Annotated in this window: 107 protein-coding genes and 1 tRNA gene (2 of these 108 cut by a window edge); 72 read left to right on the forward strand and 36 right to left on the reverse strand. The window is 68.8% G+C overall.

From position 1 onward, the window contains the following. Nucleotides 1-648 carry the 5' portion of a DMT family transporter gene (locus KAK06_RS11730; protein WP_210802299.1) on the reverse strand. It extends 246 nt beyond the left edge of the window, so only the first 648 of its 894 coding nucleotides appear in the window; the start codon lies at nucleotides 646-648; the stop codon falls past the left edge of the window. Between the two features lie 39 nt (nucleotides 649-687). Here KAK06_RS11730 and purN point away from each other — a divergent pair, with 39 nt between their 5' ends. The 3 genes from purN (at nucleotide 688) to KAK06_RS11745 (ending at nucleotide 3929) form a co-directional block, all read left to right on the forward strand. Then, a complete protein-coding gene (purN, locus tag KAK06_RS11735) occupies nucleotides 688-1329 on the forward strand; it encodes a phosphoribosylglycinamide formyltransferase (RefSeq protein WP_210802300.1) in 642 nt (213 codons plus the stop codon). Nucleotides 1330-1337: 8 nt separating this feature from the next. Further along, the gene (locus KAK06_RS11740) at nucleotides 1338-2600 is read left to right on the forward strand and encodes an RsmB/NOP family class I SAM-dependent RNA methyltransferase (protein WP_210802301.1); all 1263 of its coding nucleotides are present in this window, start codon (nucleotides 1338-1340) and stop codon (nucleotides 2598-2600) included. A 114-nt stretch (nucleotides 2601-2714) separates the two neighbouring features. Beyond that, complete coding sequence (locus KAK06_RS11745) at nucleotides 2715-3929, forward strand: DesA family fatty acid desaturase (protein ID WP_210802302.1); 1215 nt, start codon at nucleotides 2715-2717, stop codon at nucleotides 3927-3929. Between the two features lies 1 nt (nucleotide 3930). Here the strand turns inward: KAK06_RS11745 and KAK06_RS11750 are convergent, their stop codons facing one another. Beyond that, on the reverse strand, nucleotides 3931-4209 hold the full coding sequence (locus tag KAK06_RS11750; RefSeq protein WP_210802303.1) for a HypC/HybG/HupF family hydrogenase formation chaperone: 279 nt from the start codon (nucleotides 4207-4209) through the stop codon (nucleotides 3931-3933). A gap of 109 nt (nucleotides 4210-4318) precedes the next feature. On the opposite strand from KAK06_RS11750, the gene KAK06_RS11755 reads away from it, so the two are divergent. Genes KAK06_RS11755 through KAK06_RS11780 form a run of 6 tightly spaced genes read left to right on the forward strand, consistent with a single transcriptional unit; the run spans nucleotide 4319 to nucleotide 10065 of the window. After that, on the forward strand, nucleotides 4319-4825 hold the full coding sequence (locus KAK06_RS11755; RefSeq protein ID WP_210802304.1) for a hydrogenase maturation protease: 507 nt from the start codon (nucleotides 4319-4321) through the stop codon (nucleotides 4823-4825). After that, entirely contained in the window at nucleotides 4822-5259 is a 438-nt protein-coding gene (locus tag KAK06_RS11760; RefSeq protein ID WP_210802305.1) for a hydrogenase expression/formation C-terminal domain-containing protein, read from the forward strand. The genes KAK06_RS11755 and KAK06_RS11760 overlap by 4 nt, the downstream gene beginning before the upstream one ends. Then, entirely contained in the window at nucleotides 5256-6347 is a 1092-nt protein-coding gene (locus KAK06_RS11765) for a hydrogenase small subunit (RefSeq protein WP_210802306.1), read from the forward strand. The genes KAK06_RS11760 and KAK06_RS11765 overlap by 4 nt, the downstream gene beginning before the upstream one ends. Before the next feature lie 13 nt (nucleotides 6348-6360). Then, nucleotides 6361-7020 carry a nitrate reductase gene (locus tag KAK06_RS11770; RefSeq protein WP_210802307.1) on the forward strand — a complete coding sequence of 220 codons (660 nt, stop codon included), beginning with the start codon at nucleotides 6361-6363 and terminating at the stop codon, nucleotides 7018-7020. Beyond that, nucleotides 7017-8324: a (Fe-S)-binding protein gene (locus KAK06_RS11775; protein WP_210802308.1), complete on the forward strand. Its 1308-nt coding sequence runs from the start codon at nucleotides 7017-7019 to the stop codon at nucleotides 8322-8324. The genes KAK06_RS11770 and KAK06_RS11775 overlap by 4 nt, the downstream gene beginning before the upstream one ends. A 10-nt stretch (nucleotides 8325-8334) precedes the next feature. After that, complete coding sequence (locus KAK06_RS11780; RefSeq protein WP_210802309.1) at nucleotides 8335-10065, forward strand: nickel-dependent hydrogenase large subunit; 1731 nt, start codon at nucleotides 8335-8337, stop codon at nucleotides 10063-10065. Nucleotides 10066-10138: 73 nt separating this feature from the next. Here the strand turns inward: KAK06_RS11780 and rpmG are convergent, their stop codons facing one another. The 3 genes from rpmG to trxB form a co-directional block, all read right to left on the reverse strand. Continuing rightward, entirely contained in the window at nucleotides 10139-10309 is a 171-nt protein-coding gene (gene rpmG, locus KAK06_RS11785; protein ID WP_210802310.1) for a 50S ribosomal protein L33, read from the reverse strand. A gap of 23 nt (nucleotides 10310-10332) precedes the next feature. Further along, nucleotides 10333-10566, reverse strand: coding sequence for a 50S ribosomal protein L28 (gene rpmB / locus KAK06_RS11790; RefSeq protein WP_022979438.1), 234 nt, complete (start codon nucleotides 10564-10566; stop codon nucleotides 10333-10335). Between the two features lie 192 nt (nucleotides 10567-10758). After that, complete coding sequence (trxB, locus tag KAK06_RS11795; protein WP_210802311.1) at nucleotides 10759-11715, reverse strand: thioredoxin-disulfide reductase; 957 nt, start codon at nucleotides 11713-11715, stop codon at nucleotides 10759-10761. 200 nt (nucleotides 11716-11915) lie between these two features. Here trxB and KAK06_RS11800 point away from each other — a divergent pair, with 200 nt between their 5' ends. The 3 genes from KAK06_RS11800 to lolA all read left to right on the forward strand — a co-directional run bounded on the left by KAK06_RS11800 (nucleotide 11916) and on the right by lolA (nucleotide 15592). Continuing rightward, a complete protein-coding gene (locus KAK06_RS11800) occupies nucleotides 11916-12578 on the forward strand; it encodes a Crp/Fnr family transcriptional regulator (RefSeq protein WP_210802312.1) in 663 nt (220 codons plus the stop codon). A gap of 82 nt (nucleotides 12579-12660) precedes the next feature. Beyond that, nucleotides 12661-14970, forward strand: coding sequence for a DNA translocase FtsK (locus KAK06_RS11805; RefSeq protein WP_210802418.1), 2310 nt, complete (start codon nucleotides 12661-12663; stop codon nucleotides 14968-14970). Continuing rightward, nucleotides 14963-15592 (forward strand): outer membrane lipoprotein periplasmic chaperone LolA, encoded by a 630-nt coding sequence (lolA, locus tag KAK06_RS11810; protein WP_210802313.1) that lies wholly within the window; start codon nucleotides 14963-14965, stop codon nucleotides 15590-15592. The genes KAK06_RS11805 and lolA overlap by 8 nt, the downstream gene beginning before the upstream one ends. Here lolA and KAK06_RS11815 read toward each other — a convergent pair whose 3' ends face one another. Then, complete coding sequence (locus KAK06_RS11815; RefSeq protein WP_210802314.1) at nucleotides 15593-16279, reverse strand: PA4824 family protein; 687 nt, start codon at nucleotides 16277-16279, stop codon at nucleotides 15593-15595. It lies immediately after the preceding gene. 11 nt (nucleotides 16280-16290) lie between these two features. Beyond that, a complete protein-coding gene (locus tag KAK06_RS11820; RefSeq protein WP_210802315.1) occupies nucleotides 16291-16818 on the reverse strand; it encodes a chemotaxis protein CheW in 528 nt (175 codons plus the stop codon). Nucleotides 16819-16942: 124 nt separating this feature from the next. Between KAK06_RS11820 and KAK06_RS11825 the strand changes: the two genes are divergently transcribed. From KAK06_RS11825 to dut, 5 genes are all read left to right on the forward strand, one after another. Further along, nucleotides 16943-18304 carry a replication-associated recombination protein A gene (locus KAK06_RS11825; protein WP_210802316.1) on the forward strand — a complete coding sequence of 454 codons (1362 nt, stop codon included), beginning with the start codon at nucleotides 16943-16945 and terminating at the stop codon, nucleotides 18302-18304. 289 nt (nucleotides 18305-18593) lie between these two features. Then, a complete protein-coding gene (asd, locus tag KAK06_RS11830; protein ID WP_210802419.1) occupies nucleotides 18594-19439 on the forward strand; it encodes an archaetidylserine decarboxylase in 846 nt (281 codons plus the stop codon). A 37-nt stretch (nucleotides 19440-19476) separates the two neighbouring features. Then, nucleotides 19477-20250 (forward strand): YecA/YgfB family protein, encoded by a 774-nt coding sequence (locus tag KAK06_RS11835; protein ID WP_210802317.1) that lies wholly within the window; start codon nucleotides 19477-19479, stop codon nucleotides 20248-20250. Between the two features lie 4 nt (nucleotides 20251-20254). Next, nucleotides 20255-21475 carry a bifunctional phosphopantothenoylcysteine decarboxylase/phosphopantothenate--cysteine ligase CoaBC gene (gene coaBC, locus KAK06_RS11840; RefSeq protein WP_210802318.1) on the forward strand — a complete coding sequence of 407 codons (1221 nt, stop codon included), beginning with the start codon at nucleotides 20255-20257 and terminating at the stop codon, nucleotides 21473-21475. Beyond that, entirely contained in the window at nucleotides 21472-21921 is a 450-nt protein-coding gene (dut, locus tag KAK06_RS11845; RefSeq protein ID WP_210802319.1) for a dUTP diphosphatase, read from the forward strand. Before coaBC ends, dut begins: the two co-directional genes overlap by 4 nt. Here dut and KAK06_RS11850 read toward each other — a convergent pair whose 3' ends face one another. Continuing rightward, nucleotides 21922-22440, reverse strand: coding sequence for an FKBP-type peptidyl-prolyl cis-trans isomerase (locus KAK06_RS11850; RefSeq protein WP_210802320.1), 519 nt, complete (start codon nucleotides 22438-22440; stop codon nucleotides 21922-21924). It lies immediately after the preceding gene. Nucleotides 22441-22490: 50 nt separating this feature from the next. Here KAK06_RS11850 and KAK06_RS11855 point away from each other — a divergent pair, with 50 nt between their 5' ends. The 3 genes from KAK06_RS11855 to KAK06_RS11865 all read left to right on the forward strand — a co-directional run bounded on the left by KAK06_RS11855 (nucleotide 22491) and on the right by KAK06_RS11865 (nucleotide 24556). After that, entirely contained in the window at nucleotides 22491-23612 is a 1122-nt protein-coding gene (locus KAK06_RS11855) for a cupin domain-containing protein (protein WP_210802321.1), read from the forward strand. Then, nucleotides 23590-24117 carry a hypothetical protein gene (locus tag KAK06_RS11860; RefSeq protein ID WP_210802322.1) on the forward strand — a complete coding sequence of 176 codons (528 nt, stop codon included), beginning with the start codon at nucleotides 23590-23592 and terminating at the stop codon, nucleotides 24115-24117. Before KAK06_RS11855 ends, KAK06_RS11860 begins: the two co-directional genes overlap by 23 nt. Before the next feature lie 172 nt (nucleotides 24118-24289). Beyond that, nucleotides 24290-24556, forward strand: coding sequence for a hypothetical protein (locus tag KAK06_RS11865; protein WP_210802323.1), 267 nt, complete (start codon nucleotides 24290-24292; stop codon nucleotides 24554-24556). A gap of 97 nt (nucleotides 24557-24653) precedes the next feature. On the opposite strand, the gene bamC is transcribed toward KAK06_RS11865, so the two are convergent. From bamC to KAK06_RS11885, 4 genes are all read right to left on the reverse strand, one after another. Then, nucleotides 24654-25814, reverse strand: a complete 1161-nt coding sequence (gene bamC / locus KAK06_RS11870; RefSeq protein WP_310741076.1) for an NlpB/DapX family lipoprotein — start codon at nucleotides 25812-25814, stop codon at nucleotides 24654-24656. Between the two features lie 71 nt (nucleotides 25815-25885). After that, nucleotides 25886-26770 carry a 4-hydroxy-tetrahydrodipicolinate synthase gene (dapA, locus tag KAK06_RS11875; RefSeq protein WP_210802324.1) on the reverse strand — a complete coding sequence of 295 codons (885 nt, stop codon included), beginning with the start codon at nucleotides 26768-26770 and terminating at the stop codon, nucleotides 25886-25888. Between the two features lie 25 nt (nucleotides 26771-26795). Beyond that, nucleotides 26796-27344, reverse strand: a complete 549-nt coding sequence (locus KAK06_RS11880; protein ID WP_210802325.1) for a class I SAM-dependent methyltransferase — start codon at nucleotides 27342-27344, stop codon at nucleotides 26796-26798. Between the two features lie 123 nt (nucleotides 27345-27467). After that, nucleotides 27468-28682 (reverse strand): MFS transporter, encoded by a 1215-nt coding sequence (locus KAK06_RS11885; protein ID WP_247652808.1) that lies wholly within the window; start codon nucleotides 28680-28682, stop codon nucleotides 27468-27470. Between the two features lie 96 nt (nucleotides 28683-28778). On the opposite strand from KAK06_RS11885, the gene KAK06_RS11890 reads away from it, so the two are divergent. The 4 genes from KAK06_RS11890 to parC all read left to right on the forward strand — a co-directional run bounded on the left by KAK06_RS11890 (nucleotide 28779) and on the right by parC (nucleotide 35712). After that, nucleotides 28779-30761 carry a DNA topoisomerase IV subunit B gene (locus tag KAK06_RS11890; RefSeq protein WP_210802326.1) on the forward strand — a complete coding sequence of 661 codons (1983 nt, stop codon included), beginning with the start codon at nucleotides 28779-28781 and terminating at the stop codon, nucleotides 30759-30761. Continuing rightward, the gene (locus KAK06_RS11895; RefSeq protein WP_310741077.1) at nucleotides 30736-31485 is read left to right on the forward strand and encodes a lytic transglycosylase domain-containing protein; all 750 of its coding nucleotides are present in this window, start codon (nucleotides 30736-30738) and stop codon (nucleotides 31483-31485) included. Before KAK06_RS11890 ends, KAK06_RS11895 begins: the two co-directional genes overlap by 26 nt. A 100-nt stretch (nucleotides 31486-31585) precedes the next feature. After that, nucleotides 31586-33160 carry a S8 family serine peptidase gene (locus tag KAK06_RS24155; RefSeq protein WP_310741078.1) on the forward strand — a complete coding sequence of 525 codons (1575 nt, stop codon included), beginning with the start codon at nucleotides 31586-31588 and terminating at the stop codon, nucleotides 33158-33160. Between the two features lie 230 nt (nucleotides 33161-33390). After that, complete coding sequence (parC, locus tag KAK06_RS11905; protein ID WP_210802327.1) at nucleotides 33391-35712, forward strand: DNA topoisomerase IV subunit A; 2322 nt, start codon at nucleotides 33391-33393, stop codon at nucleotides 35710-35712. Between the two features lie 52 nt (nucleotides 35713-35764). On the opposite strand, the gene ubiM is transcribed toward parC, so the two are convergent. The 3 genes from ubiM to KAK06_RS11920 form a co-directional block, all read right to left on the reverse strand. Further along, the gene (gene ubiM / locus KAK06_RS11910) at nucleotides 35765-37057 is read right to left on the reverse strand and encodes a 5-demethoxyubiquinol-8 5-hydroxylase UbiM (RefSeq protein WP_210802328.1); all 1293 of its coding nucleotides are present in this window, start codon (nucleotides 37055-37057) and stop codon (nucleotides 35765-35767) included. 109 nt (nucleotides 37058-37166) lie between these two features. Next, complete coding sequence (locus KAK06_RS11915; RefSeq protein ID WP_210802329.1) at nucleotides 37167-37646, reverse strand: disulfide bond formation protein B; 480 nt, start codon at nucleotides 37644-37646, stop codon at nucleotides 37167-37169. A 2-nt stretch (nucleotides 37647-37648) separates the two neighbouring features. Continuing rightward, nucleotides 37649-38110, reverse strand: a complete 462-nt coding sequence (locus KAK06_RS11920; RefSeq protein ID WP_210802330.1) for a RidA family protein — start codon at nucleotides 38108-38110, stop codon at nucleotides 37649-37651. A 53-nt stretch (nucleotides 38111-38163) separates the two neighbouring features. Here KAK06_RS11920 and KAK06_RS11925 point away from each other — a divergent pair, with 53 nt between their 5' ends. The 6 genes from KAK06_RS11925 to KAK06_RS11950 all read left to right on the forward strand — a co-directional run bounded on the left by KAK06_RS11925 (nucleotide 38164) and on the right by KAK06_RS11950 (nucleotide 50347). After that, nucleotides 38164-40683 (forward strand): DNA internalization-related competence protein ComEC/Rec2, encoded by a 2520-nt coding sequence (locus KAK06_RS11925; protein ID WP_247652809.1) that lies wholly within the window; start codon nucleotides 38164-38166, stop codon nucleotides 40681-40683. Further along, the gene (locus KAK06_RS11930; protein ID WP_210802331.1) at nucleotides 40680-42113 is read left to right on the forward strand and encodes a circularly permuted type 2 ATP-grasp protein; all 1434 of its coding nucleotides are present in this window, start codon (nucleotides 40680-40682) and stop codon (nucleotides 42111-42113) included. Before KAK06_RS11925 ends, KAK06_RS11930 begins: the two co-directional genes overlap by 4 nt. 32 nt (nucleotides 42114-42145) lie before the next feature. Next, entirely contained in the window at nucleotides 42146-43102 is a 957-nt protein-coding gene (locus tag KAK06_RS11935; RefSeq protein ID WP_210802332.1) for an alpha-E domain-containing protein, read from the forward strand. A 101-nt stretch (nucleotides 43103-43203) separates the two neighbouring features. Next, the gene (locus tag KAK06_RS11940) at nucleotides 43204-46728 is read left to right on the forward strand and encodes a transglutaminase family protein (RefSeq protein ID WP_210802333.1); all 3525 of its coding nucleotides are present in this window, start codon (nucleotides 43204-43206) and stop codon (nucleotides 46726-46728) included. A 60-nt stretch (nucleotides 46729-46788) separates the two neighbouring features. Then, entirely contained in the window at nucleotides 46789-49395 is a 2607-nt protein-coding gene (locus KAK06_RS11945; RefSeq protein WP_210802334.1) for a circularly permuted type 2 ATP-grasp protein, read from the forward strand. Between the two features lie 10 nt (nucleotides 49396-49405). Beyond that, nucleotides 49406-50347 (forward strand): transglutaminase family protein, encoded by a 942-nt coding sequence (locus tag KAK06_RS11950; RefSeq protein ID WP_210802335.1) that lies wholly within the window; start codon nucleotides 49406-49408, stop codon nucleotides 50345-50347. Between the two features lie 19 nt (nucleotides 50348-50366). Here KAK06_RS11950 and KAK06_RS11955 read toward each other — a convergent pair whose 3' ends face one another. Continuing rightward, a complete protein-coding gene (locus KAK06_RS11955) occupies nucleotides 50367-52049 on the reverse strand; it encodes an electron transfer flavoprotein-ubiquinone oxidoreductase (RefSeq protein WP_210802336.1) in 1683 nt (560 codons plus the stop codon). 203 nt (nucleotides 52050-52252) lie between these two features. On the opposite strand from KAK06_RS11955, the gene KAK06_RS11960 reads away from it, so the two are divergent. From KAK06_RS11960 to KAK06_RS12005, 10 genes are all read left to right on the forward strand, one after another. Then, complete coding sequence (locus KAK06_RS11960; protein ID WP_210802337.1) at nucleotides 52253-52786, forward strand: heme NO-binding domain-containing protein; 534 nt, start codon at nucleotides 52253-52255, stop codon at nucleotides 52784-52786. After that, a complete protein-coding gene (locus KAK06_RS11965) occupies nucleotides 52783-54930 on the forward strand; it encodes a putative bifunctional diguanylate cyclase/phosphodiesterase (protein WP_210802338.1) in 2148 nt (715 codons plus the stop codon). Before KAK06_RS11960 ends, KAK06_RS11965 begins: the two co-directional genes overlap by 4 nt. Before the next feature lie 53 nt (nucleotides 54931-54983). Beyond that, nucleotides 54984-55766 carry an SDR family oxidoreductase gene (locus tag KAK06_RS11970; RefSeq protein WP_210802339.1) on the forward strand — a complete coding sequence of 261 codons (783 nt, stop codon included), beginning with the start codon at nucleotides 54984-54986 and terminating at the stop codon, nucleotides 55764-55766. Then, complete coding sequence (locus KAK06_RS11975) at nucleotides 55750-56406, forward strand: YceH family protein (protein ID WP_210802340.1); 657 nt, start codon at nucleotides 55750-55752, stop codon at nucleotides 56404-56406. Before KAK06_RS11970 ends, KAK06_RS11975 begins: the two co-directional genes overlap by 17 nt. A 10-nt stretch (nucleotides 56407-56416) precedes the next feature. Further along, nucleotides 56417-56836, forward strand: coding sequence for an acyl-CoA thioesterase (locus KAK06_RS11980; protein ID WP_210802341.1), 420 nt, complete (start codon nucleotides 56417-56419; stop codon nucleotides 56834-56836). 765 nt (nucleotides 56837-57601) lie between these two features. Continuing rightward, nucleotides 57602-58840 (forward strand): branched-chain amino acid ABC transporter substrate-binding protein, encoded by a 1239-nt coding sequence (locus tag KAK06_RS11985; protein ID WP_210802342.1) that lies wholly within the window; start codon nucleotides 57602-57604, stop codon nucleotides 58838-58840. 95 nt (nucleotides 58841-58935) lie between these two features. Next, on the forward strand, nucleotides 58936-59955 hold the full coding sequence (locus tag KAK06_RS11990) for a branched-chain amino acid ABC transporter permease (RefSeq protein WP_210802343.1): 1020 nt from the start codon (nucleotides 58936-58938) through the stop codon (nucleotides 59953-59955). A gap of 7 nt (nucleotides 59956-59962) precedes the next feature. Further along, complete coding sequence (locus KAK06_RS11995; protein ID WP_210802344.1) at nucleotides 59963-61270, forward strand: branched-chain amino acid ABC transporter permease; 1308 nt, start codon at nucleotides 59963-59965, stop codon at nucleotides 61268-61270. After that, nucleotides 61267-62055, forward strand: coding sequence for an ABC transporter ATP-binding protein (locus KAK06_RS12000; protein WP_310741079.1), 789 nt, complete (start codon nucleotides 61267-61269; stop codon nucleotides 62053-62055). The genes KAK06_RS11995 and KAK06_RS12000 overlap by 4 nt, the downstream gene beginning before the upstream one ends. A 14-nt stretch (nucleotides 62056-62069) precedes the next feature. Continuing rightward, nucleotides 62070-62765: an ABC transporter ATP-binding protein gene (locus tag KAK06_RS12005; protein WP_210802425.1), complete on the forward strand. Its 696-nt coding sequence runs from the start codon at nucleotides 62070-62072 to the stop codon at nucleotides 62763-62765. A gap of 36 nt (nucleotides 62766-62801) precedes the next feature. On the opposite strand, the gene KAK06_RS12010 is transcribed toward KAK06_RS12005, so the two are convergent. Then, on the reverse strand, nucleotides 62802-63884 hold the full coding sequence (locus KAK06_RS12010; RefSeq protein WP_210802346.1) for a hypothetical protein: 1083 nt from the start codon (nucleotides 63882-63884) through the stop codon (nucleotides 62802-62804). Between the two features lie 225 nt (nucleotides 63885-64109). Here KAK06_RS12010 and KAK06_RS12015 point away from each other — a divergent pair, with 225 nt between their 5' ends. From KAK06_RS12015 to KAK06_RS12060, 10 genes are read left to right on the forward strand one after another with little or no spacing between them, the layout of a single operon-like run. Continuing rightward, nucleotides 64110-66203, forward strand: coding sequence for a 3-hydroxyacyl-CoA dehydrogenase NAD-binding domain-containing protein (locus tag KAK06_RS12015; protein WP_210802347.1), 2094 nt, complete (start codon nucleotides 64110-64112; stop codon nucleotides 66201-66203). A 31-nt stretch (nucleotides 66204-66234) separates the two neighbouring features. Then, complete coding sequence (locus KAK06_RS12020; protein WP_210802348.1) at nucleotides 66235-67410, forward strand: acetyl-CoA C-acyltransferase; 1176 nt, start codon at nucleotides 66235-66237, stop codon at nucleotides 67408-67410. Then, complete coding sequence (locus tag KAK06_RS12025; RefSeq protein ID WP_210802349.1) at nucleotides 67410-67847, forward strand: PaaI family thioesterase; 438 nt, start codon at nucleotides 67410-67412, stop codon at nucleotides 67845-67847. The genes KAK06_RS12020 and KAK06_RS12025 overlap by 1 nt, the downstream gene beginning before the upstream one ends. A 2-nt stretch (nucleotides 67848-67849) precedes the next feature. Continuing rightward, nucleotides 67850-68269 (forward strand): PaaI family thioesterase, encoded by a 420-nt coding sequence (locus KAK06_RS12030; protein ID WP_210802350.1) that lies wholly within the window; start codon nucleotides 67850-67852, stop codon nucleotides 68267-68269. A gap of 30 nt (nucleotides 68270-68299) precedes the next feature. Continuing rightward, a complete protein-coding gene (locus tag KAK06_RS12035; RefSeq protein WP_210802351.1) occupies nucleotides 68300-70132 on the forward strand; it encodes an acyl-CoA dehydrogenase in 1833 nt (610 codons plus the stop codon). 20 nt (nucleotides 70133-70152) lie between these two features. After that, on the forward strand, nucleotides 70153-70944 hold the full coding sequence (locus KAK06_RS12040; protein WP_210802352.1) for an SDR family oxidoreductase: 792 nt from the start codon (nucleotides 70153-70155) through the stop codon (nucleotides 70942-70944). A 25-nt stretch (nucleotides 70945-70969) separates the two neighbouring features. After that, nucleotides 70970-71431, forward strand: coding sequence for a PaaI family thioesterase (locus KAK06_RS12045; RefSeq protein ID WP_210802353.1), 462 nt, complete (start codon nucleotides 70970-70972; stop codon nucleotides 71429-71431). 15 nt (nucleotides 71432-71446) lie between these two features. Then, nucleotides 71447-72466, forward strand: coding sequence for an NADP-dependent oxidoreductase (locus KAK06_RS12050; RefSeq protein WP_210802354.1), 1020 nt, complete (start codon nucleotides 71447-71449; stop codon nucleotides 72464-72466). Next, nucleotides 72466-72954 (forward strand): GNAT family N-acetyltransferase, encoded by a 489-nt coding sequence (locus KAK06_RS12055; RefSeq protein ID WP_210802355.1) that lies wholly within the window; start codon nucleotides 72466-72468, stop codon nucleotides 72952-72954. Before KAK06_RS12050 ends, KAK06_RS12055 begins: the two co-directional genes overlap by 1 nt. 11 nt (nucleotides 72955-72965) lie before the next feature. Further along, on the forward strand, nucleotides 72966-73871 hold the full coding sequence (locus KAK06_RS12060; protein ID WP_210802356.1) for an SDR family oxidoreductase: 906 nt from the start codon (nucleotides 72966-72968) through the stop codon (nucleotides 73869-73871). A gap of 9 nt (nucleotides 73872-73880) precedes the next feature. Here KAK06_RS12060 and KAK06_RS12065 read toward each other — a convergent pair whose 3' ends face one another. Beyond that, nucleotides 73881-74705, reverse strand: coding sequence for a hypothetical protein (locus KAK06_RS12065; RefSeq protein WP_210802357.1), 825 nt, complete (start codon nucleotides 74703-74705; stop codon nucleotides 73881-73883). A gap of 157 nt (nucleotides 74706-74862) precedes the next feature. Here KAK06_RS12065 and KAK06_RS12070 point away from each other — a divergent pair, with 157 nt between their 5' ends. The 12 genes from KAK06_RS12070 (at nucleotide 74863) to KAK06_RS12130 (ending at nucleotide 86935) form a co-directional block, all read left to right on the forward strand. Next, nucleotides 74863-77214, forward strand: coding sequence for a Tex family protein (locus KAK06_RS12070; protein WP_210802358.1), 2352 nt, complete (start codon nucleotides 74863-74865; stop codon nucleotides 77212-77214). Between the two features lie 5 nt (nucleotides 77215-77219). Beyond that, complete coding sequence (locus KAK06_RS12075) at nucleotides 77220-78302, forward strand: patatin-like phospholipase family protein (RefSeq protein WP_210802359.1); 1083 nt, start codon at nucleotides 77220-77222, stop codon at nucleotides 78300-78302. A gap of 92 nt (nucleotides 78303-78394) precedes the next feature. Next, nucleotides 78395-78853 carry a glycine zipper 2TM domain-containing protein gene (locus KAK06_RS12080; RefSeq protein ID WP_210802360.1) on the forward strand — a complete coding sequence of 153 codons (459 nt, stop codon included), beginning with the start codon at nucleotides 78395-78397 and terminating at the stop codon, nucleotides 78851-78853. 204 nt (nucleotides 78854-79057) lie between these two features. Then, entirely contained in the window at nucleotides 79058-80977 is a 1920-nt protein-coding gene (gene thrS / locus KAK06_RS12090; protein ID WP_210802362.1) for a threonine--tRNA ligase, read from the forward strand. 82 nt (nucleotides 80978-81059) lie between these two features. Next, nucleotides 81060-81611: a translation initiation factor IF-3 gene (gene infC / locus KAK06_RS12095; protein ID WP_210802426.1), complete on the forward strand. Its 552-nt coding sequence runs from the start codon at nucleotides 81060-81062 to the stop codon at nucleotides 81609-81611. 113 nt (nucleotides 81612-81724) lie between these two features. Beyond that, the gene (gene rpmI / locus KAK06_RS12100; RefSeq protein WP_210802363.1) at nucleotides 81725-81928 is read left to right on the forward strand and encodes a 50S ribosomal protein L35; all 204 of its coding nucleotides are present in this window, start codon (nucleotides 81725-81727) and stop codon (nucleotides 81926-81928) included. Between the two features lie 24 nt (nucleotides 81929-81952). Further along, nucleotides 81953-82309 carry a 50S ribosomal protein L20 gene (gene rplT, locus KAK06_RS12105; RefSeq protein ID WP_210802364.1) on the forward strand — a complete coding sequence of 119 codons (357 nt, stop codon included), beginning with the start codon at nucleotides 81953-81955 and terminating at the stop codon, nucleotides 82307-82309. A gap of 103 nt (nucleotides 82310-82412) precedes the next feature. After that, nucleotides 82413-83471 (forward strand): phenylalanine--tRNA ligase subunit alpha, encoded by a 1059-nt coding sequence (pheS, locus tag KAK06_RS12110; protein WP_210802365.1) that lies wholly within the window; start codon nucleotides 82413-82415, stop codon nucleotides 83469-83471. A gap of 38 nt (nucleotides 83472-83509) precedes the next feature. Then, complete coding sequence (gene pheT / locus KAK06_RS12115; protein ID WP_210802366.1) at nucleotides 83510-85930, forward strand: phenylalanine--tRNA ligase subunit beta; 2421 nt, start codon at nucleotides 83510-83512, stop codon at nucleotides 85928-85930. A 32-nt stretch (nucleotides 85931-85962) separates the two neighbouring features. Next, on the forward strand, nucleotides 85963-86349 hold the full coding sequence (locus KAK06_RS12120; protein ID WP_210802367.1) for an integration host factor subunit alpha: 387 nt from the start codon (nucleotides 85963-85965) through the stop codon (nucleotides 86347-86349). 36 nt (nucleotides 86350-86385) lie between these two features. Next, the gene (locus KAK06_RS12125; RefSeq protein ID WP_210802368.1) at nucleotides 86386-86823 is read left to right on the forward strand and encodes a MerR family transcriptional regulator; all 438 of its coding nucleotides are present in this window, start codon (nucleotides 86386-86388) and stop codon (nucleotides 86821-86823) included. A gap of 35 nt (nucleotides 86824-86858) precedes the next feature. Continuing rightward, nucleotides 86859-86935 (forward strand) — tRNA-Pro (locus KAK06_RS12130). A gap of 116 nt (nucleotides 86936-87051) precedes the next feature. On the opposite strand, the gene KAK06_RS12135 is transcribed toward KAK06_RS12130, so the two are convergent. The 7 genes from KAK06_RS12135 to KAK06_RS12165 all read right to left on the reverse strand — a co-directional run bounded on the left by KAK06_RS12135 (nucleotide 87052) and on the right by KAK06_RS12165 (nucleotide 93946). Further along, nucleotides 87052-88515, reverse strand: coding sequence for a DNA recombination protein RmuC (locus tag KAK06_RS12135; protein ID WP_210802369.1), 1464 nt, complete (start codon nucleotides 88513-88515; stop codon nucleotides 87052-87054). Between the two features lie 56 nt (nucleotides 88516-88571). Further along, nucleotides 88572-88910: an H-NS histone family protein gene (locus KAK06_RS12140; RefSeq protein WP_210802370.1), complete on the reverse strand. Its 339-nt coding sequence runs from the start codon at nucleotides 88908-88910 to the stop codon at nucleotides 88572-88574. Between the two features lie 51 nt (nucleotides 88911-88961). Further along, complete coding sequence (locus tag KAK06_RS12145) at nucleotides 88962-89201, reverse strand: hypothetical protein (RefSeq protein ID WP_210802427.1); 240 nt, start codon at nucleotides 89199-89201, stop codon at nucleotides 88962-88964. Between the two features lie 211 nt (nucleotides 89202-89412). After that, on the reverse strand, nucleotides 89413-90099 hold the full coding sequence (locus KAK06_RS12150) for a head GIN domain-containing protein (RefSeq protein ID WP_210802371.1): 687 nt from the start codon (nucleotides 90097-90099) through the stop codon (nucleotides 89413-89415). An 89-nt stretch (nucleotides 90100-90188) separates the two neighbouring features. Beyond that, nucleotides 90189-90932 carry an arginyltransferase gene (locus KAK06_RS12155; protein WP_210802372.1) on the reverse strand — a complete coding sequence of 248 codons (744 nt, stop codon included), beginning with the start codon at nucleotides 90930-90932 and terminating at the stop codon, nucleotides 90189-90191. Beyond that, nucleotides 90929-91675 (reverse strand): leucyl/phenylalanyl-tRNA--protein transferase, encoded by a 747-nt coding sequence (gene aat, locus KAK06_RS12160; protein WP_210802373.1) that lies wholly within the window; start codon nucleotides 91673-91675, stop codon nucleotides 90929-90931. The genes KAK06_RS12155 and aat overlap by 4 nt, the downstream gene beginning before the upstream one ends. A gap of 81 nt (nucleotides 91676-91756) precedes the next feature. After that, entirely contained in the window at nucleotides 91757-93946 is a 2190-nt protein-coding gene (locus tag KAK06_RS12165; RefSeq protein ID WP_210802374.1) for a sodium-translocating pyrophosphatase, read from the reverse strand. Between the two features lie 226 nt (nucleotides 93947-94172). On the opposite strand from KAK06_RS12165, the gene ppa reads away from it, so the two are divergent. Continuing rightward, nucleotides 94173-94718 carry an inorganic diphosphatase gene (ppa, locus tag KAK06_RS12170; protein ID WP_210802375.1) on the forward strand — a complete coding sequence of 182 codons (546 nt, stop codon included), beginning with the start codon at nucleotides 94173-94175 and terminating at the stop codon, nucleotides 94716-94718. On the opposite strand, the gene KAK06_RS12175 is transcribed toward ppa, so the two are convergent. Beyond that, nucleotides 94719-95909, reverse strand: coding sequence for a GNAT family N-acetyltransferase (locus KAK06_RS12175; RefSeq protein WP_210802376.1), 1191 nt, complete (start codon nucleotides 95907-95909; stop codon nucleotides 94719-94721). Here KAK06_RS12175 and KAK06_RS12180 point away from each other — a divergent pair. Further along, the gene (locus KAK06_RS12180) at nucleotides 95908-97611 is read left to right on the forward strand and encodes an NAD+ synthase (RefSeq protein ID WP_210802377.1); all 1704 of its coding nucleotides are present in this window, start codon (nucleotides 95908-95910) and stop codon (nucleotides 97609-97611) included. The two genes, KAK06_RS12175 and KAK06_RS12180, sit on opposite strands and share 2 nt — an antisense overlap. A 36-nt stretch (nucleotides 97612-97647) precedes the next feature. After that, on the forward strand, nucleotides 97648-97986 hold the full coding sequence (locus KAK06_RS12185) for a P-II family nitrogen regulator (RefSeq protein ID WP_210802378.1): 339 nt from the start codon (nucleotides 97648-97650) through the stop codon (nucleotides 97984-97986). Between the two features lie 15 nt (nucleotides 97987-98001). On the opposite strand, the gene KAK06_RS12190 is transcribed toward KAK06_RS12185, so the two are convergent. The 6 genes from KAK06_RS12190 to KAK06_RS12215 are packed head-to-tail and all read right to left on the reverse strand — an operon-like array spanning nucleotide 98002 to nucleotide 101312. Continuing rightward, entirely contained in the window at nucleotides 98002-98589 is a 588-nt protein-coding gene (locus KAK06_RS12190; RefSeq protein WP_210802379.1) for an LOG family protein, read from the reverse strand. Further along, nucleotides 98586-98963 (reverse strand): diacylglycerol kinase, encoded by a 378-nt coding sequence (locus KAK06_RS12195; RefSeq protein WP_210802380.1) that lies wholly within the window; start codon nucleotides 98961-98963, stop codon nucleotides 98586-98588. The genes KAK06_RS12190 and KAK06_RS12195 overlap by 4 nt, the downstream gene beginning before the upstream one ends. 25 nt (nucleotides 98964-98988) lie before the next feature. Further along, entirely contained in the window at nucleotides 98989-99510 is a 522-nt protein-coding gene (locus KAK06_RS12200) for an RDD family protein (RefSeq protein WP_210802381.1), read from the reverse strand. Beyond that, nucleotides 99507-100286: a DUF3106 domain-containing protein gene (locus KAK06_RS12205; protein ID WP_210802382.1), complete on the reverse strand. Its 780-nt coding sequence runs from the start codon at nucleotides 100284-100286 to the stop codon at nucleotides 99507-99509. Before KAK06_RS12205 ends, KAK06_RS12200 begins: the two co-directional genes overlap by 4 nt. 1 nt (nucleotide 100287) lies before the next feature. Continuing rightward, nucleotides 100288-100749, reverse strand: coding sequence for a DUF3619 family protein (locus tag KAK06_RS12210; protein WP_210802383.1), 462 nt, complete (start codon nucleotides 100747-100749; stop codon nucleotides 100288-100290). Further along, nucleotides 100746-101312 (reverse strand): RNA polymerase sigma factor, encoded by a 567-nt coding sequence (locus KAK06_RS12215; RefSeq protein WP_210802384.1) that lies wholly within the window; start codon nucleotides 101310-101312, stop codon nucleotides 100746-100748. The genes KAK06_RS12210 and KAK06_RS12215 overlap by 4 nt, the downstream gene beginning before the upstream one ends. A 247-nt stretch (nucleotides 101313-101559) precedes the next feature. Here KAK06_RS12215 and KAK06_RS12220 point away from each other — a divergent pair, with 247 nt between their 5' ends. From KAK06_RS12220 to pbpG, 6 genes are all read left to right on the forward strand, one after another. After that, nucleotides 101560-103347 (forward strand): acetolactate synthase 3 catalytic subunit, encoded by a 1788-nt coding sequence (locus KAK06_RS12220; RefSeq protein WP_210802385.1) that lies wholly within the window; start codon nucleotides 101560-101562, stop codon nucleotides 103345-103347. A gap of 164 nt (nucleotides 103348-103511) precedes the next feature. After that, complete coding sequence (gene ilvN, locus KAK06_RS12225; protein WP_210802386.1) at nucleotides 103512-104003, forward strand: acetolactate synthase small subunit; 492 nt, start codon at nucleotides 103512-103514, stop codon at nucleotides 104001-104003. 57 nt (nucleotides 104004-104060) lie between these two features. Further along, nucleotides 104061-105077: a ketol-acid reductoisomerase gene (gene ilvC / locus KAK06_RS12230; RefSeq protein WP_210802387.1), complete on the forward strand. Its 1017-nt coding sequence runs from the start codon at nucleotides 104061-104063 to the stop codon at nucleotides 105075-105077. A gap of 95 nt (nucleotides 105078-105172) precedes the next feature. Continuing rightward, complete coding sequence (gene pssA, locus KAK06_RS12235; protein WP_210802388.1) at nucleotides 105173-105997, forward strand: CDP-diacylglycerol--serine O-phosphatidyltransferase; 825 nt, start codon at nucleotides 105173-105175, stop codon at nucleotides 105995-105997. A 206-nt stretch (nucleotides 105998-106203) separates the two neighbouring features. Then, nucleotides 106204-107745 carry a 2-isopropylmalate synthase gene (locus tag KAK06_RS12240; protein WP_210802389.1) on the forward strand — a complete coding sequence of 514 codons (1542 nt, stop codon included), beginning with the start codon at nucleotides 106204-106206 and terminating at the stop codon, nucleotides 107743-107745. 138 nt (nucleotides 107746-107883) lie between these two features. After that, nucleotides 107884-108936, forward strand: coding sequence for a D-alanyl-D-alanine endopeptidase (gene pbpG / locus KAK06_RS12245; protein WP_210802390.1), 1053 nt, complete (start codon nucleotides 107884-107886; stop codon nucleotides 108934-108936). A gap of 6 nt (nucleotides 108937-108942) precedes the next feature. On the opposite strand, the gene KAK06_RS12250 is transcribed toward pbpG, so the two are convergent. From KAK06_RS12250 to hpnC, 4 genes are all read right to left on the reverse strand, one after another. Continuing rightward, nucleotides 108943-109725 (reverse strand): IclR family transcriptional regulator, encoded by a 783-nt coding sequence (locus KAK06_RS12250; RefSeq protein ID WP_210802391.1) that lies wholly within the window; start codon nucleotides 109723-109725, stop codon nucleotides 108943-108945. A gap of 99 nt (nucleotides 109726-109824) precedes the next feature. After that, entirely contained in the window at nucleotides 109825-111069 is a 1245-nt protein-coding gene (hpnE, locus tag KAK06_RS12255) for a hydroxysqualene dehydroxylase HpnE (RefSeq protein ID WP_310741080.1), read from the reverse strand. Nucleotides 111070-111086: 17 nt separating this feature from the next. Next, a complete protein-coding gene (gene hpnD / locus KAK06_RS12260; protein WP_210802393.1) occupies nucleotides 111087-111935 on the reverse strand; it encodes a presqualene diphosphate synthase HpnD in 849 nt (282 codons plus the stop codon). Beyond that, nucleotides 111932-112768: a squalene synthase HpnC gene (gene hpnC, locus KAK06_RS12265; protein WP_310741081.1), complete on the reverse strand. Its 837-nt coding sequence runs from the start codon at nucleotides 112766-112768 to the stop codon at nucleotides 111932-111934. The genes hpnD and hpnC overlap by 4 nt, the downstream gene beginning before the upstream one ends. Nucleotides 112769-112867: 99 nt before the next feature. Between hpnC and KAK06_RS12270 the strand changes: the two genes are divergently transcribed. Further along, nucleotides 112868-113170, forward strand: the beginning of a protein-coding gene (locus KAK06_RS12270; protein ID WP_210802395.1) for an efflux RND transporter periplasmic adaptor subunit. The gene runs 813 nt beyond the window's last position; only the first 303 of its 1116 coding nucleotides appear in the window; the start codon lies at nucleotides 112868-112870; its stop codon lies beyond the right edge, outside the window.

The following is a 113170-nucleotide window of genomic DNA, read 5'->3' on the forward strand; positions in this document are numbered from 1 at the left end:
GCCGATGGCCAGCAGCAGTGCGGCGCCGCTCAGGTCGTGCGGCCGCGGTGGTGTGGGCAGGAACTGCGCCAGCACGGCCCCGGCGACGCAACCGCCCATCGAGAAGTAGAAGACGATGCGGTACTCCGGCTCGCCCGCCCGCCCCAGCGCGGTGACCTGCAGGTAGGCCAGCGCCGAGATCATGCCCGACAGCAGGCCCGCCAGCGCGCCTGGCGCCTGGCCCGGCCCCAGCGAGGGCTGCAGCACCAGCGCGACGCCGCCAAAACCCACCATCACCGTGGCCACCAGCCGTGGGTCCACCCGCGCAGCGCCCATCAGGATGGCGCCACCGACCAGGAACATCGCCATCCACACCGAGGACATGTAGTTCAATGTCACCGCGGTGGCCAGCGGCAGGCGCGACATCGACCAGAACCACAGCATCAGCGCCGTCACGCCCACCGCGGCGCGGGTGAGGTGCATCAGCGGCACCGCGGTGCGCAGGCTGCCGCCGCGCAGCCGCACCACGCCCAGCACGAAGAGCATGCCGATCAGGCCGCGCCAGAACACGATCTCGCCGGTGTTGTACTGCTGCGAGGCGAGCTTCACGCACACGCCCATGCCGGCGAACAGCAGGGACGCAAGAACCATCAGGACGGGGGCGGACATGCGGCCATTGTCACCGCCGCGGCTACACTGCCCGGCCTCATGAAGAACATCGTCATCCTGCTCTCCGGGCGCGGCAGCAACATGCGCTCGGTGGTGCAGGCCTGCAGCGCTGAAGCCTGGCCGGCGCGTATCGCCGCCGTCATCGCCAATCGCCCCGACGCCGAAGGCCTGGCCTGGGCTGCGGCACAGGGCCTGGCCACCGCCGTGGTCGACCACCGCGCCCACGCCGACCGCGAGGCCTTCGACGCCGCGCTGGCCGCCGAGATCGACCGCCACCAGCCCGACCTGCTGCTGCTGGCCGGCTTCATGCGCATCCTGACCGACGGCTTCGTGCGCCACTACGCGGGCCGGATGCTGAACATCCATCCGTCCCTGCTGCCGGCCTTTCCGGGTCTGCACACCCACCGCCAGGCCCTGGCCGCGGGCGTCCAGGCGGCGGGTGCCACCGTGCACTTCGTGACGCCGCAGCTGGACCACGGCCCGATCGTCGCCCAGGCGGTAGTGCCGGTGCGGCCGGACGACGACGAAGCCGCGCTGGCCGCACGCGTGCTGGCCGCCGAACACCGCCTGTACCCGATGGCCGCGCGCTGGTTCGTCGAGGGTCGGCTGGCGCTGGCACAGGGTCGGGTGCGGCAGCTGGATGGCGCCTCCCAACTGCTGTGGGATGGCGGGCTGGGATAATCCGTCCGATGCACCCGAATGCCCTGCTGGACCTGGCCACCGAACTGCTGCGCCAGGTCCTGAAACTCGACGCCCCCGCCGACCAGACGGTGTCGGCCTTCTTCCGCAAGCACCGCACGCTGGGCCCCCGCGAGCGCCACACGCTGGCCGAGACCACCTACCAGGTGCTGCGCCAGCGCCTGCTGCTGGCCAACCTGGCGCAAAGCGGCAGCGGCGCGCTGGAGCGCCGCCTGGCCATCCTGGCCTGGCAGGGCAGCGAATCCTTCCTGCGCGGTGCGCTGGGCCCGAACGAGCAGAAGTGGTGGGCCGAGGTGCAGGCGGTGGACCGCACCAGCCTGCCCGAGAAACTGCGCCACAACCTGCCCGACTGGCTGGCCCAGGCGCTGCACGGCGAACTGGGCGAGGACTTCTGGCCGCTGGTCGAGGCGATGGAGCAGTCCGCGCCGCTGGACCTGCGCGTCAATCTGCTGAAGGCCAGCCGCGCCGAGGTGCTGGCCGAGCTGGCCGAGGCCGGCATCCCGGCCGCCGCCACGCCGCACTCGCCCTGGGGTGTGCGCCTGGAAGGCAAGCCCGCGCTGCAGAAGCTGCCGCTGTTCACCGCCGGCCGGGTCGAGGTGCAGGACGAGGGCAGCCAGTTGCTGGCCGCGCTGACCGGCGCCAAGCGCGGCGAGATGGTGGTGGACTTCTGCGCCGGTGCCGGTGGCAAGACGCTGGCGCTGGGCGCGATGATGCGCAACACCGGCCGCCTCTACGCCTTCGATGTGTCCGGCCACCGCCTGGACGGCCTGAAGCCGCGCCTGGCGCGCTCCGGCCTGTCCAATGTCTATCCGGCGCAAATCGCCCATGAGCGCGACGAGCGCGTCAAGCGCCTGGCCGGCAAGATCGACCGTGTGCTGGTGGATGCTCCCTGCTCGGGCCTGGGCACGTTGCGCCGCAACCCCGACCTGAAATGGCGCCAGTCACCGCAGGCGCTGGACGAGCTGGGCGTCAAGCAAAGCGCCATCCTGGCCAGCGCCGCCCGCCTGGTCAAGCCTGGCGGCCGGCTGGTCTACGCCACCTGCAGCCTGCTGCGGCGCGAGAACGAGGCGGTGGCCGAGGCCTTTGGTGCCGCCCACCCCGACTTTGAGCCGCTGCCGGCCGGCCCGCTGCTGGAGGCCGCCCAGGTCGAGCGCGCCGCCGAACTGGTCAGCGACGCCGGCCACCTGCGCCTGTGGCCGCACCGCCACCGCACCGACGGCTTCTTCGCCACCGCCTGGCAGCGCAAGACCTGATCTGGCGCAGAGGGCCTGGGGAGTTTCCCCTGACCTGATCGGCGTCAAGCGCCTAGAATTGAAGCATGCGTCCATCCGCCGGTGGATTCGATTGCAGTTGGGAACCTTCGCACGATGAATGATCTGCTCGTCTGGGCGGCCGATTTCGCCGCCAATGGACTGCTCCATGCCTCTGGCTGGCAGCTTCTGGCCTACACGCTGGTGGTGACGCACATCACGATCGCCGCGGTGACCATCTTCTTGCACCGTGCGCAGGCGCACCGGGCGCTGGACCTGGGTCCCATTCCCTCGCACTTCTTCCGCTTCTGGCTGTGGCTGACCACCGGCATGGTCACCAAGGAGTGGGTGGCCATCCACCGCAAGCACCACGCCAAGTGCGAGACCCCCGACGATCCGCACAGCCCGATCACCCGCGGCATCGACACCGTGCTGCTGCGCGGCGCTGAGCTTTACCGCAGCGAAGCCAAGGTGTCGGAGACCTTGTCCAAGTACGGTCACAACACGCCCAACGACTGGATTGAGCGCCAGCTCTACACCCGCCACAGCGCCCTGGGCGTGAGCCTGCTGCTGATCGCCAACGTGGCGATGTTCGGCGGCTGGGGCCTGACGATCTGGGCGGTGCAGATGCTCTGGATCCCGATCTGGGCGGCCGGCGTCATCAACGGCATCGGTCACTACTGGGGCTACCGCAACTTCGAGGCGCCCGATGCCTCCACGAATATCTCGCCCTGGGGTCTGTTGATCGGCGGCGAGGAACTCCACAACAACCACCACACCTACGCCACCTCGGCCAAGTTCTCGGTCAAGCCCTATGAGTTCGATCTGGGCTGGGCCTACATCCGGGTACTGCAGTCGCTGGGCTGGGCCAAGGTGCGCAAGGTGGCGCCGCAGCTGGTGCTGGGTTCGGTCAAGGCCGAGGCCGACCGCCGCACGCTGGAGGTCATCATCGCCAACCGCTACGAACTGATGGCCGAGTACGCCAAGGAGCTGCGCCGCACCTGCGCCACCGAGCTGGCGCGCCTGAAGGCCGAGGGCGCCGCCAAGAGCGCTGCCTGGACCAACCTGCGCCTGGCTGAACGCTGGCTGCACCGCGATGCCGACCGCATTCCCGGCAATGTGCGTGAGCAGCTGGACGCCGCGATCGCCGGCAGCCCGGCGCTGCAGAAGCTGGTGACCATGCGCGAGGAGCTGCGTCAGCTCTGGACCCGCACCAATGTCTCCGGCGAACAGCTGGTGGCCGATCTGCAGGACTGGTGCCGCCGCGCCGAGGCCAGCGGCGTGGCCGCGCTGCGCGACTTCTCGGTGCAGCTGCGCTCGGCGCGCGCCTGAGTCAAGCACCTGCCGCACCCTCCGGGCCCGCCGCGTGCGGGCCTTTTTCATGGCTGTCCGCGGCGGCCAACATCTGGGCATAGAGCGCCCAGGCCTCTGCAGCCCGCTCGGCGCTGATGCGCTCGATCGCGTTGCCAGCATGCACCACCAGGTGGTCGCCCAGGCGGATGTCCAAGCCGTCCAGCAGCATCAGATTGACCACGCGTTGCGCACCCTGGGCCTGGCAATGCGCCAGCCAGCCGTCGATCGCCACCACCTGCATCGGTACCGCCAGGCACATCGGGAGCCCTTTCCCCAACCTTGACCAAGGTCAGAATCGCTAGATTAGCAATCACTAAACTAAAAACAAGGAGACAGATCAAGTCTCCGCCAACTCACAGGCGGGCTTCATGATCACGACCCCCTCAGTGGCCGACGCCGATCGGTCCGGTTGTCTGGTGCTGGGCATCGGCAACCGCCTGCTGCAGGACGACGCGGCAGGTCCGCTGGTGATCGATCGGTTGGCCGCACTGGCACGGCCTGGCGTGCGGCTGCTGGACGGCGGGACGATGGGGCTGTCGCTGCTGCCCGACATCGAGGCCTGTGATGCGCTGATCGTGGTCGACGCGGCCCGCTTCGGGACCGAGCCCGGCACGGTCCGGGTCTTCGAGAACGAGGCCATGGACGCCCAGGCCCTGGGCCGCAAGCAGACGGTGCATGAGGTGGCCTTGGCCGACCTGCTGGGCGCGGCGGCGCTGCAGGACCTGCTGCCATCGCGCCGCGCGCTGGTGGCGGTCGAGCCGGATGCCACGGCCCTGGGCCTGTCGCCCACACCCGCGGTACGGGCTGCACTGCCACAGATGGTGGCCCAGGTGCAGCGCCTGCTGGCCCGCCTGGCGCCCGAGGTGCTGGCATGAGCCTGGTGGGCCAGGTGTTCGCGCTGCAGCCTGACCAGGCGCCGCTGGCCGACGCTGTGTCCGATGCGGTGCTGCAGCAGGTGGTCGCCGCCCTGGCGGCGCTGGCGGCAACCCCCACTCAGGTGCAGGTGATTGACCTGCGCAGCCTGCCGCTCGACGCAGCGGGTGTGGCGCGCCTGCGCCAGCGGCTGGGGGCGGGTGAGGTGATCGCCGAGGTTCGCAGTGCGGCTCTCACGTGGTTGGAGGAAACCGCCTTTGCCGGCGTCTGGTGGCAGACCCAGCACCGAGGCGCTTCCGACGCTGCCGACCCCTGGCAGGCGATTGTCGTGGCGCAGGTGCCACCGCTGCTGGCGGCCCATCCGGACGACGTGGCCGAGGCCGCGGCGCGTTTGGCCGCGGTCGCCCACCCATCCGATTCAGGAGGCAAGGCATGAGAGACCCCCGAACTCTGGGCGAGCTGATGCGCGAGCGTGGTGTCTCGCGACGCGCCTTTCTGCAGTTTGCTGGCGCCATGTGCAGCGCGATGGCCTTGCCTGCCGAGGCGGCCGGCCCGATGGCCGAAGGCCTGGCGCGGGCCCGCCGGCAGTCGGTGATCTGGCTGTCCTTCCAGGAGTGCACCGGCTGTACCGAGTCCTTCACGCGCAGCTTCAGCCCCAGCCTGGAGGACCTGATCTTCGACTTCATCTCGTTGGACTACCACCACACGCTGCAGTCGGTGTCGGGCGAGGCCGCCGAGGCCGCCCGCCGCCAGGCGATGAAGGACAACGCCGGCCAGTACATCGTCGTCGTCGACGGCTCGGTGCCCACTGCGGCCGAAGGCGTCTATTCAGTGATCGCCGGCCAGACCAACCTGGCCATGCTGGCTGAGACGGTGGAGCATGCCGCCGCGGTGGTGGCAGTGGGCACCTGCGCCGCCTTTGGCGGCCTGCCCGAGGCGCATCCCAACCCCACTGGTGCGGTGGCCATTGACGCGCTGGTGAAGGGCAAGCCGCTGATCAACATTCCCGGCTGCCCGCCGATGCCGCAGGCCATGGTGGGCACGCTGACCCACATCCTGTCCTTTGGCCAGCTGCCCGAGCTGGACGCGCTGAAGCGGCCACGCGCGTTCTTCGGCGAGACCATCCACGACCGCTGCTACCGACGCCCGTTCTACGAGCGCGGCCTGTTCGCGCACAGCTTCGACGATGAGGGCGCGCGCCAGGGCTGGTGCCTGTTCGAGCTGGGCTGCAAGGGGCCGGTCACCTACAACGCCTGTGCTTCGCAGAAATGGAACGGTGGCGTGTCGTTCCCGATCCAGTCGGGCCATGGCTGCATCGGCTGTTCGGAGCCCGGCTTCTGGGATCGTGGCGGGCTGTACCAGCCGCTGTCGGCCGCCACGCTGCGGCCGGGGCAGGGGCGGGCGGCCTGGCTGGGGGGCGCGGCCGTGGCCGGTGCGACCCTGGGTGCTGGCGCGGCCGCGCTGGCCCGCCAGCGCCAGAACGCCACAGAGACGCCGGCGGCCGGTGCCGCCACCACCGACTGAGGAGGCACCTTCCATGGACCTGCTCGATTTTGCCCGCGGCCCCGCGCTGCGTTTTGCCATGGCCGTGTTTGTGCTGGGCGTGGCCTGGCGCCTGATCGGCGTGTTGCTGCTGCCGCGCATCGGCGACCGCTCACCTGCCCGCGAGGGCGCGCCACCGGCGGCCATGGCGGCGCTGGGCACTGTGCTGCGGCGCATGTGGCCGCGGCGGGACATCTTTCCGCGCACCGTCTTCACCACCGTCAACAGCTTCGTCTTCCACCTGGGTCTGGCGGTGGTGGTGTTCGGGTTGGCGGCGCACATCGTTTTCCTGCGCGACCTGCTCGGCCTGCACTGGCCGGCACTGCCCAGCAACCTGGTATTCGCGGTGGCGGTGGTCACGCTGGCCTCGCTGCTGGGGGCGCTGGTGTTCCGGGTGTCCAGCCCGGTGACGCGCCTGATCACCCGGCGCAGTGACTACCTCAGCTGGCTGCTGACCTTCCTGCCGGTGCTGACCGGTTTGCTGGCGACCGCCCACCTGGGCGCGCGCTACGAGACGCTGCTGGCCATCCACCTGCTCAGCATCGCCGCCTTTCTGGTGTGGTTCCCGTTTGGCATGCTGATGCACGCCGTGCTGTTCGCGTTCTCGCGCGGGGCCACCGGCATCCGCTTCAGCCACCGGGGGGTGAAGGTATGAACACCGCCGCCACGACCACCAAGCCCGGCTTCGACCGCCAGGGTGAACAAGCTGATGCGGTGCGCGTTGAGGCCGCGATGCGCAGCTTCGTGCGCGAGTTCGGCGTCACCGCTGCGCTGCACATGGAAGCCTGCGTGCGCTGCGGCATGTGCGCCCAGGCCTGCCACTTCCACATCGCCACCGGCGACCCGAAGTACACGCCCATCTACAAGCTCGAGCCTTTCCGCAAGGCATACGCCCGCGAGGCCGGCCCGTTCGCGCCAATAGTCCGCGCACTGAACCTGGTGCCGCCGGTGACGGTGGCCGAGCTGGAGCAGTGGCAGGCCCTGATCTACGACAGCTGCAACATGTGCGGTCGCTGCACGCTGGCCTGCCCGATGGGCATCGACATCGCCGAGCTGGTCAAGGAAGCGCGCCACGGCATGTACCAGGCCGGCCTGATCCCCGAGCGCCTCTCGCTGATGGACCGCACCGCGCGCCAGTGGGGCAGCCCGGCCACGCCGGCCGAGGACCTGCCCGACATCCTGGCCGAGATCGAGGCCGAACACGGCGTCAGCATCCCCTGCAACCGCGAGAAGGCCGAGGTGCTGGTCACCGCCGCGCCGGCCGAGCTGGGCGACCACACGCTGTCACTGGCCGCGGCGGCCAAGGTGCTGAACAAGGCCGGTGTCGACTGGACGATGCATCAGGAGGGCTTCGACGCCTCCAACATCGGCTTCAACAACGGCGACATCGAGCTGCAGGAGCGCCTGACCCGCGCCCTGATCGACACCGCGGTGAAGATCGGCGCCAGCACCGTGCTGCTGCCCGAGTGCGGCCACGCCTATGGCGCCGCGCGCTGGGAGGCCGCCAAGTGGTATGGCGAGCGGCTGCCGGTGCGGGTGGTGCACATGACCGAGTACCTGGACGAGCTGCTGAGCAGCGGGCGCATCCGGGTGCGCCGCGCGGCCGATACCGTGACCTTCCACGACCCCTGCCAGATCGTCCGTCGCGGCGGCCTGGAGGCGGCAGCCCGGCGCGTGCTGGCCGCGCTGGGCTTCGAGCTGCGCGAGTTGAAGAACCACGGGGTGGGCGGCTTCTGCTGCGGGGGTGGCGGGGGCGTGGTGTCCAACCAGCGCGCCACGCCACTGCGCCACCAGGTCTTTGCCATGAAGCAGGCCCAGGTCGAGGCCACCGGCGCCCAGCGGTTCGTCACCAGCTGCGGCCAGTGCCGCATCACGCTGGACCAGGGTGCCAAGCACGCGCATTGGGCGATGAAACCCGAAAGCCTGCTCGACATCGTCGCCGACAGCCTGGCCGATTGAAGGAAACCGCATGAACACCCGCGTCGTCGTCGATCCGATCACCCGCATTGAGGGCCACCTGCGCATCGAGGCCGAGACCGACGCCCAGGGCCGCATCGCCCAGGCCTGGAGCTCGGGCACCATGGTGCGCGGCATCGAGCTGATCCTCAAGGGGCGCGATCCGCGCGAGGCCTGGGCCTTCGCGCAGCGCATCTGCGGCGTGTGCACGCTGGTGCACGGCATGGCCTCGATCCGCTCGGTGGAGGACGCGCTGCACTGGCAGGTGCCGGCGAATGCGCAGCTGATCCGCAACCTGATGATCGGCGCGCAGTATGTGCATGACCACGTCATGCACTTCTACCACCTGCATGCGCTGGACTGGGTGGACGTGGTTTCGGCGCTGAAGGCCGATCCCAAGGCCACATCGGCGCTGGCGCAGTCGATTTCCGGCTACGCACGCTCCAGCCCGGGCTACTTTTCGGACACGCAGACGCGCCTGAAGCAGTTCGTCGAGAGCGGTCAGCTGGGCATCTTCGCCAACGGCTTCTGGGGCCATCCGGCCTACAAGCTGCCGCCCGAAGCCAACCTGATGGCGGTGGCGCACTACCTGGATGCGCTGGCCTGGCAGCGCGAGGTGGTCAAGATCCACGCCATCTTTGGCGGCAAGAACCCGCACCCGAACTTCCTGGTCGGCGGCTCACCCAGCCCGATCAGCGCCGGCCCGGGCAGCGGCGGGGCCGCGGCCACCACAGTCAACATCGTGGCGCTGGAAGAAGTGCGGCAGGTGATCCGGCAGATGCAGTCCTTCGTCGATCAGGTCTATGTGCCCGACACGCTGGCCATCGCCGGCTTCTACAAGGACTGGTTCGCGCGCGGCGAGGGCCTGGGCCACTTCATGACCGTGGGCGACTTCCCCGGCCCCGATGGCAAGAACCTGATTCCCGCCGGTGTCATCCTCAACCGCGACCTCAGCCACATCGAGCCGATCGACCTGCGTGACCCGACCCAGGTGCAGGAGTTCGTGGCGCATTCCTGGTACGACTACAGCGGCGGCAAGGAGCAGGGCCTGCACCCGCACCAGGGAGAAACCACGCTGCACTACACCGGCCCGAAGCCGCCCTACGAGCAGCTCGATACCGCCGCCAGCTACTCGTGGCTGAAGTCGCCGCGCTGGAAGGACAAGCCGGTCGAGGTGGGCCCGCTGGCGCGCGTGCTGATGCTGCACGCCAGCGGCCACGAGCCCACGCGCGAGCTGGCCGCCAAGGCACTGGGCCAGTTGGAGCTGCCGATCACGGCGATGTTCTCCACGCTGGGCCGCACGGCGGCGCGCACGCTGGAGACCAAGCTGATCGCCGACCAGATGATGGGCTGGCTCGATGCGCTGGTCGCCAACATCAAGGCCGGCGATGCGGCCATGCACAACGACACCCTGTGGGACCCTGCGCGCTGGCCGGCCGAGGCCAAGGGGGTGGGCTTCCTCGAGGCACCCCGCGGCGCGCTGCTGCACTACATCGTCATCAAGAACGGCCTGATCGACAACTACCAGGCGGTGGTGCCCAGCACCTGGAACGCCGGCCCACGTGACGCCGCCGGCCAGCCGGGCGCCTACGAGGCGGCGCTGATGGACCGGCACGAGTTGCACGACGCCAAGCAGCCGCTGGAGATCCAGCGCACCGTGCACAGCTTCGACCCATGCATCGCCTGCGCGGTGCATGTGAGCGATCCGGACGGCCAGGCGCTGTCGAGCATCACGGTGCGCTGAGCACCGTGCGCCAGAAAGACAAAAGCCCGCCAGAGGCGGGCTTTTGGTCGCATGAAGCGCGGCGCGGGGCCGATCACTTCAGCTTGGTTTCCTTGTACAGGACGTGCTTGCGGGCCTTGGGGTCGAACTTCATGAATTCGAGCTTGCCCGGAGTGGTCTTCTTGTTCTTGTTCGTGGTGTAGAAGTGGCCGGTGCCCGCGGTGGACTCCAGCTTGATCTTCTCGCGGCCGCCTTTGGATGCCATGGTGTCGCTCCTGATTCAGTGGATTAGGCTTGACCGCGCGCGCGCAGGTCGGCCAGAACGGCGTCGATGCCCTTCTTGTCGATCAGACGCAGGGCGGCGTTGCTGATGCGCAGGCGCACCCAGCGGTTCTCGCTCTCGACCCAGAAACGACGGTATTGCAGGTTCGGAAGGAACCGGCGCTTGGTCTTGTTGTTGGCGTGGGAAACGTTGTTCCCGACCATGGGCTTCTTGCCCGTGACTTCGCAGACGCGTGCCATGAGGACACTCCTGTTGTTGTCCGGCGGAGCTCGCTTCCCAACCACCTCGGTGCAACAGTGCACCGCGCAGTTGTGAATGACCTCGGCCTCACCTCGCCATTCGCTTGTGCGGGGTGGCGGTCACCCCTTCCCCCGGCTTGCTCGCGCAGGAAAACCAGGCATTGTAGCAGATCCCGAACGATCTGCGCCAGCTCAGTGCCCGCCTTCCAGGAAGCGCTGGGCGTCCAGTGCGGCCATGCAGCCGGTGCCGGCCGAGGTGATGGCCTGGCGGTAGATGTAGTCCTGCACGTCGCCGGCGGCGAACACGCCGGGCACGCTGGTCTGGGTGGCAAAGCCGTTCTGGCCGCTCTTCGTGACCAGGTAGCCGTCCTTCATCTCCAGCTGGCCCTTGAAGATCTCGGTATTGGGCGAGTGGCCGATGGCGATGAAGCAGCCGTGCAGCGTCAGGTCCTGGGTGCTGCCGTCCTGGGTGGACTTGATGCGCACGCCGGTGACGCCGCTGGCGTCGCCCAGCACCTCGTCCAGGGTCTTGTGCAGGTGCAGGACGATCTTGCCCTCGGACACCTTCTCCATCAGGTGGTCGATCATGATCGCCTCGGCGCGGAACTTGTCGCGGCGGTGGATCAGGTGCACCTTGGTGGCGATGTTCGACAGGTACAGCGCTTCCTCGACCGCGGTGTTGCCGCCGCCGACCACGCAGACCTCCTGGCCCCGGTAGAAGAAGCCGTCGCAGGTGGCGCAGGCGCTGACCCCGCGGCCCGAGAAGGCCTGCTCCGAGGGCAGCCCCAGGTACTTGGCCGAGGCGCCGGTGGCGATGATCAGGCTGTCGCAGGTGTAGCTGCCCGAGTCGCCGGTCAGCGTGAACGGACGCTTGGACAGATCGACCGCGTTGATGTGGTCGAAGACGATCTGGGTGTTGAAGCGCTCGGCGTGCTGCTGAAAGCGCTGCATCAGCTCGGGGCCTTGCACGCCCATCACGTCGGCGGGCCAGTTGTCGACCTCGGTGGTGGTCATCAGCTGGCCGCCCTGGGCCAGGCCGGTGACCAGCAGCGGCTTGAGGTTGGCACGCGCGGCATAGATGGCGGCGGTGTAGCCGGCAGGGCCGGAACCCAGGATCAGCACCTGGGCGTGGGTGGTGGAAGCGCTCATGGCCAGCAGGAAGAGGTGATGTGCTCTGGGGGCGATGCTTTGCGGGGCGCGCAACAGCCGTGGGACGGATGTCCAGGGACCCGCGCGCAAACCGGATATGCTCGCGCATGCATCGGGCGAATCGATGCCACGATTGTAGGCAAGCGCCGAGGCCCCTGCTGTCGGCGCCCGCGAGCTGCCATTTTGAGAGGGGACATTGAATGTCGATGCTGTCGAACCTGGACCTGATCCGCCGGGTGCCGCTGTTCTCGATGCTGACCAATGACCAGGCGCGCGCCGTCGCCGATGGCGTGGTCAAGCGCCGTTACCGCCGCGGAGAACTGGTGGTGGAGCAGGGCAAGAAGAGCAACGCGCTCTACATCCTGCTCAACGGCCGGGCGCGGGTGCTGACCGCCGATTCCCGCGGGCGCGAGGTCATTCTCGCCGTGCTGGAGGCGGGCGACTATGTGGGCGAGATGAGCCTGATCGACAACCAGCCTCACTCGGCCACCGTGCGCTGCGAGGTGCAGTGCGACATGCTGATCCTGGGCCGCGCCGAGTTCGCGCGCTGCCTGCCCGAAAACTCCAGCCTGTCCTACGCGATCATGCGTGGCCTGGTCACCCGCCTGCGCGCCGCCGACCGCCAGATCGAGTCGCTGGCGCTGCTGGATGTCTACGGCCGCGTCGCCCGCACGCTGCTGGACATGGCCGAGGACGTTGACGGCGAGAAGGTCATTCGCAGCAAGGTGTCGCGTCAGGACATGGCCAAGATCGTGGGTGCATCGCGCGAGATGGTCAGCCGGGTCATGAAGGACCTGGAAGAGCGCGGCGTGATCGAGACCCAGGAAAACGGGTCGGTGCTGCTGAAGAATCGATTGGGCTGATGACCTGGATGTGTCTGCGGAGCTGCCAAGGGGCAGCGTGGTCGGAGGCCCGGTGAGCGGGCTCGTGGGATGGCGCCGCGGCATGGGCGCCGGGTCGGCAGGATCGGTGGCCGAGCCGCCGCGGCGGGTGCCCGCTTGGCGGCTGCTGGTGCGGGCATCGCTGTGGGGCGCGCTGTGGCTGGTGTTGACGCTGTCGCTGCTGAGCCGTCGCCCGGGCGATCCGGCCTTCAGCACCTCGGGCGTCGACGGCAGCACGCTGAACTGGCTGGGCGCACCCGGCGCCTGGGTGGCCGACCTGACGCTGATGCTGTTCGGCTTCTCGGCCTGGTGGCTGGTGCTGGCCGGGCTGCGGCACTGGCTGTCGGCGCTGGCGGCGCTGTGGCGCTCTGCGCAGCCGCCCGGTCCGGCCGCAACGGCGGCCGCCGAGGCCGATGGCACCGTGCCGCTGGGCCTGGCGCTGGTGATGCTGGCCAGCTGCGCGCTGGAATGGACCCGCATCTACGCCTGGGAAGCCCACCTGCCCGGTCCGGCGGGCGGCGTGCTGGGCCACTGGGCCGGGCCGGCCTCGCAGCAGTGGCTGGGCTTTGCCGGCTCTGGAGCCTTGTGGATTGCGCTGCTGGTGGCGGCGCTGCCCTGGGCGCTGCGCTTCTCGTGGGTGCGCACGGCCGACACGATCGGCGGCTGGATCGATGGCGCCCGCGAGCGGCGCACACAGGCGCGCGAATTCCAGGAGGACGTGCGCCTGGGCGAGCAGGCCCTGCGTGAGCGCGAGCAGGAGGTGGTCGAGGAGCGCCTGGAGCAGGTGGAACACCGCCCCATCGTGATCGAGCCACCTGTGCTGGAGGTGCCCAAGTCCGAGCGCGTGGCCAAGGAGCGCCAGAAGCCGCTGTTCATGGAGTTGGCCGACACCAAGCTGCCGCAGATCGACTTGCTCGACAAGCCGCCGGTGCGGGTCGAGACGGTGACGCCCGAGTCGCTTGAGATGACCAGCCGCCTGATCGAGAAAAAGCTCAATGACTTCGGCGTCGAGGTGCAGGTGGTGGCGGCGCAGCCCGGGCCGGTGATCACGCGCTACGAGATCGAGCCGGCCACCGGCGTCAAGGGCTCGCAGGTGGTGAACCTCGCCAAGGACCTGGCGCGCTCGCTGAGTCTGGTCAGCATCCGCGTGGTCGAGACCATTCCCGGCAAGAACCTGATGGCGCTGGAGCTGCCCAACGCCAAGCGGCAGACGATCCGTCTGTCCGAGATCCTGGGCTCCAAGGTCTACCACGACGCCGGCTCGCTGCTGACGATCGGCCTGGGCAAGGACATCGTCGGCTCGCCGGTGGTGGCCGACCTGGCCAAGATGCCGCACTGCCTGGTGGCCGGCACCACCGGCTCGGGCAAGTCGGTGGGCATCAACGGCATGATCCTCAGCCTGCTCTACAAGGCCGAGGCGCGTGATGTGCGCCTGATCCTGATCGACCCCAAGATGCTGGAAATGAGCGTCTACGAGGGCATCCCGCACCTGCTGTGCCCGGTGGTCACCGACATGAAACAGGCCGGCAACGCGCTGAACTGGTGCGTCGGCGAGATGGAGCGGCGCTACAAGCTGATGAGCAAGCTGGGCGTGCGCAACCTGGCCGGCTACAACAAGAAGATCGACGAGGCGGCGGCCCGCGGCGAGCACCTGCCCAACCCCTTCAGCTTGACGCCCGAGTCGCCTGAGCCACTGGAGCGCCTGCCCTACATCGTCATCGTCATCGACGAACTCGCCGACCTGATGATGGTGGTGGGCAAGAAGATCGAGGAGCTGATCGCCCGCCTGGCGCAGAAGGCGCGCGCCGCAGGGGTTCACCTGGTGCTGGCCACGCAGCGGCCCTCGGTGGATGTGATCACCGGCCTGATCAAGGCCAACATCCCCACCCGGCTGTCCTTCCAGGTCAGCAGCAAGATCGACAGCCGCACCATCCTCGACCAGATGGGCGCCGAGGCCCTGCTGGGCATGGGCGACATGCTCTACCTGGCACCGGGCACCGGGCTGCCAGTGCGGGTGCATGGCGCCTTTGTCTCCGACGAAGAAGTGCATCGCGTCGTCGAGTCGCTCAAGGCCCAGGGTGAGCCCAACTACATCGAGGGCATCCTGGAAGGTGGCACGCTGGACGGCGAGGGCGACGCCGCCGGTGGCGGCGGTGCGGCCGGTGGCGATGGCGAAGCCGATCCGCTGTATGACCAGGCGGTGGCGGTGGTCTTGCAGCACCGCAAGGCTTCGATTTCGCTGGTGCAGCGCCACCTGCGGATTGGTTACAACCGCGCGGCGAGGCTGCTGGAACAAATGGAGCAATCCGGGCTCGTATCCGCACTGTCCTCCAATGGCAGCCGCGACCTGCTGCTGCCCAAGCGCGATGAATGAACGAACCGTCGGACGACGGGAATGCCTGGGTCTGCTGGCCCTGGCGACGCTGTCGCCAGTCGCACGCGCCGATGCGCTGTCGGCCCTGAACACCTTCATCCGCGACGTGCGCTTCGGCCGCGCCGACTTCACCCAGACGGTGACCTCGCCCGACGGCTTGAAAAAGAAGGTCTCCAGTGGCCGCTTCGAATTCCAGCGCCCGAACCGCTTCCGTTTCGCCTACCTGTTGCCCTATGCGCAGACCATCGTCGGCGATGGCCAGAAGGTCTGGTTCCACGACCCCGACCTGAACCAGGTCACGGTGCGGCCCTGGAACGAGGCGCTGGGCAGCACGCCCGCGGCCTTGCTGGCCGGCCAGTCGCTGGAGCGCGAGTTCGAGCTGAAGGTCCTGCCCTCGGCGGGCGGCCTCGACTGGGTGCAGGCCGTGCCGCGCCAGCCGGGTGGCACGATCGTCTCGATGAAGGCCGGTTTCCGGGGCAGTGCCTGGGCGGCGCTGGAGATTGCCGACAGCTTTGGCCAGCGCTCGCTGATCGAGTTTGGCGCGATGCAGACCGATGCCGCTCCGCCGCCCGAGAGCTTCCGCTTTGTCCCGCCTCCCGGCGCGGACGTCAACGCCGGCTGATCAGAAGGCGAAGCGCAGGCCCAGCGTCATCGCCCGGGCGTGCGGCGAGCCCGTCTGCCAGCCCCAGCTGGCGTCCAGCCACAGGCGGTTGGGCAGCGGATTCCAACGTACGCCGGCTTGGATCCACGGGCGGTGCGTGCGGTCGTTGTCGAACAGCTCACCCATCAGGTCCCACTGGCTACTGGCTGCATGTTCCACAGCCAGGGCCCAGGAGGTGGTGCTGGCATGCGCCAGCCGTGAGTGGTTCCAGCCGACATTGCCATGCAGCACGAAGCCGGGCGCCATCGGCCAGCTGACCACGCCGTTGATGTAGCTCTGGTCCGACGTCAGGCCCGAGCCGTCGTCGGTGCCGCCCAGGCCATAGGCCAGGGCGACGCTGGCCCCTTCGTCACCGCCGTCGATGACGCGCGACTTGCCCGACAGCGTCAGGCTGCGGGCTGAGCTTGCGCCGCTGTGGGCGCGTTGGACCTGCAGGGCCAGCTGGGTGTGTTCGGTGGCACCGCAGCCCAGTTGCACGCTCTGCGTGCCCACGCTGGGCGCACCATCCTCGCTGCCGTGGCCGAGGAAGGACTCCAGTTCGCACACACCCTGGCTGATCGTGCCGGCATCCTCGGTGGTGGCGGGGCGGCCGGCCAGCGCGGGCAGCGACAGGCCCAGCAGCAGCGGGAGCAGGAGAGCGCGGTGCATGTGCATGGCCTTCAGTGCAGGACGGCGTCCATCAATCCCATGTCAGCCGAGGTCATCATCTGTTCAATGTCCATCAGAATCAGCATGCGTTCATCGTCGCCGTGCTTGATCGTGCCCAGGCCGGTGATGTAGCTGGCATCGATCGCGCCGTTGAATTCAGGGGCCGGCTTGATCTGGCCGGCTGGCAGTTCCAGCACGTCGCTGACCGAATCCACGACCATGCCCACGGTGCGGTGGGCGATATTCAGGATGATCACCACGGTGAAGGCATCGTACTTCACGTCGGGCAGGTCGAAGCGCAGGCGCATGTCGACGATCGGCACGATCACGCCGCGCAGGTTGACCACACCCTTGATGAAGTGCGGTGCGTTGGCGATGCGGGTGGGCTGCTCGTAGCCGCGGATCTCCTGGACCTTGAGGATGTCGATGCCGTACTCCTCGTGGCCCAGCTTGAAGGACAGGTATTCGCGTGGCGCGCCGGTGGCCGCCAGGCTGGGCTGCAGGGTGCTGCGTTGGTCGCTGGTCATCACGGTGCTCATCAAAGGTGTCTCCTCGGGAGGCGGGTCAGGTGCCTGGAAGTGTGCGGCGCGTGCCTGGGCGGCAAGCCTTGAAAAGCAGGCGTGCGGGCGCGTTATTCGCGCCGACTGCGGCCACAATCCGGCCATGGATCACTCCCAGGACGGCCTGTTCGAGGACCCGCCGACGCCCCCGATCGGCTCGGCCGCCGCGGCCCAGGCGCCGTTGGCCGAGCGCTTGCGGCCCGCCACCGTGGACGAGGTGGTCGGCCAGACCCACCTGCTGGGGCCGGGGCGGCCGCTGCGTCTGGCCTTCCAGTCGGGCCGCCCGCACTCGATGATCTTCTGGGGGCCGCCCGGCGTGGGCAAGACCACGCTGGCGCGCCTGACGGCCCAGGCCTTCGAGTGCGAGTTCATTGCCCTGTCGGCGGTGTTCAGCGGCGTCAAGGACATCCGTGCGGCGATGGAGCAGGCCCAGCAGCACCAGCGGCGCGGGCTGCGCACCATCCTCTTTGTTGACGAGATCCACCGCTTCAACAAGGCCCAGCAGGATGCGCTGCTGCCCTATGTCGAGAACGGCCTGGTCACCTTCATCGGCGCCACCACCGAGAACCCGTCGTTCGAGGTGAACTCGGCGCTGTTGTCGCGCGCCCAGGTCTATGTGCTCAAGCCGCTCAGCGAGGACGAGCTCAAGCAGCTGCTTGAGCGTGCGCGCCGGCAGGTGATGCCTGAGCAGACGATCGATGCCGCCGCGGCCGACACGCTGGTGGGCTATGCCGACGGCGATGCGCGGCGTTTTCTCAACCTGGTCGAGCAGTGCGCCAGCGCGGCGGCGGCGGCCGGGGTGTGCGCCATCGATGCCGAGTTCGTGCAGGCGGCGATGGCGCTCAACAGCCGCCGCTTCGACAAGGGCGGCGACGCCTTCTTCGACCAGATTTCGGCGCTGCACAAATCGGTGCGCGGCTCGCACCCCGATGCCGCCTTGTACTGGCTGTGCCGCATGCTCGACGGCGGCGCCGATCCGCGCTACCTGGCTCGGCGCCTGGTGCGCATGGCCTGGGAGGACATTGGACTGGCTGACCCGCGCGCACTGCAGATCGCCAACGATGCGGCCACCACCTATGAGCGCCTGGGCAGCCCCGAGGGCGAGCTGGCACTGGCCCAGGCCACGCTCTACCTGGCCGTGGCCGCCAAGAGCAACGCCGGCTACAACGCCTACAACGAGGCGCGCGCCTTCGTGAAGCAGGACCGCAGCCGCGAGGTGCCGCCGCACCTGCGCAATGCGCCCACGAAGCTGATGAAGGAACTGGGCCACGGCCATGCCTACCGCTACGCGCATGACGAGCCCGACGCCTACGCGGCCGGCGAAACCTACCTGCCTGACGGGCTGACCGAGCCCGGCTGGTACCGGCCGGTGCCTCGGGGTCTGGAGCAGCGCATCGCCGACAAGCTGGCGCAGCTGCGCCGGTGGGACGACGAGGCGCGCCAGGCCCCGCCAGCGACGCCCTGAACCACCGCACGGCTTGTCCACGGCGGCCGTGCGCAAGCCTGTGGGCAAGTCGTGGGAGAGGCGCGCAAGTGCTTGTCAATGCTGCGCTTTTTCTGGTCTGCCGGGAAATGTGGCAGTTCGGTGACGGCTTGTCCACGGCGCTGCAGAGCAAGCCTGTGGGTAAGTCGTGGGCGGATGCGGCAAGTGCGCGCTGCCGCATGGGTTTTCCTGGCTTGCCCAAAAAGCGGGCAGGGGCGCGCCGAGCGCCTACACTGGCAGGCTGTTCCCGCTGAACCCCCGCAACGTGTCGCTGTCCGATCGTCTGGCCGTGCTGCCGCAATACCTGCTGCCCAAGCAGGCCCTGACCCAACTGGCTGGCGCCTTCGCCCAGCACCGTGGCGGCGCGCTCACCACGGCGGTGATCCGGCGCTTCATCGCCCGCTACGGCGTCGACATGGCAGAAGCGGCCAACCCCGACCCCGCGGCCTACGCCAGCTTCAACGACTTCTTCACCCGCGCGCTGCGCGACGGCGCGCGGCCGCTGGCTGACCAGGGCCTGCTGTGCCCGGTCGATGGCGCGATCAGCCAGTTCGGGCCGGTCCAGGGCGACCAGGTCTTCCAGGCCAAGGGCCACGCCTACAGTACCACCGCACTGGTGGGTGGCGACGCGGCGCTGGCCGCTCAGTTCCAGGATGGCCACTTCGCCACGCTGTACCTGAGCCCGCGCGACTACCACCGCATCCACATGCCCTGCGCCGGCCGGCTGCGTCGGATGATCCATGTGCCGGGCGATCTGTTCTCGGTCAACCCCACCACCGCGCGCGGTGTGCCGGGGCTGTTCGCCCGCAACGAGCGCGTGGTCTGCGTATTCGACACCGAACACGGTCCCTTCGTGCTGGTGCTGGTGGGTGCCACCATCGTCGGCAGCATGGCCACCGTCTGGCATGGCGTGGTCAACCCGCCGCGGCCCGGCGCGGTGCGCGAATGGACCTATGAGGACCAGGACATCCGCCTGGCGCGCGGCGCCGAGATGGGCCGTTTCCTGCTGGGCTCGACGGTGGTCATGCTGTGGCCCAAGGGCCCGCTGCGCTTCAACCCGGCCTGGGCGCCGGGTCGGCCGATCCGCATGGGCGAGCCGATGGCCGGTCTAGCCTGACATGCGACACTGACCCACCCCACCGCAGGAGATCACCGTGGCCGCGCCGCGCATGAGCACCGATGACGAGATCGACGCACTGGACCGCGTCTGCCAGCGCCTGGCCGGCTTCGAGGACGACGTGTCACTGGAGTGGCTGGACGGCTACATGACCGCGCTGCTCTCCGGCCCCCGCCGCATCGCCCGCGATGAATGGCTGCCGCGCCTGGCGCAGGGCGTGTTCGCCCGCGCCTATGGCGACCCCGAGGACGCCGCACCCGCGCTGGCCGCGATCGACGCCCGCTACGACGTGCTGGCACAGCAGCTCGACCCCGACCAGATCCTCGACGACCCCGACGTGCTGCGCCTGGCGCCGCTGATGATCGAGCTGACCGATGAGGACAAGCAGCGCCTGGTGGCCGAAGGCCATGTGCAGGAAGATCAGCTGCACCTGCTGGAGCAGACTGGGGAGGTCTGGGCGATCGGCTTCATCGAGGCCACCCGCGACTTTCCCGACGACTGGCCGCCGCAGGACACCGAGACCGAGGACGGTCAGCTCTTCGACGAGTGCCTGACCCGCATCGTCTCGCTGACCATGGAGCCCGAGGAGCTCAAGGAAGTCTTCGAGGACCTCTACGACGGCGAGGAGCTGAACCGCGACGAGCTGGTCAACGAGGCGCTCTATGCCGCGCAGGACCTGCGCCTGTACTGGCTGGACCACGCGCCCAAGCCGGCGCCGCGCCGCGTCGAGGCCCTGCCGGGCCGCAACGACCTGTGCCCCTGCGGCAGCGGCAAGAAGTTCAAGAAGTGCCACGGCGCGCAGATGCAGTGAGACCATGGCTGATCGACTGGATCTGAGCGGCCGCCACATCGTTCTCGGGCTCTCCGGCGGCATCGCCTGCTACAAGGCGGCCGAACTGGCGCGCGAGCTGGTCAAGGCCGGCGCCACGGTGCAGGTGGTGATGACCGAGGCGGCGACGCACTTCATCACCCCGGTGACGATGCAGGCCCTGACCAACCGCCCGGTCTACACCCACCAGTGGGACCCGCGCGAGGCCAACCACATGGCCCACATCAACCTCTCGCGCGAGGCTGATGCGGTGCTGATCGCCCCGGCCAGCGCCGACTTCATGGCCAAGCTGGTGCACGGCCGCGCCGACGAGATCCTGTCGCTGCTGTGCCTGGCCCGGCCCGCCGAGCGCGTGCCGCTGCTGGTGGCGCCAGCGATGAACCGCGAGATGTGGGCCCACCCTGCCACGCAGCGCAATGTGGCTGCGCTGCGCGCCGATGGCGTCACCGTGCTGGGCCCGGCCGCCGGTGACCAGGCCTGTGGCGAGGTGGGCGACGGCCGCATGCTGGAGGCCGCCGAGCTGCGCGATGAACTCATCGCCTTCTTCCAGCCCAAGGCGCTGGCCGGCCGGCGCGTGCTGATCACCGCGGGCCCCACCTTCGAGGCGATCGATCCGGTGCGGGGCATCACCAACCACTCCAGCGGCAAGATGGGCTTCGCGATCGCCCGCGCGGCGCAGGAGGCCGGGGCCCAGGTCACGCTGGTGGCTGGCCCGGTGCACCAGCCCACGCCGGCCCATGTGCGGCGCATCGATGTGCAGAGCGCGCAGCAGATGCACGACGCAGTGTTGCCCCTGGCAGGCGCGCACGATGTTTTCATCGCCACCGCGGCGGTGGCCGACTGGCGCCCGGCCGCGGCCGCCGGCCAGAAGCTCAAGAAGGACGGCAGCGGCCGTCCACCGGCCTTCGAGATGGTCGAGAACCCCGACATCCTGGCCGCTGTGGCGCGGCTGGACGACGGGCCGTACTGCATCGGCTTCGCGGCCGAGAGCCACGATCTGCTGCGCCATGCGCAGGAGAAGCGCGCGCGCAAGAACGTGCCGCTGCTGGTGGGCAACATCGGCCCGGCCACCTTCGGCCAGGACACCAATGCGCTGCTGCTGGTCGATGCTCACGGCCACCGCGAGCTGCCGCAGGCCGACAAGCTGACGCTGGCGCGACAGCTGGTGGCCGAGATCGCTCTTCGTTTGAACCCGAGCACCCCATGACCACGATCGACGTGAAGCTGCTGGACCCGCGCATGGCGGACCAGCTGCCCGCCTACGCCACCCCCGGCAGCGCCGGCCTGGATCTGCGCGCCTGCCTGGACGCACCGCTGGAGCTGGCGCCCGGCCAGACCGCGCTGATTCCCACCGGGCTGGCGGTGCACATCGCCGATCCGGGCCTGGCGGCCATGATCCTGCCGCGCTCGGGCCTGGGCCACAAGCATGGCATCGTGCTGGGCAACCTGGTGGGGCTGATCGACTCCGATTACCAGGGCCCGCTGATGGTCAGCTGCTGGAACCGCGGCCACACCGCGTTCACGGTGCAGCCGCTGGAGCGCATCGCGCAGATGGTGATCGTGCCGGTGGTGCAGGCGGCGTTTCGCGTGGTCGAGGACTTCGAAGCCAGTGACCGCGGTGCCGGCGGCTTTGGCTCGACCGGCCAGTCCTGATCAGTGCACCGAGCTGCCCGGTGGCGGGCCGCTGAGCACCGCCAGCGGTGACTCGCCCACGCTGCCGGCGGCCTGTTCGTCCTGGGTGGCGGCGCGCACGCCCATGACCTTCAGCGCAATGCGCAGCGCGATGCCGGCCAGCGGATGGTTGGCGTCCAGCACCACGTGCTCGGGGTAGATCTCGGTGACGGTGTAGATCAGGCCCTCGGGCATCTCCGAGGCGGCGCCACCGGGCAGGCCGTCAAAGCGCATGCCGGGCTCCAGATCGTCGGGGAACAGGGCGCGGCGCTCGAAGCAGACCAGCTCGGCGTCGTAGTCGCCAAAGGCGTGCTCGGGTTCCAGGTGCAGCTGGGTCTCGAAGCCCTCGGCCTGACCGGCCAGGGCCTCCTCGACCTTGGGCAGCAGGTCCTCGCCGCCATAGAAGAACTCGACCGGCTCGTCGAGTTCGTCGATCAGCTGGCCCTGGGCGTCAGACAACGTCCAGGTCAGCGTCACGACGCAAGGGGAAGTGATGTCCATCAACGGATCATCGCACAGCGCCTGCGGCGGCCGCGCGACAATCCAGGCCCATGGACATCGATCAAGCGCTGCCGCTGCTCGGCGGCCTCTCCCCCGCGGCCTTCATGCGCCGCTACTGGCAGAAGAAGCCCTTCGTCATCCGCCAGGCCGTGCCCGGCGTGGTGCCGCCGCTGCCGCGCGCCGAGCTGTTCGAGCTGGCCGGGCGCGAGGACGTGGAGTCGCGCCTGCTGCAGCAGTCGCCCACCACCTGGACCCTGCGCCACGGACCGTTCACGCGTCGCCAGATTCCGCCGCTGGGCAAGCCGGGCTGGACGCTGCTGGTGCAGGGGCTGGACCTGCATGTGCCGGCAGCGCATGAGCTGCTGTCGTGTTTTCGCTTTGTGCCCGAGGCGCGCCTGGACGACCTGATGATCAGCTACGCCAGCGATGGCGGCGGCGTCGGTCCGCACATCGATTCGTATGACGTGTTCCTGCTGCAGGTCAGCGGCCGGCGCCGCTGGCGCATCGGCCCAGTGAAGGACGTGCAACTGCTGCCCGACAAGCCGGTGAAGATCCTGGCCAACTTCCAGCCCACCGAGGACCTGGTGCTGGAGCCCGGCGACATGCTCTACCTGCCGCCGCGCTGGGGCCATGATGGCATCGCGGTGGGCCCCGACTGCATGACCTGTTCGATCGGCTTTCGCACCCCCACGCCCACCGAGACCGCGCGCGAGGTGCTGCAGCGCATGGTCGACGCGCTCGAGCCCGACACCGACGAGCCACACTACCGCGATCCGGCCGGCAGCGCCACGGCCACGCCGGGTCGGATTCCCGAGGCCTTGCAGCGCTTTGCGCAAAAAGCGGTCATCGAGGCGCTGAACGACGCCCGCAGCCTGGCCTGCGCGCTGGGCGAAACGCTGACCGAGCCCAAGGCCATTGTCTGGTTCGACGGCGGTGAGCCGCTGGCGGCGGGGCAGGGGGCGCGGCTGGATGCGCGCTCGCGCATGATGTACGACGAGCACCATGTGTTCATCAATGGCGAATCGTTCCGCGCCGGCGGCCGAGATGCGCGGCTGATGCGGCAGCTGGCCGACGCGCGGCGACTCTCCGCAGCGCAGCTGTCGCAGCTCAGCGAGGCCGCGCGGGCACTGATCGACGAATGGGCCTGTGATGGATGGGTCCGCGCCGACTGAGACCCCGTCCTGGCCCGAGGAGCCGGGACGCCTGGCGTGGACTGGCCGCGCGGCCTGGGCCGACGCGCTGGCGCGCCTGGTCGATGTGCTGGAGGCGGCCCGCGTCACACGGCTGTGCTGGGTCACGCAGGACCCCCTGGCCTGGCCCTGGGAGCAGGCCGAGCTGCTGGAGCGGCTGGCGCACTGGGCGCGCCCTGCGGGCCGGCAGTGGCTGTGGCTGGGCGGGGACTATGAGCCGGTGCGCCATGGCGCACCGCGCCTGATGCGCTGGCGCGCCACCTGGGACCATCGGGTACAGTGTCTGGCGGTGGATGAGCCTCGCCAGCTGGATGGGCGTGAGTGCCTGCTGGCGCAGGGGCTGGGCTTGATTGAGCGCTTGCCCGGGCCGCAGGTGCAGGGCCGCGTCAGCACCGATCCACGTGAACTTGTCCTCATCGCGCGGTGGTTTGATGCAGTTTCGCAACGGGCCACCGTGACGTTCCCCGTGACAACCGTGGGTATCTAGGGACTCTACCTAGAGTGGGTATAATGTAAGGCTAGGCACAGGATTGATCTGCTGCGGCGCGATGGCGCCGGGCCGTCCTGGTCTGTGTCGAGGAGGAGGTTCGCCAGAACAGCGGGCCTTCAGAACAACCGGTTTTTCTGTTCGACCCCAACTTTTCTCTTTGAGGAACTTCATGAACAAGTCGCTCCTGCTGGCCTCCCTGATCGCTGTTGCTGCCCTGGCCGCTTGCGGCAAGAAGGCCGAAGAAGCTGCCCCGGCCGCTGCCGCTGCCGTCGCTTCCGCCGCCGCCCCGGCGGCCGACGCCGCCGCTTCGGCTGCTGCTCCGGTGGCTGACGCCGCTGCCTCCGCTGCCTCGGCCGTCGCCGATGCCGCCAAGGACGCCGCTGCCGGCGCCGTGAACGCCGCCGCTTCGGCCGCGATGGACGCTGTCAAGAAGTAAGCTTCTTCTGCGCAAGAAAAAGCCGCCCTCGGGCGGCTTTTTTGTTGTCGGCGACGGGGCCCGTGCAAGGTGCCGTGGCGCACCTCGCGGACCCGGATCAGCGGCGCAGCTCGGTCAGCAGCAGAGCGGCCACGCGGCGCGCGTTCTCGGACGCATCGGGCCGGCCTTCGGCGTCCAGCACGTTCACGGCGGTGCTGCCGTCGGGCTGCGACTTCAGGGCCAGGCGGAAACGCGACAGCTGCACCGCATCCTTGGCGCCAAACAGGCGCGAGAAGAAGCCCGGCTGCTCCTCGCTGGCGGTCGACGGATCGGCAAAGCGCACGAAGTAGGTGGCCTGGCCGCGATCGCGGTCTTCCACCGTGAAGCCGCTGCGGTCCAGCGCCAGGCCCACTCGGCGCCAGGTGCGCTCCAGATCCTCGGTCACACGCAGTGCGGCGCCGGGCTGGCCGCTCAGTTCCTCGGCGCGCGAGGACACGGCCGCCGGTGCCGCCGCAGCCACGGCCGGAGCGGCCGGGTTGGCCTTGGCGTCCTTGGCGGCCTGCTCGGTGGCGCCCAGCGCCAGCATCAGCCGCGACAGCATTTCAGCTTCCAACTGGGGATCGGTGGGGCGGGGCGTCCAGACCAGGTTGTCCTCGCGCTGCTGGCTGCTGAAGACCTCCTGCACGCCGCGGTGGCTGATCAGGATCTCGGTGCCGCGCGCGGTGCGCTCCAGGCGGGTGCGGAACTTGTCGCGCTCGCCGGTGGAGTACAGTGAATCGATGACCTTGCCCAGGGTGTTGCGCAACAGGTCATCGGGAATCTTGGCGCGGTTCTCGGCCCAGTCCGTCTCGAAGGTGCCGGTTTCGGGGCTGTCCTTGACCAGCGTGAAGCCCATCTCCTGCCAGAACTGGCGGATGCGCGGCACCAGTTGCTCCGGCGTCTGGGGCGCCACGAGCCAGCGCGTGTTGCCCTCGCGCTCCATGCGGATGCTGCCCACCTGGGTGGGCGCTGCTGCCGGGCCGGCGGCACTGGCGCGCGGGGTGCCGGCCTGTTGCATCTGGCTGGCGCTGACGGCGCCGGTCTGGGGCAAGAAGCGGCCGTCGCGGCTGAGCGGTGTCAGGTCCGGCGGCACCTCCAGCGGGTTGGTCTTGCGCGCGGCCTTGCCATAGTCGAGCTTGTCGCCGCCCAGCGTGTTCTCCAGGGCGCTGCAGCCTGCCAGCCCGACGATCATGAGAAGGACGGCGGCACGCAGGGGCGTCGAGGCGAAGGCATGTTTCACTGAAGCGGTCTCCAAGAAAGCCGACGGACCAGCGAGCGGTGCGGCGGCTTGGAACAGGTGAGGGGGTGGAATCAGGCCAGCAGGCCGGCGTCGCGCATCGCGCTGCCAACCAGGGACTGGCCGGCGTCACTCAGCGGGGTGAGCGGCAGCCGCACGGTGGTGCCGCAGCGGCCCAACTGCGACAGGGCCCACTTGGCAGGGGCGGGGCTGTTCTCGCAGAACAGCTGCTTGTGCAGCGACAGCAGCTGGAAATGGATCCGGCGCGCGGTGGGAATGTCGCCCGACAGCGCAGCGGCGCACATCTCGTGCATCAGGCGCGGCGCGACGTTGGCGGTGACACTGACGTTGCCGGCGCCACCCAGCAGCATCAGCGCGATGGCGGTGCCGTCGTCGCCGGAGAACACCTTGAAGCCGGCCGGCGCATGCTTGATCAGCCACGCGGCGCGCTCGATGTTGCCGGTGGCTTCCTTGATGCCGAAGACGCCGGGGATGGTGGCCACGCGCAGCGTGGTCTCGGGCAGCATGTCCGCCACGGTGCGGCCGGGCACGTTGTAGACCATCACGGGGATGTCCACCGCCTCGGCGATTGCCTTGAAGTGGCGGTACATGCCTTCTTGAGACGGCTTGTTGTAGTAGGGCACGACCTGCAGCGTGCAGTCGGCACCCACCTGCTTGGCATAGCGGCTGAGCTCGATCGCCTCGGTGGTGTTGTTGGCACCGGCGCCGGCCATGATGGGGATGCGGCCCTTGGCGTGCTCGACGGCCACCCGGATGATCTCGAAGTGTTCCTCGAAGCTGACCGTGGCCGATTCACCGGTGGTGCCGACCACACAGATCGCGTCGGTGCCCTCGGCCACATGCCAGTCGATCAACGCGCGCAGGCCGGAGTAGTCGACGCTGCCGTCTTCGTGCATCGGCGTCACCAGCGCCGGGATGCTGCCTTGAATGGATCTCATCGTGATTCCTTGCGAATGGTGGATTCTAGCCACCCGGTGCAACGGCCCAGAGAGGCAGAGGGTGCACCGCGTCATCGCGTTGCGCAGCAATGCGCTGAACCACGCGCTCGGGCGAGCGCAGCTGTCCGCTCTCGTAGCCCAGCACCTGCAGGTCGCGGCAGGCCTGCAGCAGTTCGCCCGGCTGCAGCAGGAAATCCGGCCGCGCGGGGCGGCCATGGCGTTCATTGCCGATGGCAAAGGTCTCATAGACCAGCCGTCCACCGGGCGCCACGGCATCGATGATGTGCTGCAGCAGCGGCCGCCACAGGTAGTTGGTGACGACGACCAGGTCGAAGCGGCGGCCGTCCAGCGGCCAGGGACCGTTCTCGATGTCGGCGTGCAGCATCTCGCCCAAGCCCTGCAGGCCGGCCAGGGCCTGGGCATCGCGGTCGACGCCTGTGACCCGCCAGCCCTGCCGGGCCAGCCAGCGCAGGTGCCGGCCCTGGCCGCAAGCCAGATCCAGCGCCTGTCCGGGGGGCAGATCGCCGCACCAGCGGCGCACCCAGTCCGAGGGTGGGGGGGAGGTGTCGTGCATCAGAAGCAGGCCCACAGGCGGTCGGCCAGGTCGCGCGCCAGGTGCGGGCTGGAATAGGCCAGGAAGACCATCAGCAGGGCGCCCAGCACCAGCGTCCAGGCCAGCAGTCGGGGCCACATGGCGTCAGGCCGCGGCGGGCCGCAGCAGCGGGGTTTCGCGCACCGGCTGGTTGGCCAGCGCCGCGAACACGCCCAGCGCCACCGCGATCCACCACACCGGGGTGTAGCTGCCGGCGCGGTCATAGATCCAGCCCCCCAGCCACACACCCAGGAAGGAGCCCACCTGGTGGCTGAAGAAGACCACGCCGCCCAGCATGGACATGTACTGCACGCCGTACACCTGGGCCACGATGGCATTGGTGGGCGGCACGGTCGACAGCCACAGCACACCCATCGTCGCGGCGAACAGGTAAACACTCATCGGCGTCAGCGGCACCGCCAGGAAGATCACGATCACCGCCGAGCGCAGCAGGTAGATCGCCGACAGGATGTGGCGCTTGGGCAGGCGCTGGCCCAGCACCCCGGCGGCATAGGTGCCGAACACATTGAACAGGCCGATCAGCGCCAGCGCGGTGGTGGCCACCGAGGGGTCCATGCCCTGGTCGCGCAGGTAGCTGGGCATGTGCACGCCAATGAAGACCACCTGGAAGCCGCAGACGAAATAGCCCGCCGTCAGCCAGCGGAAGCTGCTGTGGCCGAAGGCCTCGCGTAGCGCGGCGCTGATGCTCTGCTGCGGACGCGCTGCGCCCGCGGCCAGACCCGGCTCTTTCAGGCCCAGCGCCAGCGGCATGATGGCCAGCGCGGCGCAACCCAGCACAAAGAGGGCGCTCTGCCAGCCCCAGGTGGCGATCAGCCAGCTCTCCACCGGCACCATCATGAACTGGCCGAAGGACCCCGCGGCCGCGGCCACGCCCATGGCCCAGGAGCGCTTCTCGGGGGCGACGTTGCGGCCGATCACGCCGTAGACCACCGCATAGGTGGTGCCCGACTGGGCGATGCCGATCAGCAGGCCGGTGGCGCCGGTGAAGGCCAGGCCGGAGGTGGCCAGCGCCATCAGCACCAGGCCCAGCGCATACAGCAGGGCGCCCACCAGCAGCACCCGGAAGGCCCCGAAGCGGTCGGCCAGCGCGCCGGCAAACGGGCCGGCGGCGCCCCAGGCGATGTTTTGCACCGCCAGCGCGAACGAGAAGGTTTCGCGTGTCCAGCCGCGGTCCATCGTGATCGGCTGCAGCCACAGACCGAAGCCGTGGCGGATGCCCATCGACAGCGTCACGATCAGCGCGCCGCACAGCAGCACCTGGGTCATGGACAGGGGGCGGGGGCGGGCGATGTCGGTCATTCGTCCACTGTAGCAGCCCAGGGAGGTAGACTGGATGCATACACAGGCCGCCAGTTCCATCGATGGCGATGGCTGGGTGCTGCCTACAATTTCCGCATGGCCACCCGTTCCGCTTCTCCCTCGCCCGAGTACGGCGAGGCCTCGATCCGCGTCCTCAAGGGCCTGGAGCCCGTCAAGCAGCGCCCGGGCATGTACACCCGGACCGACAACCCGCTGCACATCATCCAGGAAGTCATCGACAACGCCGCCGATGAGGCGCTGGCCGGCTTCGGCAAGCGCATCGCGGTGACGCTGCACACCGACGGCTCGGTCAGCGTGGACGACGACGGCCGAGGCATCCCGTTTGGCCTGCACCCTGAGGAGCAGGTGCCGGTGGTGGAGATCGTCTTCACGCGGCTGCACGCCGGCGGCAAGTTCGACAAGGGCGCTGGCGGCGCTTACAGCTTCTCGGGCGGTCTGCATGGCGTGGGCGTCAGCGTCACCAATGCGCTGGCCAGGCGGCTGCAAGTGGCGGTCTGGCGCGATGGCCAGGCCGCGCAACTGGCCTTTTCGGGTGGCGACGTCATCGAGCCGCTGGTGGTGCGCGCCGCCCAGGCCGGCGAGCGCAAGAAGGGCACCTCGGTGCGCGTCTGGCCCGACGCCAAGTACTTCGAAAGCGCCGAACTGCCGCGTGGCGAGCTGACGCACCTGCTGCGCAGCAAGGCAGTGCTGATGCCCGGCGTCACCGTCACGCTGACCACCGAGAAGACCGGTGACACCCAGACCTGGCTCTACAAGGGCGGCCTGCGCGACTACCTGCAGCAGGCCCTGGTGGCTGATCCGCTGATCCCGCTGTTCGAGGGCGCGCACTACGCCGGCGCCAACGAGGACGAGAATTTCGCCGAAGGCGAGGGCGCTGCCTGGTGCGTGGCCTTCACCGAGGACGGCGCGCTGCTGCGCGAGAGCTACGTCAACCTGATCCCCACGGTGGCCGGTGGCACCCATGAGGCCGGGCTGAAGGACGGCCTGTTTAGCGCGATCAAGGGCTTCATCGAGATGCACTCGCTGCTGCCCAAGGGGGTCAAGCTGATGCCCGAGGACATCTTCGGCCGCGCCAGCTTCGTGCTCAGCGCCAAGGTGCTGGACCCGCAGTTCCAGGGCCAGACCAAGGAGCGTCTGAACAGCCGTGACGCGCTGCGCTTGGTGTCGGCCTTTGTGCGCCCGGCGCTGGAGCTGTGGCTGAGCCAGCATGTCGAGCATGGTCGCAAGCTGGCCGAGCTGGTCATCAAGCAGGCCCAGACGCGCCAGCGTGCCAGCCAGAAGGTGGAAAAGCGCAAGGGCTCGGGCGTGGCGGTGCTGCCCGGCAAGCTGACCGACTGCGAGAACCGCGACATCGGCCTCAATGAGCTGTTCCTGGTCGAGGGCGACTCGGCCGGCGGCAGCGCCAAGATGGGCCGCGACAAGGAGACCCAGGCCATCCTGCCACTGCGCGGCAAGGTGCTCAACGCCTGGGAGGTCGAGCGCGACCTGCTGTTCAAGAACAACGAGATCCACGACATCTCGGTGGCCATCGGCGTCGATCCGCATGGCCCGAACGACACGCCGGACCTGAGTGGCCTGCGCTATGGCAAGGTCTGCATCCTGTCGGACGCCGACGTCGACGGCTCGCACATCCAGGTGCTGCTGCTGACCCTGTTCTTCCGCCATTTCCCCAAGCTGGTCGAGGCGGGTCATGTCTATGTGGCCAAGCCACCGCTGTTTCGCATCGATGCCCCGGCGCGCGGCAAGAAGCCGGCGGCCAAGCTGTATGCGCTGGACGAAGGCGAGCAGGAGGCCGCGCTCGACAAGCTGCGCAAGGAAGGCGCCCGTGAGGGCAGCTGGAGCATCAGCCGCTTCAAGGGTCTGGGCGAGATGAGTGCCGAACAGCTGTGGGAAACCACGCTGAACCCCGACACCCGTCGCTTGCTGCAGGTGGGCTATGGGGCCATCGGCTTCACCGCCACCGTCGAGGCCTTTGGCCGGCTGATGGGCAAGGGTGAGGCGGCGTCGCGCCGCGAACTGATGGAGATCCACGGTGACAGCGTCGAGATCGACGTCTGAATCCCGCGCCGGCTGGCGCTGGGCGCTGGGCGCCGCGCTGCTGATGGGCGCGCTGGCCGCGCCAGCCCAGACACCGCTGTATGGCTTTGTCGACGGCCGGGGCGTGGCCCACCTGGCACCGCAACCGCTGGACACCCGCTTCGAGCCGCTGCTGCGCGAGCGCGGCGAGTCACGCGTGCGCGTGCCCGGCAAGTCGATCGACCGCGGCAGCCTGCTGACCTGGCTGGAGTTCGCTCCCGAGGTCAAGTCGCTGATGCCGCTGATGCGCCAGGCAGCCGCCTCCAGTGGCCTGGATGTGGAGCTGCTGAAGGCCGTGATCGCGGTGGAGTCGGGGTTCCGGGCTGACCAGGTCTCGCCGGCCGGGGCGATCGGCCTGATGCAGCTGATGCCGGCCGCCGGCGAGCGCTACGCCACCCGCGGTGAGCGCGCCAGCGCACCGGTGGAAACCCTGCTGAGAGACCCTCGACACAACCTGACCATCGGCGCGCGCATGCTGGCCGATCTGTGGCGGCGCACCGGCAGCATCGATGCCGCGCTGGCGGCCTGGAATGCCGGTGAAGGTCGGGTGCGCCGGGCTGGCAACCGGGTGCCTGACATTGCCGAGACACGGGCCCATGTGCACCTGGTGCTGGAGCTGTACTGGTCCCTGCTGCAAAACAGCCAGTCGCAGCGCGCGCGCAGCCTGCGCTTTGCCTCGGAGTCATCGGCGCCGCATCCGGACTGACCCTGTGTCAGACCTCGACCCTTCGAGTTGGGGGGTTGACGCTGCCGGGGGTGGTCCGGGACAGTCGGTCGCTTCGTGTTACCTGACTGAGGATCTCGCCATGTCCATTCCCTCGTTCCAGCTTCGTCGCCTGTGTGTCGCCGTGGCCGTTGCAGCACCGGCCGCGCTGATTGGCAGCGGCGCCGTCGCCGCCGAGAAAACCGTCAAGCTGATCGTCAACCATGGCCAGGCCAGCACCATGGCCGTGGGCAGCCACGCCAGCACCGTGGGCGGCCGCGTGACCCGTGACCTGTCGCGCCTGGGCGCCACGGCAGTTGAAGTCCCGGCCAGCAAGGTCGAGCAGTTCAAGGCCCTGGTGGGCGCGGCCAACGTCGAAGTCGACGCTGAGCGCACCATCCTGGGCCAGCGCGTCGGCCCCACGGCCACGCCCGTGCTGCGCAGCGCCGCTGTCGCCAGCACCGAAGTGGCGCCGTACGGCATCCCGCTGGTGCAGGCCGACAAGGTCAAGGGCACGGGCTCCTGGCAGCCGGTGGTCTGCATCATCGACTCGGGCATCGACGGCAAGCACGAGGACCTGAAGAAGAACACCATGTCGGGCAAGAACTTCACCACGTCCGGCAAGTGGAACACCGACGAGAATGGCCACGGCACGCACGTGGCTGGCACGGTCGCCGGCGTCGACAACCAGATCGGCGTGGTGGGCGTGAACGGCAAGAGCCAGGTCATCCTGCGCATCAACAAGGTCTTCGATGCCTCTGGTACCGCCTCCTCGTCCACCGTGGCCGATGCGATGATGGATTGCCTGGACTCGGGCGCCAACGTGGTGTCGATGTCGCTGGGCGGCTCGACCTCCACCGCGGTCGAGAAGAACGCTGCCCAGGCCCTGGACGCGGCCGGCATCCTGACGATCGCCGCGGCCGGCAACGGCGGCAACACCGCCATCTCCTACCCGGCGGGCTTCAAGGAAGTCATGTCGGTGGCGGCGGTTGACGCCAACAAGGCCTGGGCGACGTTCTCGCAGTTCAACGCCGACGTCGAGATCGCCGGCCCCGGTGTGCTGACCCTGTCGTCGGTGCCCACCGGCACCGGCGTGATTGGCAGCCTGACCGTGGACGGCTCCAGCTACGAAGCCATCGCCATGACCGGCTCGGCGCAGGGCAGCGTGTCGGCCCCGCTGTACGACTTCGGCCTCGGCCAGACCGATGACGCTGGTGTGGCCGGCAAGGTCTGCCTGATCTCGCGTGGCACGATCACCTTCGCCGAGAAGGTCACCCGCTGCGAGGCCAACGGCGGCGTTGGCGCGGTCATCTACAACAACGCCCCTGGCAACTTCGCGGGCACGCTCAACGGCGCGCCGACGACGATTCCGTCGATGAGCGTGTCGCAGGCCGATGGCGCGATGCTGGTGACCAAGGTGGGCATGACCGCCGATGCCGGTGTCGTGGCCTCCAACTACGCCTACCTCAGCGGCACCTCGATGGCCACCCCGCACGTCTCCGGCGTGGCGGGTCTGATCTGGAGCTTCCACCCCGAGTGCAGTGCAGCTCAGGTCCGCAAGGCCCTGAACAACTCCGCCATGGACCTGGGCGACCCGGGCCGTGACGACAAGTTCGGCAACGGCCTGGTGCAGGCCAAGGCGGCGCTGAAGAAGCTGGAGAGCTGCGTCGCGAACTGATCGGTAGGGCGTCCGTGCCGCTGGCACGGACCTGCGGCTGCCCGGCGGGCCGCCTGTTCCCTTGGGACAGGCGGCCCGTTCTTCATGGGGCAGCCGCTCGCGGCCGCCCCGGTAAGATGGCGGGTTGACGTCGGGTTGAGCGATCCCGACGGCGAGAGGCGTGCTCGGCCGCTGCGGCGCCGCGCGGCTGGGTGCCTGTGGCCCCGGCGCCTCCCCCTCACCTGCGAACCATGTCCGACCAAGCCGATCTGTTTTCCGTGCCCGCCGCTCCGGCGGGTGACGCCATCACGCTGGCGCACTACGCCGAGCGCGCCTACCTGGAGTACGCACTCAGCGTCGTCAAGGGCCGGGCGCTGCCCGATGTCACCGACGGCGCCAAGCCGGTGCAGCGCCGCATCCTCTACAGCATGCAGCGCATGGGCCTGGGCTTTGGCGGCTCGGGCGGTGCGCCCAAGCCCGTCAAGAGCGCCCGCGTGGTGGGCGATGTGCTGGGCAAGTTCCACCCGCACGGCGACACCGCAGCCTATGACGCCATGGTCCGCATGGCGCAGGACTTCTCGCTGCGCTATCCGCTGATCGACGGCCAGGGCAACTTCGGCAGCCGCGATGGCGACAGCGCCGCCGCGATGCGTTACACCGAGGCGCGTCTGGCGCCGATCGCCCGCCTGCTGCTGGATGAAATCGATGAGGGCACGGTGGACTTCGTGCCCAACTACGACGGCGCCTTTGAAGAGCCGCGCCAACTGCCCGCACGCCTGCCCTTCGTGCTGCTCAACGGCGCCAGCGGCATCGCGGTGGGCATGGCCACCGAGATCCCCAGCCACAACCTGCGCGAGGTGGCTGCGGCCGCCGTGGCCCTGATCCGCGACGACCAGCTGTCCGACGACGCGCTGTTCGAGCTGCTGCCCGGCCCCGACTACCCCGGCGGCGGCCAGCTGATCAGCAGCGACACCGAGATCCGCGAGGCCTACCGCAGCGGCCGCGGCAGCCTCAAGCTGCGTGCGCGCTGGAAGATCGAGGACCTGGCGCGTGGCCAGTGGCAGCTGGTGGTGACCGAGCTGCCACCGGGCACCAGCGCGCAAAAGGTGCTGGAAGAGATCGAGGAGCTCACCAACCCCAAGGTCAAGACCGGCAAGAAGGCGCTGACCCAGGAGCAGACGCAGCTCAAGGCAGCGATGCTGGCGGTGCTCGATGCCGTGCGCGATGAATCCAGCAAGGACGCCGCGGTGCGCCTGGTCTTCGAGCCCAAGAGCCGCACGGTGGAGCAGTCGGAGCTGATCACCGCACTGCTGGCCCACACCAGCCTGGAGAGCAATGCCCCGGTCAACCTGACGATGGTGGGCCTGGACGGCAAGCCGGTGCCCAAGAGCCTGCGCCAGATGCTGACCGAGTGGGTGGCCTTCCGCCAGACCACGGTGCAGCGCCGCACCCGCCACCGCCTGGACAAGGTGCTCGACCGCATCCATGTCCTCGAAGGCCGGCAACTGGTGCTGCTCAACATCGACGAGGTGATCCGCATCATCCGCGAGAGCGACGAGCCCAAGGCCGCCCTGATCGCCCGTTTCTCGCTGAGCGACCGCCAGGCCGAGGACATTCTTGAGATCCGGCTGCGTCAGCTGGCGCGGCTGGAGGCGCTGCGCATCGAGCAGGAGCTCAAGGGCCTGCGCGAGGACCAGGCCAAGCTGGAAGACATCCTGGGCAGCCCGGCCACGCTCAAGCGCACGCTGATCAAGGAGATCGAGGCCGACGCCAAGCAGTTCGGCGACGAGCGCCGCACGCTGATCCAGGCCGACAAGCGCGTGGTGGCCGAGGTCAAGATCGTTGACGAACCGATGACCGTGATCGCCAGCCTCAAGGGCTGGGTGCGCACGATGAAGGGCCATGAGGTGGACGTGGCCAATCTGTCGTTCAAGGCCGGCGACGGCCTGTACGGCACCTTTGCCTGCCGCAGCGTGGATACCCTGTATGTGCTGGGCAGCACCGGCCGCGCCTTCAGCATCCCGGTGGCCAGCCTGCCAGGCGGCCGCGGCGACGGCGTGCCGGTGACCAGCCTGATCGAGCTGGAGACCGGCGCCCAGGTGGCGCACCTGGTGGCCGGCCCGGCCGAGCAGGTGGTGCTGCTGGCCAACACCGGCGGCTTTGGTCTGCTGGCCCGCCTGGGTGACCTGGCCAGCCGGCAGCGGGCCGGCAAGAGCTTCCTGAGCCTGGAGCCGGCCGACCGCCTGCTGCCTCCAGTGCCGGTGGCCTCGACGCATGCCAACGTCGCCTGCCTGGCGATGGACGGCCGGCTGCTGGTGTTCCCGCTGGCCGAGCTGAAACTGCAGAGCAACGGCGGCCGCGGCCTGACGCTGATGGACGTGGACACCAAGGCGCCACTGGTCTCGGTAGCCACCTGCGGCGACAGCCTGCGCGTGCTGGGCAACGGCCGCGGCGGCAAGGACAAGGACGAGCTGGTCAAGGGCGCGGCCTTCGCTCACCACCTGGGCAAGCGGGCGCGCAAGGGGCACAAGGTCGAGGGCGTGATGAAGGTGGCGCGGGTCACTGCCGCCTGACAGGCCGTGCGTCGGGCAGCGGGGCGAGCACCGCCCCGTGCAGGCCTGACGTTCAGCGCAGCAGGTCGGACAGCGGCGGCAACTTGGGCAGCTTCGGCAGGGCCGGCAGCTGCGGCAGCGGCGGCGCCTTCAGGTCGCCCCACGGCGTCTTCAGCCGGTCGCCGGTCAGCTGGCGCGTGACCGCGCTCTTGATCGGCGGCACCCAGTTGGTCACCCGCACGATGGCCTCGCGGGCCAGCTGGGCGGGCGCGGTGTCGGTGGTGAAGAGCTTGACCACCAGGTTGGTGCCCAGGTAGATCGGCAGCGTCACGCGGCGGTGTTCGTCCGCGTAGGCCTGCAGCGCCCGGGCGTCGCCCAGGTCGCGGCCCTCGGCGCGTGCCTGGGCCAAGCCGGCCGCCAGCACCTCGATGCCGTAGAGGCCGAAGTTGTAGCCATGCGCGGTGACCGGGTGCATGCCCACGGCGGCGTCGCCGATCAGCGCAAAGCGCTCGGCGCAGAAGCGTTGCGCGTAGACGGCGACCAACGGGTAGGCGTGGCGCTGGCCGGCCAGCTCGAGGCGGCCCAGGCGGTGGCCGAAGGCGGCGTCCACCTTGTCGGCGAACTCGGTCTCGGGGGCGGCCATCAGCGCGCCGGCGCCGTCACTGGTGACGGTCCACACCGCCGAGCTCTGGCGGCCGGCCATCGGCAGCATCGCCAAGGTATGGCCGTGCAGGAAGCACTCGTGGGCGGTGCCGTCGTGTTCCAGTTCGTGGCGCATGCGCGCGACGATGGCCGTTCGGCCGAAGTCCAGCATGCGCGCGCCGATGCCGGCCATGCGCCGCACAGTGGAAAAGCGGCTGTCAGCGGCGATCACCAGCGGGGCGCGCAGGCGTTGGCCGCTGGCCAGCGTGACACTGGCGCCAGTGGCATCGCGGTCCAGTGCGGTGACGCGGGCATCGCCGGTGATCGTCACGAGATCGGCTCGGACGCTGGCACCGGCAAAGCAGGCTTCGCGGATGCGGTGGTTGGGCACCAGCCAGCCGAGTTGCTCGTGGCCATCGGCGCGGCCATCGAAGGGCAGCACCATGGGGGACTCGCCATTGGTGACCTGCGCGGCCTTGAGCGGCGCAATGTCATCGGCCGGCAGGCGTTCCCACAGGCCCAGCTGGGTGAGGATGCGGCGGGCGCGGTGGGTCAGGGCAATGTCGCGGCCGTCTTCCGGCGGCGCCACCAGGCTGTCGCGCGGGGCCTGCTCAAGGACATGGCTGCGGATGCCGGCATCCGCCAGCGCGCAGGCCAGCGCCAGACCGGCGGGGCCGGCGCCGACGATCAGCACGTCGGTATCGAAGGAGGTGGAGTTGCTCACGGCAGAACTTTCGCGGCAGGTGGCGGCAGCGGCAGCGCTGCCCAGGGGCAGCGTGCATCATCGCTGTGCATTGTCGCGCGGGGCTTGACCCGCGTCAGCCGCGCGGGCTTCAGCGGCGCAGCGCCGACAGGCAGGCCAGACCGGCCAGCGCGAACAGCGCCAGGCTCCAGAAGGCGTAGGGTACGCCCAGCAGGTTCACCGCCGCATCGGCGCACGAGGCCATGGGCATGAAGACCTCGGGGGCGAGGTCCAGCAGGCCCAGGCTCTCCAGGATGCGGTCGGCCAATGTCAGATTGCAGGAGGCGCTGGCCGCGGCCACGAAGTGCTGCCACAGCGCCGCCGCCGCGCCGCTGAGCGCCAGCAGCACCCCCAGCCCGGCCAGCGGCTTGCGCAGCGGCTCGACCGCCGCGCCCAGCAGCGCCGCGGCGCCCAGCACCAGGAAGATCAAGCGCTGCAGCGTGCACCAGGGGCAGGGCGGCATGTCGAAGCGGTATTGCGACAGCAGGGCCAGGCCCACGCCTGCCCAGCAGGCCAGCGCGGTCAGCACCAGCAGCGGACGCGGCCGGACCAGCGAGCGGATCAGCGACATCGTCAGGCCTTGAGCTCGGCGATCAGCTCGATCTCGACGCAGGCGCCCAGCGGGATCTGCGCCACGCCGAAGGCGCTGCGGGCATGGGCGCCCACCTCGGGGCCGAAGACCTCGGCCAGCAGCTCCGAGCAGCCGTTGGTGACCAGGTGCTGTTCGGTGAAGGTGGGCGTGGAGTTCACCAGGCTCATCACCTTGACGATGCGGGCCACGCGGTCCAGGTTGCCGCAGGCGGCCTGCAGTGTGCCCAGCAGATCGATCGCGATGGCGCGGGCGGCGGCCTTGCCGTCGTCGGTGCCCATCGTCAGGCCCAACTGGCCCTCCCAGGGCTTGCCGTCCTGCTTGGCAATGTGGCCGGACAGGAAGACCAGGTTTCCGCTTTGGACAAAGGGCACATAGGCGGCGGCGGGCACGGCCACCGGCGGCAGGGTGATGCCCAGGCTCTGCAGGCGGGCGGCAACGGACATGGATGGCTCCTTTGGGGGAGAGGCGAATGCGGGCCGCGATCCTACACTGGGCCATGGCTGCTGCGACGCCCGTCGACCGCTGCGCAGTACCTCCCGCCCGGCGGCCGACGCCCTGGCGCCTGCTGGCCTGGCCCGTGGCCTGGATGCTGGGCCTGGGTGGGCACTTGCAGCTGGCCGAGCTGCTGGCGCCGGCCGCGGCCTGGGCGGTGACGGTGCTGGGCGCGCTGGGTCTGGTTCTGGTGGCGGCCTTCGGTCGTCAAGGCGGCGTCGCTGCCGCCGGGCTGCTGGCCATCAGCCTGCTGGCCCTCGCATTCGGCAGCACCGACCTGCGTGCCCGGGAGCGCCTGCTGGACCGGCTGGACAGCGGGCTGGAAGGTCGCGAGCTGCGCATCCAGGGGCGGGTGCAAGGCCTGGTGCAGGTGCAGGCCGATGGTCTGCACTTCGTTTTCGAGCCCGACCCGACTGCGCCGGTGCTGGACGATGCCGATGGGCGGCTGCTGGCCCAGCTGCCCAGTCGGCTGTGGCTGGTCTGGCCCACCGCCGACGGCGTGCTGGCCGCACCCGCGGCACTGGCAGCCGGCGAGGCCTGGCGGCTGCCGGTGCGACTGCGCTCACCCCATGGCCAGCTCAACCCGCAGGGCTTTGATGCCGAGCTGTGGGCCTTCGAGCGCGGCCTGGGCGGCTTCGGCCAGGTGCGCACCGGCCGCGGCGCCGTGGCGCAGCGCCTGGACAGCCCGCGCTGGTGGGTGCCTAACGAGGCGCTGGGCCGGCTGCGCCAGGCGGCACGTGACCGCATCCTGCTGTCCGGCACCGACCCGGCCACCGTGGGTGTGCTGGCCGCGCTGGCCATCGGCGACCAGTCGGCGATCGGGCCTGTGCTGTGGGCCCAGTTCCGCGACACCGGCGTCGCCCACCTGATGTCGATCAGCGGCCTGCACATCACCTTGTTCGCTGCGCTTGCGCAAGCCGTGCTGGCGGCGCTGTGGCGGCGCTGGCCGGCTGGCGTGGCGCGCTGGCCCACGCCGCGGGTTGCGCGCTGGGGTGGGCTGGCGCTGGCGGCCGCCTATGCAGTGCTGTCGGGCTGGGGGGTGCCCGCCCAGCGCACCGTGGGCATGCTGGCGCTGGGGGTGGCCATGGACCATGCCGGCTGGCGCTGGCCAGCGCTGCTGCGCGGCGTCTGGGCGGCCGCTGGTGTGGCCACGCTGGACCCCTGGGCGCTGCTGCAGCCGGGCTTCTGGCTGTCGTTCGTGGCGGTGACCTGGCTGCTGGCGGCCGATCCGGACGCGCCTGCGGTGTCGGCGTCCTGGCGGCAGCGCGTCGGGCAGGCCTTGGCCCAGACCTGGCGCAGCCAGTGGGTGGTCGGCCTGGGCCTGGCGCCGCTGGTGGTGTTGTGGTTCAACCAGTGGTCGCTGGCAGCCTGGCCGGCCAACCTGCTGGCCGTGCCCTGGGTGACCTGGGTCATCACGCCACTGGCCTTGCTGGGTCTGCTGTTGCCGCCGGTGCTGGGCCTGGCGGCGCTCCTGCTGGAGCCGTTGCTGGGGCTCACCGCTGTGCTGGCGCAGCCGTCCTGGGCCAGCCTGCCGGTGCCGGCCGGCCCGGCCTGGCTGGTGGTACCCGCGCTGCTGGGCGCCTGGCTGGCGGTGGCGCGCCTGCCCGCCGTGGTGCAGGCCCTGGCGGCCCTGCTGGTGCTGCCGGTGCTGTGGCCGGCGGTCTATCGACCCGCCCCGGGCGATTGGTGGGTGCAGGCGCTGGATGTGGGGCAGGGCAGTGTGGCACTGGTGCACACCCATCAGCATCTGCTCGTCTACGATGCCGGCCCCGCCCAGGGCCATGGCGAGGATGCGGGCGAGCGGGTGATCTGGCCGGCACTGCGTGCGCTCGGGCAGCGGCAGATCGACGAACTCGTCCTGAGCCACGGCGACCAGGACCACATTGGCGGCGCCGCCAGCCTGCTGCGCCGCCTGCCCGTGGCGCGCTTGCGGCATTCACTGGATCCCGACCACCCGCTGCTGGCGGACCGGGCCGGTGCCCAGCCCTGTCAGGCCGGTCAGACCTGGACCTGGGACGGTGTGCGCTTCGAGGTGCTGTGGCCCCCCGAGCCGGGGGCCCGCCGCCACGGCGCCACCAATGCCGCCAGCTGCGTGCTGCACATCGAGGACGCAAGCGGCCGCGCGCTGCTGCTGACCGGCGACATTGGCGTCGCCGAGGAGGCCTTGATCGCCGCAGCGCTGGGCAAGCGCCCCGCTGTGGCGGTGCTGCTGGTGCCCCACCACGGCAGTCGCAGCTCCTCGTCGCAGGCGCTGCTGGCCGCCACACGGCCGGCGGTGGCCGTGATGCAGCAGGGCTACCGCAACCGCTATGGCCATCCGCACCCCGAGGTGCTGGCCCGCTATCTGGCAGCGGGCATCGATGTGGTGCGAACGGATGCCTGCGGCGCCTGGCGGTGGGATGATGCTGGTGCATCGTGCACCCGTGATGTGCATCGGCGCTACTGGCACCACCGCCTGGTGGATGCGCCGCACCCGTCGGCTGGTGCGCTTGTTGCTAATCCGGAGGCAGGAGAGACCGAATGAGACCCAGCTTCGACGAGATGCAGGCCACCCCCACCACGGTGCGGCCGCATTACAAGACCTACGACCAATGGCTGGCCCGCCAGCCCCGCGACGACATGCAGGCGCGGCGCGAAGAGGCGGAGATGATCTTTCGCCGCGTCGGCATCACCTTTGCCGTCTACGGTGACAAGGACTCGGGCGAGGGCACCGAGCGCCTGATCCCCTTTGACCTGATCCCGCGCGTGATCCCGTCCCATGAGTGGCGCGAGATGGAAAAAGGCCTGCGCCAGCGCGTCACCGCGCTGAACCGCTTCATCCACGACATCTACCACGGCCAGGAGATCCTCAAGGCCGGCATCGTCCCGCGCGAGCAGATCCAGAACAACGCCCAGTTCCGCCCCGAGATGATGGGCGTCGATGTGCCGCAGGATGTCTACTCGCACATCGCCGGCATCGACATCGTGCGCGCCGCCCAACCCGATGGCAGCGGTACCTACTACGTGCTGGAAGACAACCTGCGTGTGCCCAGCGGTGTCAGCTACATGCTGGAGAACCGCAAGATGATGATGCGGCTCTTCCCCGAGCTGTTCGCCCAGCACCGCGTGGCCCCGGTGGCCCACTACCCCGACCTGCTGCTCGAAACCCTGCGCAGCGTCGCGCCGCGCCAGGTGGCCGACCCCACCGTGGTGGTGCTCACCCCTGGCATGTACAACTCGGCCTACTTCGAGCACGCCTTCCTGGCCCAGCAGATGGGCGTCGAGCTGGTCGAGGGCCAGGACCTGTTCGTCAAGGACCGCACCGTTTTCATGCGCACCACCCAGGGCCCGAAGCGGGTGGACGTGATCTACCGCCGCCTGGACGATGACTTCCTGGACCCCCAGGTCTTTCGGTCTGACTCCACGCTGGGCTGCGCCGGCCTGGTCGACGCCTACAAGGCCGGCAACGTCACGCTGAGCAATGCCATCGGTACCGGCATTGCCGACGACAAGTCGATCTACCCCTACGTGCCCAAGATGGTCGAGTTCTACCTGGGTGAGAAGCCCATCTTGCACAACGTGCCCACCCACCTGTGCCGCGAGAAGGACGACCTGGCTTACGTGCTGGCCCACCTGGACGAGCTGGTGGTCAAGGAGGTGCATGGCGCCGGCGGCTACGGCATGCTGGTCGGCCCGGCGGCCACGAAGGCCGAGATCGAGGACTTCCGCGCCCACCTGGTGGCCAACCCCAGCAACTACATTGCCCAGCCCACGCTGAGCCTGTCGACCTGTCCCACCTTCGTCGACAGCGGCATTGCGCCACGCCATATCGACCTGCGGCCCTTCGTGCTCTCGGGCACCGAGGTGCAGATGGTCCCCGGAGGCCTCACCCGCGTGGCCCTCAAGGAAGGCTCGCTGGTGGTCAACAGCAGCCAGGGCGGTGGCACCAAGGACACCTGGGTGCTTGAAGACTGACCCCCCGATCGGCCCCTTCAGGAAACAAGAACATGCTCTCACGTACCGCCGATCACCTGTTCTGGATGTCCCGCTACATGGAGCGGGCCGAGAACACGGCCCGAATGCTCGACGTCAATTACCAGACCTCGCTGATGCCGCAGTCCACGGACGCGGCCGAGCAGGGTTGGCGCGGCCTGCTGTCGATCTCTGAACTCACCCAGGACTACCAGGCCCGCTATGGCGCGATCGACGCCGCACGGGTGCAGGACTTCATGGTCCGTGACGAGCGCAATGCCTCGTCCATCCTGTGCTGTCTGCGCGCCGCACGCGAAAACGCCCGCGCCATCCGCGGCACCCTCACCACCGAGGTCTGGGAGACCACCAACCAGACCTGGCTGGAGTTCAACCGCCTGCTGAAGGACGGGCTGCTGGCCCGTGACCCGTCGGCGCTGTTCGAGTGGGTCAAGTTCCGCTCGCACCTCTCGCGTGGCGTGACCGTGGGCACGATGCTGCAGGACGAGGCCTTCAACTTCATCCGCATCGGCTCCTTCCTGGAGCGCGGCGACAACACCGCCCGGCTGCTGGACGTGAAGTTCCATGCGCTGCAGGGCGGTCTGCCGGCGGCCGATGCCGCGCCGCGCGGCGGCGAGCAGGATTTCTACCACTGGTCGGCGATCCTGCGCTCGGTCTCCGCCTTCGAGATCTACCGCAAGGTCTACCGCAACGTGATCGAGCCGCACAAGGTGGCCGAACTGCTGATCCTGCGCGCTGACATGCCGCGCTCGCTGGCGCACTGCACCGGCCAGGTCCTGCGCAACCTCAAGCGCGTGGCCAACCAGCAATCGGCCGAGACGCTGCGCCTGGCCGGCCGCCTGGCCAGCGACCTGGAATACGCCCGCATCGAGGAGATCCTTGAGACCGGCCTGCATGCCTTCCTGAGCCAGTACCTCGACCGTGTGGGCGATCTGGGTGCCGGCATCAGCCGCGACTTCCTGGTGCCGTCCTGAGCGTCACGACCTGATCACCGTCGACGGCGATCCTCGGGCGCTCCACCGCCCGGGGCAGCGCCGCCGCCGGCCCGAGATTCGATTTCCACCAAGGAACGCCCGTGTCCATCCACGTCGCCCTCAAGCACGTCACCCATTACCGCTATGACCGCCGTGTGGGCTTGTCGCCGCAGATCGTCCGCCTGCGGCCGGCACCGCACTGCCGCACGCCGATCCTGTCCTACTCGATGCAGGTCGAACCCAGCGGCCACTTCATCAACTGGCAGCAGGACGCCTTCGCCAACTACATGGCACGCCTGGTCTTCCCCGAGAAGACCACCGAGTTCAAGGTCACCATCGATCTGGTGGCCGAGATGTCGGTCTACAACCCCTTCGACTTTTTCCTGGAGCCCGAGGCCGAACACGTCCCCTTCGCCTACTCCGACAGCCTGCGTGCCGAGCTGGCGCCCTACCTGGTCACCGAACCCGCCACGCCCAAGTTGGCGGCGCTGCTGGCCAGCGTGCCCACCGAGAAGACCCGCACGATCGACTTTCTGGTGGGTCTGAACCAGCGCCTGCAGCAGGACATCGCCTACACCATCCGCATGGAGCCCGGCGTGCAGACGCCCGAAGAAACGCTGACCAAGGGCAGCGGCTCCTGCCGCGACACCGGCTGGCTGCTGGTGCAGATGCTGCGCCACCTGGGGCTGGCGGCGCGCTTCGTCTCGGGCTACCTGATCCAGCTCGCCCCGGACGTGAAGGCGTTGGACGGCCCCAGCGGCACCGAGGTCGACTTCACCGACCTGCACGCCTGGTGCGAGGTCTACCTGCCCGGCGCCGGCTGGATCGGCCTGGACCCCACCTCGGGCCTGCTGGCCGGCGAGGGCCACATCCCTCTGGCCTGCACGCCGCAGCCCAGCAGCGCGGCGCCCATCTCGGGCGCGGTGGACGAATCCGAGGTCAGCTTCGGTCATGAGATGGGCATCACCCGGATCTGGGAGTCGCCCCGCGTCACCAAGCCTTACACCGAAGACCAATGGGAGCGCGTGCTGCGCCTGGGCGAACAGGTTGACGCCGAGCTGCAGGCCGGCGACGTGCGCCTGACCATGGGCGGCGAGCCCACCTTCGTTTCGGTCGACGACCGCGACGGCGCCGAGTGGAACACCGACGCCCTGGGCCCGACCAAGCGCCTCTACGCACAAGACCTGGTGCACCGCCTGCGCGCCGAGTACGGCCAGGGGGGCTTCCTGCACTACGGCCAGGGCAAGTGGTACCCCGGCGAGCAACTGCCCCGCTGGGCGCTGTCGATCTGCTGGCGCGCCGACGGCCAGCCGTGCTGGCACGACCCGTCGCTGTTCGCCGATGAGCGCGAGCCGCATGCCTACACCTCGGACGATGCGCAGCGCTTCCTGCGGGCGCTGACCCAGCGGCTGGGCCTGAGCACCGACTACATCCAGACCGGCTTCGAAGACACCTGGTACTACCTGTGGCGCGAGCGCCGTCTGCCGGTCAACGTCGATCCGTTCGAGTCCCGTCTGGACGACGAACTGGAGCGCCTGCGCCTGCGCCGCGTCTTCAACCAGGGACTGGACCACCCGGTCGGCTATGTGCTGCCGATCAAGGCCGAGGACGGCCCCGGCCTGAGCGGCACGCGCTGGGTCACCGGGCCCTGGTTCTTCCGCGACGAGCGCATGTACCTGTTCCCCGGCGACTCGCCGATGGGCTACCGCCTGCCGCTGGACTCGCTGCCCTGGGTGGGCGAGTCCGACTACCCGTTCATGCACGAACACGACCCCTTCGCGCCGCGCGACGCGCTGCCGGCCGCCAGCCGGCTGAAGGCGCAGTTCGCCCATGAGCTGGGTGGCGAGCAGGGCTATGCCGCCCACCGTGTGGGCGGCGGCTTTGCCGAGGGCGGCACGGTGGCGCTGCAGTCGGCCGATCTGGATGGCGGCGGGGTCAGCGGCGGCGGCATGGCGGCCGACGTGGGCCAGGGTAGCAGCGAGGCGCGCCTCGCGCCTGCCGCCTCGTCCGTGCCGCTGGACCAGCGCCCCGAGCGCTTCCAGAGCGCCCACTGGATCACCCGCACCGCGCTGTGCGTGGAGGTGCGCGACCCGCGCCGCGCCAACGGCCCCAAGGCCGAGGCGGTCGGGCAGGCCACCGGCGTGATGTACGTCTTCATGCCACCGCTGCAGCGCCTAGAGGACTATCTGGCGCTGCTGGCGGCGATCGAGGCCACGGCCGCTGAGCAGGGCGTCAAGCTGGTCCTGGAGGGCTATCCGCCGCCGCGTGATCCGCGCCTGAAGCTGCTGCAGGTCACGCCCGACCCCGGTGTCATCGAGGTCAACATCCACCCCGCCCACCACTGGCGCGAGGTGGTGCAGCACACCGAGTTTCTCTACGACGCCGCCTGGCGCTCACGCCTGTCCACCGAGAAATTCATGCTCGATGGCCGCCACACCGGCACCGGCGGCGGCAACCACATCGTGCTGGGCGGCGCCACGCCGGCTGACTCGCCCTTCCTGCGCCGCCCGGACCTGCTGGCCTCGCTGCTGGCCTACTGGCATAACCATCCGTCCCTGAGCTATCTGTTCAGCGGCCTGTTCATCGGCCCAACCAGCCAGGCGCCGCGCGTGGATGAAGCGCGCAACGACCAGTTGCGCGAGCTGGAGATCGCACTGGGCGAGATCGATCGCAACCAGACGCTTTACGGCCAGCACATGCCGCCCTGGCTGGTCGACCGCGCGCTGCGCAACGTGCTGGTCGACGTGACCGGCAACACCCACCGCAGCGAGTTCTGCATCGACAAGCTCTACTCGCCCGACAGCAGCACCGGCCGCCTGGGCCTGCTGGAGCTGCGCGCCTTCGAGATGCCGCCGCACGCCCGCATGAGCGTGGTGCAGCAGCTGCTGCTGCGCGCGCTGATCGCCCGCTTCTGGACCACGCCCTACCGTGCGCCGCTGGTGCGCTGGGGCACCGAACTGCATGATCGATTCCTGCTGCCAGCCTTTGCGCAGATGGACTTTGCTGATGTGCTTGAGGAGATGCAGCAGGCCGGTTACGCGATGGAGCCCGGCTGGTTTGCGCCGCACTTCGAGTTCCGGTTCCCGAAGATCGGCGAGTTCGCCGCCCGCGGCGTGCACGTCACGCTGCGCAGCGCGCTGGAGCCCTGGCATGTGATGGGCGAGGAGGGCGCGGCCGGAGGAACAGTGCGCTACGTCGACTCGTCGCTGGAGCGGTTGGAGCTGCGCGTCAGCGGGCTGATCGATCCGCGCCACCGCATCACCGTCAATGGCGTCGGCGTCGACCTGCAGCCCACCGGGCGGGCGGGCGAGTTCGTCGCCGGCGTGCGCTACCGCGCCTGGCAGCCGCCGTCGGCGCTGCACCCCACCATCGGCGTGCACGCGCCGCTCACGGTCGACCTGATCGACACCTGGATGCGCCGCTCGCTGGGCGGCTGCCAGTACCACGTGGCCCACCCGGGCGGGCGCAACTACGTCACCTTCCCGGTCAATGCCTACGAGGCCGAGAGCCGCCGCCTGGCGCGTTTCTTCGCGATGGGCCACACGCCGGGCACGGTGGAAGCCCCAATGCCGGTGCGCAGCCTGGAGTTCCCGTTCACCCTTGACCTGCGCCGCGCAGGGCGCTGAGCACGGGCAGCGTTCGTGGAGGCGGACCAGCCCGGCCCGCAGGCAAGGCATCATTGGGGCATGCAGCCGCAGCAACCCAGCCTCCTGCCCGATGACGCCGCCGTCGATCCGGTGGCGCTGGCGTTGGCGGCCGCCGTGCGCGGGCGCGACGGCCACTACAGCGAACTGCTGGGCCGCCTGGGCGAAGCCGGCGCGCCGGTGGCGGGCATGGCGCCGCTGTGGCGCGACTTCTTCAGCGCCATCGGTGCCGAGGGCTGGGCCGACCTGCCCGCCCGCCAGGCACGCATCCAGCGTCGGGTGCTGGAGGATGGCGCCACCTACAACGTCTATGCCGATGGCAGCCAGAGCCAGCGCGCCTGGCCGCTCGAGTCACTGCCCACACTGATCGGCCCGGAGGACTGGACCCAGATCGAGCGCGGCGTGGCCCAGCGCGCCCGCTTGCTGGACGCTGTGCTGCGCGACGCCTACGGCGAGCGCCGCCTGCTGGAGGAAGGCCTGCTGCCGGCCTCGCTGGTGCTGGGCCACCCGCAGTACCTGCGGCCCATGCACGGCTGCCAGCCGGCCGGCGGCGTGTTCTTGCATGTCTCGGCCTTCGACCTGGTGCGCGGGCCAGAGGGGCGGTGGTGGGTGGCGGCCCAGCGCACCCAGGCGCCGTCGGGCCTGGGTTATCTGTTGGAGAACCGGCTGATCGTGGCCCAGCAGTTCCCGATCGCCTTCCGCGAGCTGCGCGTGCAGCGCCTGGCGTCGAGCTTTCTGGGCATGCTGCAGGGCCTGATGCGGCTGTCGCCCGCTGGAGAGCGCTCGCGCGTGGTGCTGCTCACCCCCGGGCCGGCCAATGAAACCTACTTCGAGCAGGTCTTCCTGGCGCGCTACCTGGGCATTGCCCTGGTCGAAGGCGCCGACCTGACGGTGCGTGCCAACCGTGTCTACCTGAAGACGCTGCACGGCCTGGAACGCGTCCACGTGGTGCTGCGTCGGGTGGACGACGAGTACCTCGACCCGCTCGAGCTGCGGCCCGACTCGGCGCTGGGTGTGGCCGGCCTGCTGCAGGCGTTGCGCGCCGGTGAAGTGGTGGTCGCCAACGCGCCCGGCGCCGGCTGGCTGGAGAGCCCCGGCCTGGCCGCCTTCTGGCCGGCGGTGGCCGAGCGATTGCTGGGCGAGCCGCTGGCCATGCCGGCGGTGACCACCTGGTGGTGTGGCGAGGAGGCCGTGTGGCAGGCGCACCGTGCGCGCCTGGCCGATTTCATCGCCGTGCCCACCTTTGCCCCGGGTCCCGGCCGACCCGGCCTGGTGCCGCAGCGCGTGGCCGCCCTGGAGGCCCGCGCCCGGGCTGACCTGGTGCAGCGCATTGACGACGACCCCGCTGCCTGCACGCTGCAGGCACCGATGCGCGGCGCCGAAACCCCGGTCTGGCGCGAAGGCCGGCTGCTGGCGCGCAGCGCGGTGCTGCGCGTCTTCGCGCTGGCCGATGGCCGCGGCGGCTGGCGCGTGGTGCCCGGTGGCATGGCCCGCGTGGCAGCCGAGGGCGATGGTGGCGCCAACCCCTGGCTGTCGATGCAGCACGGCCACAGCAGCGCCGACACCTGGGTGCAGACCGGCGGCGAGGTCGACCCGACCAGCCTGCTGCCGCGCCCCTTGAGCGCCGCTGACCTGGCCAGTTGGCACCGCAGCGTCACCAGTCGCTCGGCCGAGAACCTGTTCTGGCTGGGCCGCTACACCGAGCGCGCCGAGAACTGCGTGCGCTTGGCCCGGCTGACACTGGAAGCCCTGACCGGCTCACTGATCACCGGCGCCTCGGCCGAGGTGCTGGAGGTGCTGGACACCCTGGCCCGCCACCACGGCCTGGTCGGCACCGGCGTGCCCACGCCGCTGCAATCGGTGCGGGTGTTCGAGCGGGCGCTGGTGCATGCGCTGGGTGATGCCCAAGGCGCCACCAGCGTGGCCTACAACCTGCAGGCCCTGATGCGCTGCGCCCAGGCCCTGCGCGAGCGCCTGTCGCCCGAGCACTGGAAGCTGATCCGCGAGGTCGGCGAGCACTTTGACCAGCACCTGCGTGCCGCGCTCGACACCGCCGCTGCCGAGCCGCTGGCCGATGTGATGGGCGTGCTGGCCCGTGCCGCCACCCACCTGGCCGCCATCACCGGCGCCCAGACCGACCGCATGACCCGTGACGACGGCTGGCGCCTGCTCAGCGTGGGTCGCCAGATTGAGCGCCTGGAGTTCCATGCCCACGCGTTGGCGCTGGGCATCGAGCGGGGCCTGCACCGCCGCGACGAGGGCTTCGCGCTGCTGCTGGGCCTGTTCGACTCCACCATCACCTACCGTGCCCAGTTCCAGGCGCGGCGCGAGCTGCCACCGCTGCTGCACCTGCTGGTGCACGACACCGACAACCCGCGCGCGCTGGCCTGGGTGGCACGCACCATGCGCGATCGCTTCGTCAAGCTCTCGCGTCACGATGCCGCCTGGGCGCAGGAGGTGGCGGCCACGCTGCCGCGGCCCGAAGACTGGCCGCTGGAGCTGATCAGCACTCCCGACGATGCTGGCGGCCATGCGCCGCTGATCGCGCTGCTGGCACAGTGTGGCCAGCAGGTGAGGGGCCTGTCGGATGCGCTGGGCCAGCGCCTGTTCTCGCATGTCGGTCCGGCAGACCGCATGGTCTGGCAGTGAAGGGCGGCCGATGACCGCTGCGCTGCGCTGGCTCCGCATCTGCCACGACACCCACTACGACTACGAGCTGCCGGTGGAGCTGGCCCACCATGTGGCCTGCCTGGTGCCCCGCAGCAGCGAAACCCAGCTGGTACGCGCCTGGGACCTGAGCATCGACCCCACGCCCGATGAATGGCTGGCGCTGGCCGGGCCGGCGGCGCAGGCCCTGCCGCCCAGCCAGATCAGCGAAGACCCCTGGGGCAATGGCCGCATCACCTTCAGCCATTCACGGGTCCACGAGAAACTGCGCGTGCGCAGCCGCTTCGAAGCCGGGCTCAGCGCCCCGGTGCCCATCGATCCGCTGGCCAGTCCGCCCTGGGAGGCGGTGGCCGAGTCCCTGCGCTACCACGCGGGCGCCACGCACCGCGAAGCCGTGGAATTCACGCTGGGCACCGAACTGGCGCCGCGCGATCCGGCCTTGGCCGCCTACGCCCGCACCTGCTTCACGCCCGGCCGTCCGATGGCTGCGGCGGCGGTCGATCTGATGGCACGTGTGCACGACGACTTCCAATACGAACACGGCGCCACCGATGCCGGCACCACCGCCGTACAGGCCCTGGCGCTGCGCCAGGGCGTGTGCCAGGACTTCGCGCACGTGATGATCGGTGCCTGCCGCTCGCTCGGCCTGGCGGCACGCTATGTCAGCGGCTATCTGCTGACCCAGCCCCCGCCCGGCCAGCCGCGTCTGGTGGGGGCGGATGCCTCGCACGCCTGGGCGGCGCTGTGGTGCCCCGAGCAGGGCTGGCTGGCGCTAGACCCCACCAACCGGGTGCCGGCCGGGCTGGACCACGTGACCCTGGCCTGGGGTCGCGACTACGCCGACGTGGCGCCGCTGCGCGGCGTGATCCGCGGCGGCGGCCGGGTGCAGCCGCGGGTGGCGGTGACGGTGCAGCCGCTGGACGAGTCGCCCTGACGCGGCTGCCTTCAACGCATCACATGCCGGCGTAGTTCGGGCCGCCGCCGCCCTCGGGCGTGACCCAGGTGATGTTCTGGGTGGGGTCCTTGATGTCGCAGGTCTTGCAGTGCACGCAGTTCTGCGCGTTGATCACCAACTGGTCGGCGCCGTCCTTGTTGACGAACTCGTAGACGCCGGCCGGGCAGTAGCGCCCCTCGGGGCCGGCGTACTTCGCCAGGTTCACCGCCACCGGCACCGCGGCGTCGGTCAGACGCAGGTGGGCCGGCTGGTTTTCCTCGTGGTTGGTGTTGCTGATGAACACCGAGGACAGGCGGTCAAAGGTGAGCTGGCCGTCCGGTTTGGGGTAGTCGATCTTCTGGCACTGGTCGGCCGGCTTCAGGCAGACGTGGTCGGGCGTGTCGTTGTGCAGCGTCCACGGCGCGATCGGCATGCCCAGCTTGGGCAGCAGCCACTGCTCGATGCCGGTCATCAGCTTGCCCACCGTCTGGCCCTTCTTGAACCAGAGCTTGAAGTTCTTGGTGCGCTGCAGTTCATCGTGCAGCCAGCTCGCCTCGAAGGCGTTGCTGAAGGCGCTGAGTTCATCCAGGCTGCGGCCGGCCTGCAGGGCCTCGAACAGCGCCTCGGCGCACAGCATGCCGCTCTTGATGGCGGCGTGGCTGCCCTTGATGCGCGCGGCGTTCATGGTGCCGGCATCACAGCCCACCAGCGCGCCGCCCGGGAAGACCAGCTTGGGCAGGGCCTGCGGCGTGCCGTTGTTGATCGCCCGCGCACCGTAGCCGATGCGCTTGCCGCCTTCGAGGTGGGCGCGGATGGCCGGGTGGGTCTTCCAGCGCTGCATCTCCTCGAAGGGGCTCATCCAGGGGTTGGCGTAGTTCAGGCCGATCACATAGCCCAGGGTGACCTTGTTGCCCTCCAGGTGGTAGAGGAAGCCGCCGCCGAAGGTGTCGTCGCTGAGGGGCCAGCCGGCGGTGTGCACCACCTTGCCGGGCTGGGCCTTGTCGGCCGGGATCTCCCACAGCTCCTTGATGCCGATCGCAAAGGTCTGCGGATCCTTGCCCTCGGTCAGCTTGAAGCGCTGCAGCAGTTGCCTGCCCAGGTGGCCGCGGGCACCTTCGGCGAAGATGGTGTACTTGCCCAGCAGCTCCATGCCCAGCTGGAAGTTGTCGGTGGGCTCACCGTCCTTGCCCAGGCCGACGTTGCCGGTGGCCACGCCCTTGACGCGGCCCTGCTCGTCATAGACCAGTTCGGCCGCGGTGAAGCCGGGGAAGATTTCCACGCCCAGCGCCTCGGCCTGCTCGCCCAGCCACTTGGTGACCGCACCCAGGCTGATCACGTAGTTGCCGTGGTTGTGGAAGCAGTCGGGCACCAGCCAGTCCGGGGTGCGGGTGGCGCCGTCGGCCGATAGGAACAGGATGTCGTCGCTGGTGACCGGCTGGTTCAGCGGCGCACCGCGCTCTTTCCAGTCGGGGAACAGCTCGGTGATCGCGCGCGGGTCCATCACCGCGCCCGACAGGGTGTGGGCGCCCGGCTCGGAGCCCTTTTCCAGCACCACCACGCCAATCTCGGCGCCTTTCTCGGCGGCCAGTTGCTTCAGGCGGATCGCGGTGGACAGGCCGGCGGGGCCGCCGCCGACGATGACCACGTCGTAGTCCATCGAGTCACGGGGGCCGAACTGGGCGAGGAGTTCTTCGGAAGTCATGGGGTTCCTGGAGATGTCGTGCAGGGGCCGCCCAGGCGGGCGCATGGGGGCGATTCTATCGGCTGCAGGCTGAAAAAAGCACGATCGTTCTAATATGACGCCGGAGAAGCGGCACAGGCAGGCTGCAGTTCGTTGCGACAGGGGCACGGTGCCGCACTAACATGCCTGCAAGGTGCGGGTTCACCGCCGGACAAGGAGTGCCCATGCTGGGCATGGTGTTCACCGAATTCATCGAAATGGTCGAGGCCCGCTTCTCCCCGGAAGTGGCCGATGACGTGCTGGCCGACGCCGGCCTGTCGCATGGCGGGGCCTACACGGCCGTCGGCTATTACCCCGCAGACGAGTTGCGGACCATGGTCGACGGTCTGTCGCGGCGCACGGGTCGGCCGGTGGATGAACTGGTTCGCGCCTTTGGCAGCCACCTGGCGCAGCGGTTCAGCCAGGCCCATGGCCAGTATTTCTCGGCGCACCGCCATCCCTTCGACCTGATCGCCGCCATCGACGGGCACATCCATGTTGAAGTGCGCAAGCTTTACCCACAGGCCCAGTTGCCGCAGTTTGATGTGCTGGAGAGGCTGCCTGGGCGGATGCGCTTGCGCTACCGGTCCGAGCGGCGGCTGCACCTGCTGGCACTCGGCCTGATCGAAGGCGTCATCGCCTGGTACGGCCGGCCGTGCCAGGTGGCCATGACCACGCTGGAGGACGGCGCCGAGTTCCTGCTCGAGGAGGCGCCTTGACCGAGCCACTGCCGCCCACCGAGCCGATGCCGCTGGCCACCTCGGATGACGCGGTGGTGCTGTCGCGGCGCCTGGAGCGCGAGCGGCTGGCGCGCAAGTCGGCCGAAGCGCTGCTGATGAACAAGAGCCGTGAGCTCTTCGACGCGCTGCAGCAGGCCCGCGAATCCGAACACCGGCTGCAGATGGCGCTGTGGGCCAGCGGCGAGGGCATCTGGGAATGGTCGGCACAGGCCGAGCGTTTTGAGGTGCATGGGCTGTTCATCGACGGCGTCGAGGTGGCCTGGCCCGACGTCGGCGGCCGCGCCTTCATCGATCTGGTCCATCCCGATGACCGCGACTCGATGACCCTGGCCTGGCGCCTGCACCTGGCCGGTGCCCGCGAGGATGTGGACATGGCCTACCGCATCCAGCTGCCGCCCGGCGAGCGCTGGGTGCGCGTGCGTGGTCGCGCACTTGAGCGCGACAATCTGGGCCGCCCGGTGCGGGTGGCGGGCACGATCAAGGACATCACCGCCCAGCGCGAATCCGAGCAGTCGCTGCACCTGCTGGCCACGGCCTTCGCCAGCACGCACGATGCGTTGCTGGTGGTCGACGACGAAGGCCGGGTGGTCGAGGCCAACAAGGCCTTCAGCCTGCTGTCGGGCTACACACCCGGTCAGGTGCGGGGCGAGCTGTTGTCTCGCTTCATCGGCCTGCCCGACACCTCGTCCGAGGGCAGCGGCTGGCGTGGGGAGGCGCGCCTGCGCGCCCAGCCGGGCGAGGTGCCGGTGGCGGCCACGGTCACCTTCGTGGCTGGGCATGCGGGCCAGAGTGCCTGTCGCATCGTGTCGATGCATGACATCAGCGAACGCCTGAAGGCCGAGACCCTGCTGGCTCGCCAGGCCCTGCACGACAGCCTGACCGAGCTGCCCAACCGCGCTGCGATCCAGAAGCACCTGGAAGAGCGCCTGCACCAGAGCAGCGGCGACTCCTTCGGCCTGCTGTTCATGGACCTGGACGGCTTCAAGTCGATCAACGACAGCTTCGGCCACGGCGCCGGCGACATGGTGCTGCAGGAGGTGGCGCGGCGCCTGACGCGCGCGCTGCCCGAGGCCTTCATCGGCCGCTGGGGCGGCGACGAGTTCGTGCTGGTGCTGGCCCCCGGCAGCGGTGACTTCGAGGTGCGCCAGAGCGCCCAGGTGCTGCTGGCCACGATGGCCTCGCCCTTTGGCGTGGGCTACTCGCAGGACATGATGATGAGCCCCAGCATCGGCGCCGTGCTGCATCCGCACGACGGCATTGATGCCCAGACCCTGCTGCGCAAGGCCGACGCGGCGATGTACACCGCCAAGGAGCAGGGCAAGAACTGCCTGCGCATGTACGAGCCGCAGATTGAGGAAGGCGCCATGCGCCGGGTGCGCCTGCAAAGCCTGTTGCGCATCGATGCCGAGCGCAGTGGCTTTAGCTTTGTGGTCCAGCCCAAGGTCGACGCCCAGCGCCAGCCGCAGGGCGCCGAGCTGCTGGTGCGCTGGAGCACGCGCGACTTCGGCGTGGTCTCGCCGGCCGAGTTCATCCCCATGGCCGAGCAGACTGGCGCGATCGAGCTGTTGGGCCGCCAGGCCCTTCACTCGGCGGCGCGTCTGGCGGCCGAGCTAGGCCGGCGTGGACGGCCGATGCCGGTGGCTGTCAACCTGTCGCCGCGGCAGTTGCTGAACCCTTCGTTTGAGCGCATCGCCTTGCACGCCTGCCAGCGCCATGGCGTGCTGCCGTCGGCGCTGGAGCTGGAGCTGACCGAGTCGGCGCTGACCGAGTCGGCCGTGTACCCGCTGCTGGGGCGCTTGCGTCGCCACGGCTTCAGCCTGGCGCTGGACGACTTCGGCACCGGCTACTCGTCGCTGTCGCATCTGCTCAAGCTGCCGTTCCAGAAGGTCAAGATCGACCGCGCCTTCGTGGCGGAGGCACTGCACAACGCCAAGGCCGGGGTGGTGATCCGCGGCACGCTGGAGATCTGCAGGGGCCTGGGGCTGCGCACCGTGGCTGAGGGCGTCGAAACCGACGAGCAGTTCGAGCTGCTGCGTTCGCTGGGCGTGGACGAGTTCCAGGGCTACCTGTTCGACCGTCCGATGCCGCAGGACGATTGGCTGGCGCAGCTGTTCACATGCTAGGCTCAAGGCCTTGAGACCCTGAAAGGACGGCGGCGTGGCCGCCGTGAAGAACAATGAGCTACCAGATCGATCTGTCGGGCCGCGTGGCCCTGGTGACCGGCGCCTCCAGTGGCCTGGGCGCGCAATTCGCACGCACGCTGGCCAAGGCCGGCGCCGCGGTGGTGCTGGCCGGTCGCCGCACCGATCGCCTCAAGACCCTGCGCGCCGAAATTGAAGGTTCCGGTGGCGACGCCCATGTGGTGGAGCTGGATGTCACCGACGTCGACAGCATCAAGTCGGCCGTGGCGCACGCGGAAACGGAAACCGGCACGCTGGATATCCTGATCAACAACTCGGGCGTCAGCACCACCCAGAAGCTGCTCGATGTCACGCCGGACGACTACGACTTCGTCATGGACACCAACACCCGCGGCGCCTTTTTCGTTGCGCAAGAGGTGGGCCGGCGCATGATCGCGCGCTCGCGCGGCGCAGCGCCGGGCACCTTCACGGGCGGGCGCATCGTCAACATCGCCTCGATGGCCGGCCTGCGCGTGCTGAGCCAGATCGGCGTCTACGCGATGAGCAAGGCCGCCGTGGTGCACATGACCCGCGCGATGGCGCTGGAGTGGGGCCGCTTTGGTGTCAACGTCAACGCGATCTGCCCGGGCTACATCGACACCGAGATCAACCACCACCACTGGCAGACCGATGCCGGCCAGAAGCTGGTGCAGATGCTGCCGCGCAAGCGCGTCGGCCAGCCGCAGGACCTGGACACCACGCTGCTGATGCTGTGCGCCAATGAAAGCCACTTCATCAACGGCGCCGTGATCCAGGCCGACGATGGCTTCGGCGTCTGAGGTGCTGCGCCCGCTGACAAGCCTTGAGTTGCGCGTGCTCGGGGTGCTGGTCGAAAAACAGCGCACGGTGCCCGATACCTACCCGTTGTCGCTCAATGCGCTGGCGGCCGGATGCAGCCAGAAGACGGCCCGCCACCCGGTGATGGACGTCACCGAGGCCCAGGTGCTGGAGGCGGTGGATGATCTGAAGCCGCTGAACCTGGTGATCGAGGTCAGTGGCGCGCGTGTCGCCCGCTACGAGCACAACCTGGCCCGCGTCTATGGCGTGCCCAGCCAATCGGCCGCGCTGCTGGCCGCGCTGATGCTGCGCGGTCCGCAGACCGCGGCCGAGTTGCGCCAGAACGCCGAGCGCCTGCACCGCTTTGCCGACACCGGCTCGGTTGAGGCCTTTCTGGACGAGTTGGCCGCGATGAATCCGCCGCGGGTGCGCCGCCTGGAGCGGGCCCCTGGCGCGCGCGAGGCGCGCTGGGCGCACCTGCTCGGCGACGAGCCCCTGACGGAAGCCGCCGGCGCCCCCGCCAACCTGCCGACCGATGACGCCCCCGGGCTGCACGCCGAGGTGGCACGGCTGTCGGACGAGGTGCGCGCCCTGCGCGAGGAACTGGCCGAGATCAAGCGCCAGCTGGGCCTGGCACCCTGACGGAGACTGCATGCGTTTCACGCTGCCCGAGCACAAGACCCTCAGCCACGAAATGGTCATTCCCATCCGCTGGGGTGACATGGACATGATGGGCCACGTCAACAACACGGTCTACTTCCGCTACATGGAGATCGTGCGCATCGAGTGGCTCAGCGCCATCGGCGGCCAGCCCAACCCGGCCGGCCAGGGCCCGGTCATCGTCAACGCGTTCTGCAACTTCATCCGTCAGCTGGAATACCCGGGCGATGTGCTCGCCCGCCACTACGTGGCCAACCCGGGCCGCAGCAGCTTCGACACCTTCATCACGCTGGAGCGCACCGACCAGCCCGGCGTGATCTACGCCGAGGGCGGAGCCACTACCGTCTGGATGGACTTTCCCAGTGGCAAGTCCACGCCAATGCCCGACTGGCTCAGAGCGAAGGTCGGCTGACTGCCCACAGCGGCCGTAGGCCGCTTCGGAGCGTCGCAGAACGCTGACGGTGACCTCAGCCAAGGAATGAGCGGCCTGGGGCTGGCGGCGCTGTCGGGGGCGCCGAGGAGCGCAGACGCCCCGGGGGGCGCGCCGCAGGCGCGCCTCGTGCACTGACTTGGTCGACACTGTCTGACCGGAGCGAGCCGCAGGCGAGCGTAGGGAGTTTGTCGACCACCCCGGGGGGTTGAGCACCCGAGGGGAGTCGGCGTAGCCGACCGCCACCGTCTGCGACGACAGACCCAGGTCGCTCAGGCCTTGGCTGTGCGCCAAGCTTTGCAGCAAAACCACTTGCAACTGTTGGAGCGAGCCAAAGGCTGGGCAGGCAGGCAGAGCCGGCCAGCGAGGGCGGTCGGCTGCGCCGACTCCCCTGTGGTGCTCGGCCTGCAGGGCGGCCCCCAAACTCGCTACGCTCACCTACGGTTCGCTTCGCTCAAACAGTGTGGGCCAAGTCAGAGAGATTTGCCCTGCAGTCCTGCGCTCCTCGGCGCCCTCCAATGGCCGGCTCTGCCTGCCTGCCCAGCCTTTGGCGGCACGGTTGGCGTAGCGCGTTGGCCCACAGCGGCCTACGGCCGCTGTGGGCAGGGAGCAGCCGTCCGAAGGCGCCCCGGTTGTCCCCCCCGTGACAGGCTTTAGTGGTAGTCCCTGAACCTCAATCGCCGGAGCATCCGCTACCGTTCGCGTCGATCGCCCCTTGTGATCACCACCGAACCATTGGAGACCCGGATGAAGTTCACTCGCAAGCTCTTTGGCATCTCTGTCGGCGCCGCCATCGCCCTGTCGAGCACGGTGGCGTTCGCGCAGAAGGGCGAGACCGTCAAGATCGCCTGGATCGACCCGCTGTCGGGCCTGATGGCGCCAGTGGGCCAGAACCAGGTCAAGACCTTCCAGTTCCTGGCCGAGCACTTCAACAAGAGCAACCCGGCCGGCGTGAAGTTCGAGATCATCACGATCGACAACAAGCTCAGCCCCGCCGAGAGCCTGAACGCGCTGAAGTCGGCCATCGACCAGGGCGTGCGCTACATCACCCAGGGCAATGGCTCCAGCGTCGCGCTGGCGCTGGTGGATGCGGTCAACAAGCACAACGAGCGCAACCCCGGCAAGGAGGTGATCTACCTCAACCATGCCGCGGTCGATCCCGACCTGACCAACAGCAAGTGCAGCTACTGGCACTTCCGCTTTGATGCGGACACCTCGATGAAGATGGAAGCGCTGACCACCTTCATCAAGGACCAGCCCGAGACCAAGAAAATCTACCTGCTGAACCAGAACTACTCGCACGGCCAGCAGGTCAGCAAGTACGCCAAGGAAATGATGGCGCGCAAGCGTCCGGACATCCAGTTCGTCGGCGACGACCTGCATCCGCTGGCCCAGGTCAAGGACTTCGCGCCCTATGTGGCCAAGATCAAGGCCTCGGGTGCTGACAGCGTGATCACTGGCAACTGGGGCTCCGACCTGACGCTGCTGGTCAAGGCCGCCAATGACGCCGGCCTGAACATCAAGTTCTACACCTACTACGCCTCGGTCAGCGGCGCCCCCACCGCCATCGGTGCGGCCGGTGCCGGCCGGGTGTACATGGTCGCCTACGGCCACTCCAACATGGGTGAGCCGCTGGGCAAGCTCGGTGACGCCTTCAAGGCCAAGTTCAACGAAGACCTCTACACCCAGGCGGTCTACAACGAACTGCTGATGCTGTCGTCGGCCATGGCCAAGGCCAAGTCCACCGACCCGGTCAAGGTGGCCGCGGCGATGGAAGGCATCGGCATCAAGGGTTTCAATGGTGACGTCGAGATGCGCAAGACCGACCACCAGCTGCAGCAGCCGCTGTACATCTCGATCTGGCAGAAGATGGACGCCAAGAACAAGTACAACGTCGAGAACACCGGCTTCACCTTCGCGCCGGTCAAGGCCTACGATTCCTACGTGTCGAGCACGCCCACCTCGTGCCAGATGAAGCGCCCCTGAGGCCTTGTCCGTCCGCCGCCCGCCCGGCGGCAAACTGCCTGCAGGCCCGGGGGAGTGACCTCCGCCCGGGCCTCGTCGTTTCCTGACGCGCCACTGTGGACCAGATCCTCATCAACCTGCTCAACGGCATCAGCTCCGGGCTGCTGCTGTTCATGCTGAGTTCGGGCCTGACGCTGATCTTCAGCATGATGGGCGTGCTGAACTTCGCCCATGCCAGCTTCTACATGGTGGGCGCCTACGCCGCCTATACGTTGACGCCGCTGATTGGCTTCACCGCCTCGCTGCTGTTGTCACCGCTGCTGGTGGGCGGCCTGGGGGCGCTGTTCGAGCGCACGGCGCTGCGCCGCGTGCACAAGTTCGGTCATGTGCCTGAGCTGCTGATCACCTTTGGCCTGAGCTATGTGGTGGGCGAGGTGGTGGCGCTGATCTGGGGCCGCTCGCCGCTGACCTTTGATCCGCCCACCTGGCTGCAGGGGCCGGCCTTCACCATTGTGCAATCGGCGCAGAACGGGCTGTCGCTGGCCCTGGGCGCCGCACCGGCCGAGGTGTGCAATGCAGTGGGCGCGGCCTGCTCGCGCTTCCCGCTGACCCGGGCCTTCATGGCGGTGGTGGCACTGGGCATGCTGGTCTCGCTGTGGCTGCTGCTCACCCGCACCCGCATCGGCCTGGTGATCCAGGCGGCGCTGACCCACCCCGAGATGGTCGAGGCGCTGGGCCACAACGTGCCGCGCGTCTTCATGCTGGTGTTCGGCAGCGGCTGTGCGCTGGCCGGGCTGGCGGGCGTGATCGGCGGCGTCACCTTCGTCACCGAACCCAACATGGCCAACATCGGGCCAATCATCTTTGCCGTCATCGTCATCGGCGGCATGGGCTCGCTCAGCGGCGCCTTCGTCGGCTCGCTGGTGGTGGGCCTGTTGCAGACCTTGCCACTGACCGTGGACGCCAATGGCGTGGACATGTTCCGGCTGATCGGTGTGAGCATCAGCCCTGACAGTCCGGCCATGGCGCTGCTGCGCATCAAGCTGTCCGAGACCGCGCAGATCCTGCCCTACCTGGCGCTGGTGCTGATCCTGATCCTGCGGCCCAAGGGCCTGCTGGGCACGCGTGAGGGCTGAGACTGCCATGCACCACACACGCGAATCCCGTCCCAATTTCCACTTCAAGCCCTGGAATGTCGGCCGCATCCTGATCTGGAGCCTGTACGCGCTGCTGCTGGGCGTGGCGCCGCTGTGGTGGACCAGCAGCTTCGGGCAGACCATGCTCAGCCAGATCGGCATCGGCATCATCGTCTGCCTGGCCTACAACGTGCTGCTGGGGCAGGGCGGCATGCTCAGCTTCGGGCATGCGGTCTACAGCGGGCTGGGTTCGTTCCTGGCCATCCACACGCTGAACATGGTGGGGGCCGGCACGCTCGGTCTGCCGGTCAGCCTGGTGCCGCTGGTCGGCGGTCTGGGGGGCCTGTTCTTCGCGGCCGTGCTGGGTTGGGTGACCACCAAGAAATCGGGCACCACCTTCGCGATGATCACGCTGGGGGTGAGCGAGCTGGTGTGGTCGATGTCGCTGATGATCCCCGAGTTCTTCGGCGGCGAGGGCGGCGTCTCGGGCAACCGGGTGGTCGGCGAAAAGCTGCTGGGCATCAGTTTCGGCCCGCAGATCCAGGTCTACTACCTGATCGCCGTCTACTGCTTCATTTGCACGGCGGCGCTGTTCGCGCTGACGCGCACGCCGCTGGGCCGGATGCTCAATGCGGTGCGCGACAACCCCGAGCGGGTCGAGTTCATCGGCTACTCGACCCAGCGTGTGCGCTACCTGGCCTTCATGATCTCGGGCTTCTTCGCGGGCATCTCGGGCGGCCTGGCGGCGATCAACTTCGAGATCGTCACCGCCGAGGTGGTGGGCGCGGCGCGCTCGGGCGCCTACCTGCTGTTCGTCTTCCTGGGCGGCGCCACCTTCTTCTTCGGGCCCATCCTGGGTGCGGTGCTGATGGTCGTGGCCCTGGCGCTGCTGTCCGAGATCACCAAGGCCTGGCTGCTCTACCTGGGCCTGGTCTTCGTATTGATGGTGATGTATGCGCCAGGCGGCTTTGCCAGCCTGATCATGATGAACCTGCGCGTGGCGGCCTTTGGCAAGCTGCGCCAGCTCTGGACCGCCTACCTGGCGCTGGGCGGTGCCGGCGCGGCCGTGCTGCTGGGGGTGGCGGCGATGATCGAGATGATCTACCACCTGCAGCTCAATGCCGCCCTGGGCCCCCAGCTGCCCTTCATGGGCGCGATGATCGACGCCAGCGGCACCGACGCCTGGGCAGGAGCCGTGTTCGTGACCCTCACCGGCGTGGCACTGTTCGAGTTGGCCCGCCGCCAGTTCGCCCGTCAATGGGGCGAGGTGCAGGAAGACATCGAGAAAGAGATCAAGCGGAGGGAGACGCTGTGAATGCGGCCACCCAGTCCCCGTATGCGCTGGAACTGCTGGACGCCTACAAGCGCTTCGGCAAGACCGAGATCATCCGCGGCGCCACGCTGCAGGTGAAGCCGGGCGAGCGCGTGGCCATCATCGGCCCCAATGGCGCCGGCAAGTCCACGCTGTTCAACCTGATTTCGGGCCGCTTTGGCCTGAGCAGTGGCGAGATCCGCCTGCACGGCCAGCGCATCGACGGCCTGGCGCCCTACGAGATCAATCGCCGCGGTCTGTCGCGCAGCTTCCAGGTCAGCAACCTGTTCACGCGCCTGAGCGTGTTTGAGAACCTGCGCTGCGCCGTGCTGTGGTCGATGAAGCAGCGCTACAGCTTCTGGCGCTTCCTGGCCGACCTGCACGAGGTCAATGACCGCGCCGAGGAAGTGCTGGAGATGATCAAGCTCGACAAGCGGCGCGACCAGCTGGCGATGAACCTGACCTACGCCGAGCAGCGCGCGTTGGAGATCGGCATCACCATCGCCGGTGGCTCCAGCGTGATCCTGCTGGACGAGCCCACCGCCGGCATGAGCAAGAGCGAGACCAAGCGCTTCATCCAGCTGATCCGCGAGGTCACCGAGGGCAAGACCCTGCTGACCGTGGAGCACGACATGGGCGTGGTCTTCGGCCTGGCCGACCGCATCGCGGTGGTGGTCTACGGCGAGGTGATCGCCTTCGACACCCCCGAGGCGGTGCGTGCCAACGCCAAGGTGCAGGAGGCCTACCTGGGCAGCGTGCTGGCCGAGACGCAGGCGGCAGGAGCGTGACGATGAGCAGCGAACTGCTGAAGCTGGACAACGTCCACGCCTACTACGGCAAGAGCCATGTGCTGCATGGCGTGTCGATGTCGGTGGGCGAGGGCGAGATCGTCAGCCTGCTGGGCCGCAATGGCTCGGGCCGCTCCACCACCGTCAAGGCCATCATGGGCCTGGTGGATGCCACCGGCGGCATCGCCTGGCGCGGCGAGCAGATCACTGGCCGCAAGGCCTTCGAGATCGCCCACCGCGGCATCGGCTACGTGCCCGAGAACCGCGACATCTTTCCCAAGCTGACCGTGCACCAGAACCTGCTGCTGGGCGAAAAGTCGGGCCGCAAGAGCACGCGCTGGCAGATCGACGACATGTATGGCCTGTTCCCGCGCCTGAAGGAGCGCCAGCACACCGAGGCCGGCGTGCTCTCAGGTGGCGAGCAGCAGATGCTCACGCTGTGCCGCACGCTGATGGGCGACCCCGACCTGATCATGATCGACGAGCCTACCGAAGGGCTGGCGCCGAAGATCGTGGAACTGGTGGCCGAGTACCTGCGCGAACTCAAGCGCCGCGGCATCAGCGTGCTGCTGGTCGAGCAGAAGCTGACGATTGCGCTGGAGGTCTCCGAGCGCTGCCTGGTGATGGGCCACGGCCGCATCGTCTTCGAGGGCACGCCCGCGGGGCTGAAGGCCGACAGCTACGTCCGCAAGGAGTGGCTGGAGGTGTGAGTGGCGGGGGCCTTGCACAGGCTCCCCGCCGACGATTCAATGCACCGGTGCCAGTTCAACCTGGATGCTGGTGCTGGTCACGGTCCAGCGCAGCGCGCGCATCGGGCCGCCATCCACCAGGTTGCCGTAGCCGACGATCATGCCAGCGTCATTGATGCCGGTGGCCACACTGTGGGTGCCGCCGGGGTAGTGGCCCAGCGTGAGGGCAGCGCCACCGCGCCACAGCACGGCGATCGAGTGCACACCCACACCTGGCGATGGGCCGAAGCCGACCATGTCGCCCAGGTTGTTGATGCCCAGCACCTCGTGGCCATAGGCGCGCTTGCCGCCATCGCGGCCGGGCAGGTAGCGCATCGTTCCCTTTTTCCAGATCACCGGGATGCGGCCCGGGGCCAGACCGGCGATCAGACCTTTGTCGTTGACATGCGTGGCATTGCCCAGACCCAGATCTGTGAACTGGCCACCCTTCCAGGAAAAAGCCCGGAACGCCGATCCGACCAGGGCAGTGCCCACCACCACGCCCTTGTTGCTGATGCCATGGGCTTCATGGAAGGCCAGATAGCCTGGGTCCGGCGACCCCATCTCGCCCAGCTGGGTGACGCTGCCATCGGGGTTCCAGCGCACGGCACGCTGGGCGAAGTTGTCGGTGACCGAGGAACCCACCGCTTGCCCAGCGTCGTTGATGGCGAACGCCCGAGCCAGGCCGTAGCTGCCAAGCGATGGCAGGTACTGCGCGTTGCCGTTGGCGGCCCACTTCACCGCGGCCCAATGGTCGCGCGTGGCCTGGTGGGAGCCCACGGCTTCACCCGATCGGTTGATGGACGCCGGCATGGCCAGGAAGCCGCTGCAGCAGTCGGGCAGCGCACTGATGACGCCGCCGGAAGACCACTGCGCATTGACGATCTGGAAGTCGCCATCGCGCATCGCGATGCCAATGGCCTGCCCCGACTGGCTCAGCGCCAGGGCCGATGAAAAGCCACCGGTGTAGAGACCGCCCAGGTCCTGCACCGTCGTCGCGGCCTGTCCGCTCGCGGGCCACGCGAGCGCCGCGGCCAGGGTGCCGGCCAGGAGCCAGGCCGAGGCCCGTGAGCGGTGGGTGGTGGAGGTCGTGTCACTCATCAGGTATCCCCTTGTAAATGGTCGTTTTGCACATCATGACCGCATGCATCACCACGCACAAGCCCAAACCTGTGTCCGGATGAATCGTTGCTGCCGCTGGGGCCCGCGCATCAGGGTTAATGAGGAGTCCTGCTGTCGCTGGGGCGACGCGGGCGCCCGCCGCTTCTCCATAGAATCGAACGATCGTTCTATTTGCGTCTTACCCCTTCGCGAGGACACGCCGACATGACTGCACGCTATGAGACCCGCGGCCCGGTGGCCGTGATCACGCTGGACAACCCGCCGGTCAACGGCCTGGGCTACGCCACCCGCGTGGGCGTGGCGCAGGGCCTGGAGCAGGCCGACGCCGACCCGGCCGTGAAGGCGGTGGTGATCACCGGCGCCGGCAAGGCCTTCTCCGGCGGCGCCGACATCAAGGAGTTCGGCTCGCCCAAGGCCACCGCCGCGCCCAACCTGCTCGACCTGATCCGCGCCTGCGAGCTGTGCAGCAAGCCGGTGGTGGCCGCGGTGCACAGCGTGGCCATGGGCGGCGGCCTGGAGCTGGCGCTGGGCTGCCACTACCGGGTGACGGCGCCGGGCGCCAACATCGCGCTGCCGGAGGTGAAGATCGGTCTGATCCCGGGCGCCGGTGGCACGCAGCGCCTGCCGCGCGTGCTGGGCGTGGAAACTGCGCTGAACATCATCGTCTCGGGCGATCCGGTCAAGAGCGAGCTGCTGGCCAGCCTGCCGGGCCAGAAGCTCTTTGACAAGGTGATCGAGGGCGACCTGCTGGACGGCGCCATCGCCTTCGCGCTGGAGAAGGCCGATGTGCGTCCGCTGCCGCTGGTGCGCGACCTGAAGGTGCGCCACGAGAACCCGGACGGTTATTTCCAGTTCGCCCGCAACATGGTCAAGGGCATGGCCAAGAACTTCCCGGCGCCGGCCAAGTGTGTGGACGCCGTCGAGGCCTCGATCAGCAAGAGGTTCGACGAGGGCATGGTTTATGAGCGCGAGATCTTCACCGCGCTGATGTTCACGCCCGAGTGCAAGGCGCTGCGCCATGCCTTCTTCGCCGAGCGCGCCGCCAGCAAGATCCCCGACGTGCCCGAGGACACCCCGGTGCGCGCCATCAACAAGGTCGCGGTGATCGGCGCCGGCACCATGGGCGGCGGCATCAGCATGAACTTCCTGAACGCCGGCATCCCGGTGGTCATCCTGGAGATGAAACAGGATGCGCTGGACCGCGGCATCGGCACCATCCGCAAGAACTACGAGGCCCAGGTCAAGAAGGGCAAACTCAAGGTCGACAAGTACGAGCAGCGCATGGCGCTGCTGAGCACCACGCTGAGCTACGCCGACATCGGCGACGCCGATCTGGTGATTGAGGCCGTGTTCGAGGACCTGGACGTCAAGAAGGCCGTCTTCGAGCAGCTGGATGCGGTGATGAAGCCCGGCGCCATCCTGGCTTCGAACACCTCCACACTGGACCTCAACAAGATCGCTGCCTTCACGAAGCGCCCGCAGGACGTGGTGGGCATGCATTTCTTCAGCCCCGCCAACGTGATGAAGCTGCTGGAGGTGGTGCGCGGCGCCGCCACGGCCAAGGACGTGCTGGCCACCGTGATGCAGCTGGGCAAGAAGATCCGCAAGACCTGCGTGGTCTCGGGCGTGTGCGACGGCTTCATCGGCAACCGCATGATCGAGCAGTACAGCCGCCAGGCCGGCTTCCTGCTGGAAGAAGGCTGCACGCCGCAGCAGGTGGACAAGGCGGTCGAGAAGTTCGGCTTCGCGATGGGCCCGTTCCGCATGGGCGACCTGGCCGGCAACGACATCGGCTGGTACATCCGCAAGCGTCGCTACCTGGAAAAGCCCAACCTGCGCTACTCCAAGACGGCTGACCTGCTGTGCGAGCTGGGCCGCTACGGCCAGAAGACCGGCGCCGGCTGGTACGACTACGTGCCGGGCAAGCGCGATGCGATCCCGTCGGCGGTGGTCACCGAGATGATCGACAAGCACCGGGCCGAGCTGGGCATCACGCCGCGCCAGATCAGCGACGAGGAGATCGTCCAGCGCCTGGTCTTCGCGCTGGTCAACGAGGCGGCCAAGCTGCTGGAGGAGGGCATTGCCAACCGCGCCTCCGACGTCGACATGGTCTACCTGACCGGCTATGGCTTCCCGCTGCACCGCGGCGGTCCGATGTGCTATGCCGACACGCTGGGCCTGTGGAACGTGGCGCAGGCGATGAAGCGCTTCGCCAAGAACCCCCACGACGACGCCGAGTTCTGGCAGCCCGCGCCGCTGCTGGCCCGTCTGGCCGCCGAAGGCAAGAGCTTCTCCTGATCCACGCCTCCAACGCAACCCAGGACACACCATGACCCGAGCCGTCATCGTCTCCACCGCCCGCACGCCCCTGGCCAAGAGCTGGAAGGGTGCCTTCAACATGACCCACGGCGCCACGTTGGGGGGCTTCGCCGTCCAGGCCGCCGTCGAGCGTGCCGGCATCGACCCCGGCGCGATCGAGGATGTGCTGATGGGCTGCGCCAACCCCGAAGGGGCCACCGGCGCCAACATCGCCCGCCAGGTGGCGCTGCGCGCCGGCCTGCCGATCAGCGTCAGCGGCGTCACCGTCAACCGTTTCTGCTCCAGCGGCCTGCAGACCATCGCGATGGCTGCGCAGCGCGTCATAGCCGGCGAGGGAGACGTCTACGTCGCCGGTGGCGTCGAGAGCATCTCCTGTGTCCAGCAGGAAATGAACACCCACATGCTGGCTGACAGTTGGCTCAAGGCGAACAAGCCCGAGATCTACTGGAACATGCTGCAGACCGCTGAGAACGTGGCCAAGCGCTACGGCATCGCCAAGGAGCGCATGGACGAGTACGGCGTGCGCAGCCAGACCCTGGCCTGCGCCGCCCAGGAGGCGGGCAAGTTCAACGACGAGATCGTCGCCTGCACCGTGACCGCTGGCGTGGCGGACAAGGTCATGGGCCTGCGCAGCCAGCAGGTCACGATCAGCGCCGATGAAGGCCTGCGTCCCGGCACCACGATCGAGGCGGTGCGCGGCATCCGCAGCGCGGTGCCCGGCGGCGTGGTCACGGCCGGCAACGCCAGCCAGTTCAGCGACGGCGGCGGCGCCTGCGTGGTGGTCAGCGAGACCTACGCCGAGCAGAAGGGCCTGAAGCCGCTGGGCCGCTTCCTGGGCTTCGCGGTGGCCGGTTGCGAGCCTGATGAGATGGGCATCGGCCCGGTCTTCGCCGTGCCCAAGGTGCTGAAGAAGCTGGGCCTGACGGTGGCCGACATCGACCTGTGGGAGCTCAACGAGGCCTTCGCCGTGCAGGTGCTGTACTGCGCCGACACGCTGGGCATCCCGATGGATCGCCTGAACGTCAACGGCGGTGCGATCGCCGTGGGCCACCCCTATGGCGTGTCGGGCCAGCGCCTGACCGGCCATGCGCTGATCGAGGGCAAGCGCCGCGGCGCCAAGCGGGTGTGCGTGACGATGTGCATCGGCGGCGGCATGGGCGCGGCTGGCATCTTCGAAGTCCTCTGATGAGCGACGCGCGTGCCAGCCCCGAGGCCTTTCTGCAGATGGGCCGGGAGATCCTGGCGAAGCAGCCCTTCAGCGGCCTGCTGGGCGCGGAGCTGACGGCCCTGTCGCCGGGTCAGGTGGAGCTGCAACTGCCGCTGCGCGACGAGCTCAAGCAGCAGCACGGCTTCGCCCATGGCGGCGTGGTCAGTTACCTGGCCGACAACGCGCTGACCTACGCCGGTGGCACGGCCATGCAGGTGCCCGTGGTCACCTCCGAGTTCAAGATCAACTATGTTCGGCCGGCGCTGGGCCAGCGACTGGTGGCGCGCGCCCGCGCCGAAGCCACCGGCAAGGCGCAGAGCGTGGCGCGCTGCGAGGTGTACGCGGTGACCGACGGCGTCGAGAAGCTGTGCGCGCTGGCGCAGGGCACGATCGTTCGCCTGGGTGAGGGCGGCTGAGCATGGACCTCGACACGCTCCGCCGCTTCTTCCAGCTCTCGCCCTTCATGCGCGACCTGGGAGCGGAGCCCACAGCCGTGTCGCCGGGCCGGGTGACTGCGGTGCTGCCCATGCAGGACCGGTTCCGCCAGCACAGCGGCCACGCCCACGCCGGGGTGCAGACCACGCTGGCCGACCACAGCATGGGCTCGGCCGCCCAGACCCTGGTGGCCGATGGCCACTGGGTGCTGACCGCCGACCTGAAGGTGAGCCTGCTGCGCCCGGCCGATGGCGAGCGCCTAGTCTGCGAGGCCTGGGTGGTCAAGCCCGGCCGCACGCTGAGCTTCACCGAGGCCGAGGTCTGGGCCGAGCGCGAGGGCGACCGCACGCTGGTGCTGAAGGCCTCGGCGACGATGGCCGTGGTGCCGCTCGATCGGCGCTGAGAGCGCCCACACCGCAACCAAGGAGGGCGCATGCGTCCGATCGTCGATTTCCAGCTGAACGACTGGCTGAAGGTGGCTGCGCTGGCCCAGCGCCAGCGCTTTGCCGACCACAGCGCCGAAACCTTCGCCCAGGTGCTGGACACCTGTGAGCGCATCGCGCGCGAGAAGTACGCGCCCTTCAACCGGCTGGTCGACACCCAGGAGCCGTCCTTCGACGGCGAGAAGGTCCACCTGCCTCGGGCCACGCATGACGCCTGGGCGGCCTATGCCGGCAGCGGCATGCTGGCCGCTGCGCAGGACTACGAGATCGGCGGCATGCAGCTGCCCTACGCGGTGGAGGCGGCGGCCAACGCCTTCTTCGCCAAGGCCTCGGCCAGCATCGGCGCGGGCATGCTGACCAGCGGCAACGCGAACCTGCTGATGGCGCATGGCACGGCGCTGCAGCAGCAGGTCTTCGCCCACAACGAGTTCAGTGGCCGCTGGGCCGGCACGATGTGCCTGTCCGAGCCGCAGGCCGGCTCCAGCCTGTCGGACATCGCCACCCGCGCCGAGCCCGATGGCGCCGATTTCCAGGACGACCCGCTGGGCCCGCGCTACCGCCTGCGCGGCAACAAGATGTGGATCTCCGCCGGCGAGCACGAACTGACCGAGAACATCGTCCACCTGGTGCTGGCCAAGATCCCCGGGCCGGATGGCCAGCTGGTGCCCGGCGTCAAGGGCATCTCGCTGTTCATTGTGCCCAAGATGCTGGTGGACACCGACGGTCAGCTGACCGGCGAGCGCAATGACGTGGCCCTGGCCGGCCTGAACCACAAGTGCGGCTGGCGCGGCACCACCAACACGCTGCTGAACTTCGGGGAAGGCAAGTACCCGGTGCGCGGCGGTGCCGGCGCCATCGGCTATCGCGTGGGTGCGCCGGGCGAGGGCCTGCGCTGCATGTTCCACATGATGAACGAAGCGCGCATCGCGATCGGCCTGTCGGCCGCGATGCTGGGCATGGCTGGCTACGAGGCCGCGCTGGCCTATGCGCGGCAGCGGCCGCAGGGTCGTCCGATCGGGGATGGCGGCAAGGATGCCTCGAAGCCGCAGTCGCTGCTGATCGAACACGCCGACATCAAGCGCATGCTGCTGGCCCAGAAGGCCTACGCCGAGGGCGCGCTGGCGCTGTGCCTGTACTGCGCGCGCCTGGTCGACGAAAAGCACACCGGCACGCCCGAGGCCAGCGCCGAGGCCGCGCTGCTGCTGGAGGTGCTCACGCCCATTGCCAAGAGCTGGCCCAGCGAGTGGTGCCTGGAGGGCAACTCGCTGGCGATCCAGGTGCATGGCGGCTACGGCTACACCCGCGACTTCCCGGTTGAGCAGTACTGGCGCGACCAGCGCCTGAACATGATCCACGAGGGCACGCACGGCATCCAGGCGCTGGACCTGCTGGGTCGCAAGGTGGTGATGCAGGGCGGTGCCGGCCTGAAGCTGCTGGCCGAGCGCATCAGCGACACGCTGGCCCGCGCCGGCCAGGACGAGCAACTGGCCGCCTATGTGCCCGCGCTGGGCGGTGCGGTGCAGCGCCTGGGGGCTGCCACCAAGGCGGCCTGGTCCACCGGCGTGCCCGAGGAGGCGCTGGCCAATGCCACGCCCTACCTGCAGGCCTTCGGCCATGTGGTGCTGGCCTGGGTGTGGCTGGAGCTGGGCCTGGCGGCCCGCGCCGCGGCGCCCGCCAGCGACGCCGAGCGCGCCCGCAACGCCGGCCTGCTGTCGGCGCTGCGCTTTTTCCATGTGTACGAGCTGCCCAAGATCGACGCCTGGCTGGGCGTGGTCAGCAGCCGCGAGGCGGTCTGCCGCGAGATGCAGGACGCCTGGTTCTGACCCACCAAGGAGACCGACCGATGAGCACCCCCGTGATGAAACTCTTCGACCTCAGCGGCCAGACCGCCGTGGTCACCGGCGGCTCGCGCGGCCTGGGCCTGCAGATTGCCGAGGCGTTGGGCGAGGCTGGTGCGAAGATCCTGCTGAGCTCGCGCAAGGCCGCCGACCTGGAGGAGGCCGCGGCCCACCTGCAGGCCAAGGGCATCGATGCCCGCTGGGTGGCCGCCAACGCTGCCCAGCCCGAGGACGGCCGACGCATCGTGGCCGACGCGATGGAGCGCCTGGGCCGCATCGACATCCTGGTCAACAACGCCGGTGCCACCTGGGGCGCCCCGGCCGAGGAGCATCCGCTGGAGGCCTGGGACAAGGTGATGGACCTGAACATCCGCAGCCTGTTCGTGATCAGCCAGGCGGCGGCGGTGACCAGCATGATCCCGCGCCGTTCGGGCCGCATCATCAACGTGGCCTCGATCGCCGGCCTGGGCGGCAACCCGTCGGCCATGAAGACCATCGCGTACAACACCAGCAAGGGCGCTGCGGTCAACTTCACCCGCGCGCTGGCCACCGAGTGGGGCCGCTACGGCATCACCGTCAATGCGCTGGCGCCGGGCTTCTTCCCCAGCAAGATGACCAAGGGCCTGCTGGATACCCTGGGCGCCGACAAGATGGCCGCCCACGCGCCGCTGAACCGCCTGGGCGATGACGATGACCTCAAGGGCGCCACGCTGCTGTTCGCCAGCGCCGCTGGCAAGCACATCACCGGCCAGATCCTGCCCGTGGACGGGGGTGTCAGCGCCCTGATCGGCGGCTGAGCTGTCCTTCGGCGATGATCCCGGCATGAGCCATCGCAAGCCCCCCATCCCGTTTCCCGTCCGCATCCCCTTCGTCGAGCAACTGGGGCTGGAACTGCACAGCTGCGCCGACGGTGCGGCCGAGTTGCGTGTCGACCTGGCCGAGTCGCATCTCAACTCCTGGGAAGTGGCGCATGGCGGCGTGCTGATGACCATGCTGGATGTGGTGATGGCCCACGCCGCGCGCAGCCATGACATGCTGGCCGGGCCCGGCGTGGCCACCATCGAGATGAAGACCAGCTTCATGCGCCCCGGCGAGGGCGAGCTGCGGGCCCTGGGCACGCTGCTGCACCGCACCTCGACCATGGCTTTTTGCGAGGGCCGCGTGATCAACAGCGATGGCCAGCTGTGCGCCCATGGCACAGCCACCTTCAAGTACCTGCGTGCGCTGCCCGCCAAGGGCCGCCATGTCAAACCCCTGCAGCGCGCCGATGGCCCTGCGTCCTGAACGAAAGAGCACCCGATGAGCACCCTCAACCGCCAGATCCACCTCGTCTCGCGCCCGCAGGGCGAGCCCAGCACCGCCAACTTCGCCCTGGTCGAGGCGCCCGTCGAGGCGCTGGCCGATGGCGAGGTGCTGGTGCGCAACCACTACCTGAGCCTGGACCCGTACATGCGCGGCCGCATGAACGAGAGCAAGAGCTACGCCCAGCCGCAGCCGCTCAACGAGGTGATGATCGGCGGCACTGTGGGCGAGGTGGTGGAGTCGCGCAACGAGCACTTCAAGGTCGGCGACAAGGTGGTGGGCATGGGCGGCTGGCAGGAGTACCAGCGCGTCAACGCCAGCCAGCGCGGTGTGCTGCAGAAGGTGGACACCACCCACATCCCGCTGTCGGCCTACCTGGGCGCTGTGGGCATGCCGGGTGTCACCGCCTGGTACGGCCTGACCCAGATCATCGCCCCCAAGGCCGGCGAGACCGTGGTGGTCAGCGCGGCCAGCGGTGCGGTGGGCGGTGCGGTGGGCCAGCTGGCCAAGGCGCGCGGCTGCCGCGTGGTGGGCCTGGCCGGCGGCCCGGCCAAGTGCGAGGCGGTGGTGAACGAGCTGGGCTTCGATGCCTGCATCGACTACAAGGCCCATCCGGACCTGCGCTCGCTCAGCAAGGCGCTGAAGGACGCCTGCCCCGATGGCGTCGACGGCTACTTCGAGAACGTCGGCGGCATGATCCTGGACGCGGTGATGCTGCGTGCCAACGCCTTCAGCCGCATCGCCTTCTGCGGCATGATCGCCGGCTACAACGGCGAGCCGATCCCGATGGCCAACCCGGCGCTGATTCTGGTCAACCGCATGAAGCTCGAGGGCTTCATCGTCAGCGAGCACATGCAGCTCTGGCCCGAGGCGCTGAAGGAGCTGGGCACGATGGTGGCCACCGGCAAGTTCAAGTACCGCGAGACCGTGGCCCAGGGCCTGGAGAGCGCGCCCGAGGCCTTCCTGGGCCTGCTCAAGGGCAAGAACTTCGGCAAGCAGCTGGTCAAGCTCGTCTGATGGCTGAGCGGCCGCCCATCGCCTGGACGGCAGCGCGCTTCGAGGGCCTGTCGACAGACGACCTGTACGACGCGCTGCAACTGCGCGCCCGCGTCTTCATCCTGGAGCAGGGGCCCTACCTGGACCTGGATGGCCTGGACCGCCACAGCCTGCACCTGCTGGGCCGCCTGGCCGCGCCCTGGGGCGCGCTGCCGGCGGGCGAGGCGGTGCTGTACCTGCGGGTGGTGGATCCCGGCCTGAAATACGACGAGCCCTCGATCGGCCGCGTGGTGGCGCACGCTGCATTGCGCGGCACCGGCCTGGGCCGCGCGCTGGTGGCCGAGGGCCTGCGCCACACCGACGCCGCCTGGCCCGGCCAGGCCAACCGCATCAGCGCGCAGGCGCATCTGCAGCGCTTCTACGCCGAGTTCGGCTATGCGCCCGTGGGCGAGCCCTACAGCGAAGACACCATTCCCCACATCCAGATGCTGCGCCCGGCGCAGCGCTGAAGGAGTTCACGATGAAACGATTGGCAGGCCGCGCGGCGGTCATCACCGGTGCCGGTTCGGGCTTCGGCCTGGAACTCTCGCGGCTGCTGGCCGGGCAGGGCATGCACCTGGTGATGGCCGACGTGCAGGCGGCGGCGCTGGAAGCCGCTGCACAGGAGATGCGCGGCCTGGGCGCCGAGGTGCTGGCCCAGGTGGTGGATGTCTCCAAGGCCGATCAGGTTGAGGCGCTGGGCGCGGCCACGCTGGCGCGCTTCGGTGCCCCGGGCGTGGTTTTCAACAACGCCGGCGTGGGCGCCGGTGGCCTGATCTGGGAGCACACCCTCAAAGACTGGGAATGGGTGGTGGGCGTCAACCTGATGGGCGTGGCCCACGGCGTGCGCGTCTTCACGCCGATGATGCTGGCTGCTGCCCAGGCCGATCCGACCTTTGAGGGCCACATCGTCAACACCGCGTCGATGGCCGGGCTGCTGAACGCGCCCAACATGGGCGTCTACAACGTCACCAAGCACGCGGTGGTGTCGATGAGCGAGACGCTGTACCAGGACCTGCGCCTGGTGACCGACCAGATCAGCGCCAGCGTGCTGTGCCCATATTTTGTGCCCACCGGCATCCACCAGAGCGAGCGCAACCGGCCGGCCGAGATGGCCAATGCCGGCGCTGGGCCCACGCGCAGCCAATTGATCGGCGCGGCCATGGCCGAGAAGGCGGTGACCAGCGGCAAGGTCAGCGCGGCCCAGGTGGCACAGTTCGTGGTGGATGCCATCCTGGCCGATCGCTTCTACATCTACAGCCACCCGCACGCTTTGGGCGGCGTGCAGGTGCGGCTGGAGGACATCATGCTGCAGCGCAACCCGACCGACCCGTTCAAGGAGCGGCCGGAGCTGGGCGAGCGGCTGCGCGCCCAGCTGCGTGGCTGAGCGGCGGGGTCAGCGGGCGGGCAGGGCCGACAGGCTGCCCAACGCGCTGCGGCCGAACAGGGTCACGGTGTGCACCTTGGCTGAGCCGCCTGCGGGCACCACCACGGTGGTCTGGTTGTTGATGGCCTTGTCCCAGCTTGCTTCGCTGACGCCGTCCCCGTCGAGGTCATCCGCCACGGTGTTGTTTTCCTCCGGCGTGATGTCGTTGAGGTTATCGCAGCAGTAGCGGACCACGCGCATGGTGTTGGCGCCGCCGGTGAGTTGGATGCCGACGTACCGGGTCAGGGACTCGGGCGACGGCGTCGCGGTGGAGACGACGTAGCTGAAGCGACCCCCGGCCGGCTGATACCCGTAGTCGCCGACATCGCTGTCGTTGTAGCGCATCAGGTTCACGCTGACCGGCTCCGTGCCCGGGTTGGTCAGCGTGTAAACCTGCTTCAGCTGGTAGCTGCCCGCCACCGCGCCGAGGGTCAGTGCCTGCTTCAGGTCGACCTGCAGCGACCCTACCACGTAGCTGCTCTTGGCCTTGTTGCCTTGGCTCTGCTTGACGCTTTCAACGCCGTAGAGGGCGCCGTCGAAGTACATACCGGACTTGTAGCTCATGTCGTAGGTGTCATCGTCGGCGGTGGTGTAGACCAGCGCCTCCATGAAGCTGCCAGCGCCATCGACGGTGACCTGGGCGGTGCCGCTGGGCGACGACTGGCTCAGGACCGCCGTCGGGCCATTCAGCACCATGGGCTGCGCCTTGGGGGCTGCCTGCAGCAGCGGCGTGGCCAGCGCCGCCAGCAGCGCGGCGCACAGCGGCAGATGGCGGGTGATCGGGGTGTGGTTCATGGGTCCTCTCCTGTGCTTGAGGGTGATGGGGTGAAGCGGATCCTAGGCAGGGGCGGTGGCCGGCACATCCTCTGATCTGTGGAAGAGGCCAGTTCGGCGGTGCTGCGCGCGCATCTGGCACACTCCCGCGCTTCCCGCGACTTCTCCCTTTCCCGTGTTGGACAAGATCCTGTTGCAGATCGCCGCCGAGCTGACCGTTCGGCCGGCCCAGGTCAAGACGGCGGTGGAACTGTTGGACGGTGGTGCCACCGTCCCGTTCATCGCCCGGTACCGCAAGGAGGCCACCGACGGCCTCGATGACATCCAGCTGCGCGAGCTGGAATCCCGTCTGGCCTACCTGCGCGAGCTGGAGGACCGCCGCGCCGCGGTGCTCAAGAGCATTGACGAGCAGGGCAAGCTGACGCCGGCGCTGCGCGCGGCGATCGAGGCGGCGCCCACCAAGCAGGAACTGGAAGACCTGTACCTGCCCTACAAGCCCAAGCGGCGCACCAAGGGCATGATCGCCCGCGAGGCGGGTATCGAGCCGCTGGCCGATCGCCTGTTCGCTGATCCGGCCCTGGACCCGCTGACCGAGGCCCAGGCCTTTGTCGCCGCGTATGACGGCGGTGCCGCCAAGCTGGCCGAGGCTGGCTTCGCCGATGCCTTGGCGGTGCTCGACGGGGTGCGCGACCTGCTCAGCGAGCGCTGGGCCGAGGACGCTGGGCTGGTGGGCACGCTGCGCGAATGGCTGTGGGCCGAGGGCCTGTTCCAGGCCAAGCTGGCGCCGGGCAAGGACGAACACCACCCCGACCACAGCAAGTTCCGCGACTACTTCGACTACGACGAGCCGATCCGCACCGTGCCCAGCCACCGTGCGCTGGCGGTGTTCCGCGGCCGGGCGCTGGAGATCCTGGACGCCAAGCTGGTGCTCGATGAAGAGATCGTGGCTGGCCAGCCCACGCTGGCCGAGGGCCGCATCGCCCACCACCTGGGCTGGCGCCATGGCAAGCGCCCAGGCGATGAGCTGATCCGCAAGACGGTGGCCTGGACCTGGAAGGTCAAGCTCTCGATGAGCCTGGAACGTGATCTGTTCGGCCGCCTGCGCGAGGCGGCCGAGGCCACCGCGATCAAGGTCTTTGCCGAGAACCTGCGCGATCTGCTGCTGGCCGCCCCCGCCGGCCAGCGGGTGGTGATGGGGCTGGACCCCGGCATCCGCACCGGCGTGAAGGTGGCGGTGGTCAGTGACACGGGCAAGGTGCTGGCCACCAGCACGGTGTACCCGCACGAGCCCAAGTGCGATTGGGAGGGCAGCCTGCACACGCTTGGCCGCCTGGTGGCGGCGCATGGCGTCAACCTGATCGCGATCGGCAACGGCACCGCCAGCCGCGAGACCGACAAGCTGGCGGCCGACCTGATCAAGCGCATCGCCAGCCTGGCCCCTGATGTCAGGCTGGAAAAGGTGGTGGTCAGCGAGGCCGGCGCCTCGGTCTACTCGGCGTCCGAGTTCGCCAGCAAGGAGCTGCCGGACCTGGACGTGAGCCTGCGCGGCGCGGTGTCGATCGCTCGCCGGCTGCAGGATCCGCTGGCCGAGCTGGTGAAGATCGAGCCCAAGAGCATCGGCGTCGGCCAGTACCAGCACGACGTCAACCAGAGCGAGCTGGCGCGCACGCTGGACGCGGTGGTGGAAGACTGCGTGAACAAGGTGGGGGTGGATCTGAACACCGCCTCGGCGCCGCTGCTGTCGCAGGTGTCTGGCCTGAGCAGCTCGGTGGCCAACAGCATCGTGCGCTGGCGCGAGGCCAACGGCCGCTTCGTCAGCCGCCAGCAGTTGCTGCAGGTGGCCGGCCTGGGGGCCAAGACCTTCGAGCAGGCGGCGGGTTTCCTGCGCATCCGCGGTGGCGACAACCCGCTGGACCTGTCCGGTGTGCACCCCGAGACCTACCCGGTGGTCGAGAAGATCATCGCCGCCGCCGGTCGGCCGATCCAGGAGCTGATCGGCAATGCCGACGTGATCCGCAAGCTGCGCCCCGAGGCCTTTGCGGATGAGCGCTTCGGTGCGATCACCGTGAAGGACATCCTGGCCGAGCTGGAGAAACCCGGCCGCGACCCGCGCCCCGACTTCAAGGTGGCCCGCTTCAACGATGGCGTCGAGGACATCAAGGACCTGAAGGAGGGCATGGTGCTGGAAGGCACGGTGTCCAACGTCGCGCAGTTCGGCGCCTTCGTCGACCTGGGCGTGCACCAGGACGGTCTGGTGCATGTGAGCCAGCTGTCGAACAAGTTTGTCAACGACGCGCGCGAAGTGGTGAAGACCGGCGACATCGTCAAGGTGCGCGTGCTGGAGGTGGACCTGCCACGCAAGCGCATCAGCCTGACGATGAAGCTGGACACGGCGCCCTCCCAGAAGGGCCGCAGCGGCGACAACAGTTACCGAGCGCCGGCGCGCGGCGAGCGCAGCCACGGCGCAGGCCAGCGCCAGGCCGAGGCGCCCAGTGCCATGGCCGCGGCCTTCGCCAAGCTCAAGCGCTGACGGCCATGGCCGCGCCCGCGCTGCGTGTGCTCGCCGGCCTGACGGCGCGCCGCTGGCTGCAAGAGCGCGGCTGGCGGCCGCAGGATGTGCGCGTGGTGCCGGCCGCCGCGGGCGGCCCCAAGGGCCTGGTGCTGAACCCGCTGGACCGCTTCCTGTTTGGCCACTGGCTGGCCGGCGACGGGCCGACGGTCCACCTGCTGGGCGCTTCGATCGGCGCCTGGCGCATGGCCGCTGCCTGCTGTGCCGATGCCGACACGGCGCTGGCCCGACTGGCTGACGCCTATGTTGCCCAGAACTATCCGCATGCCCCTGGCCGCTCGCCGACCGCGGCGACCGTCAGCGCGGTTTTCAACGACACCCTCGTGCCGCACGTCGGCGCCGTGGCCGATGAGCTGTTGTCGCACCCGCGGCGGCGCCTGCATGTGTTCACCAGCCGCGGCCGCCACCTGCTGAGCCGCGAGGGGCGGTGGCGCACGCCGCTGGGCTATGGCGCCGCCTTCTTCAGCAACCTGGCCAGCCGCCGGGCGCTGGGCGGCTGGCTGGAACGCGTGGTCTTCTCCGACCCGCGTGACCCGCTGCCGCTGCCGTTGGACGACTTCCGCACCCGCCAGGTGGCGCTGTCAGCAGGCAACCTGCAGCCCGCGGTGCTGGCCAGCTGTTCCATCCCCTTCTGGCTGAAGGCAGTGCACGACATCCCGGGTGCGCCGCCCGGTGCCTACTGGGACGGCGGCATCACCGACTACCACCTGCACCTGCGCTATGACCAGTTGGCAGGCGACGGCCTGGTGCTGTACCCGCACTTCCAGCCCAGCGTGGTGCCTGGCTGGCTGGACAAGGGCCTGCGGGCGCGCCACCGCGCCAGCCGCGCGCTCGACCGCGTGGTGCTGCTGGTGCCCTCGGCCGAGTGGATCGCCCGCCTGCCCGGCGGCAAGCTGCCCGACCGGGACGACTTCAAGCGCTTTGGCGACGACCTGACCGGCCGGATGCGCTGCTGGCGCGCCGCGATCGACGCCAGCCGCCAACTGGCCGATGAGTTCGCCAACGCGGTGCAAGGCGGCCGCCCGCTGCCGATCGAGCCGCTGCACTGAACCGGCGGTTACATCCTCGGCCAACCGGCACGGGGGCTCGTGCGTTGAGGGCTCAGGAGCGGCCCTTCGAGCCGTGTTGCACACTCACTGCCATGAACACTCGTCTGATTCGCCTGTCCTCCGTCATCGTCTGCGCCGGCCTGCTGGCCGCTTGCGCCAACCCGCGCCAGGCGCCGGTCTATGAAGAAGGCGCCACCTGGTCGAGCCAGCGCGCCGGCCTGCAGTACGGCACGATCCGCGCCATCGACGATGTCGCCCCGCGTGAGAACACCAGCGGCGCGGGTGCGCTGATCGGCGGTGTCGTGGGCGCCGTGGTCGGCCGCCAGTTCGGCTCCGGCAGCGGCCGCACCGCGGGCACCATCGTCGGCGCGGTGGGCGGCGCGGTGGCCGGCAACGAGATCGAAAAGCACAACACCCAGCCGGCTGCTCGCTTCCGCGTGCAGGTGGCGATCGACGGCGGTCAGATGCGCACCTTCAACCTAGCGCAGATCGGTGACCTGCGACCCGGCGACCGCGTGGTGGTCGACGGCCAGACCGTGCGCCGGTACTGATCACGCCCAGGGCGGCTACAATCGGGCCATCCCCACCACAAGAGCAGAGAAAGGCGACACGGGTTATGACACCGCGAACTACGAGCTTCGTCACTGAGGTTTAGTCGGCCGCGGCTGGAATACACACGACCCCACGTCACCCCTGTTCCTGAAGAAAGCGCGGCTGCATCAGCTGCGCTTTTTTCTTTTCCGAAGGATGTCTCGATGATCACGATCACGCTGCCCGATGGCTCCCGACGCGAATTCCCCGCGCCTCTGACCGTGGCCGAGGTGGCCGCCTCGATCGGCACCGGCCTGGCCAAGGCCGCGCTGGGCGGCAAGGTGGGCAGCGGCGCCGCGGCGCGCCTCGTTGACACCAGCTTCCTGCTGGAGCAAGACAGCGCACTGGCCATCATCACCGACAAACAGCCCGAAGGCCTGGAGCTGATCCGCCACTCCACCGCCCACCTGCTGGCCTATGCGGTCAAGGAGCTCTTCCCTGAGGCCCAGGTGACGATCGGCCCGGTGATTGACAACGGCTTCTACTACGACTTCTCGTACAAGCGCCCGTTCACCCCGGAGGACCTGGCCGCCATCGAGAAGAAGATGGCCGAGCTGGCCAAGAAGGACGAGCCGGTGGTGCGCCGCGTGCTGCCGCGCGACGAGGCGGTGGCGTACTTCAAGGGCCTGGGTGAGCACTACAAGGCCGAGATCATCGGCAGCATCCCGGCCGACCAGGACGTGTCGCTGTACCGCGAAGGCGCCTTCGAGGACCTGTGCCGCGGCCCGCACGTGCCCAGTACCGGCAAGCTCAAGCACTTCAAGCTGATGAAGGTGGCCGGCGCCTACTGGCGCGGCGACCACCGCAACGAGATGCTGCAGCGCGTCTACGGCACCGCCTGGGCCACCAAGGAAGAGCTGCAGCAGTACCTGACCATGCTGGAGGAGGCCGAGAAGCGTGACCACCGCCGTCTGGGCCGCGAGCTGGACCTGTTCCACATCGACGAGCACAGCCCCGGCACGGTGTTCTGGCACCCCAAGGGCTGGGCCGTGTGGCAGGAGGTGGAGCAGACCATGCGCCGCGTCTACCGCGACAACGGCTACCAGGAGGTCAAGGGTCCGCAGCTGCTGGACCAGGGCCTGTGGGAGAAGACCGGCCACTGGCAGAAGTACCGCGAGAACATGTTCACGACGGAATCGGAGAAGCGCGACTACGCGCTCAAGCCGATGAACTGCCCCGGCCACATCCTGATCTTCAAGCAGGGCATCAAGAGCTACCGCGACCTGCCGCTGCGCTTTGGCGAATTCGGCCAGTGCCACCGCAACGAGCCCACCGGTGGCCTGCACGGCATCATGCGGGTGCGCGGCTTCACGCAGGACGATGGCCACATCTTCTGCACCGAGGACATGATCCTGCCCGAGTGCCTGGCCTACACCACGCTGCTGCAGAAGGTCTACCGGGACTTTGGCTTCACCGAGATCCTCTACAAGGTGGCCACCCGCCCCGAGCAGCGCATCGGCAGCGAGGAGGCCTGGGACAAGGCCGAGCACGCGCTGATGGAAAGCCTGCGCCAGAGCGGCGTGGACTTCGTCGTCTCGCCGGGCGACGGCGCCTTCTACGGCCCGAAGATCGAGTACACGCTGAAGGACGCGCTGGGCCGCCAGTGGCAGTGCGGCACGATGCAGGTCGATTTCTTCATGGCCGAGCGCCTGGGTGCCGAGTACGTGGCCGAGGACGGCAGCCGCCGCCACCCGGTCATGCTGCACCGCGCCATCGTCGGCAGCCTGGAGCGCTTCATCGGCATTCTGATCGAGCAGCACGCCGGCGCGCTGCCGCTGTGGCTGGCGCCGACCCAGGTGGTGGTGGCCAATATCACCGACGCCCAGGCCGATGCTGTGCAGGAAGTGGTGAAAACGCTGCAAAAACAAGGAGTTAGGGTCCAGGCAGATTTGCGCAACGAGAAAATCACGTATAAAATCCGTGAGCATTCCATGCAGAAGGTCCCGTTCATCCTGGTCATTGGTGACAAGGAGAAGGCAAGCGGGGCCGTCGCGGTGCGCGCCCGGGGCAACCAGGATCTGGGGGTGATGCCGGTCAGCGACTTCCTCGCGAAGCTCGCGTCCGACATCGCAGCCAAGGTCTGAGGACGCCTCGGCTTTTTTGCGCTCCAGAGTTTTTGTGTCGGGTCCCGTCCTTGCCTCGGGGCCTGTTGCAGGGGTTTGAACCATCGCTACCTTTCTCGACCGCCGGATTCCCAATGTCGAGCGCAAGCACCGACTGAACCGCGAGATCACCGCTTCCTCCGTGCGCCTGAACGGCCTCGAGAACGAGCCGCTGGGCATCGTCAGCATCCAGGAGGCGCTGCGCTTGTCGGCCGAACACGACGTGGATCTGGTTGAGATCGCGGCCCAGGCCGATCCGCCGGTATGCCGGCTGATGGACTACGGCAAGTTCAAGTACCAGGAGCAAAAGCGCGCCGCCGAAGCCAAGTCCAAGCAAAAGATCATCGAGGTCAAGGAAGTCAAGTTCCGGCCCGGCACCGACGAAGGCGACTACAACATCAAGATGCGCAACCTGCGCCGCTTCATCGCCGAGGACGGCGACAAGGGCAAGGTCACTTTGCGCTTCCGGGGCCGTGAGATCACCCACCAGGACATCGGCATGCGCCTGCTGGAGCGCATCCGCGACGAACTGGCGGATGTGGCAGTGGTCGAGCACATGCCCAAGCTGGAAGGCCGCCAGATGATCATGGTGCTGGCGCCCAAGAAGAAGTCGTAACCGATTCGCGCCCTGGTCTGGTCACCGGGGCGATGAAGAAAAGCCGCTGCAGGCCATCAAGCGCACCACGCCCGTGGGGCCGCCCAGCAGAGGTCATTGATAAGGAGCATCACATGCCCAAGATGAAGACCAAGAGCAGCGCCAAGAAGCGCTTCCGCGTCCGCCCGGGTGGCACCGTCAAGCGCGGCCAAGCCTTCAAGCGTCACATCCTGACCAAGAAGACCACCAAGAACAAGCGTCACCTGCGTGGTGCAGCCAATGTGCATGAGACCAACATGGGTCACATGGCGCAGATGCTGCCGTTCGCTGGTCTGTAATCACCACCAAGAAGGAGTCAACATATGCCTCGCGTCAAACGTGGTGTGACCGCCCGCGCTCGTCACAAGAAGGTTCTGGCCCTCGCCAAGGGTTTCCGCGGCCGCCGCAAGAACGTCTTCCGCATCGCCAAGCAGGCGGTGATGAAGGCGGGCCAGTACGCCTACCGTGACCGCCGCACCAAGAAGCGCGTCTTCCGCCAGCTGTGGATCGCCCGTATCAACGCTGCCACGCGTGGTCTGGGTCTGACCTACAGCAAGTTCATCGCCGGCCTGAAGAAGGCCCAGATCGACCTGGACCGCAAGGTGCTGTCGGACATGGCGATCCACGATCCGGCCGCTTTTGCTGCCATCGTCGACAAGGTGAAGGCCCAGCTCGCTTGATCCTCTGGAGGCTGCCGCCGGTGCCCGCGCGCCGGCAGCGCCCTCAGGACCTCGAAGGCCTCACCTGCCGGTGCGGCCTTTTTTCATTTTTTCCCTGCTTGCAATGAACGATCTCGAACAACTGGTGCAGGCCGCGCGCGAGGATTTCGCCGCCGCCGTGACACCGGCCGAGCTGGAGAACGCCAAGGCCCGCTTCCTGGGCAAGGCTGGTCGCGTCACCGACCTGCTCAAGGGCATGGCCGCGCTCAGCCACGAGGACAAGAAGACCCGCGGCGCCGAGATCAACCAGACCAAGCAGGCGATCGAGTCGCTGCTGAGCGAGCGCCGTGCCGCGCTGGCCGACGCCGAGCTGCAGGCGCAGCTGCGCGCCGAGGCGCTGGATGTCACGCTGCCCGGCCGCCAGCCGCGCGCCCAGGGGGGGCTGCACCCGATCACCCGCAGCATGGAGCGCGTCGAGGCGATCTTCGGCTCGATGGGTTTTGATGTGGCCGACGGCCCCGAGATCGAGGAAGACTGGTTCAACTTCACCGCGCTGAACACGCCGGCCGACCACCCGGCGCGCTCGATGCACGACACCTTCTACGTCGACACGGTGGCGCCCGATGGCTCAGGCCACCTGCTGCGCACGCACACCAGCCCGATGCAGGTGCGCTACGCGGTGCAGCACGTCAAGCGCCACCAGGCGCTGCTGGATGCCGGCCAGACCATGCCCGAGATCCGCGTCATCGCGCCGGGCCGCACCTACCGCGTCGACAGCGATGCCACCCACTCGCCGATGTTCCACCAGTGCGAAGGCCTGTGGATCGGCGAAAACGTGTCGTTCAAGGACCTGAAGGCGGTGTTCGCCGACTTCTTCCGCACCTTCTTCGAGACCGACGACCTGACGATCCGCTTCCGGCCGTCCTTCTTCCCGTTCACCGAGCCTTCGGCCGAGGTGGACATCGCTTTTGCCTCGGGTCCGCTCAAGGGCCGCTGGCTGGAGGTGGCCGGCTCTGGCCAGGTGCATCCGAACGTGGTGCGCAACTTCGGCCTCGACCCCGAGCGCTACATCGGCTTCGCCTTCGGCATGGGCTTTGATCGCCTGACCATGCTGCGCTACGGCGTCAACGACCTGCGCCAGTTCTTCGACGGCGACCTGCGCTTCCTGGCCCAGTTCCAGTGAGCCCGCGCGTCCCCGAGAACCCCCAACGGATCTGAAGCATGCAATTCCCCGAGTCCTGGTTGCGCGAGTTCTGCAACCCCGCCATCACCACCGCCGAACTGGCCGAGCTGCTGACCATGGCCGGCCTGGAGGTCGAAGAGCTGCGCCCGGTGGCGCCGGCCTTCTCGAAGATCGTGGTGGCCGAGATCGTCGAAGCCGAACAGCACCCCAATGCCGACCGCCTGCGCGTGTGCCGTGTCGATGCCGGCCCGCACAGCAAGGACGGTCCGCTGCAGATCGTCTGCGGCGCGCCCAATGCGCGCGCCGGCATCCGCGTGCCGCTGGCCCTGGTGGGGGCTGAGCTGCCGCCAGCGGAAGAGGGCGGTGCGCCCTTCGCGATCAAGGTGGGCAAGCTGCGTGGCGTCGAGAGCTTTGGCATGCTGTGCTCGGCGCGCGAGCTCCAGCTCAGCGAGGACCACGGCGGTTTGCTCGAGCTGCCGCTGGATGCGCCGCTGGGCCAGGACATCCGCCAGTTCCTGAACCTGGATGACACGCTGTTCACGCTCAAGCTCACGCCCAACCTGGCGCACTGCCTGAGTGTCTACGGCATTGCGCGCGAGGTGAGCGCGCTGACCGGTGCGCCGCTCGTCACGCCCGCGATCGCCCCGGTGGCGCCGGCCATCGACGCCACGCTGCCGGTCGACGTGCAGGCCAGCGACCTGTGCGGTCGTTTCAGCGGCCGCATCGTGCGCGGCGTCAACCCGAAGGCGGCCACGCCGGCCTGGATGGTCGAGCGCCTGGCGCGCTGCGGCCAGCGCGCGGTGAGCCCGCTGGTCGACATCTCGAATTACGTGATGTTCGAGTACGGTCGGCCCTCGCACATCTTCGACCTGGACAAGATCCACGGCGGCCTGCAGGTGCGCTGGGCGCGCGCGGGCGAGTCGCTCAAGCTGCTCAACGGCAACACCGTCGAGCTCGATGGCCAGGTCGGCATCATCGCCGACGACCAGGCGGTGGAGTCGCTGGCCGGCATCATGGGCGGCGACGCCACGGCCGTGTCGGACGACACCGCCAACATCTACATCGAAGCCGCCTTCTGGTGGCCGACCGCGGTGGCCGGACGCTCGCGCCGCTACCACTTCGCCACCGACGCCGGCCACCGCTTCGAGCGGGGTGTTGATCCGCAGGGCACGGTCGAACACATCGAGCGCATCACCGCGCTGGTGCAGCAGATCTGCGGCGGCCAGGCCGGCCCGGTGACCGATGTGCAGCCGGCGATGCCGCAGCGCGCACCGGTGCGCCTGCGCGTGGCGCGTGCCGCCAAGGTGATCGGCATGCCGGTCACCCAGGCCCAGTGCGCAGGCGTGCTGCAGCGCCTGGGCCTGCCGTTCACACAAGCCGACGGCGAGCTCACCGTGACGCCGCCCAGCTGGCGCTTTGACATCACGCTCGAGGAAGACCTGATCGAGGAGGTGGCGCGCGTGCTGGGCTACAACAGCCTGCCCGACACCCCGCCGCAGGCGCCGGTCACCGCGCGCGTGCGCCCCGAGGCGCGCCGCGGCGCCCACGGCGTCCGCCATGCGCTGGCCGCACTCGACTTCCAGGAGACGATCAACTTCAGCTTCGTCGAGGCACGCTGGGAGCAGGAGCTGGCCGGCAACCCCGACCCGATCAAGGTGCTGAACCCGATCGCCGCGCCGCTGGCCGTGATGCGCTCCAGCCTGCTGGGCAGCCTGGTGGGCGTGCTGAAGTACAACCTGGCGCGCAAGGCGCCGCGGGTGCGGGTGTTCGAGCTGGGCCGCGTGTTCCGCCGCGATGCCTCGGTGGCCTCCACTGACGCCAGCGTGGCTGGCGTGTCGCAGCCGATGCGCGTGGCGGGCCTGAGCTGGGGACCGGCCACGCCGCTGCAGTGGGGCCAGCCCGAGCGCCCTGTTGACTTCTTCGACCTCAAGGCTGATGTCGAGCGCCTGCTGGCGCCGCGCGTGGCCCGCTTCGTCCCGGCCGAACACCCGGCCATGCACCCGGGCCGCTGCGCCGAGGTGCTGCTGGATGGCGTGAGCATCGGCCACCTGGGCGAGCTGCACCCGAAGTGGCGTCAGGCCTACGAGCTGCCGTCGGCGCCGATGCTGTTCGAGCTGGACCTGGCGGCGGTGCAGCAGCGCAATGTGCCGCTGGCCCAGCCAGTACCGCGTCAGCAGGCGGCACTGCGCGATCTGGCGCTGGTGGTGTCCGATCAGGTGGCGCACGACGCGCTGGTGGCCACGCTGGCCGATGATCCGCTGGTGCGCCAGGTCACACTGTTCGACATCTACCGGCCCAAGGCCCCCAGCGCCGACATCGGCGCCGGCGAGCGCAGCCTGGCCCTGCGCCTGGCGCTCCTCGACGACGAGGCCACACTGACCGACGAGCGCATCGACGCCGCCGTGGCCGCCGCCGTGGCCCGCGCCCAGGCCGCGTTTGGCGCTCGCCTGCGCGGCTGAGCCCCTGCATGACATCCGGTGCGAGACACACCATGAACACAGAACAGCCGATCGACGACACCTCTGCCGCCGGTGCCGCACCGCTGGTCATCCTGCCCAGCCTGGAGACGCCCACGCTGACCAAGGCCGAGCTCAGCGAGCTGCTGTTCGAGCGCCTGGGCCTGAACAAGCGCGAGTCGAAGGACATGGTCGAGGCCTTCTTCGAGATCGTCAACGCCGCGCTGGTGTCGGGTGAGGACGTCAAGCTCTCGGGTTTCGGCAACTTCACGATCCGCCGCAAGGCGCCCCGGCCCGGCCGCAACCCGCGCACCGGCGAAGCCATCCCGATCGCCGCACGCAATGTGGTCACATTCCACGCCAGCCAAAAGTTGAAGGCTCTTGTCCAAGGCGACGTGTCTCCGGACGAAGACTTCGAGTAAAGTCTCAAGTCCTCTGGGCCAGGGCCTTGATTTGTCATGGAAGAGCGGGACCAACGCCTGCCGGATATACCGGCCAAGCGCTACTTCACCATCGGTGAGGTCAGCGAGCTCTGTGGCGTCAAACCCTATGTGCTGCGTTACTGGGAGCAGGAGTTCACCCAGCTCAAGCCGGTCAAGCGGCGCGGCAACCGCCGTTACTACCAGCACCACGAGGTGCTGCTGATCCGTCGCATCCGTGACCTGCTCTACGACCAGGGCTTCACGATCAGCGGTGCCCGCAACCGGCTCAGCGATGCCGCCGCGGTGGCGTCTGGCGCCGGCGCTTCCGAACTCACCGCGCAGGAGTCCGACCTGTCGGACGCCACGGCCGGTATCGAGGTCATCGAGCTGAGCCTCGACGATCTGCCCGTGCATCTGAGCACCCGCCATGTCCGCCAGGAGCTTTTGGCGATTCGCGAATTGCTCGATGTCTGAAAACGCCTGATTTCAGGCTATACTGCGAGCTTCGTCGGGGTGTAGCGCAGCCTGGTAGCGCACTTGCATGGGGTGCAAGGGGTCGCGAGTTCGAATCCCGCCACCCCGACCATTGAAAAAGCCAAGGCCCGGTACCGCAAGGTGCCGGGCCTTTTGCTTGTGTGTGCCGTTGTCGAGTGCGCCGCTGTTGAGTGCGCCGCGTACGGTGTACGCCGCGAAAAGGGGGGCTCAGGCGCTGGCCGGCGGATCGGCGTCCTGGGCCAGCTGCAGCAGTCCCTCGGGCAGCTGCTTGGTGGGCTTCACGCCCAGCTCGCGCAGCATCTCGGCCTGGCGGATCACGTTGCCGCGACCGCTGTGCAGCTTGGCCTGCGCGCCGTCGTAGGCGTCGCGTGCCTGCTTCAGACGCTCGCCTACCTTCTCCAGGTCGGTCACGAAGCCGCAGAGCTTGTCGTAGAGCTCTGCACCGCGCCGCGCGATGTCCTGCGCGTTGCGGTTCTGGGCCTCCTGGCGCCACAGGTGGGCCACGGTGCGCACCACGAACAGCAGCGTCGACGGACTCACCAGCAGCACGTTGCGCTGCCAGGCATCCATGAAGAGCTCGCTGTCGCTGGTCACGGCCAGCATGAAGGCCGGCTCTACCGGCACGAAAGCCAGCACGAAGTCCAGCGACTGCAGCCCGTAGAGCTGCTGGTAGCCTTTCTCGGACAGATCGCGGATGTGCTTGCGCACCGATTCGAGGTGCAGGCGCAGTGCCGCCGCGCGGGCGTCGTCGTCAGCGGCGTTGACGAAGCGCTCGTAGGCCAGCAGCGAGACTTTGGCGTCGACCACCAGGCTGCGTCCCTCGGGCAGCTCGATCACCACGTCGGGCTGGGCGCGGCTGCCGTCCTCGCGGGTCTGGCTGTCCTGCACCTTGTATTCGTGGCCCTTGCGCAGGCCCGAGGCCTCCAGCACGCGCTCCAGCACCAGCTCGCCCCAGTTGCCCTGGGTCTTGGCCTGGCCCTTGAGGGCGCGTGTCAGGTCCTTGGCATCCTGGCTCAGTGCCTGGTTCAGCGCGGCCAGCTGGCGCACCTGTTCGGCCAGCGCGCTGCGGTCCTTGCCTTCCTGGACATAGACCTCCTCGACCTTGCCCTTGAACTCGCCCAACTGCTGTCGCAGCGGATCGAGCAACTGGGAGAGGCTGGCCTGGTTCTGCTCGGCAAAGCGGCGCGACTTGTCCTCAAGGATCTCGTTGGCCAGCGCCTTGAATTGCAGGGAGAGCGCCTCGCGCGCGTCCTGCAGCTCCTTCAGGCGCAGCTCGGCGCTGCGGCGCTCGCTGTCCAGGCGGGCGCGGGTGTCGGCCAGTTCGGCCTGGGCGCTGGCCTGGGTGTCAGTCAGCGCGGTGATGCGCGCCTGGTTCTGCGCCAAGGTGGCCTGTGCGCTTGCCAGCTGCTCGCCCAGCGATTCAGCACGCTCCTGCCAGCGGGCCAGGTGGTTGCTGCCCTCGTCCAGTTCGCGGCGCCAGGCCTCGGACTGGGCGCGCAGGGCCTGGTGCTGGCTGCGCTCCAGGCCCAGGCTCTGGGTGAGGCCCGCCACGCGTTCGTGGAGCGCGGCGCTGTCAGCGCGTGCGCGGGCCGTGGCCAGCCACCCACCCAGCAGGGCACCGGTGAGCAGGGCCCCGAAGAGCAGGGCCAGCAGCAGGGGATCGAGGGACATCGGGCGGCGGGTGGAGCGGATCGGCCACCCACTATAGCCAGCCCGACGGGCGTTGCTCAGGGCGCCGGTTCGGCGGTGGGTGGACGCAGCTCGTCGACGCGGTAGCCTTCTTGCAGCAGCGCCTTGCGCAGCCAGTCAGGGTGCGGACCCTGGCCGTCCCAGGTGTCGCCGCTGATCGGGTGCCGGTACTTGACGGCGGCCGGCTGCGCAGGCGCAGGCGCGGGGGCGGGCAGCGCGGACTCGTCGGTCAGGTCGGCGGTGGTGATGCCCCAGTACTCCATCAGGGCCTCAATGCGGGCGATGACGGCGGCGCGTTCACGCCGGGACAGCGGGGTCGGCGCCGCGGGCGCGAAGAGCGCCTCGGCGGTCTCGGGCAGGGGATCGGGATCGGACATCGTGAAAAGGAACGGGGCCCGGCACCTGTCGGTGGCGGGCCCCGTGGGCCATCAGGCCTTCTTGGACAGGAGCTCCTCAAGCTCCTTGCAGGACGGTGCACACACCGCCTGTGCCTTGCCCAGCAGCTTGCGGGTCTTCAGCTGCGCCCGAGGGCGGTGCTTGCCGCAGAGAAAGCAGGACATCGTGGCGGCGCCGAAGGCACCTGTCGCCGAGAACGGCGAACCAGCCACTTTGGAACGGTAACGTAGACCACCGGCATCGATGGCCGTCTTGGGATCGTCCTTGGCCAGAATGACCTCCTTGATTTCGAGTCGTCGACGACAGCCGATGCCGCAGCGGTCTGGCCAACCTGTCAGGGTATCCTTCACAGGAAGCCGTCAGCGTGCATCGGGCAACTCCTGATTATCTCATGCCGACGATCACCGGGCATGCCCGGCACGGCGCGACTTTCTGGGGGTTTGCCCCCGGAATGCGCCACATCAAGAAGAGCAAGCCGCCTGCTCAGTCGGCCGACGACACCGAACCACTGCCCGCCACCTGGCGCGTGACCTGCGCCGGGCGGCCGCGGTAGCGCACATCGCCAGAACCGGCCACCGAGGCACTGACGCGCTCGCTGGCGCGTACCTCGGCATCACCGCTGCCCGCCACGCTGATGGTGACGTCTCGGCAGTTCAGCTCCGACGCCGCCACGTTGCCGGAGCCGGCCACCGACATCGCGGCCTGTTCGCAGCGCCCGGACAGGCGGATGTCGCCCGAGCCGGCCAGCTTCAGCTCGAGGCGGCCAATGTCGAGGGTCTGGCCCTGCAGGTCGCCGGAGCCGGCCACGCGCAGCGCCAGCGCCGGCAGCTTGAAATCCTGCAGCCGCACGTCACCGCTGCCCTTGAGGTCCAGCGCCGCCAGGCTGGGCACCTGCACTTGCACGGTGACGGGTCCGCTGCGTTGGGGGTAGGACTCGGTCTGGCGGATCACCAGGGTGTCGCCATCCAGTTCGGTCAGCACCTGCCGCACCGCGGCGGGTTCGCCGCGCACGGTGGCGCGCAGCGTGCCCGGTGACACCTGGACATCGATCGCGGCCTCGACGCGCAGGCGTTGGAACGCTCCCACGTTGCGTGGCTCCTCGACGGGAGCGGCGTGGACGGCGTTGGCCAGGCTCAGCAGGCAGGACACCAGAGCAAGGGAGTGGCGCATGGGAGGGGCTCCAAGGTGAGAATGCCGCCACCTTAAGGCCGGGCGAACGCACCCGCCAGCGTGCTGCGACAGACGGCAGCCTGGCCCGATCAGGCGTCGCTGACGTCGACCCAGCGCTGGTCGACCAGGCGCTGGTGCGGCCGGAACTGCGCCTTGTAGGCCATCTTCGGGCTGTCGGTGATCCAGTAGCCCAGGTACAGGTAGGGCAGCTGCATTTGCCGCGCCTGCTCGATCTGCCACAGCACGCCATAGGTGCCGTAGCTGGCCCGCACGTCGGGGTCGTAGAAGGTGTAGACCGCGGACAGTCCATCGCTGAGGATGTCGACGATCGAGACCATGCGCAGGGTGCCCGGCCCGCCGTCGTCCGCTGGCTCACGAAACTCCACCAGCCGCGAGTTGACGCGGCTTTGCAGCAGGAACTGGGTGTACTGGTCCACGCTGTCATGGTCCATCCCGCCGCCGGCATGGCGCCCCGCCTGGTAGCGCAGGTACAGCGCGTAATGCTCCTGGGCAAAGCCCAGGCGCATGACCCGCGCGCGCAGCTCACCGTGGCTCTTCCAGCAGCGGCGCTGGCTGCGATTGGGCATGAAGCGCTCAACCGGCAGGCGCATCGGCTCGCAGGCGCGGCAGCCGTCGCACAGCGGCCGGTAGGTGAACAGCCCGCTGCGGCGAAAGCCACAGGCGACCAGCGCCGAGTAGGTCTCGGCGTGGATCAGGTGGCCAGGGGTGGCGACCTGTGAGCGGGCCTGCCGGTGGGGCAGGTAGCTGCACGGATAGGGGGCGGTTGCGTAGAACTGCAACGACGCGAACGGGGCTTCCTTGGGGTGCGTCACAACGGCTCGGACCAGGGCAGCAGGTGGTTCCAGTGGCGCCGATCATAGGTCCAGGCGGGCGGCTCGGCATCGACCCGGTCGGCCAGCAGGGCTTCAAAGCGGCTGCGACCGATCGGCCGGGCGCCCAGGCTGGCCAGGTGGGCGGTCTCCTGCTGACAGTCGATCCAGTCCAGGCCGTGGCCACGGCACCAGGCCACCAGGGCGCACAGCGCGAGTTTCGAGGCATCGGTGCGGTGCGCGAACATCGACTCGCCGAACACCATGCGGCCGACCAGGTTCAGGTAGAGGCCACCGACCAGTTGGCCGTTGATCCAGGTCTCGACGCTGTGCGTGACACCGGCGCGGTGCAGCTCGGTGTAGGCCGCCACCATGGCCGGCACGATCCAGGTGCCGCGCTGGCCGTGGCGCGGCGTGGCGGCGCAGGCGCTGATGACGGCGCGCACGTCGTGGTCGAAGCGGATCTCGCAGGCCGGATCGGCCAGGAAGCGCTGCAGGCTGCGACGCAGCGAGCGCGAGAGCTTGAACTCGGCCACCGGCAGCACCATGCGCGGATCGGGCGTCCACCACAGCACCGGCTGACCCGGGCCGAACCACGGGAAGATGCCGTGGCGGTAGGCCTCGATCAGCCGCCGCACCGACAGGTCACCGCCCGCCGCCAGCAGACCGGGGGCGTCGGTGCGCTCATCCAGGGCCAAGGCGGTGGGCGGGAAGGGGGTGTCGTCGTGCAACCAGGGCAGGGCCATGGTGCGAGCATAGCCACAAGCGGCGCCGGCCCCATGAAAAAGGCCGCCCGAGGGCGGCCAGGATGCACGGCGTGTGCGGGTTCAGTTGGATGCGGCGCTGGCCACCACGGCCGGCGCCGGGGCCGCCGGCTCGGCCGTGGCCGGCGCGGTGACCGCCGGCGGGGACGCGTGGCTGGCGGCTGCGCCGTGGTTGGCCGCGCCAGCGCCCGGCAGCAGCGGCACGATCAGCAGCGCGACGATATTGATGATCTTGATCAGCGGGTTGACGGCCGGACCGGCGGTGTCCTTGTAGGGGTCGCCCACGGTGTCGCCGGTCACCGCGCTCTTGTGCGCCTCGGAGCCCTTCTTGTGCAGGGTGCCGTTGCTGTCGGTGAAGCCTTCCTCGATCAGCTTCTTGGCGTTGTCCCAGGCGCCGCCGCCAGTGCACATGCTGATGCCGACGAACAAGCCGGTGACGATGGTGCCCATCAGCAGGCCGCCCAGCGCGGCCGGGCCCAGCAGCTTGCCGACGATGATCGGCACCACCACCGGCAGCAGCGACGGGACGATCATCTCCTTGATCGCGGCGGTGGTCAGCATGTCGACCGCGGCGCTGTAGTCCGGCTTTTTCTTGCCGGCCATGATCTCGCCACCCTGGAACTGCCGGCGCACTTCCACCACCACCGAGCCGGCGGCGCGGCCGACGGCCTCCATCGCCATGGCGCCGAACAGGTAGGGGATCAGGCCGCCGATGAACAGGCCGACGATCACCATGTGGTTCGACAGGTCGAAGGTGACATTCAGGCCATGGGCTTCCAGCGCATGGGTGTAGTCGGCGAACAGCACCAGCGCGGCCAGACCGGCCGAGCCGATCGCGTAGCCCTTGGTCACCGCTTTGGTGGTGTTGCCCACGGCGTCCAGCGGGTCGGTCACGTCGCGCACGCTGTCGGGCAGCTCGGCCATTTCGGCGATGCCGCCACCGTTGTCGGTGATCGGGCCGTAGGCGTCCAGCGCAACGATGATGCCGGCCATGCTGAGCATGGCGGTAGCGCCGACGGCAATGCCGTACAGACCGGCCAGCGCGTAGGCGGCGATGATGGCCAGGCAGACCATGATCACCGGCCAGGCGGTGGACTTCATGCTGACGCCCAGACCGGCGATCACGTTGGTGCCGTGGCCGGTGGTGGAGGCCTGCGCCACGTGCTGCACCGGCGCGTACTGGGTGCCGGTGTAGTACTCGGTGATCCAGACCATGCCGGCGGTCAGCACCAGGCCCACGGCACAGCTGCCGAACAGCGCCATGGCCGACACCGAGCCGCCCGCAGCCAGCGCCAGGCCGGCCGGGAACATCATCGTGGTGACGAAATAGAAGGCCACCAGCGAGATCACGCCCGCGATGATCAGGCCCTTGTACAGCGCCGGCATGACGTTCTTCATGCCGGGGCTGGCCTTGACGAAGCTGCAGCCGATGATCGAGGCGATGATCGACACGCCGCCCAGCATCAGCGGGTAGACCGCCGCAGCCATGCTGGCCGACGAGGCCACCAGCAGCGCGCCCAGCGCCATCGTGGCGATCAGCGTGACCGCGTAGGTCTCGAACAGGTCGGCCGCCATGCCGGCGCAGTCGCCCACGTTGTCGCCCACGTTGTCGGCAATCACCGCGGGGTTGCGGGGGTCGTCTTCCGGGATGCCGGCCTCGACCTTGCCCACCAGGTCGGCGCCCACGTCGGCGCCCTTGGTGAAGATGCCGCCGCCCAGGCGGGCGAAGATCGAGATCAGGCTGGAGCCGAAGGCCAGACCCAGCAGCGGCTTGAGCGTGGCCGAGTCAGCCTGCGTGCCGCCGCTGAGGTACCAGAAGAAGGCGCCCACGCCCAGCAGGCCCAGGCCGACCACCAGCATGCCGGTGATGGCGCCGCCCTTGAAAGCCACATCCAGCGCCGGGCCGATGCCCTTGGTCGCCGCCTGCGTGGTGCGCACATTGGCGCGCACCGAGACGTTCATGCCGATGAAGCCGCAGGCGCCCGAGAGCACCGCGCCCAGCACGAAGCCCACCGCGGTGGTGCTGCCGAGCTGCCAGAAGATCAGCACGGCCAGCACGACGCCGACGATGCTGATGGTCTTGTACTGTCGCGCCAGGTAGGCTGCGGCACCCTGCTGGATGGCGCCAGCAATCTCCTGCATGCGGGCATTGCCCGCGTCCTGACTCAGGATCCAGCCTCGTTGAACGAAGCCATAGACGACGGCCAGCAGGCCGCACGCGAGCGCAACATAAAGCGCCACGGTGGTGGACATCAAGCGTTCTCCTTCCTCTCACAGACCCATTGAATGATCTGATCCCGGCGGCGTGGCGCACTCGACGCCGAGCCCCCGGGGTCGGCGCCGGCCATGCTAGTGGAGGAAGTCCTGGCTCAGCATGGTGTTTTCCTGCGGTGCGTCAAGGACAGGCGCATGTCAGGGCGCGGCAAGGGCGACCCGTAGAATCCGGGTTTTCCCCTCCAATCGCACCGAGAGAACCACCATGAGCCTGCACAACGTGACGCCCGGGGACAAGGCGCCCGAAGAGTTCAACGTGATCATCGAGATCCCGATGAACGGCGACCCGATCAAGTACGAGGTCGACCATGAATCGGGCGCGCTGTTCGTCGACCGCTTCATGTCGACGGCGATGCACTACCCGACCAACTACGGTTACGTGCCCAACACCTTGGCCGCCGATGGCGACCCGGTCGATGTGCTGGTGATCACCCCCGTGCCGCTGATCCCCGGCGTGGTGGTGACCTGCCGCGCGATCGGCATGCTGAAGATGGACGACGAGGCCGGCGGCGACAACAAGCTGATCGCGGTGCCCATCCAGAAGATCCTGCCGCTCTACAGCGGCTGGAACAAGCCGGAAGACCTGAACCCGATGCGCCTGAAGAGCATCCAGCACTTCTTCGAGCACTACAAGGACCTGGAGCCCGGCAAGTGGGTCAAGGTGACCGGCTGGGAAGGCCCTGAGGCGGCGAAGAAGGAAATCGTCGACGGCATGGCCGCCTACGACGCCGAGAAGGCCAAGAAGGCCTGATCAGCCTCGATCGGTGGGCGCAGCCTTGAAGGGACTGTGCTCGCCGAGTTCGTCGAGGTAGGCCTCGATGCCGCGCCCCTCGCGGCCCAGATGGTCGGCGATCGCCCCGGAGAAGCCCTGGTGGGCAATCCAGTGGGCCGAGCCTGTGGGCTCGGGCAGCAGGCCGCGGGCCATCTTGTGCTCGCCCTGTGCACCGCCCTCGAAGCGCTGGAAGCCCTGGTCGATGCACCACTCCAGCGGTCGGTAGTAGCAGGCGTCGAAGTGCAGGCAGGGCACCTGGGCCAGTGCGCCCCAGTGCCGGCCCCAGGCGATGCCGCGGGCGCGGTCGATGGCCAGCAGCGAGGCCGCAATGCGCTCGCTGCCCTGGGTGGCCACCACCATCAGCCAGTGCGCCGGCAGCGTGCGGCCCACACGCTGGAAGAAGGCCTGGTCCAGGTAGGGCGCATGGCCGTGCGCCAGGTAGGTGGCGGTGTAGCAGCGGTGGAAGAATGCCCAGTCCTCGTCGCGGATGGACGGGCCTTCGATCACCTGCAGTGACACCCCGGCCTGCGCCACGCGCCGTTGCTCCTGCTGGATTTTCTTGCGCTTCTCGCGCTTCAGGTCGGCCAGGTAGGCCGGCCAGTCCGCCCAACCCTCCCCCGGCTGGTTGTGCCAGTGGAACTGCACGCCGGTGCGCGCCAGCCAGCCGGCCTCGCCCGCGGTGGCCTGGTCGGCCGCGTCGCCGAACAACAGGTGTACGCCGGAGGTCTCTTCCTGGCGCGCCACGGCCTGCAGCGCCGCCAGCAGCGCTGCGCGCGCCGCAGCGTCTGCAGCCAGCAGCCGGCTGCCGCGCACCGGCGTGAACGGCACCGCCACCACCAGCTTCGGGTAGTAGGGCAGCGCGTGGCGCTGGTAGGCCTGGGCCCAGGCCCAGTCGAAGACGTACTCGCCCCAGGAGTGCGACTTCAGCCAGGCCGGTGCCGCCGCCACCAGCCGGCCCTGGCTGCGCAACAGCACGAAGCGCGGTGCCCAGCCGGTCTCGGCCGCAGCACAGCCGCCGGCGTGCAGCGCCACCAGGAACTCATGGCGCATGAAGGGCGTTGGCTCGGTCTGGCGCGCCAGCAGCGCATTCCAGTCATCGGCCTCGATGGCCGCAGGGTCGGTGCAGACCTCGATGGAATAATCGGCGCTGTCCACGTCATCCTTGTCCATGAGCACCTCCCAGGCCCCTGTCAGCGTCGCGCTGGCGCAGATCAACGCCACGGTCGGCGATCTGGCCGGCAATGCCCGCTTGCTGGCCGAGGCGGCCCGCAAGGCGCATGCCAGCGGTGCCCGCCTGGTGCTGGCGCCCGAATTGAGTCTGACCGGCTATCCGCCCGAGGACCTGCTGTTGCGTCCGGCCTTCATGGCGGCCTGCGATCGCACGCTGCTGGCGCTGGCGATGGAACTGTCCGATTGCGAGGGCCTGCATCTGGTGGTGGGGCATCCGAGTTCGTGGACCGAGGCCCAGGGGCCTGCGTCGCGGTCGTTCTCTCTGCCCCGGCGCTTCAATTCGGCCTCGGTGCTGGCGGGTGGCCAGGTGCTGGCGACCTACCACAAGCGCGAACTGCCCAATTACCAAGTCTTTGATGAACGCCGCTACTTTGCCACCGGTCGAGAGGCCGGGCAGGGCGCGGTGGTGTTCGAGGTGCAAGGGGTGCGCTTCGGGCTGCTGATCTGCGAGGACGCCTGGTTCGACGAACCCGCCGCGCTGGCCCGGGCCGCCGGCGCCCAGGTGCTGTGTGTGCTCAATGCCTCGCCCTTTCATGTCGAGAAGCACGACGAGCGCGAGGCCCGCATGGCCGAGCGGGCGCGCCAGACCGGCCTGCCGCTGCTGTACGCCCATTTGGTGGGCGGCCAGGACGAAGTGGTCTTCGATGGCGCCTCGTTCGCGGTGGATGCCACTGGCGTGGTGCGGGCCCGCGCGCCGGCCTTCGAGCCGGCGGTGTGGCCGCTGCAGGTGACGGCCGACGGACTGGTGTCGGGCGAACTGGCACCGATCCCGGGCCCCGAGGAGCAGGTCTGGCGCGCGCTGGTCACCGGTGTGCGCGACTACCTGGGCAAGAACGGCTTTCCCGGCGCCATCATCGGCCTGTCCGGCGGCGTCGACTCGGCGCTGGTGCTGGCGGTGGCGGTGGATGCGCTGGGCGCCGACCGCGTGCGCGCGGTGATGATGCCCTCGCCCTACACCGCCGACATCTCCTGGATCGACGCCCGCGACATGGCCGAGCGCCTGGGCGTGCGCTATGACGAGATCGGCATCACGCCGATGTTTGACGCCTTCAGGACCTCGCTGGCAGACCAGTTCACCGGCCTGCCCGAGGACACCACCGAGGAAAACATCCAGGCCCGCATCCGCGGCACGCTGCTGATGGCGCTGTCCAACAAGACCGGCGCCATCGTGCTGACCACCGGCAACAAGAGCGAAATGGCCACCGGCTACTGCACGCTCTACGGCGACATGGCCGGTGGCTTTGCGGTGATCAAGGACGTGGCCAAGACCCTGGTCTACCGCCTGTGCGAGTGGAAGAACCGCCAGCCCACACGGCGCGCCGATGGCAGCCTGGGTCCGGTCATCCCCGAGCGCATCATCACCCGGCCGCCCTCGGCCGAGCTGCGGCCCGACCAGACCGACCAGGACAGCCTGCCGCCCTACGAGGTGCTCGATGCCATCCTGGCGCGCTACATGGAGGACGACGAGCCGATCGAGGCGATCGTTGCCGCCGGCTTCCATGCGGCCGACGTCGACAAGGTCACCCGGCTCATCAAGATCAACGAGTACAAGCGTCGCCAGGCGCCGATCGGCATCCGCATCACCCACCGCGCCTTCGGACGCGATTGGCGCTACCCGATCACCTCGAAGTTCCGTGCTTAAATCGCGACTGAGAACCCCTTTTGCCCGGAGTGCCCCATGAAGCAGATCACCGCCATCATCAAACCGTTCAAGCTCGAGGAAGTGCGCGAAGGGCTGGCCGAGGTGGGCGTTTCGGGGCTGACCGTCACCGAGGTCAAGGGCTTCGGCCGTCAGAAGGGCCACACCGAGCTCTACCGTGGCGCTGAATACGTCGTCGACTTCCTGCCCAAGGTGAAGATCGAGGTGGTGGTGAAGGATGTTGACGTCGAGCGTTCGATCGAGGCCATCGTCAAGGCCGCCAAGACCGGCAAGATCGGCGACGGCAAGATCTTCGTTACGCCGGTGGAGCAGGTGGTGCGCATCCGCACCGGCGAGACCGACGAATCCGCCGTCTGACGGCCGATCCGCGGCTCAGGTGCCGCGGTAATCGGCGGCCTGTCGCGAGGGCGCGGCCGCCAGTTGCGTCAGCAGCGCCGCCGGATCGGCCTGCAGGGCCAGCATGGTCATCTGGCTGTCGTCCATGAAGCCGGCCGCCACCGTGCCGCGCAGAAAGCCCACCAGCGGCGCCCAGAAGCCCTGCACCTCCAGCAGGCCGAGCGGCTTGCCGTGGTAGCCCAGGTGGCGCCAGCTCCACATCTCGAACAGCTCCTCAAAGGTGCCGATGCCGCCGGGCAGCGCCACAAAGGCGTCGGCCTCCTCGGCCATGCGCATCTTGCGCTGGTGCATGTTCTGCACCACGACCAGCTCGGTCAGGCCATGGTGGCCCACCTCGCGCTGCAGCAGGCGCTCGGGGATGACGCCTAGCACGGTGCCGCCAGCCGCCAGCGTGGCGTCGGCCACTTCGCCCATCAGGCCGACGTTGCCACCGCCGTAGACCAGGCGCCAGCCGCGCTCGCCGATCGCCTGGCCCATGGCGCGGGCGGCGGCGGTGTACTCAGGCCGCACGCCGTGGCGCGAGCCGCAATAGACGCACACGCTGAAGGGCCGCACGGCGCTCATGCCAGACGCTGCCACAGGGCGGCAGCCCAGATACCGGCCGTCAGCAGCAGGGCCAGCATCACGGCGGCGCTGCCGAAATCCTTGGCCCGGCCAGACAATTCGTGGTGCTCGAAGCCGATGCGATCAATCGCCGCCTCGACGGCCGAGTTCAACAACTCGACCACCAGCACCATCACCACCGAGCCCGCCAGCAAGGCCACCTCGACCCAGCTGCGTCCGACGACAAAGGCCAGCGGCAGCATCACCACGGCCAGCCAGGTCTCCTGACGGAAGGCGCTTTCGCCCTGGTAGGCCTGGCGCAGGCCGGCGGCCGAGTAGCCCGCGGCATGCAGGATGCGATCGAGGCCGGTGCGCCCCTTGTGTGGATTGCTCATCAGGGGCGGGATTGTGCCAGCGGCCTCAGGCCCGCACGGGCGGGGCAGGGCGCCAGTCGATCAGGCGGGTGCCACACAGCACATCGTGCCAGTACTGGCGCTCGGGGTGAAGGCGCGTGAGGCCGGCGTACACCAGCGCCCACAGCGCCATCCAGCCAAAGATCGTGCCGGTGTCGGCCCAGTGCAGCGCCGCTGCCGACGCCAGCGCCGGCAGGAACCAGACATAGCTGGCCAGGTAGCGGGCCACGGCGCGGCCCTGGCTCACCGGTTGGCCGTGCACATCGACCACGCGGATGTGCCAGGCGCGCATGGCCACCGTCTGACCGCTGCGCGACCAGAACCAGCCGAAGTAGATGCCCAGCACCAGGAACATGAAGGCCTGCAGCGCCTCACGGCCGCGCAGGGCATGGGTCTGATGGGTCAGGGCCGAAAACAGATAGCCGGCGATCATCACCACGCCGAACAGCAGCACGCCCTCGTAGGTGAGGCAGGCGAGGCGGCGTCGCAGCGAGGGCGCCCGCTGCGTGGGTGCGGCAGCCGCGCTCACGGTGTGGACGCCGTGGGCCGTTCAGCGGCGGGCGGTGGCGTCGCCTCGACCCGCTTGGGTGCCTCGGGGGGCTTGGGTGGCAGCGGCTTGGGCAACAGGGTGGTGCGGTCCACCACCTGCGGGCTGACCTCGATCTTGGGTCGCGGTGCGCTGGCGACCGGCTTGACCGGCGGCGACTGGGTGATCAGGCGCGTGGTGGCGCCCGGACCGGCCTGCACCAGCGACGGACCCACGGCGCGCGGGGCCGGCGCCGGCGTCGGTGCGAGGGTGTTGGCCTTGGCCGCCTGGGCGTCGACCGGGGCGCGTCGCAGCTTGCCCGCTGCCGTCGACTGGGGCGACGACGCCGGGGCGACCTGGCGCTGTGCCAGCGCCTGCTTGCGCTCGGCGGGCAGGGCCTGGTAGGCCTCCCACTGGGCTTGGCGATCAGGGGCCGGGATGGCTCGGGCCTGCTGGAAATTGATGCGCGCCTGACCCCGCTGGGCAGGCGACATGCGGGCCCACTCGCTCATGCGCTGTTGCATGCGCTGCTGCTGGTCGGCAGACATCGACGGGTAGCGGTTGGCCAGTTCCAGCCATTTTTGCCGCTGGATGGCATCGAGGCTGTTCCAGTCGCTTTTCAACGGCGCCAGGACCGTTTTCTGCGACCCCTGCAGCGACGACCAGTCTGGGCTGGGCGCCAGCGCCTGGGCCTGGGCCACGCCCGCCCCGACCAGGGCGCTGACCAGCAGCAGGCGGCCCAGCCAGGCCACGGGCATCAGCAGACGGCTCCGGGGCATGTCACTCCTGGGGCGCATGCAGGTACTCGGCGAAGCCGGGGTCCGAGTAGGCCTCGGGCGGCAGGTCGTCGGTGAGCAGCGCGGCGTCGACATCGGCGGCGGCGCCGATCTGCACGCCATCTTGCCAGGCATCAATGGCCACCAGGGCGCCCAGCAACATCAGCAGCGGCAGCACCGACGCGATGCGGCCCCACCAGTCGGCTGGGTGGCGGCCCAGCACGGCGGAACCGGCCGCCGACCTCCCCACCACCGGCGCGGCCGAGGCCGTCACCGGCGCGGTGGCCAGGCGGCTGGCGCGGGCACGAGCCAGCGCCTGCTCGCGCGAGATGCGCAGGCGTTCGGAGATGTCGTGGTCGGCGCCGCTGCGGGTGTCATTGAGCAACGAAGCGATGCGCAGGCCGAACCGTGCCTCCAGGGCGGCCGAGGTCGGGTCTGCCGTCGTGCGGTCGATGAAGGTGGTCATGGTGCGATTCCCTTGGCTCTGAGCGACTTGGCCAATGCATGAACGGCTCGGGAGCAGTGCGTCTTGACACTGCCCTCCGAGCAGCCCATCACGGCCGCCGTCTCGGATACATCCAGTTCCTCCCAGTAACGTAGCAGAAAGGCTTCTCGTTGACGCGCTGGGAGTTGTTGCACTTCGGTATCGATGATATGCAAGATCTGTTCCCGACCAAAGGTGTCGGCGGCACTCTCGGCGCCCAGGGCGCCGTCCAGGCTTTCCAGGGCCTCCAGCAGGTCGAAATCCTCGTCCTCGGCATTGCCCTGGAACTCGGACATGTTCTGCATCACCGAGCGGCGCACCTTCTGACGCCGGAACCAGTCCATCGTGGCGTTCGACAGGATGCGCTGGAACAGCATCGGGAACTCGGCTGACGGGCGGTCGGCGTACTTCTCGGCCAGCCGGAACATCGCGTCCTGCACGATGTCGAGCGCGGCTTCCTCGTCGCGCACGGTGAACAGTGTGCGCTTGAAGGCCCGCTTCTCGGTGCCTTTGAGGAAATCGGACAGTTCTTTGTCGGTGGCCAAGTGCCGGCGGGCACGCGGGGTGCCATTGCTGCGTTGTTACCGCATTATGCAATGTCCCTGTGCGTCTGGCCGACAGGCTCGAAGGAATGCGATAATGCTGAGTTCGCGCATAGCGATGAGATCTCCAGGGCGCCCCGACAGCGGGTGCCGCTCCCTTGTTGATCGCGCAGGTTCCAAGTCCGCCTCATGAGGGCGCGAGGAGGGGCACCGAAGGTTTTTCGTCAGAGAAATTCACAGAGGTTCGAAAATGAACATGTCTGCCGCGGAAGTCAAACGCGCCCCAATGGCGCAACCGCAAACCACTCCCCCCGCCACCCCTGCCGCCGAGCCCAATGGCTCGGAGATCCTCGTGCGCTGCCTGCAGGCCGAGGGTGTCAAGTTCATCTGGGGCTACCCAGGCGGCTCGGTGCTCTACATCTACGACGCCCTGTACGGGCAAGAGTCGATCCAGCATGTGCTGGTGCGCCATGAGCAGGCCGCCGTTCACGCCGCCGATGGCTATGCCCGCGCTACCGGCGATGTCGGCGTGGCCCTGGTCACCTCGGGCCCCGGTGTCACCAATGCCGTGACCGGCATTGCCACCGCCTACATGGACTCGATCCCGATGGTCATCATCACGGGCCAGGTCCCCACGGCGGCGATCGGCCTCGATGCCTTCCAGGAGTGCGACACCGTGGGCATCACCCGCCCGGTGGTCAAGCACAACTTCCTGGTCAAGGATGTGCGCGACCTGGCCATGACCATGAAGAAGGCCTTCCACATCGCCCGCACCGGTCGCCCGGGGCCGGTGGTGGTGGACATCCCCAAGGATGTCTCGTTGAAGACCGCGCCCTACCACTACCCGGACACGATCGAGATGCGGTCGTACAACCCGGTGAAGAAGGGCCACGGCGGCCAGATCCGCAAGGCGGTGCAACTGCTGCTGCAGGCCAAGCGCCCCTACATCTACACCGGTGGCGGCGTGGTGCTGGGCAATGCCGCACCCGAGCTGCGCGAGCTCTGCGACCTGCTGGGTTTCCCGGTCACCAACACCTTGATGGGCCTGGGCGCCACCGCGGCCTCCGACCCGAAGTTCCTGGGCATGCTGGGCATGCACGGCACCTACGAGGCCAACATGACGATGCAGCACTGCGATGTGCTGCTGGCCGTCGGGGCGCGCTTCGATGACCGGGTGATCGGCAACCCCAAGCACTTCGCCTCGGTCGAGCGCAAGATCATCCACGTCGACATCGACCCTTCGTCGATCTCCAAGCGGGTGAAGGTCGACATCCCGATCGTCGGCGACGTCAAGGACGTGCTGCAGGAGCTGATCGCCCAGGTCCGCGAGGCCCAGGCGCGGCCCGACAAGGCCGTGATCTCGGCCTGGTGGGGTCAGATCAACGAATGGCGCAAGCGCGAGTGCCTGAAGTACCGGCCTGGCACCGACGTCATCAAGCCGCAGTACGTGGTGCAGACGCTGGCCGAACTGACCCGCGGCCAGGACTGCTACATCACCTCGGATGTGGGCCAGCACCAGATGTGGGCGGCGCAGTTCTACGGCTTTGAGGAGCCGCGCCGCTGGATCAACTCGGGCGGTCTGGGCACGATGGGTGTGGGCCTGCCGTATGCCATGGGCATCAAGCTGGCCAAGCCGGACTCGGACGTCTTCTGCATCACCGGCGAAGGCTCGATCCAGATGTGCATCCAGGAGCTGTCCACCTGCCAGCAGTACAAGACGCCAGTCAAGGTGATCTCGCTGAACAACCGCTACCTGGGCATGGTGCGGCAGTGGCAGGAGCTGATCTACGACAAGCGCTACGCCCACAGCTACATGGACGCGCTGCCCGATTTCGTCAAGTTGGCCGAGGCCTATGGCCATGTCGGCATCAAGATCGAGAAGCCCTCCGAGGTCGAGCCCGCGCTCAAGGAGATGATCCGCCTGAAGGACCGCACGGTCTTCCTGGACGTGCGCACCGACCCCACCGAGAACGTCTGGCCGATGGTGCAGGCCGGCGCCGGCATCACCGAGATGCTGCTGGGGTCCGAGGACCTGTGATCGCCTGAGGCCAGCCGGCCGCGGCGGGTGACCGCCCGCTGCGGCGCTGCTGGCCGATGCGATCCGGCGACCGGACCGACCCTGACACCGTAACGATCGACAGGCGTGGCCAAGGGCCGGCGGTTACCGCCGCCGGTCTGAAGAGCGCGCCAGGAGTTGAAACCATGAAACACATCATCGCCGTGCTGCTCGAGAACGAGCCCGGCGCCCTCTCGCGGGTGGTGGCCTTGTTCTCCGCCCGCGGCTACAACATCGAGAGCCTGACGGTGGCGCCGACCGAGGACGCCTCGCTGTCGCGCATGACCATCGTCACCACCGGCTCCGACGAGGTCATCGAGCAGATCACCAAGCACCTCAACCGCCTGGTCGACGTGGTCAAGGTGGTCGACCTCACCGAGGGTCAGTACACCGAGCGCGAGCTCATGCTGATCAAGGTCCGCGCGGTGGGCAAGGAACGCGAGGAGATGAAGCGCATGGCCGACATCTTCCGTGGCCGCATCATCGACGTGACCGAGAAGAGCTACACGATCGAGCTCACCGGCGACGCAGGCAAGCTCGATGCCTTCATCGAGGCCATCGACCGCACCGCCATTCTTGAAACCGTGCGCACCGGCTCCAGCGGGATCGGTCGCGGCGAGCGCATCCTGAGAGTCTGATCCACCAGGATCGCCTATCTCCCTTTCCCGCTCCTCATTTTCCGACGAGAGAACACCATGAAGGTCTATTACGACAAGGACACCGACATCTCCCTGATCAAGGGCAAGAACGTCACCATCATCGGCTACGGCTCGCAAGGCCATGCCCACGCCCAGAACCTGAACGAGTCGGGCGTCAAGGTCACGGTTGGCCTGCGCAAGGGCGGTGCGTCCTGGGCCAAGGCCGAAGGCGCCGGCCTGAAGGTGGCCGAGATCGCCGACGCCGTGAAGACGGCCGACGTGGTCATGATCCTGCTGCCCGATGAGCAGATCGCCGATGTCTACCGCAAGGACGTCGAGCCCCACATCAAGGCCGGTGCCTCGCTGGTCTTCGCCCACGGCTTCAACGTGCACTACGGCCAGGTCCAGCCCCGCGCCGATCTGGACGTGTGGATGGTCGCCCCCAAGGCCCCGGGCCACACCGTGCGCAACACCTACCGCCAGGGTGGCGGCGTGCCGCACCTGATCGCCGTCTACCAGGACACCACCGGCAAGGCCCGTGACCTGGCCCTGAGCTACGCCGCGGCCAACGGCGGCGGCAAGGCCGGCATCATCGAGACCAGCTTCCGCGAAGAAACCGAAACCGACCTGTTCGGCGAGCAGGCCGTGCTGTGCGGCGGCACCGTTGAGCTGATCAAGGCCGGTTTCGAAACGCTGGTGGAAGCCGGCTACGCGCCCGAGATGGCCTACTTCGAGTGCCTGCACGAGCTCAAGCTGATCGTCGACCTGATCTACGAAGGCGGCATCGGCAACATGAACTACTCGATCTCGAACAACGCCGAATACGGCGAGTACGTGACCGGCCCGCGCGTGGTGACCGAAGACACCAAGAACGCGATGCGCCAGTGCCTGAAGGACATCCAGACCGGCGAATACGCCAAGTCCTTCATCCTCGAGAACAAGGCCGGCGCCCCGACGCTGATCTCGCGCCGCCGCCTGACCGAGGAGCACCAGATCGAGGTGGTCGGTGCCAAGCTGCGCGACATGATGCCCTGGATCAAGGCCAACAAGCTGGTCGACAAGAGCAGGAACTGATGCGGGTGGCGGCCACGGCGCCGCCGCCAACATCACCGACAAGGCCGCCCCTGTGGGCGGCCTTGTGCTTGAGGCCCTGAGTTATCCTCCCAACCATGACTGAACCCGTGAACGACGACCTCGACGACGAGCCGGCGCAGCCCCTGCGCCCGCGCCGCCGGGGCATCTACATCCTGCCCAACCTGTTCACACTGGGTGCGCTGTTCGGCGGCTTTTACGCCATCGTGATGGCGATGAACGGCCGCTTCGAGAACGCCTGCATCGGCATCTTCTGCGCCGCCGTGCTCGACAGCCTGGACGGCCGCGTCGCACGCATGACCAACACGCAAAGCGCCTTTGGCGAGCAGATGGACAGCCTGTCGGACATGGTCAGCTTCGGCGCCGCGCCGGCACTGATCGTTTACGAATGGGCGCTCAAGGGTCTGGGCAAGGCCGGCTGGATCGCCGCCTTCGTCTACTGTGCCTGTGCCGCGCTGCGCCTGGCGCGCTTCAACACCAACATCGGCGTGGTCGACAAGCGCTACTTCCAGGGCCTGCCCAGCCCGGCGGCGGCGGCCATCGTGATCGGCTTCATCTGGGTGCTGGACGACGCTGGCTACAAGGGCGTGTCGGTGCTGCCGGTGCTGCCCTGGGTGGCCTTCTCGGTGGCGCTGTACGCGGGCCTGACGATGGTCACCAACGTGCCGTTCTACAGCTTCAAGGACGTCAGCTTCAAGCGCAGCGTGCCCTTCATCGTGATCGTCGCGATCGCGCTGGGCATTGCGGTGATCAACATCCACCCGCCCGCGGTGTTGTTCGGCCTGTTCTGCGTCTACGGCCTGTCGGGCTATGTGATCTATGCGATGCGCAAGGCCAAGGGGAAGCCGGTGAGCGTGATCGCCACGTCGACCGACGAGCCGGACGAACGCGGCTTGCACTGAGTGCGCGGCTGCGTGCTATATTCAGGCCCATGTCTTCGATCACCACCTCCTCGCTGCTGCTAGCGCTGCTAGGCACCCGCCGGGCGCGCTGATCGAATTCGTCCGTACCTCACCCGTACCTCCTCACCGATCAACGGCCCGCATTGCGCACGCAGCGGGCCGTTTTTCTTTGTCCAACATTTCCCACCGCAACCGAAGAGCCTCCCATGTCCGACAAGCTGATCATCTTCGACACCACCTTGCGTGACGGCGAGCAATCGCCCGGCGCCTCGATGACCAAGGACGAGAAGCTGCGCATCGCGCGGCAGCTCGAGCGGCTGCGCGTCGATGTGATCGAGGCCGGCTTCGCCGCCTCGTCCAACGGCGACTTCGAGGCCGTCAAGGCGATTGCCGACGTCATCAAGGACTCCACCGTCTGCTCGCTGTCGCGGGCCAATGACCGTGACATCAGCCGCGCCGCCGAGGCGCTGGCCGGCGCCAACCGCGGCCGCATCCACACCTTCATCGCCACCAGCCCGCTGCACATGGAAAAGAAGCTGCGGATGTCGCCCGACCAGGTGTTCGAGCAGGCCAGGCAGGCGGTGCGCTTCGCCCGCAACCTGTGCGGCGACATCGAGTTCAGCGCCGAGGACGGCTACCGCTCGGACATGGACTTCCTGGCGCGCGTGGTCGAGGCCGTGATTGCCGAGGGTGCCACCACGATCAACATCCCCGACACCGTGGGCTACGCCATCCCCGAGCTCTACGGCCAGTTCATCCGCACGCTGCGCGAGAAGGTGCCCAACTCCGACCAGGCGATCTGGTCGGTGCACTGCCACAACGACCTGGGCATGGCGGTGGCCAACTCGCTGGCCGGCGTGAAGATCGGCGGTGCGCGCCAGGTGGAGTGCACGATCAATGGCCTGGGCGAACGTGCGGGCAACTGCTCGCTGGAAGAGGTGGTGATGGCGGTGCGCACGCGCCGCGACCACTTCGGCCTGGAGGTGGGCATCGACACCAGCCAGATCGTGCCGGCCAGCCGCATGGTCAGCCAGACCACCGGCTTCGTGGTGCAGCCCAACAAGGCAGTGGTGGGCGCCAACGCCTTTGCGCATGCCAGCGGCATCCACCAGGACGGCGTGCTCAAGGCGCGCGACACCTACGAGATCATGCGTGCCGAGGACGTGGGCTGGAGCGCCAACAAGATCGTGCTGGGCAAGCTCTCGGGCCGCAACGCGTTCAAGCAGCGCCTGCAGGAGCTGGGCATCGAGATGGACTCCGAGGCCGAGATCAACGCCGCCTTCGCGCGCTTCAAGGACCTGGCCGACCGCAAGAGCGAGATCTTTGACGAGGACATCATCGCCCTGGTGGGTGACGAGAGCGTGACCTCCGAGCAGGAGCACTACCGCCTGGTGGCGCTGAGCCAGCGCTCGGAAACGGGCGAGCGCCCGCACGCCAAGGTCAGCTTCTTCGTCGGCGCCAAGGAGGTGACCAGCGAGGCCGACGGCAACGGCCCGGTCGATGCCAGCCTAAAGGCGATCGAGGCCCATGTGCAAAGTGGCGCCGAGATGCTGCTCTATTCGGTCAATGCGATCACCTCGGGCAGCACAGAATCGCAGGGCGAGGTGACTTTCAGGCTGCAGCATGGCGGCCGGGTGGTCAACGGCGTCGGTTCGGATCCCGACATCGTGGTGGCATCTGCCAAGGCCTATCTGGCGGCTCTGAACAAGCTGCAGGGCAACGTGGAGCGCACCTCGGCCCAGTGGTAAGCCGGCCGCGGCGCCGCAAGCGCCGACAGCTACTTTAGGAAAGACACGCAAGTTTTTGATCTTGCGTGTCTTTTTGGTTTCCAATAGACTGTCATCTCGCAAAAGCCCGATCCCCAGCCCCGACACCGGTTGCGATACATGTTGAATTCGAAGTTGCGCGTGTTTTCTCTGGCCTGGCTGGCGGCGCTGGCCTTGGCCGTGTCGGGTGTATCGGCGTCGGCTGCGGTCCGCAAGCCGGCTGCGCCTGCCAAGGTCAGCAAGTCGGCCAAACCGGTGCGCGCTGCCGCAGCGCCCACGGCCCGTGCCAAGGCCCGCCCGGCAGCGGTGCGCCGGCCGGTGGCTGTGCGCGCCGAGGCGCCGGCCAAGCCCTCTTTCGGGCAGCTCTATGGCCTGCACGAGTCCGACGACCCGCTGGACCTGCGCTCCAGCGTGGCCTTCGTGATGGACCAGGACACCAACGAGATCCTGCTCAGCAAGAACCCCGACGCGGTCCTGCCGATCGCCTCGATCACCAAGCTGATGACGGCGATGGTCGTCACGGAAGCCCGCCTGTCGATGGACGAGACGCTGACCATCTCGGACGACGACGTCGACACCGAGAAGGGCACCCGCTCGCGCCTGGTGGTGGGCACCCAGCTCACCCGTGGCGAGATGCTGCATCTGGCGCTGATGTCCTCCGAGAACCGAGCGGCCCATGCCCTGGGTCGCCATTACCCGGGTGGCCTGCAGGCCTTCGTGTTGGCCATGAACGCCAAGGCCCGCATGCTGGGCATGCACGACACCCGCTATGTCGAGCCCACCGGCCTGTCCAGCTCCAACCAGTCCAGCGCGCGTGATCTGGCCACGCTGGTCAAGGCGGCCTACCAGGTGTCGCTGATCCGCGAGCTGTCCACCTCGCCCGAGTACCAGGTGTCGCTGGGCCGTCGCCAACTGCAGTTCCACACCACCAACCGCCTGGTCAAGAGCCCCGAGTGGGACATCGGCCTGCAAAAGACCGGCTATATCAGCGAAGCCGGCCAGTGCCTGGTCATGCAGGCCCGTCTGGCGGGCCGCAAGCTGATCATGGTGCTGTTGGATTCGGCCGGCAAGTACTCGCGCATCGGTGATGCCGAGCGCATCCGCCGCTGGCTGACCGGCGCGCCGGACCAGGTCTCGGCCCAGCCGGTGGCTGCGGGTCGCAGCGCCGGCTGACGCGCTTCAGGGCGACGGGGTGGGACCCCGAAAGCCCAGCGACGCCGAGATCTGCGCCGCGGTCGCCTTGACCCGGTCCACCCAGGCTTCCTCGATGCGGTCGGCGGGCGACGAGATCGACAGCCCGGCCACCAGCTTGCCCTGGTCGTCGAAGATGCCGGCGGCCATGCAGCGCACGCCCAGTTCCAGCTCCTCGTCATCGCGCGCCAGCGTCTCGCGGCGCACCCGCACCAGTTCGCGTTCCAGCGAGGGCAGGTCGGTCAGGCTGTTGCGCGTGTGGCCGGCCAGGCCGGTGCGGGTGGCGTAGGCGCGCACCCGCTGCGGATCGTCCCAGGCCAGAAAAAGCTTGCCCACCGAGGTCAGATGCAGCGGCGCCCGGCCGCCCACAGCGCGCACCACCTGCATGCCCGAGCGTTCGCTGTAGGTGCGCTCGATGTAGACGATCTCGTCGCCCTGGCGCACCGACAGGTTCACCGGCTGGTGGGTCAGCTTGTGCAGCTCGCGCATCGGACCCAGTGCGGCGTCGCGCACATCCAGACGCGCCTTGACGAGGTTGCCCAGCTCCAGCAGGCGCATGCCCAGGCGGTAGCTGCCAGCCTCGGGGCGATCGACGAAGCGACCCACGGCCAGGTCGTTCAGGATGCGGTGGGCGGTGGATGGGTGCAGCCCGGTGCGTTCGCTGAGTTCCTTCAGGGGCACCGGATCCTGGTGGGCGGCCAGCTCATCGAGCAGCGAGAACGCGCGGGCCAGCACCTGGATGCTGGGGGACTGGTTGTCTTTGCGGGTCATGGTGCGGCGATCACGGGGTTGACCCTATTTTGCATGGCGAAACGCCGATGTCGTCAAGTGAATGGAGATTTCATGCGCGACCTCTGCGTGGACACCCATTCATGCCACGGCCTGCGCCGCCAGGCGACCGGCCCGGATCGCGCCCTCCAGGGTGGCCGGGTAAGGGCCGTCGACATAGTCGCCGGCCGCCCACAGGCCGGGGGCGATCTGCATCGACGGACGCCTCAGGCCGGGTGTGCAGGCGAAGGTGGCGCGTTTCTCGTTGCGCACGCTGCGCAGGCGAGCGCCGCCGCCAAAGACGCGCTGCCAATGGTCCAGCAGCGCCTGACCCGCTGCCGCCGCACCCTGGGCCGCCAGCTCGGCCGCGCCGCTGGCCACCAGGGTGTAGCAACCGGCCGGGCCACCCAAGGCGCCCAGGTCAAAGGCGAACTGGGCCGGACCGTCGGCGAGGCGCAGCATCGGCGCCGCCCAGCGCGTGGCCGGCGCATCAATCCAGGCGGTGACGATCGGTTGGTAGTGGATCGCCTGGGTCAGGGCGCTCCAGTGCGGTGCCCAGGGCTGCGCCAGCCGGGCCGCCTCGGTGGCGCTGCAGGCCAGCACCACCTGGTCGACCGGCGGCAGCCCATCGATCTGCCAACCCGCGCCGGGGTCGTGGCGCAGGCACCGCACCGGATGGCGCGGGTGCCAGCTCACGCCGCGCTGGGTGAGCCAGGCCAGCGCCGGCTGCGGGAACAGCGCGTCCAGTGGCACACGGGGCAGCAGCAGGTCGGCGCTGCCCGCGCCGCCGAACAGCGCATCGCGCAGCACGGTGAGCATCACCTGGGCGCTGGCCTCGGATGCCGGGGTGTTCAGGGCGGCCACGCACAGCGGCTCGAGCAGGGCCTGGTAGACCGAGGCCGGGCAGCCGTGGGCAAAGGCCTGCACGCTTCGGTCAGGCTGGCAGCGAAAGCCCCCCAGACGCCACGACAGGGCCATGCGCAGCAGCGTGAAGCGGTCCGGCCACGGGCAATCCTGCCAGCGCAGCACGCCCATGGCAAAGGCCCAGGTCGCCGGGCCGCGGCCCAGTGCCAGCCCACGTCCCTGCGGGTCGCGCAGCGACAGGGGGGTGCGCAGCAGCACCGTGTCGGGGTCGACACCGACGCGGCGCATCATCGCCAGCGTGTCCCGGTAGGCGCCCACCAGGATGTGCTGGCCGTTGTCCTGCGCGGCGAGCGTGCTGGACGGCGTGGAGCGCGCCCGCCCACCCGGCTGGGAGGCCATGTCGATCAGCGTGACCGCATGGCCGGCATCGACCAGCTCGACCGCCGCGGCCAGCCCGGCCCAGCCGGCGCCGATCACGGCCACACGACGGGACGCCGGTGTCAGCGACCTCGCCATTGGGTGCGCGCGGCGATCCACAGCTTGCGCAGCGGGGTCAGCGAGATGCGCTGGTGCAGCACCTGGAAGCCTCCGCGCTCGATCTCGTCGAGCAGCGCACGGTAGATGTTGGCCATCATCAGGCCGGGCCGCTGCGCGGCGCGGTCGGCCTCGGGCAGCAGCGCCAGGGCTTCGGCAAACAGCGTGCGGGCGCGTTCGGCCTGGAACTGCATCAAGGCCTGGAAGCGCTCGCTGTAACCCCAGGGCGACTGGCGCATCAGCAGCTCATGGGCCTTGACGTCAAAGCGCTGCAACTCGTCGATCGGCAGGTAGATGCGGCCGCGGCGCGCATCGTCACCCACATCGCGGATGATGTTGGTCAGCTGCATCGCCAGGCCCAGGCGGTGGGCGTAGCGGGTGGTCTGCGGATCGGTCTGGCCGAAGATCGACGCGGCCACTTCGCCCACCACGCCGGCCACCAGATGGCAGTACTGGGCCAGGTTGGCAAAGTCCAGGAAGCGGTTTTGCTCCAGGTCGGTCTGGCAGCCCTGGACCACGGCCTGCAGGTGTTCGGCCCGAATGCCGTAGGTGGAGGCCAGCGGCATCAGCGCCTGCATCACCGGGTGGCTGGGCTGGCCGGCGTAGGCGCGCGCCACCTCCTGCTGCCACCAGGCCAGTTTGGTCGCGGCCACGCTGGGCTCGACCATGTCGTCCACCACATCGTCCACCTCACGGCAGAAGGCGTAGAAGGCGGTGATGGCCGCGCGGCGCTCAGGCGGCAGGAAGAGGAAGGCGTAGTAGAACGACGAGCCGCTGGAGGCGGCCTTCTCCTGGACATATTGCTGGGGCGTCATGACACGGTCCGGCGCATGCACAGGGCGGCCCAGCCAATGGCCAGCCAGTCGGCACCCCGCAGCTGGGGGCGGGTCTGGAACGAGTGCGGGTTCATGCGGCGGATTGTCGCCAGAACGTGCAGACCGCCCTGGACCACCGCGCGCAGCTCCCAGCCGACTCGGCCCGGCAGTTGATGCACCAGGGGCGCGCCGCGGCGCATCAGGCCTTCGGTCCAATCCAGCAGGTCGGTCAGCAGCGCGGCCTCGGTGCGGCCGGGGACGCGCCCGGCCAGCAGGGCGGCGCGGTCCACGCCGTGACGGGCGCAATCCTCCGCCGGCAGGTAACAGCGGCCGCGCGGGTGGTCGACGCTGAAGTCCTGCCAGAAGTTGATCAGTTGCAGCGCGGTACAGATGTCGTCCGAGCGCTGCAGCGCCTTGGGCTCGTCCACGTGATAGAGGTGCAGCAGCAGCCGACCGATCGGGTTGGCCGAGCGGCGACAGTAGTCCAGCAACTGATCACGGCTGTCATAGAGCGGGTTGCCGCAGTCCTGGCGGAAGGCATCCAGCAGATCTTCGAGCAGCGTCTGCGGCAGGGCGTGGCGGCGCTGTTCGCGCACCAGGGTGGCCAGCATCGCGGCCCAGCGCGGGTCGGCCGGCTCGCCGCGCAGGTGGGCATGCCAGCTGTCGCGCAGTTGCTGCAGCCAGGCGCGGCGCTGCTCCGGCGGGGCGCTGCCTTCGTCGGCCAGATCGTCGGCGGTGCGCGCAAAGTGGTAGATCGCGGTGATCGGCGGGCGCAGGGCCGGCGGGCACAGCCAGGAGGCCACGGGAAAGTTTTCGTAGTGATCGACGCTCACGCCGCGATTGTCGGGGCACAGATCATGGGTTCGGCGGTTGACGCGCATCAGACGGCTTCGTATATTACTGACCAGTCAGTCATTAATCGAGATCCATCGATGGCCGCCATCCCTTTTCGCGCCGTGCTCCTGGTCCTGGTGGCCGCCGCGGCGCTCACCGCCTGCCAGCCCAAGACCCCGGCGCCCGAGCCCGAACGCGCCGTGCGCCTGTTCAAGGTGGGCGACTCGGGCACACCGCCCGGACAGATTTTTGCGGCCGAGATCCGCGCGCGGACCGAGACCGTGCTGTCCTTCCGAGTGCCCGGCCGGCTGGAGAGCCGCCTGGTGGACAACGGCCAGGCCGTGAAGGCGGGCCAGGTGCTGGCGCGCCTGGACCCAGCCGACCTGCAACTGGCCCAGCAG

The organism is Ideonella aquatica, assembly GCF_018069755.1.
In the GTDB taxonomy this organism is placed as follows: domain Bacteria; phylum Pseudomonadota; class Gammaproteobacteria; order Burkholderiales; family Burkholderiaceae_C; genus Ideonella; species Ideonella aquatica.

Coding starts and splice junctions, on each gene's coding strand:
- dut (WP_210802319.1), top strand. CDS start 21,472: ATGACCACGATCGACGTGAAGCTGCTGGACCCGCGCATGGCGGACCAG.
- KAK06_RS11980 (WP_210802341.1), top strand. CDS start 56,417: ATGCGTTTCACGCTGCCCGAGCACAAGACCCTCAGCCACGAAATGGTC.
- rpmG (WP_210802310.1), bottom strand. CDS start 10,309: ATGGCATCCAAAGGCGGCCGCGAGAAGATCAAGCTGGAGTCCACCGCG.
- KAK06_RS11850 (WP_210802320.1), bottom strand. CDS start 22,440: ATGGACATCACTTCCCCTTGCGTCGTGACGCTGACCTGGACGTTGTCT.
- KAK06_RS11985 (WP_210802342.1), top strand. CDS start 57,602: ATGAAGTTCACTCGCAAGCTCTTTGGCATCTCTGTCGGCGCCGCCATC.
- KAK06_RS11935 (WP_210802332.1), top strand. CDS start 42,146: ATGCTCTCACGTACCGCCGATCACCTGTTCTGGATGTCCCGCTACATG.
- KAK06_RS12120 (WP_210802367.1), top strand. CDS start 85,963: ATGAACACAGAACAGCCGATCGACGACACCTCTGCCGCCGGTGCCGCA.
- KAK06_RS11975 (WP_210802340.1), top strand. CDS start 55,750: ATGGCTTCGGCGTCTGAGGTGCTGCGCCCGCTGACAAGCCTTGAGTTG.
- KAK06_RS12195 (WP_210802380.1), bottom strand. CDS start 98,963: ATGAGCAATCCACACAAGGGGCGCACCGGCCTCGATCGCATCCTGCAT.
- KAK06_RS11745 (WP_210802302.1), top strand. CDS start 2,715: ATGAATGATCTGCTCGTCTGGGCGGCCGATTTCGCCGCCAATGGACTG.
- KAK06_RS12040 (WP_210802352.1), top strand. CDS start 70,153: ATGAGCACCCCCGTGATGAAACTCTTCGACCTCAGCGGCCAGACCGCC.
- KAK06_RS12190 (WP_210802379.1), bottom strand. CDS start 98,589: ATGAGCGCCGTGCGGCCCTTCAGCGTGTGCGTCTATTGCGGCTCGCGC.
- parC (WP_210802327.1), top strand. CDS start 33,391: ATGTCCGACCAAGCCGATCTGTTTTCCGTGCCCGCCGCTCCGGCGGGT.
- KAK06_RS12030 (WP_210802350.1), top strand. CDS start 67,850: ATGGACCTCGACACGCTCCGCCGCTTCTTCCAGCTCTCGCCCTTCATG.
- KAK06_RS11750 (WP_210802303.1), bottom strand. CDS start 4,209: ATGTGCCTGGCGGTACCGATGCAGGTGGTGGCGATCGACGGCTGGCTG.
- KAK06_RS11765 (WP_210802306.1), top strand. CDS start 5,256: ATGAGAGACCCCCGAACTCTGGGCGAGCTGATGCGCGAGCGTGGTGTC.
- KAK06_RS12045 (WP_210802353.1), top strand. CDS start 70,970: ATGAGCCATCGCAAGCCCCCCATCCCGTTTCCCGTCCGCATCCCCTTC.
- rpmI (WP_210802363.1), top strand. CDS start 81,725: ATGCCCAAGATGAAGACCAAGAGCAGCGCCAAGAAGCGCTTCCGCGTC.
- purN (WP_210802300.1), top strand. CDS start 688: ATGAAGAACATCGTCATCCTGCTCTCCGGGCGCGGCAGCAACATGCGC.
- KAK06_RS11825 (WP_210802316.1), top strand. CDS start 16,943: ATGGATCACTCCCAGGACGGCCTGTTCGAGGACCCGCCGACGCCCCCG.
- KAK06_RS11950 (WP_210802335.1), top strand. CDS start 49,406: ATGACCGCTGCGCTGCGCTGGCTCCGCATCTGCCACGACACCCACTAC.
- KAK06_RS11995 (WP_210802344.1), top strand. CDS start 59,963: ATGCACCACACACGCGAATCCCGTCCCAATTTCCACTTCAAGCCCTGG.
- KAK06_RS11770 (WP_210802307.1), top strand. CDS start 6,361: ATGGACCTGCTCGATTTTGCCCGCGGCCCCGCGCTGCGTTTTGCCATG.
- KAK06_RS11775 (WP_210802308.1), top strand. CDS start 7,017: ATGAACACCGCCGCCACGACCACCAAGCCCGGCTTCGACCGCCAGGGT.
- dapA (WP_210802324.1), bottom strand. CDS start 26,770: ATGAGATCCATTCAAGGCAGCATCCCGGCGCTGGTGACGCCGATGCAC.
- KAK06_RS11865 (WP_210802323.1), top strand. CDS start 24,290: ATGAACAAGTCGCTCCTGCTGGCCTCCCTGATCGCTGTTGCTGCCCTG.
- KAK06_RS12165 (WP_210802374.1), bottom strand. CDS start 93,946: ATGTCCACCACCGTGGCGCTTTATGTTGCGCTCGCGTGCGGCCTGCTG.
- pheT (WP_210802366.1), top strand. CDS start 83,510: ATGCAATTCCCCGAGTCCTGGTTGCGCGAGTTCTGCAACCCCGCCATC.
- KAK06_RS12220 (WP_210802385.1), top strand. CDS start 101,560: ATGAACATGTCTGCCGCGGAAGTCAAACGCGCCCCAATGGCGCAACCG.
- KAK06_RS12175 (WP_210802376.1), bottom strand. CDS start 95,909: ATGGACAAGGATGACGTGGACAGCGCCGATTATTCCATCGAGGTCTGC.
- KAK06_RS12125 (WP_210802368.1), top strand. CDS start 86,386: ATGGAAGAGCGGGACCAACGCCTGCCGGATATACCGGCCAAGCGCTAC.
- KAK06_RS12205 (WP_210802382.1), bottom strand. CDS start 100,286: ATGCCCCGGAGCCGTCTGCTGATGCCCGTGGCCTGGCTGGGCCGCCTG.
- ilvC (WP_210802387.1), top strand. CDS start 104,061: ATGAAGGTCTATTACGACAAGGACACCGACATCTCCCTGATCAAGGGC.
- KAK06_RS12150 (WP_210802371.1), bottom strand. CDS start 90,099: ATGCGCCACTCCCTTGCTCTGGTGTCCTGCCTGCTGAGCCTGGCCAAC.
- lolA (WP_210802313.1), top strand. CDS start 14,963: ATGAATGAACGAACCGTCGGACGACGGGAATGCCTGGGTCTGCTGGCC.
- KAK06_RS12180 (WP_210802377.1), top strand. CDS start 95,908: ATGAGCACCTCCCAGGCCCCTGTCAGCGTCGCGCTGGCGCAGATCAAC.
- KAK06_RS12025 (WP_210802349.1), top strand. CDS start 67,410: ATGAGCGACGCGCGTGCCAGCCCCGAGGCCTTTCTGCAGATGGGCCGG.
- KAK06_RS12080 (WP_210802360.1), top strand. CDS start 78,395: ATGAACACTCGTCTGATTCGCCTGTCCTCCGTCATCGTCTGCGCCGGC.
- KAK06_RS12010 (WP_210802346.1), bottom strand. CDS start 63,884: ATGAGTGACACGACCTCCACCACCCACCGCTCACGGGCCTCGGCCTGG.
- KAK06_RS12240 (WP_210802389.1), top strand. CDS start 106,204: ATGTCCGACAAGCTGATCATCTTCGACACCACCTTGCGTGACGGCGAG.
- KAK06_RS24155 (WP_310741078.1), top strand. CDS start 31,586: ATGTCCATTCCCTCGTTCCAGCTTCGTCGCCTGTGTGTCGCCGTGGCC.
- KAK06_RS11760 (WP_210802305.1), top strand. CDS start 4,822: ATGAGCCTGGTGGGCCAGGTGTTCGCGCTGCAGCCTGACCAGGCGCCG.
- KAK06_RS11820 (WP_210802315.1), bottom strand. CDS start 16,818: ATGAGCACCGTGATGACCAGCGACCAACGCAGCACCCTGCAGCCCAGC.
- rpmB (WP_022979438.1), bottom strand. CDS start 10,566: ATGGCACGCGTCTGCGAAGTCACGGGCAAGAAGCCCATGGTCGGGAAC.
- KAK06_RS11945 (WP_210802334.1), top strand. CDS start 46,789: ATGCAGCCGCAGCAACCCAGCCTCCTGCCCGATGACGCCGCCGTCGAT.
- KAK06_RS11740 (WP_210802301.1), top strand. CDS start 1,338: ATGCACCCGAATGCCCTGCTGGACCTGGCCACCGAACTGCTGCGCCAG.
- KAK06_RS12140 (WP_210802370.1), bottom strand. CDS start 88,910: ATGTCCGATCCCGATCCCCTGCCCGAGACCGCCGAGGCGCTCTTCGCG.
- KAK06_RS11860 (WP_210802322.1), top strand. CDS start 23,590: ATGGATGGGTCCGCGCCGACTGAGACCCCGTCCTGGCCCGAGGAGCCG.
- KAK06_RS11920 (WP_210802330.1), bottom strand. CDS start 38,110: ATGTCCGTTGCCGCCCGCCTGCAGAGCCTGGGCATCACCCTGCCGCCG.
- KAK06_RS11955 (WP_210802336.1), bottom strand. CDS start 52,049: ATGACTTCCGAAGAACTCCTCGCCCAGTTCGGCCCCCGTGACTCGATG.
- KAK06_RS11815 (WP_210802314.1), bottom strand. CDS start 16,279: ATGCACCGCGCTCTCCTGCTCCCGCTGCTGCTGGGCCTGTCGCTGCCC.
- KAK06_RS12210 (WP_210802383.1), bottom strand. CDS start 100,749: ATGACCACCTTCATCGACCGCACGACGGCAGACCCGACCTCGGCCGCC.
- KAK06_RS11855 (WP_210802321.1), top strand. CDS start 22,491: ATGGACATCGATCAAGCGCTGCCGCTGCTCGGCGGCCTCTCCCCCGCG.
- thrS (WP_210802362.1), top strand. CDS start 79,058: ATGATCACGATCACGCTGCCCGATGGCTCCCGACGCGAATTCCCCGCG.
- KAK06_RS11885 (WP_247652808.1), bottom strand. CDS start 28,682: ATGACCGACATCGCCCGCCCCCGCCCCCTGTCCATGACCCAGGTGCTG.
- KAK06_RS11925 (WP_247652809.1), top strand. CDS start 38,164: ATGGCTGCTGCGACGCCCGTCGACCGCTGCGCAGTACCTCCCGCCCGG.
- KAK06_RS12250 (WP_210802391.1), bottom strand. CDS start 109,725: ATGACCCGCAAAGACAACCAGTCCCCCAGCATCCAGGTGCTGGCCCGC.
- ppa (WP_210802375.1), top strand. CDS start 94,173: ATGAGCCTGCACAACGTGACGCCCGGGGACAAGGCGCCCGAAGAGTTC.
- hpnD (WP_210802393.1), bottom strand. CDS start 111,935: ATGACGCCCCAGCAATATGTCCAGGAGAAGGCCGCCTCCAGCGGCTCG.
- KAK06_RS12050 (WP_210802354.1), top strand. CDS start 71,447: ATGAGCACCCTCAACCGCCAGATCCACCTCGTCTCGCGCCCGCAGGGC.
- KAK06_RS11915 (WP_210802329.1), bottom strand. CDS start 37,646: ATGTCGCTGATCCGCTCGCTGGTCCGGCCGCGTCCGCTGCTGGTGCTG.
- KAK06_RS11800 (WP_210802312.1), top strand. CDS start 11,916: ATGTCGATGCTGTCGAACCTGGACCTGATCCGCCGGGTGCCGCTGTTC.
- trxB (WP_210802311.1), bottom strand. CDS start 11,715: ATGAGCGCTTCCACCACCCACGCCCAGGTGCTGATCCTGGGTTCCGGC.
- KAK06_RS12060 (WP_210802356.1), top strand. CDS start 72,966: ATGAAACGATTGGCAGGCCGCGCGGCGGTCATCACCGGTGCCGGTTCG.
- KAK06_RS11890 (WP_210802326.1), top strand. CDS start 28,779: ATGGCCACCCGTTCCGCTTCTCCCTCGCCCGAGTACGGCGAGGCCTCG.
- coaBC (WP_210802318.1), top strand. CDS start 20,255: ATGGCTGATCGACTGGATCTGAGCGGCCGCCACATCGTTCTCGGGCTC.
- pssA (WP_210802388.1), top strand. CDS start 105,173: ATGACTGAACCCGTGAACGACGACCTCGACGACGAGCCGGCGCAGCCC.
- KAK06_RS12075 (WP_210802359.1), top strand. CDS start 77,220: ATGGCCGCGCCCGCGCTGCGTGTGCTCGCCGGCCTGACGGCGCGCCGC.
- KAK06_RS11960 (WP_210802337.1), top strand. CDS start 52,253: ATGCTGGGCATGGTGTTCACCGAATTCATCGAAATGGTCGAGGCCCGC.
- pheS (WP_210802365.1), top strand. CDS start 82,413: ATGAACGATCTCGAACAACTGGTGCAGGCCGCGCGCGAGGATTTCGCC.
- aat (WP_210802373.1), bottom strand. CDS start 91,675: ATGGCCCTGCCCTGGTTGCACGACGACACCCCCTTCCCGCCCACCGCC.
- KAK06_RS11880 (WP_210802325.1), bottom strand. CDS start 27,344: ATGCACGACACCTCCCCCCCACCCTCGGACTGGGTGCGCCGCTGGTGC.
- KAK06_RS11930 (WP_210802331.1), top strand. CDS start 40,680: ATGAGACCCAGCTTCGACGAGATGCAGGCCACCCCCACCACGGTGCGG.
- KAK06_RS11970 (WP_210802339.1), top strand. CDS start 54,984: ATGAGCTACCAGATCGATCTGTCGGGCCGCGTGGCCCTGGTGACCGGC.
- ilvN (WP_210802386.1), top strand. CDS start 103,512: ATGAAACACATCATCGCCGTGCTGCTCGAGAACGAGCCCGGCGCCCTC.
- KAK06_RS11780 (WP_210802309.1), top strand. CDS start 8,335: ATGAACACCCGCGTCGTCGTCGATCCGATCACCCGCATTGAGGGCCAC.
- KAK06_RS11805 (WP_210802418.1), top strand. CDS start 12,661: ATGGGCGCCGGGTCGGCAGGATCGGTGGCCGAGCCGCCGCGGCGGGTG.
- rplT (WP_210802364.1), top strand. CDS start 81,953: ATGCCTCGCGTCAAACGTGGTGTGACCGCCCGCGCTCGTCACAAGAAG.
- KAK06_RS12185 (WP_210802378.1), top strand. CDS start 97,648: ATGAAGCAGATCACCGCCATCATCAAACCGTTCAAGCTCGAGGAAGTG.
- KAK06_RS12035 (WP_210802351.1), top strand. CDS start 68,300: ATGCGTCCGATCGTCGATTTCCAGCTGAACGACTGGCTGAAGGTGGCT.
- KAK06_RS12015 (WP_210802347.1), top strand. CDS start 64,110: ATGACTGCACGCTATGAGACCCGCGGCCCGGTGGCCGTGATCACGCTG.
- KAK06_RS12020 (WP_210802348.1), top strand. CDS start 66,235: ATGACCCGAGCCGTCATCGTCTCCACCGCCCGCACGCCCCTGGCCAAG.
- pbpG (WP_210802390.1), top strand. CDS start 107,884: ATGTTGAATTCGAAGTTGCGCGTGTTTTCTCTGGCCTGGCTGGCGGCG.
- KAK06_RS11755 (WP_210802304.1), top strand. CDS start 4,319: ATGATCACGACCCCCTCAGTGGCCGACGCCGATCGGTCCGGTTGTCTG.
- KAK06_RS12065 (WP_210802357.1), bottom strand. CDS start 74,705: ATGAACCACACCCCGATCACCCGCCATCTGCCGCTGTGCGCCGCGCTG.
- KAK06_RS12055 (WP_210802355.1), top strand. CDS start 72,466: ATGGCTGAGCGGCCGCCCATCGCCTGGACGGCAGCGCGCTTCGAGGGC.
- KAK06_RS12135 (WP_210802369.1), bottom strand. CDS start 88,515: ATGTCCCTCGATCCCCTGCTGCTGGCCCTGCTCTTCGGGGCCCTGCTC.